This window comes from Paenibacillus sp. J22P143 (assembly GCF_059692035.1).
Genome location: NZ_JCAUAQ010000003.1, coordinates 346,029 through 461,371, shown reverse-complemented (window position 1 = coordinate 461,371; position 115,343 = coordinate 346,029). Strand labels below are relative to the sequence as shown.

Here is a 115,343-nt window from a genome sequence, read left to right as displayed (position 1 = left end):
TCCCGGTGATTACAGTGGGAGGGCACGAATTAGGCGTGGTAGAAGATGTTTATTTAAACCAGAATTGGGGAAAACAAATAGTAGGTTATGAATTGTCCGAAGGGTTTATTTCTGATTTAAAAGAAGGGCGAAAGTGGCTTCCTATGCCAGAAACGGCAACCATAGGGGAAGATGCGATCATCGTGCCTGGACATTGCGCTCAGGAAGTAGAAGAACTCTTCGTATCCAAAGAAGAATAGGGTGAGCATGATGCGTTGTCCAAACTGTAATTCCAAAGATATTGGAAAGATCGGTTCCCATCAATTTTACTGCTGGGGTTGTTTTATCGAACTCAGCGTAAACGGAGATAAAATGTCCGTTTATCAAGTAGAGGAAGATGGTACGTTAAGTTCTCTGGATGATTTGTTTTTTGAGGAAGAAGTTTCTCATATCCACGAGCACGTGAACTAAAGTTAACTTTATGAAAACGTTATTTTCCGAGCGATGCTTCGCTTGGGAAATAACGTTTTTTTGTCTTTAGGTGCCAATTCAGGGTTAAATTGGGCTGGTTGTACACATACTGTATGAGCGCAAGCTTGAATTCAAATGACAGAGGTGGAGGCAGCATGGAAAGCTTTTCGAGTAATAAATGGTTTAAAGGACTGATTTTTGCCTTATTAATCTTAGTCGGTTTATATTTGCTTCTGCTCATCAAGCCTATCTTATTTCACCTGCTCACCTTCCTAAAAGCCATCGTCATGCCTTTTTTCATAGCGGTGATCATATCGTATATCTTAAATCCCGTTGTTACGTTACTGAATAAACGCAAAGTGCCGAGAACGATTGCTGTACTATTGATATATAGTGTGTTTATTACATCCGTGACGGTCACTATCATGAATATGACGCCAATGTTTATTGAGCAAGCGGCTGAATTAAATGAGCATATGCCACAAATGGCGATGCGTGCACAATCCCTAGTCGACGGCTTTAATCAAAATCAACTATTGCCAGACAGTGTTCGAAATGGATTTAATCATTCCATCGGGAAGCTGGAATCGAAGATTTCCATGGCGGTTGCGAATTATATGAATCAAATCGGAACGACGATCAATATGTTGTTTGTTGCCTTCATCGTGCCATTTCTAGCCTTCTACATCTTAAAGGATTTCCAGATTATTGAGAAAACGGTGTTAGCCATTGTGCCCATGAAGCATCGCAAAAAAACCGTTTCCCTGCTTATGGAGATTGATGCGGCGCTAGGCAACTATATTCGCGGACAGCTTCTCGTGTGCTTCATTATTGGGGTGCTTGCATATTTGGGCTACTGGCTGATTGGGATGCCGTATCCGTTGCTGCTTGCTAGCGTCGTCGCGATCTTCAATATCATCCCATATATGGGTCCTTTTTTTGGAGCGGCACCTGCCATAATAATGGCTTCAACCGTCTCTTTGAAAATGGTATTGTTCGTCGCACTTGTTAATTTGACCGTCCAAATCCTGGAGGGGAATGTGATTTCACCCCAAGTGGTTGGTAAAACCCTGCACATGCATCCGTTGTTCATCATCTTTGCTTTACTCGTGGGTGGAGAAGTAGCGGGGGTCGTCGGATTAATCTTGGCTGTACCCTTCTTTGCCGTGATGAAAGTCATCGTTCAGCATGTGTTTATCCATTTTGTTCATAAGCCAACAACCTAGGCAGATATCGTTGTAAACGTGCAGAAGACGCACAAAACCCCTTGAGCCATGACTTGCGGGATCATGGTCAAGGGGTTTTGCACGAGGGTTGAGGAGGTTGAAAGGTTGTGGCCCATACGTAAACCATGAAATGGACTACGGAATTAGTGTGTAATGATCAAGCTGTTAGTTGTAAGTTCGATAATGAAAATCATTATCAATAAACCTAGTATACTTCTAATGAGAATCATTGTCAACGGTGATTTTTATCTTAATTAAACAGGGTGAATACTTTATTTTAAGTTCTTGTCCTTATCGTCCCCTTGGCTGTCATCCTCTTCTTTTTGTTCTTTTTGCTCCTGAAATTCCACATGGGATTGGCCTGTTATGTAGTCAAAGGGATTGTAACGGCTATCAGGTATTTCCTTTTTAATAATTGTTTTCGCCATTATGTAAATGATTAATACGAAAATGGGGAAGATGAGGCCAAGCAAGGTAAGTGTGGATAAGTCCATTTGAAGCACCTCCATAGTCTCTTTATTCTACTGTATAATGCCCTCATATTGACAGCCAACCCCCATAAAGTTATAATTTGCCTTATCTATATTTGAATTAAAGCGTTGATGAAACCTAGTAAGCCATAGCCCATCGTCAGAGATAAGGTTCCGCTTGGCAGTGAATGCTGCGAAGATCGGCTGGAAGAACCTTTCGGTGCTAGGATGGCCCAAAGCTCGTTTCGGAGCGTGGATGAACTCCACCGGTTGGACCCGTTACAAATCCGCACAAGGAGATTGGATTCGCTCTAAGCCATTGGCAAAGGGAACACGAGTGCAATAACCAGGGTGGTACCGCGATGATTCGTCCCTGTTAGCTGCAGGGGCGTTTTTTGTTTGTTTGTAAACTTATCCTAAATATGGAGGCTCACAGAGATGAAAGCAAGTGAAATTCGTTCGAAATGGTTGCAATTTTTCGCAAGTAAAGGGCATAAGGTTGAGCCGAGCTCTTCATTAGTCCCACACAACGATCCATCCTTATTGTGGATTAATGCAGGGATTGCACCGCTCAAGCCATATCTAGATGGACGTGAAATTCCTGAGAATCCACGGATTACGAATGCTCAGAAATGTATCCGTACCAATGATATTGAAAACGTAGGTAAAACGCGTCGTCACCATACATTTTTTGAAATGCTGGGCAACTTCTCGATTGGCGATTATTTTAAGAAAGAAGTTATCCCTTGGGCATGGGAGTTTTTGACGGATCCACAGTGGATCGGGTTTGATCCGAATCGGATCTCGGTGACGGTTCACGAGGATGACGAGGAAGCTTTCGACATTTGGAACAAGCAAATCGGGATTCCAGAAGAGCGTATCTATAAGCTCAAAGAAGATAACTTCTGGGATATTGGTGAGGGCCCATGTGGACCTTGTACAGAAATTTTCTACGATCGCGGCGATAAATACGGTGACTTGTCGGATCCAGAGTGCTGGCCGGGCGGCGAAAATGAGCGCTTTCTTGAAGTGTGGAATTTGGTATTCACACAGTTCAATCATAATTCCGATGGCAGCTACACACCGCTTCCGAACAAGAATATTGATACAGGCGCAGGCTTGGAGCGCTTTGCTTCCATTCTTCAAGATGTTGACTCTAACTTCGATACAGACCTGTTCTTGCCTATCATTGAGAAAACGTGTGAACTGACAGGCGTTGCTTATCATGTGAACGAAGAGCATGATGTGGCGCTTAAAGTAATCGCTGACCATATTCGTACAGTCGCTTTCTCTGTTGGTGATGGCGTACTTCCTTCTAATGAAGGTCGCGGCTATATCATCCGTCGCTTGCTTCGTCGTGCTGTGCGTTACGGGAAAGTGCTTGGCTTGGACAAGCCGTTCCTGTTCAAATTAGTGCCTACGGTTGGCGACATCATGGGTGTATATTATCCAGAGGTTGTCGATAAGCGCGAGTTTATCGAGAAAGTCATTCGTACAGAAGAAGAGCGGTTCCATGAGACTTTGAGTGATGGGTTGATCATTCTTGGCGATATGGTTCTGAAGACGCAACAAGCTGGTACGAATCAAATTAGCGGACCTGATGCATTCAAACTTTATGATACGTATGGTTTCCCCTTCGATTTGACCGAAGATTTCGCGTCAGAGAAAGGACTTACGGTTGATCGTGCGGGCTTTGATGCTGCAATGAAAGAGCAGCGTGATCGTGCGCGTGCGGCTAGCAATAAAGAGGGCGGCATGAAAGTTCAAGGCGGGCCGCTATCCGAATTAACGATTAAAAGCGAATTTGTTGGATATAATGAATTGGTAGTTACTGCTAATATCGAAGCGATTGTTCATGAGAATGAGCTCGTGGAGCTTGTTGGTGTTGGTGAGACCTGCCAGGTCGTTCTAGATCGTACGCCTTTCTATGCAGAGAGCGGTGGTCAAGTTAGCGATCACGGTACGATTCGCAACGCTGATGTAACCCTGCAGGTTGTTGATGTGATGAAAGCGCCGCATGGTCAACATGTACATAAGGTTATTGTTGAATCTGGCGTACTTCGCAAAGGCGACTCGGTAGAGGCGATTGTAGCGTCCGCACCACGTACCGATATCATTAAGAACCATACGGCAACTCACTTGCTGCATAAGGCGCTTAAGGAAGTGCTAGGTACGCATGTTAATCAAGCGGGATCCCTCGTTGAACCCGATCGTCTGCGGTTTGACTTCTCCCATTTCGGCAGTATTACAGCAGAAGAATTGCAGGACGTTGAGCAACGCGTGAACCAACAAATTTGGAATAGCACGAATGTTGATATTTCCCTCAAAGCAATCGCTGATGCGAAAGCAATGGGCGCTATGGCATTATTCGGCGAGAAGTACGGCGATATCGTACGCGTTGTACAAGTTGGCGACTATTCCTTAGAGCTATGCGGTGGCTGTCACGTTCAAAATACAGGCCAAATCGGTTTGTTCAAAATCGTTAGCGAGTCAGGGATTGGCTCTGGTGTGCGCCGGATTGAAGCCGTTTCTGGACGCAGCGCTTATGAATATTTGGATGGACAATTACAATTGTTGAAAGAAGCGGCTGGCATGCTTAAATCGAACATCCAGGATGTTCCAAAGCGTGTGGATGCTACCTTGCTACAATTGAAAGAATTAGCACGCGAGAATGAGTCACTGCGTGGAAAGCTCGGTCGCATTGAAGCAGGTTCTCTTACAGATCAAGTGAAGCAAGCTGCGGGTGTTTCCGTTCTAGCTGCACAGGTCAATGCTGCTGATATGGATTCTCTTCGTAACATCGTTGATGAGATGAAAGGGAAGTTGGGCTCGGCTGTTATCGTTCTTGGCGCTGCTACAGAAGATAAAGTCAATCTGGTTGCTGCCGTGACACCTGATCTTGTTGCTAAAGGCTTCCATGCGGGTAAAATTATTAAAGAAGTCGCACAGGCCGTAGGCGGAAGCGGCGGCGGTCGTCCAGATATGGCACAGGCAGGCGGTAAGGATGCATCCAAACTGCAAGCTGCATTAGCAAGTGTCGAGGGGCTCCTTTCCCAATTCGTATAATTATTTTTCTACTGGACAGGAATTTTTAAAACCATAGAGAATATATCACATGTATAACGCAAGTTATTTTCAAAAGATAAGACAGTATAGGCTTTCACGCCATACTTTTTCTTATCTTTCTGATAAACACTGCGATACGTCCTTAGTGGACGGCGTAGTCGTTTATTATGATTATTTAACAAAGGTCACAAGGAAGTGGGGTGCTCCTGATGAGTTCCATGGACAAAACAATGAAGTTCAATGTGAAGGCGGAAGAGATCGAAACTTCGCCGAAGGATGTGTTGCTGGCGGTGTATGATGCTCTTCAGGAAAAAGGGTATAATCCGATTAACCAGATTGTTGGTTACTTACTTTCGGGAGATCCTGCCTACATTCCGCGACATAATAATGCGAGAAGCCTCATTCGTAAACGGGAACGGGATGAACTGATTGAAGAATTAGTTCGTGCTTATCTGGGTCAACACAAATAGAAGAAAAGAGAACCAGCATGAGATGGATGGGCTTGGATTATGGGGATAAAACCATTGGTGTCGCATTAAGCGATGAGCTTGGATGGACGGCTCAAGGGCTTGAAGTGATTCGCCGTAATAAGCCGGGAGAAGACATTGAACGGCTTATACAGATTGTGAATGAATATGGCGTATCGCAGGTTGTTGTCGGGCTGCCCAAGAATATGAACAATACGATTGGTCCCCGCGGTGAGATTGCGATCGCTTTTTCAGAAGAATTAAAACAAAAGATCAGTGTACCAGTAAACCTATGGGATGAGCGATTAACAACCGTAGCCGCGACACGGACGCTTCTTGAAGCGGATGTAAGCCGGAAGAAACGGAAGCTAGTCATTGATAAGATGGCAGCACAACTCATTCTGCAAGGATACATGGATGCCAATATGAAGAGGTGAATGAACATGTCCAAAGAAGAATTGCGTGAAGAAGAACCAGAAATCATTTACATCCCGGACGATGAAGGCAACGAAGAAGAGTTCGAGGTTATCATGAAATTCGAAGTGGACGGTTCAGATAAGAAATATATGATGGTTGTGCCGACAGATGGCGGAGACGAAGAATCCGATGAAGTCTATGCCTTCCGTTATGAAGAAGATGACGATGGTGAGGATTTGAAGCTCTTCACTATTGATGACGAAGAGGAATGGAACATTGTGGAAGAAACGTTCAACACCTTAATGGCGGAGTTCGATGAGGAAGAAGAAGCATGAGTTTGACAACACCTTCTGATGTATTGCGCAAAACTTACGGGGATGATATCCTGTTGTCTGACGACCAAAGTGAGTCGACGGTGTATCATCTTCTGAAAGAATTCGTCTATGAGAGCCAAATGTATGCTGTTATGCAATCCGATGCATTGAAGAAGGAAGAGGAAGTTGCCCTTTTTCGTGTCATCTCGAATGATGATGGTGAATACGAACTAGTTACCATTGACGATGACGATGAGTGGGAAACGGTTTCGGAGCTATACGACGAGATGGTTTTTCCTGAGCAGGACGACTTGTGATAAAACCTTTATCGAGGCATTTCAGCGATGAGCGACCGCGTTAAGAGGTAGGTTTTATCGCCAATAAGAAAGCTGGTTTTCGGAGGCTGAAAACTTAATCTTTCTTCTGTGGTAAGAAGAAGATAACCGAGCGGAGCACATCCGCTCGGTTTTGTTGTGCATATGGTTAATGATACTAAGGTAACCTACAGCCAAAGGCTTAACGATCGACATTCTTAGGGGGAATCGAAGCGTTGTGGATATGGATTATGAACATGAAGAATCACAGAAGCCTAAACGAAGTGTGCTGAAATGGGTATTGCTTATTATAAGTATCGTTGTGCTGCTTGTTCTAGGAACGGCGTGTGGATTAGGTTTGCTTATCGCTAATGCGCTTCAGCCGGTTGAAGTATCAGAGCAGGAGGTCCGCGTATCCATTCCGCAAGGATCTAGCTCGATTCAGATCGCAGATGAATTGAAAGAAAAGGGACTCATTAAGAATTCTTCCATTTTCACTTATTATTTAAAATACAAAAAGCAAGGCTCTAAATTTCAAGCCGGCGAGTATGCGATGAAGCCAGGCATGACCTTTGTAGAACTGATTGATAAGCTCAACAAGGGAGATGTTGTGAAGGAAGAAATGGTTCGTATCACGATCCCTGAAGGTTATACCATCGACCAAATCGCTGCCAAAATAAGTGAACAGAGCACTTTGAAGAAAGAGACGTTTCTGGGGCTGGTTGATGACCCTGCGGGTTTTAAAAATGAGACAACCGCTTCGATTCCAGATAGTAAAAATGTAAGGCATCGACTAGAGGGTTATATATTCCCTGAAACGTATGAATTTAAGAAAGGTTCTACGGAGAAGGAATTCGTTGAGCGTTCGTTAGTTCAACTAGACAAAAAGCTTGCGACGCTTCCGACGGATTGGAAGGACAAGTTGAAAGCACGTAATCTCAGCATTCACCAAATGTTGACCATTGCTTCGTTGATCGAACGAGAGGTTGTTGTCGATAGTGAGCGTGCACTCGTTTCAGGTGTCATTGTGAACCGTTTGAAAATGAACATGCCTCTGCAGATCGATGCGACGGTACAGTATTTATTTGATAAGTCGAAGGAACGTTTATTGGAAAAGGATCTTCAGATTCAAAGTCCGTATAATACGTATTTGAATACAGGATTGCCTCCAGGCCCGATTGCCAGTCCTAGTCTTGCTTCGATAAAGGCGGCGATCTATCCGGAAGAAACGAAATACGTCTTCTATGTCACCAAAAAGGATGGAACCATGGGTCATTTGTTTGCAGAAACATTTGAAGAACACAAGAAGAATATTGCAAATAGTAAAAAGGCCACGAATTAAGCTGACAGAAGGTAGGTAAGCATGACGTGAATAAACCAGAATTAGTCATCAGCTGCGGTTCGATTGCGGAGTTGAAACAAATGATACTTGCGGGTGCGGATGCAGTTATTATAGGGGAAGATCGCTATGGGCTTAGATTGCCTGGCGAAGTGAAGCTGAATGAGATCGGGGAAGTAGTCGCTTGGGCCCATGAACGTAATGCGAAAGTATACGTAGCAGTTAACAATATTTTAGATAATCAAACACTTGAAGGTTTAAAAGAGTACTTAGCTGCCTTACAGTCTTATGGCGTAGACGCCATCATCTTTGGAGATCCTGCTGTCGTCATGACGGTTCGCCAGTTAACTGAGCCATTGCCGCTGCATTGGAATGCTGAGATGACCTCGACGAATTATGCAACAGCGAATTATTGGGGGAAGCAAGGCGCAGTCCGTGTTGTACTAGCGAGAGAGCTGAACATGGAGCAGGTGATTGATTTTAAAGCGAAGTCAGAAATTACTGTAGAAGTTCAAGTGCATGGGATAACGAATATTTATCATTCCAAGCGTGAGTTGGTCAAAAATTATATGGCGCATCAGGGAAATAAGCCGGAAGAAGATCGTTCGAAAGAACGGGGATTATTTCTTATCGAACACGAACGCCGTGATCAACGCTATCCCGTCTACGAGGATCGCAATGGTACGCACATTATGAGCTCTGAAGACTTCTGTATGCTGGAAAATTTACCAGAGCTGATCGATGGAAATATCGACAGCTTGAAAATCGAAGGGTTGCTCAAATCCTCGCAATACAATGAAACGGTCGTAAAAAGCTATCGCGCCGCAATTGACGCCTATGTTGCTAATCCCGAAGGCTATGAGTTCCAGCAGGAATGGCTGGATGCCATAATAGCGCTGCAGGATCCCGAGCGTGAGTTGAGTTTCGGATTTTTCTATAAAGAACAGGTATATTGATTCAAGAAAGAAGGTGCTCTCCCAGATGACTACAGCCGTAGAAGCACGAGCCAGGGGCAGACGTGTAAGACTTGATAAGCCAGAGCTGTTAGCTCCAGCAGGTAATTTAGAGAAGCTGAAATTTGCGATCCATTATGGCGCAGATGCTGTATATATTGGTGGTCAGAAATATGGTTTGCGCTCCAACGCTGACAATTTCTCCAAAGAAGAAATGCGTGAAGGGGTCGAATTTGCGAAGCAATATGGCGCCAAGGTATTCGTGGCAACGAATATCTATGCTCATAATGAGGATATTGAAGGCTTGGATGAGTACTTGCGAGGGTTGCAAGAGGTTGGTATCTCGGCGATTATTGCTGCAGATCCCATTATCATGGAAACATGCAGACGTGTTGCCCCTGAGCTTGAAGTTCACGTAAGTACGCAGCAATCGGTGATGAATTGGCAAACCGTTCAGTTTTGGAAGGATCAAGGGATTGAGCGTGTCGTATTGGCACGCGAGGTTAGCATGCAGGAAATCGATGAAATCAAGGCACATGTGGATGTCGAAATTGAAGCCTTTATTCATGGCGCTATGTGCAGTTCGTATTCGGGCCGCTGCGTCTTGTCCAATCACTTTACGGATCGCGATTCGAACCGCGGCGGCTGCTCGCAATCGTGTCGTTGGAAATACGATCTATTCACAAAGGATCAGCCGCTTGACGCGCCATTAGCGACGGATTTCCCTATGTTTGCAGAGGATGACGATGCATTTACCATGGGATCAAAGGATTTAAGTATGATTGATCACATTGCGGATATGATTGAATCGGGTGTAGATAGCTTCAAAATTGAAGGCAGAATGAAGAGTATACATTATGTGGCAACGGTCGTGAATGCCTATCGTCAGGCGATTGATGCTTATTTCGAGGATCCAGCACATTTCGTGCTCAATCCTGTGTGGCAGGATGAAATTCACAAAGCAGCGAATCGACCCTTGAATGATGGATTCTTTTATGAGGCGCCTGGCCATGAGGATCATATTTTCGAACCAGAGGATAAGGTCATTGGTTTCGATTTTGTAGGTTTGGTCATGGGGTATAACACAGAAACAGGTGTTGCCCTTATTCAGCAAAGAAATCATTTCAAGCCAGGCCAAGAGATTGAGTTTTTTGGTCCGAATGGTACGCATTTTAAGCAAAAAGTTGACGTAATTCAAGATGAAGCGGGTCAAGAATTAACCGCAGCAAGACATCCGTTACAACTGGTTCAGCTAAAAACAGAGCATCCTGTAAAAAAATGGGATATGATTCGGAAAAAAACAGGAAAATAGTACCATGGAAGCTTTATCCAGTGTAGGTTATATTGGAGAAAGCTTCATTTTTTTTATTCTTTTGGATCGTATTATAGAGGATATTGGAAATGAATGTCGAAATTCATCTGTAACAAAGAATGTAAACCTTTTCATTAAGTCCTTTATGTAAGAAAAGGTTAATTAGAAACTAATGGTGGTGAACGAAATGACAAAAAGACTTCAAGGTATCCGCTCTATTTTAAACAAAGTAGTTCAAGCAACTGGTCAAGTTCGAAGGGGTCGAAATGTTGACACAGCAGGTGGGTCAGCTTCACCAAATGGTACATATGCATTCAAAGGTCCGAATAACTTGAAGCTCGGAAGTCCAGTGAAATCAGTTGGTATGAAGTTATTTCTGATGTTTTTCGTAAGTATCCTGTTTTTCGTTCTTACGGTAGGTATGATTTCGTATTCAGTCTCCAAAAGTGTTATTAAGAACAAAGTATCCGAATCCAGTTTACAAACAGTTACACAAGCTGGACAGAAATTAGATTTCCTTTATCAAACCTTTGATGATGTATCACTACAAATTATGCTTAATAAAGAGCTGCAAGATCTACTCGATAAAGTTCCAAATTTAGAGCCATCCTCCTATGAAGCACTTGATGTTACGCGTCAATTAACTGAGAAATTAAATGTGATTACCTTCTCGAACAAATCGATTAAAACGCTTCACTTGTATCGCCCAGATGGTAAACTTATTGTTATTACAGGTGCTGGCGGCAGTTCATTATCTGAAAAAACGAATGAAACAGAGTGGTTTAAACGTACCGTCGAAAACGGTGGCAAAGTGACATGGCAGGATAGTCAAGCCAAAGGTTACTCGAGCAGCTCCACGAATACGTTTGCGATCAGCCGTCTGATGCGTAATACGTTGACGAACTCGTCAACAGCCATTCTAGTTCTAGAGCTTAGTACAGACATTTTGACCAAAGAATTAAGCGGAATGTCCTTAGGGGATGACAGTAATGTCTTCATTACAACTGCGGGGAATAAGAATATTGCGCTAAAAGATATGAATGAGATTGGTAAAGATGCAAGCATCCAACTGTCCAAAGAGCAGCTTGAAGAAGAGCATGGCTCCTTTATTTCGAAGGATGATCACTTGGTTGCTTTTTATAAATCAAATGTATCTGGTTGGAACCTTGTAGGTGATATACCTGTAGGTTCGCTAGTTAAAGACGCGAAAAAGATTTTCAATTACACGCTCCTTATTGCCTTATTTGCTGCGATCGCAGCTGTTATTATCGGTATTATTGTGGCTCGTATGATCGGTAGCCCGCTGATTAATCTTCGTAACCTGATGCAGCAAGGTGCCAAAGGGAAACTTACTGTTCGCGCCAATTATAAGTCGCAGGATGAGATTGGGCAGCTGGGAGCCAGCTTCGATGTGATGATGCAACAGATTACGACACTTGTACAGCAAACGAGCACATCTGCTCAGGCCGTGTTTGAAACGGCACAAGAGTTGACGTATTCATCGAAAGTAACTTCTACAGCAGCAAGAGAGATCGCTGTAGCGACAGACGAGATTTCGAACGGTGCAGGCGGATTAGCGACAGAGTCTGAGAAGGGCAACGAGCTAACGCACCATATCGGCATTCAAATGAAGCAAGTAATTGAAGCTAACCTTGAGATGGGTACGGCAGCGGCTGATGTTCAAACCTCAAGTGAGCTTGGAACGAAGTATATGTCAGAGCTCATTTCCAAAACGAACCTGACGGAAGAAATGATTCGTTCTATGGTTGAAAAAGTAGATCGTTTGAAAGATAGCACGCGTTCCATTCGTAAAATTCTAGACGTTTTGAATAATATGACGAAGCAAACGAACATTTTGTCCTTGAATGCGACAATTGAAGCAGCACGCGCAGGCGCAGCCGGCAAAGGATTCATGGTCGTAGCCGATGAGATTCGTAAGCTAGCTGACCAATCAAAGCAATCTATTGACGTTGTTGGTCAAATCACTGAAACGATTCAAAGGGAAATCGATGAGACGGTTAAAGTGCTTTCAACGGCAACACCAATTTTCCAAGAGCAAATTTTGGCTGTTAAAGAAGCCGACACGATTTTCAAACAAGTAACGAATCATATGGGTGGCTTTATTGTTCAGTTGAGCACCGTTAGCGATTCCATTTCCACATTAGAACAATCACAAGTGGTTCTGTCTGATGCAATGACGAATGTCAGCGCAGTTGCTGAGGAATCACTGGCAACTTCCGAGGAAGTTGCTTCCCTTAGCTCCGAACAGCTAAGCATTAGTGATGGTTTGGTGAAATTGTCGGACAAGCTAGATTTACTGTCCAAATCACTTACGGATACATTATCCAAATTCGAAGTATAAGGCCAAGCCCCACATCCACTCTCCATTAGGAGGGTGGATTTTTTTGTCCTTTTGCCTAGCTGAATCGGTTTGACGTGATGCCTGAATGCCGATACTGGAAGCAGATGCGGTCATGTTGGATGTCAAAAGGGGTTTGTACAATGAGAGATAATCAATTATCAGCGAATGAAAAAAGACGTATGTTTCTGATGCTCATTCTGATTCTGCTATTATTTATTAGTATTCTAGGTAAGCTATTCTGGATCCAGATCGCTGCCACGGAAAGCTATTCATCTCGAGGGATTAATCTGGTGACAAATTCCGTGATACAGCGACAACGCGCGCTAGTATTAGAAAGCGGGAGAGGCGAGATTGTAGATCGGAATCTCCAGCCTATGACGGGGAAAATCGTGAAAGCGTTAGTCGCCTTCCCGATTAACAGTGAATTTGCAATGAATCAGCAGGAAGTGAATCAACTAGCACGTATTTTGCAGACGAATAAAGAAAGCTGGGTATCATTTACTCGTAATTTGAAAGAACCTCAAGTATGGGGGACGCAAGATGGGGGGAAGGCACTTTCGCTAAGTGATTCACAAGTGAAAGGGATTGATGGACTAAGCTTACCGAACGTAAAGGTTGTAGAGATGGAGGACCGCTATCCAATAGGTATGACGGCACGGCAGCTAATTGGCTTTATCGGGCAAAATCCTGATCGTGTTATGCAAATATACAGCTCGGATTTGGAAAAAGGCAGAGTTGCGCTTACGTCGAAAATAGGGGGATCCGGATTGGAGAAGTCGTTCGACGCATGGCTTCGCGGAGTAGGTGAAACCTCGATTTCATACTTTACAGATGCAGGGAAAAGACCCCTAGCTGGTTTGGATGCTCGGATGATTGCTCCGGATAACTCGTTCTACCCTGTAAAGTTAATCACGACCTTGGATGGCCGCGTGCAACAGCAAATAGAAGCCTTAATGGATAAGCTAGGTATTCGCGAAGGAGCGGCAGTCGTGCAAGAAGCAGCACATGGGGATGTGATTGCCATGGCAAGTCGGCCTAATTATAATCCCTTACAGGTGGACCTGGCTAGTAATAATTGGAGTAATTATGCTCTCAAAGCGACAGCGCCTGGCTCGATTTTCAAAACCATTGTAGCGGCAGCTGCGTTGGATGAAAAGGTCGTTACTCTTACGGAAACCTTTGATTGCGAAGGTGCACTTGGTAAGTATGGCTTTACTTGCTGGAGGAAAGACGGGCACGGACCTTTAACCTTAGAGGAGGGTTATGCGCAATCGTGTAATATTGTATTTGCGAACGTCATGCAGCGTCTGACAGCCGCTCAATTAGAGGAATATGCGAATAAGCTAGGTGTCTTGAATGAAGTTGGCTGGACAGGGAAAACCGACATGAGGGATGTTTTTGAACAATTTGATTCCGAGGAGACAGGGCAATTATTTGCTGCGCATACGTCTAAGAAAGATGAGGGAGTTTTGATGCAAACGGCAATTGGACAAAGGGATGTCAGGATGACCCCATTACAGGCGTCTAATATGATAGTAACCCTGCTGCATGACGGTAAGGGCTTCGAACCTCGAGTTGTTCAGGAAATCCGTTATCAAACCGGTCGTGAGATGGAGTCATTCCCCGTAAAAGCCTTATCTTCGGAGGATGGCAAAATATCAGCTGCCACTAGTCGGACTCTTCTTAGTTGGATGAGGGAGGTTGTTACTGAGGGGACAGGTCAAGGTTTGCAAAGCGCAAAGTGGAAGCTGGCAGGTAAGTCAGGAACAGCACAAATCCAAAATGGGAACCAAGAGAAAGTGAATCAATGGTTTATTGGCTACGGCCCCGTGGCTGCTCCACAATATGCGGTATCTGTTGTCATCAAAAATACGGATCCAACTGAAAGTAATAAAGCTATTCCTTTATTTAAAGGGATCATGGACATTTTGGCGAGCCAAGGGTTGTCAAACAGTAAATAAAAGGTATGATGGAAGTTAAGCCTATTTGGCTGCCTATGCTGCCCACACATACTAAACTCAGGAGACCTAACATTATGGCGACCCAACTGCCTTCATCCTTACGAATTCTAGATCGTTCAAATGACACAGAACCTAAACCGATTTTATATGCATTTGCCTTAGAGGAGCTATTATGCCGTGCAATTGGGCATGGGACGCCTCCCATCCTACATATTTGGCGGCACCCGCGTGCATTCGTCATGGGGCTAAGAGATAGCAGGCTACCAAGCGCAGCGCAAGCAGATGAATGGCTGCGGAATCAAGGCTATGATACAGCCGTGCGCAACTCTGGAGGAGCAGCTGTGCCTTTAGATGCGGGAGTGGTGAATATGTCCTTGCTCATACCAAAGGAAGCAGGAGACATGGAGCATCGCAAGGATTTCGATCTCATGGTGGATGTGATCAGACATGTGATGGCTTCTATCACGGATCGTATTGATCAAGGGGAGATCATCGGCTCCTTTTGCCCAGGAGAATTCGATCTGAGTATTGGCGGCCGCAAATTTTGCGGAATCGCTCAGCGCAGACAACAGCTTGCCATTTCCGTACAAGCTTTCTTGATCGTAGAAGGCCGCGGCGAGGAGAAGGCTGCATTAGCTAGAGGATTTTATGAGAGAGCCGCAGAGTCAGCAACCAAGCAGGACTATCCCATTGTCGTACAGGAAAGTATGTCGAGCTTAGCTGAGTGCTTACACCTGCCAATAACAGCGGAGCAATTTGTGGAGCAGTTGCGACAGGTGTTGGGCAGCGCAGGGTTTCCGTTTAGCCAAGCTGAGGACATCGCAGGGTATCCCACTGAATCGCAGGTGCATGACATGATCACTTTGATGAAGGAACGCTATGCGATCTCATCCTAAAAAATAATGAAGCGCGGCTGGCAACTCAACTTGCCAAAAGCCCCATATATGCTTGCCAGGTTTCTCTATATAGTGAAGCGTGGCATTTTTGTCTTGCAAAAAAGTGTGTGTCAGTCTGTTTTCTCGGACGAAGTCGAAGGTACCGCGCTCTGTAGTCACGTCTGTTTCATCTGTTCCAATCAGCATATATAGCTCTAGCCACGATAAGTCGTCTTCTTGCTTAATTCTTTCGCGCGTGATGTCGAAAAATGCGCCTGACAAGGATATAACTCGGCAAAAAAGGCTAGGATAATCTAAGGCGAGATGCAAGGAAACTGTGCCTCCAAGCGAATCGCCTGCAAGAATACGTTCCGTTCGCTCTGTGCGGACTGGATAACGGCTTTCTACATAAGGGAGCAGTTCATCTGCGAAGAATTGACAGTAGGTATCGTGTCGCTCCCCTTCAGGCGCATATTCGGAGGTTCGATTCGTGATATTCACGTCGACACCTACCACGATGGCAGGCTCCAGATCCTCATCTAGGATTAACCTTGTAAGGGTTGTAGCAATTCGACCGAAATTAAAGAACTGTTCACCATCTTGACAGTAAATGACTGGATAGGAAAGCAGTTCGTTATAGCCAGGGGGGAGATAGATCCGCAGGGGACGATTTTCTCCGAGCAGGCTCGAGGTTATTTCATCTTTTACAATAGTACGCTTGTACAAACGGGAGTCATCTGACATCGTGGATCTCCTTCACAATTGAGGTAGGTGTATTATAGCAGTTGTTGTTTCCCTTTAAACTGTATTATATATTTTGTTAAACTGTACTATTCACTGACAGTAAAAAAGGTGAGATACCCCGTCGTTGCTGGTGTACAATTCACCAAAACAGGATTATAATAATACTATAACAGAAGTCCAGATAGTAGGCACCAAAATCATATAAGAGGTGAAATGGTATGAGTAAGCCACTTGTCAGCCAAGCAAATTATGAAGTGACCACAGAAAAGGTTGAGCCATTGCAGGTTCTTGCTCCAGACGGCACAGTCGTAAATCCCGATAAAATGCCTAAGCTTAGCGATGAACAACTAAAAGAATTAATGAGAAGAATGGTATTCACACGCGTATGGGATGAAAGAGCAGTTAATCTAGGTCGTCAAGGCCGTCTTGGTTTCTATGCACCAGTTTCTGGTCAAGAAGCATCCATGATTGGCAGCGAATTCGCCCTGAATAAAGACGATTTCATTTGCCCAGGTTACCGCGATATGCCGCAATTGGTATGGCACGGTCTTCCGCTATATCAAGCATTCTTGTATTCCCGCGGTCATCAACATGGCGGACAAATTCCGCAAGACGTTCATGTACTTATGCCGCAAATTATTATCGGCGCACAAATTCTTCACGCAACTGGCGTAGCTATGGCTTTCAAAAAGCGCAACCAACCGCGTGTAGCGATTACTTACACAGGTGACGGCGGAAGTTCCGAAGGTGACTTCTATGAAGGTATGAACTTTGCAGGGGCATTTAAGCTGCCTGTCATTTACTTTGTACAAAACAATGGTTACGCGATTACAACACCTTATTCGAAACAAACAGGAGCACTTTCTGTTGCACATAAATCCGTTGCTGCAGGTATCAAAGGCGTGCAAGTAGACGGCATGGACGTTTTAGCTGTTGTTCAAGCGGTTACGGAAGCGGCTGAAAGAGGACGCAGAGGCGAAGGCGCTACGTTGATTGAAGCATTGACATACCGTTTCCGTCCACATTCCTTGGCCGATGATACAACGAAATACCGTACGAAAGACGAAGAGTCCGATTGGGAGCCAAGAGATCCGCTTACACGTATGCGTTTGTTCTTGACGAAGAAAGGTCTTTGGAGCGAAGAAGAAGAAGCTGCCGTGAAGGAAGAAGCGAAAGCTACTGTTGCTGAGCACATCAAGAAAGCAGAAGAAACAGAGAAAATGACAGTCGCTGGTTTGATCGACTCCATGTTCGAAGTGACACCTTCACATTTGGAAGAACAAAAAGAACTGTATAAATAGAGAGTAAACGTACGAAACAAGTTTTAACTTTAGGAGGCACAGAGTAGTCATGGCACAAATGACAATGATTCAAGCGATAAAAGACGCGATGCGCGTAGAATTAGAAAGAGATCCTAATGTTATTTTGTTCGGTGAAGACGTTGGTAATGTTGGTGGCGTGTTCCGTGCGACAGAAGGTTTGCAAAAAGAATTCGGCGAAGAGCGTGTATTCGATACGCCTCTGGCTGAGTCCGCAATCGGCGGACTTGCGGTTGGTTTAGGCGTACAAGGCTTCCGCCCAATCGCTGAGATCCAATTCGTAGGTTTCATTTACGAAGCACTTGACCAAATTTGCGTGCAAGCGGCTCGTATGCGTTACCGTTCTGGCGGTCGTTATAACTCTCCAATCGTATTCCGTACACCATTCGGTGGCGGTGTTAAAGCGGCTGAGCTTCATACCGATGCACTAGAAGGTCTACTTGTTCAAACACCAGGTATTAAAGTAGTTGTTCCTTCCAACCCTTACGATGCAAAAGGACTTCTTATTGCAGCTATTCGCGATAATGACCCTGTTTTCTTCATGGAGCATTTGAACTTATACCGTGCATTCCGCGGCGAAGTACCAGAAGGTGAATACACCGTAGAACTGGGTAAAGCAAATGTGGTTAAAGAAGGTTCCGACGTTACGATCATTACTTACGGCGCCATGGTTCACACATCCATGAAGGCTGCTGAAGAAATTGAAAAAACAGAAGGCGTGAAAGTCGAAGTTATCGACCTTCGTACACTTCTTCCATTGGATATCGATACAATTGTAACTTCCATTAAGAAAACAAATCGCGCGATTATCGTTCAAGAAGCACAAAAAACGTCTGGAGTAGCTGCAGAGGTTATTGCTCAAATTAACGAAAAAGCGATTCTTCATCTGGAAGCTCCAGTTCTGCGTATTGCGCCACCAGATACGGTTTATCCGTTCGCACAAATCGAAGATGCTTGGTTGCCAAGTCCAGCAAGCGTTATTGCTGGAATTAAGAAAGTTCTCGAATTTTAATTCACCTAGTCGAAGGTAACAGGAGGTCGTACACGTGGCATTGTTTGAATACAAGTTCCCAGAGCTTGGTGAAGGCATACATGAAGGCGAGATCGTAAAAATGTTAGTTAAAGCGGGTGACACCGTAACTGACGAAACGATTCTTATGGAAGTACAGAACGATAAAGCAGTCGTTGAAGTTCCTTGTCCTGTAGAAGGCAAGATCGTCAGCGTTGCCGTCAAAGATGGACAAGTGTGCACGATCGGTGAGCTCGTGATGACGATCGAAGTGACAGGCGAGATGCCTGCTGCTTCTATGCATCACGGTTCCAGCCACGCGGCACCAGCCGTGGCGGTAGCAACTCCGCCTGCTGCGGCACCAGCGCCGGCAGCAGTAGCGGTAGCAGCGCCTCCGGCCGCTGCAGCTGTACCAGCAGCCGCGCCAACAGGTGGCGCGGGCCGCGAAGTGCTTGCGACGCCTAGCGTGCGCAAGCTGGCAAGAGAGAAAGGCATCACACTCGCAGAGGTGACGCCTACAGGGAAGCACGGCCGCGTAACACGCGAGGACGTGCTTGGCTTTACAGGAGCAGGCACTGTGAGTGCTCCTGCAACAACAGACGCAGCTCCAGCAGCGTCTGAAACAACAGCAACACCTTCAGCTAGCGCGCAGGTCGTAACAGCTGGCGATCGCGTCGAAGAACGGATTCCGTTCAAAGGCATCCGCAAAATCATCGCGAACGCGATGGTGAAATCGGTGTACACGGCTCCGCACGTGACATTGATGGATGAGATCGACGTGTCGGCACTTGTCGCTCTTCGTGAGCGTACGAAGCCGCTCGCAGAGAAAAAAGGCGTGAAATTGACGTACCTTCCTTTCATCGTGAAAGCATTGGTTGCAGCTTGCCGTCAATTCCCGGTCATGAATGCGATGATCGACGAAGAGAAGCAAGAAATCGTCTACAAAAAGTACTACAATATCGGGATCGCAACAGATACAGAGAACGGCTTGCTCGTTCCAGTTATCCATGATGCTGACCGTAAAAACGTATGGTCGATCGCTTCTTCGATCAAAGATTTGGCTCTTCGCGGACGCGACGGCAAATTGGCGGCGAATGAATTGAAAGGCAGCACGATCTCCATCACGAATATTGGTTCCGTTGGCGGTATGTTCTTCACCCCGGTTATCAACTTCCCAGAAGTTGCGATCCTAGGTGCAGGCCGTATCACGGAGAAGCCTGTTGTGAAAAACGGACAAATCGTTGCCGCACACGTAATGGCACTTTCCTTGAGCTTCGATCACCGTATCGTCGATGGAGCGACAGCACAAAGCTTCTTGAACTACATCAAACAGCTTCTGGCTGATCCAGAGCTTCTCGTCTTGGAGGTGTAACAGCATGGTTGTAGGAGATGCTTCTTTAGATATAGATTTGTTGGTCATCGGTGCAGGCCCTGGCGGTTACGTAGCCGCCATTCGGGCTGCTCAACTAGGTCAAAGCGTTCTTATTGTTGATAAAGACGCATGGGGCGGCGTTTGTTTGAACCGCGGCTGTATCCCTTCCAAAGCTTTGATTTCTGCAGCACACACGTATGAGCATGCTCAGCATGCGGATAGCATCGGTATTTCCGTAGAGAACGTGAAAGTGGACTTTGCGAAGGTACAAGCTTGGAAAAACAGCATTGTTGCCAAACAAACAGGCGGCGTAAGCGGCTTGCTCAAAGGCAACAAGATTCAAACCTTCCAAGGTGAAGCGATGTTTATCAACGAGCACGAAGCACGTGTGTTCAATGATGCAGAAGCACCGCGTTACCGCTTCAAAAACTGTATTATTGCAACGGGTTCCCGTCCGATTGAGTTGAAAGCTTTCCCTTATGGCGGAAGAATCATCTCTTCGACAGAAGCGTTGAACTTGCCTGAAATTCCGAAAAGCATGATCGTGATCGGCGGCGGCTATATCGGGATCGAGCTTGGTCAAACGTACGCGAAATTCGGAACGAAAGTAACTGTGTTGGAAGGCTCTGATCACGTGCTTCCAGGCTTCGAGAAAGAATTGACGAAGCTGGTTGCTAAGAACTTAGAGAAAGTTGGCGTAGAGGTTCATACTGAAGCGTTAGCGCAATCCTGCACGAAAACAGACAACGATGTAACGGTAACATTCACAGTTAAAGGTGAAGAGAAACAAGTCACTGCGGATTACGTTCTTGTAACCGTTGGTCGTCGTCCGAACACAGATGGCGAGCTTGGTCTAGACCTGATTAACTTGAAAATGACAGACCGCGGTCTAATCGAAGTCGATAACCAAGGTAGAACAAGCATTCCTCACATTTTCGCAATCGGTGATGTTGTTCCTGGTCTTTCCTTGGCGCACAAAGCTTCCTATGAGGCAAAAGTGGCGGCTGAAGCGATTGCGGGTCACGCAAGCATCGTTGATTACAAAGCAATGCCAGCAGTTGTTTTCTCCGATCCGGAAATTGCTGGTGTAGGTCTAAGCGAAACGGAAGCGAAAGCGCAAGGAATCAATGTTACCATCGGTAAATTCCCTTACGCGGCTAACGGACGTGCGAACTCTTTGAATGCGGCTCAAGGCTTCGTGAAGCTTGTCGGCGACAAAGAAACAGGCCAATTGCTTGGTGGTCAAATCGTAGGTCCAGAAGCTTCTAACTTGATCGGTGAGCTTGCTCTAGCTGTTGAGATGGGCGCTAATCTGGAAGATATCGCACTAACCATTCACGCACATCCAACATTAACAGAAATGATCATGGATGCCGCTGAAGGTGCGCTTGGACACCCGATTCATCAGCTTGGTAAATAGGTTTAATTTGGTTTCCATTACCTTTAGATAAAAGTCCCGAGAGTTGGCTGTAAAGCCGCTCTACGGGACTCTTTTAATTTAATGGGCGATATAAAGAGATGAGGCTAATTGACGCCCCGAATCGGCTGCTTATATAATTTGGAGAGCAAGTCATGCACGCTAAAATGTTGGGAGCGTTGAAGATGCATACATCGAAACCGATCGTATTCGGACACCGTGGTGCGGCTGGGGAAGCGCCAGAGAATACACTGGCCTCCTTTGCAGTGGCCTTAGAACAAGGCGCACAGGCTATTGAGCTGGATGTACATATCACGAAGGATGGCGAAATCGTCGTATGCCATGACGGAACCTTAGATCGAACGACGAATGGTTCAGGACTCATTTGTGATCATAATTGGAAAGACATTCAGCTACTAGATGCGGGAGCTTGGTTTTCGGAGAAATTCTTAGGGGAACGCATACCGCTCCTTAGTGAGGTGTTCGATTTAGTGCCGCGTGGCACGCTTATCAATGTGGAAGTGAAGCATGCCTATGAGGGACGAATGGAGAAGGAGCTGCTGGCGTTTTTGCGTGAGGCCAAGCGGTATGAGGACGTCGTTGTTTCATCTTTTGACCATAAAGTGATTCAGCGGTTAAAAAGGGCAGAACCTGCGTTGAAGGTAGGCTTGTTGTACGAAGCAAATCTCAGTGACCATGCCGGGTATGCGAAGCAAGTCGGTGTGGATATCTTTTCCTTGCATCCGTATTATCGCCACATTGCAAAAGAAGATGTTGCTTTGGCGAAAGAAGCGGGCTTTGCTGTTTATCCCTATACCGTTAATGAGTTATCCGATTACAAAATCATGATTGAAGCTGGAGTTTCCGGTATTATTACGAATTTCCCAGGCAGGCTGAGGGAGTATTTGGAAACATAACTAAGAATAAATGGACCGAAGCATACACATGCCGAGGTCTTATTTCTTTTTCGTGCATACAATGAACTATTGACAGACTCGATAGAGATACCAATAGGGGGAATTCCCATGTTCAAATGGATGTTCGTTACGCTAGTAAGGCCTCTTCTTTCGTGCTTGCGTTTGTTAGTGCGGGTAGCCTTTAAAGTGAAAGTGACGGGCATGGAGAATCTCGTTCTGACGGGTAAAACAGTGCTCATCCCGAATCACGTATCGTTGTTGGATGCGGTGTTGCTCGCCTTGATTTTGCCTAAGGACGCGGCATTTGTTGTTAATACGAACATTGCGAAGCGTTTTGCGTGGGCACTCCTTTTCAGAGCTCATATCGCGGTAGATCCGACGAATCCTTATGCTGTTCGCACAATGCTGAAAACGATACATGCAGGGATACCTCTCGTTATTTTCCCAGAAGGACGTATCACAACGACAGGTGGCATGATGAAAATATACGGCGGCATCGGGTACATTGCACTCCGAGCTCAGGCTCGTATTGTGCCGATCGCCATCCATGGTTTGGAGCATTCGAAGCTATCATATTTGCGTGGAAAAATAAAACAACGATGGTTCCCGAAGGTAGAGATCGCTTTTGGCGATGCGTTTCAAGTCCCGGCAGGGGATGAGCGGTTTACGAAGAAAGTTCAAAAGGAGCAGGCGACGGAGTTTATCCGCAATAAGCTGCTGCGACATCTCTTGGATAGCCGACTCGAGCCTGAGCATAATTTATTCAACGAGCTGCTGATGGCGGCTCAAAGGCACGGTCCAGCCACGGTCATTTGTGAAGATGTCCTGAGTAATTCTGCTTTGACGTATCGGAAGCTTCAATTGACTAGCTATACGTTGGCTATTCGGTTGGGGAAGCTTCTAGCAGAGCAGAAGCGGGTAGCCGTACTGTTACCCAATGCCGCGGGGCATGTGGTGACATTATTTTCGCTATACCGATTAGGGATTACGCCAGCGATATTGAATTACTCAGCCGGCCGGCAGGCTATGCTGGACGCTTGTGAAACAGCTGAAGTGAAGATGGTGTTGACGTCCAAGGCATTTATCGAGAAAGCGGGTCTTTCGGATTTTATCCAAGGTGCTAGCGGTTCCTTCAATGTTATTTATCTCGAAGATGTCAAGGAAGCGCTAAGCTTGAATGAGAAGCTTGCTGGCCTGTTTCACTTCTTACTACAGAAGAAAGGGCCAGTGGGTCCTGGTCAGAATGAAGTTGTTCTATTCACATCAGGCAGTGAGAGTAAACCGAAGGGTGTCGTTCTGACACATCGTAATATATGCGCGAATATTCAGCAGGCGAGGCTTGTCATCGCTTTTAATAGTTCAGACCGTGTGCTTGGCAGTATGCCCATGTTTCATTCATTCGGATTGACAGCGGGTACAATGCTCCCGATACTGACGGGGGTGAAGTTGGTTTTATATCCCAATCCCTTGCATTATAAAGTCATTCCAGAACTCGTGTATGATCGGAATATTACGATTCTATTCGGTACGTCAACGTTTCTAGGAGCGTATGCCAGAACGGCACATTCCTATGATTTTGCCCATTCGTTGCGGTATGTTGTAGCGGGTGCTGAAAGACTGAAAGATGAGGTTCGACAGGTTTGGCAGGATAAATTCGGCATTCGAATTTTGGAGGGCTACGGTACGACGGAGACGACGCCTGTTATTTCTCTAAACACACCGATGAATGTGAAAAAAGGCTCTGTTGGCAAAATACTGCCAGGGATAGACGCCGTTGTGGAAGAAGTGGAAGGGATTGCGACAGGTGGTCATTTGCTTGTTAGAGGTCCGAATGTCATGAAAGGATATTTGATTCATAGCAAGGGCTTCGTACCTGTTTCCGAGTGGTATAGCACCGGTGATATTGTTACCTTGGATGATCAAGGATACCTGTACATTCAAGCGCGTTTGCAGTCTTTTGCTAAAATCGGCGGGGAAAAAGTGTCCCTTCTGATGGTGGAAGAGCTCGTATCAAGGAGCTTGGTGGCACCTGCCGTCTGCGCTGCGGTACATGTGCCAGATCGACGAAAGGGCGAGCGAATCATCGTGTTTCATACGAGTAAGATGAGTCCGCTTGAAACGCTGCGTGAGTCGATGAGACAGGAGGGGCAACCAGCAATTTATATGCCTTCTGAGCTTCGGTATATCGATAAGCTGCCGCTGCTCGGTAGCGGAAAGATTGACTACGTGACGCTGAAGCAATGGGCATTGAAGAACAATGATGGGCATACCGATGGTGGAACACATGGGCATAAAGATGGAGGAACACCCACAGCTTAAGCTGTGGGTGTTGGTCTGATTACGGAAATGACAGCAGGAATGAGTTCGATTTGCAAAGGGGTGGAGCCTGCGAACTCCCCGTCTGCTTGGACAAGCAAGGGTTTCTCTGTCCGTATGGAAATAGACGTTCCTTTATAAAAAGAAACAGCAGGATGCTGAGTATGCTTACCTTGGTACACCGTGAAAAGAACAGGCAGAAGACGGAAGCGGCCTTTACTTTGAATGATTATAACATCTGCGATACCGTCGGTTGGGCTTGCTGTCGGGCAAATTTGAATTGAACCTCCGTAAAAAGGGATATTTGCAACGGCTGCTAGCCACATGTCAGGCAACTCATGTACGCTGCCGTCTACTTCTAACCATGCTGTTGAAGGTTGATAGGTTGCGAATACACGGAGTATAGAAATGAAATAGGATAGTTTACCTAGTCCTAGGCGGTTTAAGAGCTTTTTGTAGCTGGCTTCGTTTGTCAGTTTGGCAACCCTCCCGTCAAAGCCTGCGCCGATGCTATTCACAGCCACTTGATTGTGAACGGCTTGTAAGAGGTCAATTTGCACTGTACTGGGGGCATTTAAGGCGATTTGAAGAGCTTCAAGCGGATGATTAGGGATGCCATAGGCTTTGGCAAAATCATTGCCCGTTCCTGCTGGGATCACCGCGATGGGGCAGGTGGTTTCCTTGTTTTGAAGCTGCCAAATTCCACCTGCCGCCTCATGAATGGTACCGTCACCGCCAATAACGATAATTTTATGGACATCATGTTCTTGAATCAGGGTCATGGCATGTTGCGTGGCTTCACCAGCTTTTGTCGTCAATTTTGCTAGATAAGAGATTTGTTGTGCTTGGAGGTAGGATTGAATTTCGCTCCATATGTTAGCTCCTCTGCCATTGCCTGAAAGCGGGTTCACGATGATTCCGATTGATTTCATGGATATTTGCCCCTTATCTTTTCTCTGAAGTGGAAATATTTTGAAAGTGAATTGATTGTTGTATAAAGGTTTTTGATGAATTTTCTTTACATAAGGGGCACTGTTTTGTAAAATAAACCATAGGTAAATTAATTTTTCCTGATGTTAGATTTTATGTCATTTAAAAGACTACTTTGTGATTTACACTCGGGGGGAGAATGGTTAACTTTGAAATTCAATTCGAAATTAAGCAGCATGAATAGTACGGGAAAGCTGAACGTCAACCTGTCCATCCTTCGTCATCTTAAACTTCGTTTTAAGCTGTTGTTAATGAATGCGATAGCTATCTTATTCTTATTAATTGTAGGTATAACTGGCTATTATTATATGGACAAGATGTCTAGTAATTCTACTAGAATGTACGAGGAAAGTCTGCTTTCTGTCAAATGGATTAATCAAATAAAATCAAATTTCAATGAAACCGAATCGAATTTGCTTGAAATGATGCTGTCCACGGATGTGAAATATAAGGTCAAACTTAAAGCGAAGTTAGATGAGAACGCGGCTACAAATAAAGAATTAGTTACGAAAATTGCGGGAATTCCTCTTAATGAGGAAGAGGCCGGAGCCTTCAAAAGTTTCGAGGAGCTGAATCTGAAGTATCGTGAAGTCGTTACAAAAACGATCGAGCAAGCGACGCAAAATAATCAAGTTGCCTATCAAATCTATAACAATGAAGTATCCCCTCATGGTGATAAAACGGTAGAAGCGTTGGATATGCTCGTCGGACTCAAAGAATCCGCTGCTGAACAATTCCAGAAATCGAGCAGTTCCGATTCAGCCACTTCTCATTTGGTCATTATTTTAACGATCATCATCGCGATTGTGGTAATGACTTTGGGCGCATTGGCCCTGAACATGATCATTTCTACGCCAATTCGCAGACTTCAAGAAAACATGGAAAAAGCAGCTGACGGTGATCTGTCTGTTAAAGGGGACTACCCTTATGATGATGAGGTTGGTAAGCTAACCCATTCCTTTAATGTGATGACGGAGAGCTTACGCAGTTTGGTTATGCAGATTGCTGATAATGCGTTGACGTTATCTGCAAGTTCGGAAGAGCTGCTAGCGAGTTCGGAGCAAAGTTCTTTAGCAGCGAAGCAGGTGGCTACGTCAAGTCAGCAGCTGTCGGAGGATTTCGATAAGCAATTTGCTGGTGTGACACAAGCGAATGAGGCTGTTGGTCTTATGCTGACGAGTACGAAGCAAATTGATGAGTCTGCGCAAGTGGTTGCTACTCTCGTGAATCAAGCGACGCGAGCAGCTCAGAACGGAAAGCAATCCGTGGTGTCTATCGCGGGCCAAATGTCTGAGATATCCGAAGCGGTTCGTGATGTGAACGTGGTTATCGAAGCTTTGGGGCAAAATGCACACAAAATCGGTGAAATCGTCAATGTCATTAATGAGATTTCGACACAAACGAATCTGCTTTCGTTGAACGCAGCGATTGAAGCGGCACGTGCTGGGGAATCCGGGCGTGGCTTCGCGGTTGTTGCTGGGGAAGTGCGTAAACTGGCCGAGCAGTCGTCCACATCCGCACGTAACATTACGGATCTGGTGTTGACCATTCAAAGACAGATCAATCAAGCGGTAAGCTCCATGCATACAGGAGCAGGGAAAGTGCAAGAGGGATTGACGATTTCGGAGGAAGCGCAAGAATCGTTCGTACATATCGAGACTTCTGTCGAGAAAGTGAATGCGAAAGTGGAAGATGTGAATCGGAGCATTCACCAACTCGTGGATGCGAACTTGCGCATCGAGCAGGTGATGCGCATTGTGAGCTCCGTGTCGGAGACGGGGATTTCCGTTAGCCAAGAGACATCCGCTGCGAGCCAGCAGCAAATGTCGACCACGGAGGAAATCGAGAATTCCGCGAAGTCCTTAGCAGGACTGGCGGAGGAATTGCAAATTTCGTTGCAGAAATTTAAGGTGTAGAGTGGACCCGCGGGCATTGTGCCTGCGGGTTTTTGTGGTTTGGGGGAGGAGGCGTGAAGGGGACAAGCCCGAAGCTTATCGAAAAGTGCGCCGCTTATTGAGCACACGAACCCGTACCCCGTAATCCGTAACCAGGAAGCGCGCAACACCAAAATCCGCCCCCGACCACCTAATTATGATAAGGCCCAGGCGCGCGAAATAATGAAAATCATCACTACAGTCGGGGAAAGGCGAAAACTGATCTCTGTAGTGATGAAAAACACGCTTAGAGAAGGTGGAGAGCGCCGAAACCGCCGAATCCTTTGCTGAAATGATGAAAAACATCACTACAGACGGGGAAAGACGAAAACTGATCTCTGTAGTGATGAAAAACACGCTTAAAGAAGGTGGAGAGCGCCGAAACCGCCGAATCCTTTGCTGAAATGATGAAAATCATAACTACAGACGGAGAAAGGCGAAAACTGATCTCTGTAGTGATGAAAAACACGCTAAGAGAAGGTGGAGAACGCCGAAACCGCCGAATCCTTTGCTGAAATAATGAAAATCATAACTACAGTCGGGGAAAGGCGAAAACTGATCTCTGTAGTGATGAAAAACACGCTAAGAGAAGGTGGAGAACGCCGAAACCGCCGAATCCTTTGCTGAAATAATGAAAATCATAACTACAGACGGGGAAAGGCGAAAACTGATCTCTGTAGTGATGAAAAACACGCTTAGAGAAGGTGGAGAGCGCCGAAACCGCCGAATCCTTTGCTGAAATGATGAAAAACATCACTACAGTCGGGGATAGGCGAAAACTGATCTCTGTAGTGATGAAAAACACACTTACAGAAAGTGGAGAGCGCCGAAACCGCCGAATCCTTTGCTGAAATGATGAAAAACATCACTACAGACGGGGAAAGGCGAAAACTGATCTCTGAAGTGATGAAAAACACGCTTACAGAAGGTGGAGAGCGCCGAAACCCCCGAATCCTTTGCTGTTGGGGATTTATGAAACACATTAGCCCATCAATTGCTGAAGCGCTTCATCGGTTGGACGGAAGCATCTAATCCGCTTAATTCCTTTTCCGACGGGTTCAATGATCCTCTTCTCATGCATGGCTTTTAGTATTTGTCGTGCTTTCTGTTCTTTTACAGATAGTGCCTGACAAACATCGTTTGTTGTTAGGGATGTCTCAAGGTTAAGGGCATATCGCAAAACTTCCTTCTCCATGTAGTTCATCGAAATGTTTGAATCGCCTATTTCCATGCTAAGATAACGGCCCATGAATTGTTGTAATACTTGTTGACACATGCGCGGGCGATCTTTGATATCGTCGTAGGAGAAACGGAGTACTCTCCATCCATCGATGATGAGGTGGTTCTGGCGAAGGAGCTGATCGGAGAATTGGGTGCGGCTAATTTGCGAAGCGTGGGTTGTGAATCCATCAATTTCGATGACAAGTCTAAGTGTATGTTTGATAAAAGCAAAGTCAATGAATCGCGTGCCATCCCGGAAGTCTTTCACTTCATATTCGGGATGAAGGTCATTGAAATGTTTAAATGCAGGCCACCAAACATGCAAAAGAAATAGTTTCTCAGCATGACTGTGGCCCTCCAGCAGCCTGCGAAGAGAGTCACCTTTTCGAGTAGATGCGTGGTAAGTCATAAATCCTTCATGAGCTAATTCAAATGATCTTCTCAACTAAGTGCCTCCTTGAAATAAATAAAGCCGCTTCTCTAAATCAACCTAGGCTGAAATTAGAAAAGCGGCGTATTCTTTACGACCAACTATTTATATATAATAGCACACACACGCCGTATATCACCACAGTATTGACACACATATACAATTATTATATAATACTAAAGTTGATTGAAATGAAACCATATAAACACTTCATATTTAGCCTCATTTACCCCACACGAACGATTAGCGAGAAGAAAGTAACCCCCTCTCCTTGTTTGTTTTTCTCCCAATGCGCAGTCCATCAGCTCATTTATGGTAAACCCGAGGCAACGTAAGTGTTTCGGCAGTAAGTGTTTGTAACGCAATTCGCACTGGCGCGGTCATTGGAGCCGCAAGGATGAAAGAGAGGTAGGGCTTTCATTGTTTTGATTCCAACACATGAATTACGCAATTTCATAGAGATCAATTGATAGTAGATAGATCGTTTTCGTGCTGATGAGGTGCGGGAACGATTTTTTATGTTGTGCTTTTGTAGTCGGACCCTTGTTTTTGCACTTTTGTGATAGAAATCGTCTAATGGCTGGTGAATCCTGCCTAGTTCCTTTACAATAAAATAAAATCAACCGATGGTTTGTTAAAAATGTTAGTGAAAAGAGGCACAACTACCGATGACCGAACATCGCTTTGAGCTCAAAGCAACATGGACTGGCGGGCTAGACGGAACGGGCCACATTCAGGCGGGAAGCCTCACAACGCCAATTTCCGTTCCAAATGAATTTGATGGTCCAGGCATCGGATCGAATCCGGAAGAAATGCTGCTCGGTGCCGCGGCAACCTGTTACATCATCACTTTAGGTGCGCTGCTCCAGCGGACAGGAATCCTTTCCCTTGAGCTCCACTCCAACATCTATGTACAGAACCGACCTACGATGAAAGTGAATGCGATCATTCACCGCCCCCTCATCACTGTGCCCCCTCAAACGACCGAAGCGCAATTGGATAAAATAAATAAAGCGGCCATTCGTGCTGAACAAACTTGTATGATTAGCAAGGCATTGCGAGGCAATGTACATATTAGCGTTGAACCAGATATTCGAATCTTGGATGTGTAGACAAGTCTATCTAGAAGGAGAGCAGCGCAGCGATGAATCTGAACAAAAAAGTATTTATCGGTTTTTTACTTTTCATTATCATCCCTTTATTCGTCCTCGGGTCAGCGGTGTACACAGTCTCCCAACAGCTTATTGAGAAGAAATATGGTGATTTAACAGAAGTAACGCTGCAAGCGATCTCACGAAATATTTATTACATGTTCAAGGAAGCGAACTATTTCTCCGATTTCTGGATGGTGAAAGATAGCATTCAAGGCATCTATCGTACGATAGATACCGTTAAGACGAACGCCGACTCGCTGTCCTCGTATGATTTGAATACGTTCGATACGCTGCTTCGCGGCTCAATCCTCACATACTCGCCTGTACAGTCGGTTGTCATTTATAACAATGCCGGCAAATCCTTCAGCGCAGGCCGCACGAGCGGAAGCACGATTCCATGGTCGACGATTCAGCAAAGTATGGCCTTCCAGCGCATTCAGGAGCTAAATGGCAGCCCTCTGTGGATTGGACCCTCCGAGTTCAAGGAGTTCGGTTCAGGCCGCGGGGAATTTTATCAAGCGCGAATGGTCAAGGATTTTTGGACGATGGATAACCTAGGGTATATGCTGCTGAAATTTAAATTTAATGAGCTGGATCAGATTTTCAAATCCTTCAATACGAATGAGCAAAGCTCCAAGCGGTATCTGCTGATCAACAAGAATGGCCTTATTTTTTACGATAATAAGCAAAGTTTAGATGGAGCCAATATTCTGCAATTAACGCAGGGTAAATTGGATCTCGGACTAAAGAATTACAGCTTTCAGGCCGATTTCCAAAATGAAAAAAGCCTCATTTCCCTGTATCATTTAAATATTAATCAGATGGGTGTTCAGGACTGGAGTGTCGTGTCCATAACCTCATGGAAATATGTCGCTGGGGAAATTGAGACGATTATGAAGCTCGTAGCGGGAATAACATTTATTTGTTTGTTCTTTGCACTGGTGTATAACCTCGTCTTCGTAAGACGGATTATTCAATTGATCTTACGCATGCTGTCCTCGATGAAAAAAGTAGAGCGGGGCGATCTGACTACGCGCATGGAAGTGAGCGGGAAGGACGAAACGACAGCGTTGGCGAGAGGATTTAACAGCTTGGTCTTAAGGGTCGAGGATCTTCTTGAAGAGGTGAAGCGTCAGCAAGACCGCAAAAACAAGGCGGAGCTTATGCTGCTGCAAGCGCAGATTAAGCCTCATTTCCTTTTTAATACACTCGAATCGATCAATGTGCTAGCCATCCAAAACCAAGGGAAGAAAGTCAGCCAAATGGTTGTTCGACTAGGGAATTTGCTGCGGATCGGGATGGAAAATCGGGAAGAAATTACCCTAAAGCAAGAGCTTGAGCATTTGCGCAGCTACTTGGAAATCCAGGAGTTCCGCTTTGAGGATCAGTTTCAATATACGATCGAGGCGCCGGACGAGCTGCTGTATGAGAATATTTTGAAGCTGACGCTTCAGCCTTTGGTCGAGAACAGCTTGCAACATGGCTTCGAACCGATTGATTATATGGGACTCATCACGGTGAAGGTTGTCGATGAAGGTGACCGGATTGGCTTGTACGTTACAGATAATGGCGTCGGGATTAGTAACGAAAAGCTAGCGAAATTCCATTATAAAACAGAGCTGGAGACGCCTTTTCATGAAATTCTGGAATCGAATGAAGAGCGGAGAGGGCTTGGCGTAAGCAATGTTGCGGATCGGGTCCGAATTCAATATGGTGAGCACTACGGGATGTTTATTTGTTCCCAAGAAGGTCAAGGTACGACGATGAAGGTTGTAATTCCGAAAAGGAAGAGGGATATCCAATGAGGTTGAAGGCCATTTTGGCGGATGATGAGCCTAACATTTTACGGAATTTGCAGGCGGTTATTCCATGGGAAGAACTCGAAATTGATATTGTAGGCAAAGCCAAAAACGGGCTTGAAGCCTTGGAACTCTGTGTTCAGCATATTCCGGATATCGTGATGAGTGATATTCGGATGCCGCAAATGGACGGAATTACGTTTATCCATAAGCTTCGGGAAATCAATGAGGACTGCACGGTGCTGATGGTGACGGGGTATCAGGATTTTGAATATGTTCGTTCGCTTCTGAGAGCGGGAGTAAGTGATTATATCCTAAAGCCGATCAATTACGAAGAGCTAGAGAACTCGATCCGTAAGCTGGCCCTCGAAATTCGAGCCAAAAAACAGAATCATCAGGAGGAGCTCCTTAAATGGGGGAGAATCAGAAGCTTGGCCTACGAGAAGATTTTGCAGGATATTATCTTGGACTATACCGATATCACAGCGAATACACAGCTTCCTATTGATCATGGTGATCTGGAGACGCTGAGATATGTATGTGTGATTATTGACGTGGATAATTACTCCCAGAAATCGTTGCTTTGGACAGAGCAAGAACGTAAGCTATGGAACTTCGCTGTGCGGAATGTCCTGCAAGATTCCTTGGCAGACGAGAAATCGCAGCTTACCGTTCTTCAGATGCGCGAAGGGGAATGGTCGCTGCTCATGGAATGGAAGGACGCAGACCCTAACATCGTCGAATCGAAGTTGAGTGATTTAGCAGCTAAGCTTCAGCAAAATGTTCTTCAATCTGTGAAGCTGGGCATCAGCGTGGGCTATTTTCCTGGGCCGATCGGATTGCAACAGCTTGCGGATACGTATAGAAAACTGCAACGATTCATGCAGCTGAATTTAGATAAGCGTCAATCCGTGCTTCTTTACAAAGAGACCAAAGAAACAGCGGACGCGAATAGCTCGCTTTGGTTTTTGGTAGAGGAAATTGTAACAGGACTGAAGCAGCTGAACCGTATCAAAACCGAAGATGCGCTTGCTCGTCTAAAGTTACTGCTGGAAGGTCTATCGGAGAGCTCCTTTGCTAGAGCTTATCAGATGCTGCACTATTTAATCCTGCATGTGCTGCGTGAGCTGCGCGAGATGAATGCACTTGATAGTCAAGAGGAAGAACAGATTTGGCGTGAGCTGGATAAAAGCGAAAGTATCCAGCATTTGCTGCAGGTTATGGTACAGCTTGTATCGATCGGGCTGGAGGGTACGAACAAGAAGAAGAATAGTGAGCTGCTGATGACGGCTGCCAAGGAATATATCCGAACGAATTATTCGACTGATTTTGGCATCGAGGATATTGCAAGCAGCCTAGGGATTAGCTCGAGTTATTTCAGTTTGTTATTTAAGCAGCATTTTGGGGAAACCTTTGTGGAGCATGTAACGAAGCATCGGATGGAGCAGGCGAAATCCCTGTTACTTCACAGTGACAAAAGCATTACCGATATTGGAAAATGCGTTGGCTACATCGAACGGCGTTATTTTACCAAAGTATTTCAGAAGTTTACTGGCGAAATTCCTTCCGAGTATCGGGATAAGCGAAAGGAAGGGAACTAGAGGAATTTGCCCCTAGATTAGGAATTTATCTGTCTTTAGTACGTACAAGGGTTCAATTATACTTAAATGGTAAGCTTAAAGGAGAACCAAGTGGATGAGAAAACGAACGTTTATTTGGCGCACAGGTGCCGTGGCTCTCACTTTCATGCTGTCGGCGTGCAGTATTCTGCCGGGCAACTCGGATCCGCAAAGTGATGCGTCAGGTGGAAAAGGGTCCCAGAATGGACCTATACTGCTAACAATTCGACATACACAGGTGAAGGACACACAGAAGAAACGTCTGGCCATGCTGCAGGAGGTTGTGAAAGCGACCGAAGCGAAGGTGCCTGGCTTGACGATTACACTAGATGGTGTTGAGGATAAGGTGAATCGCTTCGAGAAGCTGCGAGCAGAGATGGCTGCGGGCAACCCGCCAGAAATATTTGATCTGTTCGGAGGCACGGACACGAAGGATTATGTGAAGGCGAATCGACTGCTGGATCTCACACCCATTCTGCAAGAGCTTGGATTAACGGATAAGTTCTATAGCTTTGAGGAGTTCAGTGTGAATGGCAAAATTTACGGGATTCCTATGGCGGGCTATGTGGAAGGCCTGTATTATAACAAAAAGATTTTGGCCGATCAGGGGATTAAGCTGCCCCAAACCTGGGACGAGCTTGTAGCCGCATCGGCGAAGCTGAAAGCTGCCCGAATTACCCCTTTTGCCATGGCAGCCAAAGATTCATGGGTAATTAATATGATGATTAATACAATGTGGGTACGTACAGCAGGTGAAGATTCGATCGAGGGCTTCTTGAATGGAAGCAAGCGTTGGACAGACCCTGCGGTATTGCAAGCTTTTGAACAGTATCAATCGCTCATTCAGAAGGACTATTTCCAAGAGGGCAGCCTAGCGCTTGCTTATGCGGAGCAGCAAAATACATTCAGCAGCGGAGGCGCAGCCTTCATGTTTGATGGCAGCTGGGCGAATACGCCGCTCCTAGATCCTGAGAAATCCGTCATTGCCCATGATGTTGGCTTCATGAACTTCCCATCCATGGGTGGCCCTGGTGATGGGTATATCAATGGGGGCTGGTCAAATGCCTATGGCTTCTCTCAAAAAGTCACGCCAGAGCAATTGATTGCGATCAAAGAATTTATTAAACAAATGTACAATGAGTCCATGCAAAAAAGACAACTCGTTGAGGAAGGTATGCCTCCCGCCATGAAGCTGCAGGATACGAGTCAAGTGAATCCATTGATTACCGAAATTTTGAATGTGTTTGCGAATAGCAAGGGAACCTTTCCTGCTTTCGATTCCCGGATTCAAACGAAGGTCAGAGAGAAACTTGAACGTGGGATGCAGGAGTTACTTGGCGGAAGAACAGATCCGGCCTCACTTATGGCGGATTTGCAGAAACAGCAGGAGGCTTCGAATAAAGAAGAAATACTACCAAATAGTAGTAGGATGACATATGAACAAAATGGGAAGAAATGCATGGGCCTATACGCTTTTTACCTTACCGACGCTGCTCATATTCGTGATTTTTTTCATCTATCCGATGCTGATGTCGCTGCGTTACGGCTTCACGAAATGGAATGGCATTTCCCCTGCAAGGTTTAATGGGTTGGATAATTTCATAACAGCCTTTCAAGATCCTTATTTTTGGATTGCTGTGCGTAATAATATGGTTTTCATTGTCTTCTCCATCGGGATCCAGATCCCCATTATTCTAGCCATTGCGCTGCTGGTGAGTAAAATAAAGCGTTGGATCGGATTTTATAAAACGCTGATTTTCCTGCCAACGATTCTCTCGACTGCGGTCGTAGGTGTGCTCTGGGAATTTATTTATCATCCACAGGCGGGGCTCCTTAACCAAGCCTTAGAAGCTGTCGGTTTAGCCAGCTGGCAGCATGCTTGGCTGGCAGATGGGGCGACGGCGATGCTCGCCATTTTGATCACAAATGCTTGGCAATGGATGGGGTTCTACGTGGTACTTGTGGTTTCCGCGATCTATGCCATTCCCAAACATCTGGTGGAAGCTGCTCAAATCGATGGTGCAGGCAGTGTCAGACAGGCATGGTCCATCATTCTGCCGCTTTTGAGACCCGTTATTTTCGTTATGATGCTCTTATCGATTACGGGCGGCATGAAAGCCATGGACATTGTGGTTGTCATGACGGGTGGAAATCCTTATGGAATTACGGAAGTTATGGCATCCTATATGATAAAAAAAGCTTATCGTATCGGTGAATATGGTTACGCAAACGGCATTGCCGTGCTGATCCTCCTTTTTACAGCTATGCTAACGTCTATATTCGGCTGGTTCACAAGAAAACCGGAGGAGGTGCGATTTTGAGAGGGAGCCTCCTGCGTCGTCTTTTCCCACATGCGGTATTATTGATCTACATTGGATTGATTTTATTCCCTTTAGGCTGGACGTTGAATTCGTCCTTCAAATCAAATAAAGAGATCATTACGGCGCCATGGTCCTTGCCTACAGAGCTCTCGTTATCGAATTACTGGAACGCTTGGACTGGCGCGCATGTGGGGCATTATTTTATGAATAGTGTCATCAACTCGACGGTTTCAGCGATTGTCTCACTAGCTTTAGGAACAGCGACCGCTTATGCGTTAACTCGGATGTCTTTCCCAAGGCTTAGTCTGGTTCTGAAAAGGATACTAATCCTTGCGCTGCTTGTACCAGCAGCGTCATTGCTAGTTCCCCTATATATGCTCCTTAGGAGCTTGCATCTGTATAACACATCGTTAGCTTTGATTCTTCCTTATGTGACATTAGGACTGCCTTGGACCGTATTCATGGTGAGCAGCTTCTTCACGTCCATTCCCAATGAGCTGGAAGAAGCGGGAATCATGGATGGGCTCTCCATTTATGGGTTGTTGTGGCGTGTGATCGTCCCCATTTCCATTCCGTCTCTGTTTACCGTATTTATGCTGAACTTTCTGACAAGCTGGAATGAATTTATTATGGCCAATTTATTTTTGTCCAAAGAGAAGCTTCGGACGCTCCCTGTGAGCATGGTGGCCTTCTATGACCAATTGAATATGAACTATGGTTCCCTATGCGCGGCGATCATGATCAGTATGATTCCTATCGTTGTGATGTATCTTATCCTGCAAAAAGGCATCATGGAAAATATAAAAGCATAATCAATCATTCAAGGAGCGTGTACATATGTCATCAGTAGAAATTACGAACAATAAGCCCCTTACGCTACGTCAAAAGGTGGGTCAACTTTTCGCTTGTGGTTTTGACGCTATGGAGCCTAATCCGCATATTACGCAATTAATCGAAAAATATGGCATTGGCGGCGTCATTTATTTCCGTCGTAATGTGAAGGATGCGTATCAACTGGCTCAGTTGTCCGCTGACTTGCAAGCGATAAGCTTGAAGAGCGGAGGTCAGCCGTTATTTATCACGGTCGATCAGGAAGGCGGAATGGTGTCCCGTATTGAAAAAGGAGCAACCTTACTGCCAGGGAACATGGCATTGGGAGCTACATTTGCACCATCTGGCGTCTATGCTAGTAGCAAGGTGATGGGGAAAGAGCTTCGCCAAATGGGCGTGAACATGAATTTGGCACCTTGCTTAGATATTAATAATAATCCGCTAAACCCGGTTATTGGGGTTCGTTCCTATGGTGAAACGGCGGCGATTGTAAGTGATTTGGGTACGCACGCTGTTAAGGGTTTGCAAGACATGGGCGTTATCGCAACGGTGAAGCATTTCCCTGGACATGGGGATACAACAGCAGATTCCCATCATGATTTGCCAATTGTTCCACATAGCATGGAGCGATTAATGGAGCTAGAGCTAGCGCCGTTCATCAAGGCGATTGAGGGTGGCGTAGATGCCATCATGTCCGCACATGTGGTCTTTGAGGCCTTGGAAGACAGCAGTGTACCTTCGACGTTGTCGTATCGGATACTGACAGAATTACTGCGAGGCCAGCTTGGCTTCAAAGGGCTTATCGTGACGGATTGCTTAGAGATGAAGGCGATCTCAGAGGGTGTTGGGGTAGCGGAAGGTGCTGTTCGCGCATTAGAAGCGGGAGCGGATATTTTGTTGGTTAGCCATGAATTAGAGCGCCAAATAGCCGCTATTGAAGCTGTCATTGCGGCAGTTGAAAGTGGTCGAATTTCAGAATCACGTATCGATGAGTCGGTTCTTCGCGTTATGACTTACAAATTTAAGCGAGAAATTCGCTTTGATACACTTGCACCGATTCCAAGGGGGCCGATTTCAACACCTGAGCATCAGCTGCTGGCCAAGGAACTGAGTCGCAAAAGCATCACCAAGGTCAAAGATGAGGTTGGCAAGTTACTTCAAATAAATGATAAAACGTGTGTGATTTGGACAGAAGTCCAATCGGGAACAGAGATCGACGAGGTAGTTGATCGTGAGGGAACGCTTGGCAGCGTGTTGTCCGAGTTGACGGGAGAGTCTGTTCGTGAGGTTTATTTAGGGCTCCAACCAACCTATGAGGAAATTGCAGAGATGATCAAGGTTTGTGAAAGCTGCGAGCAAGTCGTTATTGTCACTTACAATGCGACTTTCTCCTTTGGTCAAACTGCGTTGGTCAATGCTTTGTGCAAATTGGATGGGTTGCACCTTATCGTAGCCGCAGGACGGAATCCCTATGATTTGCTTGAATTCCCTGAAGTGAAGACCTACTATGCCTGTTATGAGAATCGACCGCTAGCCATGGTTTCTCTGGCTAATGTGTTACTGGGTCGTGAAGCAGCCGTTGGGCGATTACCGGTTACATTATCGGAGAAATATCCGATTGGCTGGAGACAGGATTAGGCGAAAATGAGTATACAGAAATTGTATCTAGCTTCTTCCAGCATCTCTTTGTAAAATCAGATAGGCTTGTGAAACTTTTTGTTACCAATTACGTAGGAACAATGCACACATTTCGCGCATTTCAAGCATTTCACGTAATTCACAAGTGATCTAATTACAAAGGGGTGTTTTCTTTTCTTATGAGTCAATCCAATGCTCAAGCTGAGCCAACGATGAAATCATTTTTTGCCAGTCGATTCGTACAAACGATTATGCTTTCTGGCCTTTTGCTCCAAGTCGGGATATGGATTCGTAACTTTGCGATACTTCTTTATGTGACAGATATGACGAATAACGATCCCTACTCGGTATCCTTAATTTCCGTTGCAGAGTTTGCACCGATTTTCCTCTTCTCCTTCATCGGCGGAGCCTTTGCGGATCGGTGGAGGCCGAAGTTGACGATGGTTTGGTGCGATATTTTGAGCGCAGCCTCCGTATTCGTTATTTTGATAACGTTGTATATGGGATCTTGGAAAGCCATCTTCTTTGCCACCTTGGTGTCATCCATCTTATCTCAATTCTCGCAACCTTCCGGGATGAAGCTGTTCAAAGTGCACGTTCATGAATCCCAAATGCAAATGGGAATGTCGATGTTTCAGTCCATGATGGCGATTTTTATGATCTTGGGACCGATTCTAGGAACCTTCGTTTACTACCATTTTGGCATTGAAACGGCTGTTGCGATTATGGGAGCGTGCTTCTTATTATCCGCTTTGGTCCTTACCTTCCTGCCTGCAGATCGCAAAGAAGAGAAGTCTTCAGAGCCGCGGACAACACATATATTTGCCGAAATGGGTCAAGGCTTTCGTTATGTGTTAAGGAACAAAATGCTAGTTATTCTTGGTGGATGTTTCGCTGTTGCGGGTCTGGCTATTGGTTTAATTAGCCCGCTTGGTATTTTTCTTGTTACAGAGCATCTGGGCTTGGCAAAGGAGAATCTGCAGTGGTTTATGGTAGCCAATGGGCTTGCGATGATTGTAGGCGGGGGCGTAACAATGGCGTTCTCCAAAAAAATATCTCCCCAGGCGATGCTTACCATCGGTATGGCTGTTAGTGCCGTTACCTTTGCCATGATGGGGATGACGCACTGGTTCTGGCTAGCGCTAGCTATGCAGTTCATTTCAGGACTTGTTATGCCGGCTATCCAAATTGGAATTAGTACCTTAATTCTAGGGAATACGGAAGAAGCTTTCGTCGGTCGTGTCAATGGGATTTTAACTCCGCTCTTTATGGGGGCGATGGTGATTATGATGAGTTTGGCTGGGACGATCAAAGCGTCGTTCTCACTTGAATCGATCTACCTAACGTCGGCGTTATTGTTTGTGATCGGTGTAGGTATTATGGTGCCGTCTTTGAAAATGAAGTCAGAGCAAATTCCACAGCCGAGCAGTGAGTTGAAATAGGAATGAAAAAACGCGATATCGCTAGGCCTTGATGGCTAGTGATATCGCGTTTTGTTGTAAAAAGGGATCAAAGGAAGGGTGCTCCGGATTCCTTAAAGGCCAGCTTCATTTCTGGTGTGATGCTGGAATCGCTAATGATGCCGACGGTTTCCTGCACCTCGCCAATAACAAACAAGGAGCTTCGGCTAAATTTGGAATGATCCGCCACGAGATACGTTTCCATGGATTGCTTCATCATACGGCGATTCGTCTCGGCTTCAAGCTCATTGTAGATCATCATGCCGCGCGAGAGGGAAATGCCGTCGCAGCCCATGAATGTTTTGCGAATACTGAGATTCTCGAGTGTGGCATTCGCGAGCGGACCTGAGAGCTCAAAGGTTTGTGTACGAATCACACCACCGGTCAAAATCAGCTGCAGCCCAGGCGTGCCGATAAGCTCGTAAGCAATGTTCACGGCATTCGTAATGACGGTCAAGTTTTTGAATTGGTTTAGCTTTTTGGCGATAAAAGTCGTTGTCGTTCCGCCCGTTAGCCCAATAATATCGCCATCTTCGATGTAACGAAGTGCTTTGTCAGCGATTTCTTTCTTTTCGTCGGTGTAGAGGTCCATTTTATTAAAGAACGGGACTTCGACTTTCAAGCTCTCAAGTACAGCTCCGCCAAAGGTGCGGATGCAGCGTTTCTCTTGCTCGAGAATTTCTAGATCCCGTCGTGCTGTTGCTTCTGAGACATTGAATTGCTTCACAATATCCGTCAAGGCAATGGAGCCTTTATCTTTAATCGCATGCATGATGGCATCGCGGCGAACATCGGTTTTTCCCATGGTACCTCCTAACAGCTTCCCGTCTGGAAAGCTAAGTAACGATTGTAGGTAAACATACTTATTTTGCCAATAAAAGCGCTTCTATATATCTTATCACGGTAAAGGAGGGTAGTCCATTAGATCATGCGTGTATCAGCCGTTTAGGTACTCATTTTTTGCTTGAAGTGTGCATTTCTTGGGATTCTGGAGAAACGTGCGAAAAAACAGGCATCCTTCGTTGAGAAGGTATGCCTGCTTTGCATGATGATACTCATTTTTTGACTGCGAGCCAATTGGCTAATGCTTCGATTTCCTCTGGTTTCAACGTGTCTTTGAAAGGCGGCATTTCGACCTTTCCGTTCATGATTTGCGCGGCGATTTGATCTTTGGATTTACGCGCACCGACTTTCGTCAGGTTCGGACCGTAGTCACCAGCTAGGCCAACGCCATGGCAGACGAGGCAGTTGTCCTTGTACAGCAGCTCTGCTTTTGCGCTGGTGCTAGGAGTGGTGCTCACCGTCGCCTCTGGCTTGACGGTTGGCGATGGGGAAGGCGATGGCGTTGCGCTAGCGGGCGCCAGTGTTGGTGTTGGCTTCGCCGTCGCGGGCGAAGCCGAAGGTGTTGGTGCTAGCGTAGGCGTAGCCGAAGCTTGTGGCTGTGGCGATGCACTGACTGCAGTCGCAGGGGTTGCCGTCGCCGATACCTGTGGAGTCGGCGTAGCTATAGCTGTCGTCGCTACTGGTGACGGCGCGGTAGTGATAGCGGCAGGCGAGCTGGCCGCCGGCTCGGCTTCTTTCCCGCTGCAACCCGTGGCAGCGAGCAGGATCATTCCACAAATGCTTACATGCATCCATTTGTTCAAAGCTTTCCAACTCCTTCATGTTTATTCTACTTTAGGTAACGGATAATAAACGATTTAGGTTTTCTTGCTGCTATATGAATCTCGAAAAGGAACGAGTATACGCTAATTTGCGGGAAAATGGCTGCATACGTGCGGAAGTGGGTACCTAGGCGCCTTGTTTTATGGAAATCATGGGTTTGCAGCGGGAATTGAGGGAAATTAGCTGTAGTTTATACAGTTATTGGTGCGAAAGAGGGCGGAGCTGGGAAGTGGCAGGGTATGGGGAAGAAAGGTAGCTAATGTGTGAAGGATGTAGGAAGGGGATCGAGTGTGGACTTGGAAGTACGCCCAAAAAAGCCCTGTAACACCCTCGTTTCCGAGGATGTTACAGAGCGACGTCACCGAGAGCTACACCGTAGCTCCGGTCAAATCAAGCCAGGCCAGCTCCTGCGCCGACAGCACAAGTTCTGCGCCATCGCGGCAGGAGACCATCTCGGCCTCGGTGCGCGGGCCGATCAGCGCGCACGCGGGGAACGGCTGGCTCAGCACGTAAGCGAGCGCAATCTGGATCGCGCTGACGCCTTTCTCCTGCGCAAGCTGCTGCGCCCGTTGGAGCCGCGTCCAGTTCTCGTCGTTGTAGAACACGCGAACGAGGTCGGCGTTTTCGCGGATTTCCGGCGAGAAGCGGCCGGTGAAGAAACCGCGCGCCTGCGAAGACCACGACAGCAGTGGAAACTGCTGCTCTTCGTACCAGCGCAAGGCTTCGGCATCTGCGGATACGCAGCCAGGCCAGAAAGGCTCGTTAGGCTTAGCGAGACTGAGGTTTGGCGAGCTGAAGCTAAAGCCAACGAGGCCATGCTGCGCGGCATAAGCATTCGCTTCTTGCAAACGCGCATGAGTCCAGTTGGACCCGCCAATAGCGCGGATACGCCCTGCTTCTAAATGCTCATTCAATGCCTCGACAATGACACCTACAGGAGTTACTGGGTCGTCACGATGTAAACCGTACAAATCAATGTAGTCTGTACGCATCCGCTCTAGACTGGTCATCAGGTCATGGCGAATGGCTTCCGCATTCACGCGAGGGCCGTTGTGATCATGATGAGCGCCTTTGGTGAACAGCACCATTTCTTCTCTTTTCCCCGTTTCCTCGAGCCAAATGCCTAAGGCCTGTTCGCTTTGCCCCCCACAATAAATGTGAGCTGAATCAATCGTATTTCCGCCAATCGCCACATAATGATGAAGGATTTCACTTACCTCGTGAGCGTTGTCTAATCGGAAAAAATCAGATCCCATAACCAATTTAGATACAGGCTTATCTAAGCCTTTAATTTGAATATGTTTCATTTCGGTTTCCCAGCCTCTCGATTAGAATGATTAAAGCTGAACGCGTGAACGCTTTGTTGCCGATTGCAAACAGGCATCAATCACTTGCATATTAAAAATGGCATCTTGTGCAGGGAAGCGTTGCGCTTTCTTTCCCCATGCTGCATACGCCAAATCGTCGACTTGCAGGGCGTATTGGTTAAGGAAAGGAACTTTTTCTTCGCGCTGCTCGTTACCGACAAATACCTGGAAATGACCGGATTCTTCGGTCGGCGTAACAAAAGCCGAAGGAATCACAATGCGTCCCTTAGAGCCGAGAATCTCAAGTGTGTTGCGGAACGAAGCCCACATACCGCAATCGAACGTAAGGGCTACATTGCCGCTGAATTCAACGAGTCCAGACATCATCATATCGACGTTATCGTGTTCAGGGGAGAAGAAAGCATGGGTAGTGACAGCCTCAGGCTCACGTTCTAGAAGAAATCTAGCGGCACTCAGCGGATAGCAGCCAACGTCGTAGACGGATCCGCCGCCCCACTCGCGGACGTATCGAACATTTTTGCTATCATCCGGGTTGCTGAACGTAAATGTGCCATGAATACCACGAATATCTCCGATTTCGCCGGATTGCATGATCGCTTTTACACGCTCGTAACGAGGGTGATGACGGTACATGAAAGCTTCCGCAAAAAGCACGCCTGCTTCTTCGCTGGCTGTAACCATTTCCTGAACTTCGGCTGTTGTCAGTGCAGCAGGCTTTTCACATAGCACGTGTTTACCAGCCTGAGCCGCACGGATCGTCCACTCTTTATGCAGATGGTTCGGAAGCGGGATGTAGATCGCATCAATATCGGAATCCTCAATTAATTCTTCATAGCTTCCATAAGCTTTCGGGATATCAAGACGAGCGGCAACCTCTTGTGATTTTTCCAAGCTACGGCTTGCGATTGCGCTTACAATACCTGTTTGTGATTGCTGAATTCCCGGGATACAGGCTCTGATTGCAATATTTGCGCAGCCTAGAATTCCCCAACGTAGTTTAGTCATGAGAGCAATTCTCCTTTGTGAATCGGAATGTGTGACGTGATATTGCTATTATAAAATGAATTATTTAAAATGGATATAACAATATATTGAATAGACTATCGTAATATTGTCATTAGAGATGAGGTCTGATTTTATGCGTCGGCAGGTCATGTTACCCACCTTACAGCAATCCCCTTATTTCATTTTCCCTGAATCCGTAGGCTGGTATCGAGAGGAGTCTACGCATGAAGTTGAGCGACCAGAAGGCTCATGGTCAACGTATAGCTTGCATTTTGTCATCGCAGGAAAGGGTTATGTGGAGATCGAAGGGCAGCTGTACACGTTGCAAAAAGGGGATGCTTTCTTATTTCCACCGTACCAGGAGCAGCGCTATTACAGTTCCAAAGATGATGCATGGGATATCCGTTGGGTGCATTTTTATGGAGATCAAATCAAGGAATTTCTATTGGAGAAAGGATTTCTACGCAATCTGTGGACGTTAAAAAGAAGTGCTGAGCTTGAGAAAGCATTCAATGAATTGCTGTTAGAAGCGGAAGCCTATCAAATTCTTCGACCCACACAGTTGAGTGCGTTGAATTATATGATTTTGTGCGAATTCATGAGCTATGCGACGCCTTTAACGGTCAATCGAGGGACGGAATCGGTGGATCGGATTCTAGCTTTACTGCCAGCCATGCAGAGCAGAGCATGTGAGCCTTTTAATCTCGAGGAGTGGGCGGAGCTAACAGGTGTGAGTACGTATTATTTTTGCAAATTATTCCGAAAAGCTACGTCAATGACGCCTCTGTCGTTCATTACACTTTGCCGTATTCAATTCGCTAAGCAGCGGTTAATTGAGAAAGAAAATTGGCCGATCAAGGACATCGCGTGTGAAGCGGGTTATACCTCTGCGAGCTATTTCAATCAGCGATTTCATGAGCATGAAGGCATGACACCGAGTGAGTTCCGGAGCTTGTATATGAAAGGTTTATTTAGCTAGCATGAGCGAGCTTGGGGCTTGGTACTAGGAAAAGTTAGTACTTTTGGAAGTCACGCAAGCACGGTACTCTTAGTCTGTAGAGACGATAAGGGGGCTGCGCACATGCAAATAAAAGCGAATACAAAACCTTTCAAAACGAATTGGATTTTGCATATGATCATGTTGGTTTGGCTTGGTGTGTGGGGATGGTTAGCGATTGCGCCGCATAGCCGGGGGGATTGGGTGCTAGAAAATCTATTGATTTGGGCAGCGCTGATCGGATTCATTGCTACCTATCGTATTTTTCCTTTTTCAAACATATCCTATGGATTACTGGCGAGCTTTCTGCTGCTGCATGGCATCGGAGCTCATTTTTCTTACAATGGGACTTGGTTCGATCCCTGGTTGCACAGCTTGCTGGGGGCTGAACGCGATCATTTCGATCGGCTCGTTCATCTGAGCTTCGGGTTGCTGTGCGCCTATCCCATTTGTGAAGGAATGCGCGCTTGGACTACGCTTGGGAGAAGATGGATTTATGTGATGACGTGTGTTATCGTTTTGGCTATGGGTGCTTTCTATGAGCTCATCGAAATGTGGGTAGCTATGATCGTAGCCCCAGAGCTCGGTACGTTATTTGTCGGTGCACAGGGGGATCCTTGGGATGCCCAGCATGACATAGAGCTTGCGCTATATGGGGCGATTATCGCGATGTGTGTGACAGCATTTGGAAAGCGATGGAAAGTGCAAAATAAATCATAGGGACGATTGGGAGGCAGAGTTGCAAATGGGGAATGAGGGTTCGAGTTCAAATGTAAATGAGAACAACGGTGTTACTTTTGTTTATATTGGTTCTTACACGAATGAACAGCATCCGGTAGGCATTTCTTTATATAGCTTCAATGGGCAAAATGGTGAGATGACGCTGATTGAAACGTACAGCGATTTACCGAATGCTTCGTTTCTAGAGGTGAACAAGGATCGGACTGTCTTATATGCCGTGAGTGAAACGCAAACGTACGAGGGACGATTCGGAGGCTCGGTTGCGGCTTATGCGATTGAAGCGGGCACAGGCAGATTGAGCAAAATCAACCAACAGCCAACTGATGGCACGGCACCTTGCTACATTAGCTTGGATGCCACGAACCGCAGGGTGTATGTGGCTAATTATTCAAGCGGTGATGTGACCGTGTATCCCGTAGAAGCGGGTGGCGCTTTGGGGGGACATACGCAACTGGTCAAGCATGAGGGCCCGCTTGGACCGCAAGCGGACCGCCAAGAAGCGCCGCACGCGCACTCGATTGTACCGTCTCCGGACAATCGGTTTGCGGTTGCAGCCGATCTCGGACTTGATCGGCTGGTCATTAGCCGGATTGACGCGGAGAGCGGCGACCTGCTGCCGCACGGCGCAGCAGCATTGAAGCCGGGCGCGGGCCCGCGGCATTTGGTGTTTAACGCGGACAGTACGTACGTGTACGCGATCAATGAGCTGGACAGCACAGTCACTGTGCTGTCTTATGAGGCGGACGCGGGCCGCATGGCCGCGGTCCAGAGCTTGTCGACGCTGCCGGAGGACTTCGGCGGCGTTAGCTATTGCGCGGACATCCACCTCTCCGAGGATGGCCGCTATGTTTATGCGTCAAACCGCGGACACGATAGTATCGCGGTTTATGGGGTTGACCGAGACAGCGGCACGCTGTCGGTCGTGGGTTGGCAGTCGACGCGGGGGCGGACGCCGCGGAACTTCGCACTTTCGCCGCAGTCAGAGCACCTGCTCGCGGCGAATCAGGATTCGAACAGCGTCGTTGTCTTCCGCAGGGATGCGGAAACAGGGATGCTGCAAGAAACGGAGCAAACGACAGCGGTATCGCGACCGGTTTGCGTGAAGTTTCTTTAATAGGCGATGACCGTGAAACGGTCAGGCGCTATTACAGGAAAGGAAGGGGCAAGCATTTACTTGAGCTATGCACAGCGCATTCATCGGAAAATCACTCTCGAGGGTTTAGTCCCCGCGGACTGAAGCTTGAGTGGCAGAAGCACGGTATTGAAATGTACCGCTTAGGTTGTCATCAGGGAATAGGTTTCGTTAGTGAGTTAAATGGATATTTCAATACCTCGAACTGAAAAAGCAGTTGTCACAGAGATTCCTCTGTGACAACTGCTTTTTCTATTATCGCTTCGGCTTGAATTACTTTTTTGCGACTGTCTTTCGACAGTTGTAAAACTATTGACTTAATTTGTATGTTTATAGTATTGTCAGTCAATAATTGGTATTTTTTGTCGTTGCTGATAGACGATACCTTCTGAATTCTACCGAGCTGAGAAAGGTAGTCTTATATGGACTGAAATTTGTAACATTTAGAGGGGAGAACAAACATTGAGTAGGAAAACCTTGATTTCCGCAAAAGGTCTAGTGAAAAAATACAATGATTTCGTGGCCGTTAATGGTGTCGATTTGGACGTTTATAAGGGAGAAGTATTCGGTTTATTGGGTCCAAATGGGGCTGGGAAAACAACATTAATTTCTATGCTGTCAACGATTTTACAGCCGGATGAAGGGACCGCTACGATATGCGGGTATGACCTAATCAAGGAGTCTTTCAAAATTCGTGAGGTTGTCAGTCTTGTTCCACAAGATCTCGCACTGTATTTAAGTTTATCCGCGTATGAAAACTTGGACTTTTACTCCAATTTGTATGGCTTGAAGGGTTCCGAAAAAAAGAAGCGTATCGATGAAGTATTGGAGATTACGAGTCTTGGTGAATTGGCGAAAAAGAAAGTATCGACCTACTCGGGAGGTATGAAACGTCGTCTCAACCTAGCGGTAGGACTATTAAATCGTCCGCAGGTGCTGTTTTTGGACGAACCGACTGTTGGGATAGATCCCCAGTCACGCAATCATATTTTTTCGTCTATCCGCTATCTGGTGGGCGAGCTTGATATGAGTGTTATATATACAACTCACTATATGGAAGAAGCGCAAGAGTTATGTGATCGTGTTGCGATTTACGATAAAGGTAGAATTCTAGATTTGGAGCCGACGCGTGAGCTTCTGAGCAAACATGGCGGCAAGCAAATCGAAATGAATATTTCCGACGAAGCGATCGGTCAAGCGCTAAAGGAGCATTTTGTCACAGTTAAAGGAATAGAATCAGCTGTTTATGGCAGTGGTAAACTCAGCTTGCATGCAAGTGATTTACTAGTGGCAGTAGAAGCAGTGATACAAGACATCAAGTCGAAAAATATCCAACTGGAGGGTTTTAGGGTCCAGGAGACTAACTTGGAAACCGTCTTTTTAAAATTGACAGGAAAAACACTGCGTGACGAGTAAATGGGAGGGCTTATTTATGAAAGCATGGCACATCGCTGCTAAAGATTTGAAAATAATTCTTCGAGACATTCCTGGGCTTTTGTATTTATTTGTTACACCAATTGTCATCATCGCTGTCGCAAGTTTCGCACTTTCCGGTTTGTTTTCAAGCGAATCTAAACAATTTGATATTCCAGTCGTCCTAGAAGATTCGGGTAAAGCGGCAAATGACCTCGTCGACAGTTTAAAACAGGTATCTGCGTTGAATTTGCTTACGACTTACAAAGATTCAAATGGTATTGAACAGCCTATGACTCGGCCAAAAGCGGAGGAACTCATTAAAGACTTAAAAAGCGGGATTATTATCCCAGAAGGTTATTCGGAAGCAATGCAAGCTAACACGGAAGCCAAAATTATCATACTGAAAGATCCAGTAGACCTCGTCATACCAGGTGTGATCACAGAAACCGTTTCGAAATATGTCTCGACCCTTATGATTCATCAAGTAGCCGAGACAGTCGGTATAACCACAGTCAATACGATGGCGGGTATTGCGGGAGCTGGGCAGGTCAAGATTGATACGAGTGCTCAAATCGAAAAAGTGAAGGAGCAGACGAATCAACTTGCTTCTAATCCGAAAATCAAAGTCGAAACGCAAGATCTGCAGTCGAATGAGCGTAAAGCGTCACCGTTCGAATCGAATGTTCCGGGCTATGCGGTTATGTTCGTCCTGCTGGGTGCATCATCTGCTGTTTCAGTCATGCTGGAGGAGAGGGAAAATGGCACGTTGCGTAAATTACGGACTTTGCCGATCTCAAGAGGTTCCATTCTCACTGGCAAAATGTTATCCAACTTTTTTATAGCATCCTTACAATGTTTGATCATGTTTGGGGCAGGCGCACTCTTGTTCAACATGTGGCTTGGCGAAAGCATTCTGGGGCTCCTTGCGATGATTTTTAGCACAGCTTTTGCGGCAACAGGCTTGGCGATGTTGCTAGCATCCTTGTGTAAAACGCGTTCACAAGCATCGGGTATTTCATTGTTGGTTGTACTTAGCATGTCTGCTTTGGGCGGGTCGTGGTGGCCGTTATATATCGTACCAGAGTGGATGCAGAAAGCAGCGCATATCACATTGACCGCCTGGGCGATGGATGGTTTTTCCAACTTACTCGTGTACGGCAAAGGATTCAGCGACATTTTGCTGCCAGTGGGTGTGTTGACTGCTATTGGTGCTGTCAGTTTGCTAGTGGGCGTTCGCAAATTCCGATTTTAACTCACCTTTTTAGAGTAATAAATCCACAAAACGAAAGGAGCTTTGCCACTGAAAGACATGGTGGCAGGTTCTTTTTATGTTACACGGGGATATAACTGATTAGAGGAAGTGTCATCTAAATTCACAGCATCGCCTTCATGGAACTGTGTTTGCTCATCTTGCTGAAGGCGTTCAATTCGCTTTTTTTCCACACTTTTCCACGCAAATGAAATGTCAAAACGCTCCCACAGAGTACGCAGGATAGGAGCGCCTGTACACTCACTTTGTTGTAATTTGCGGTATTTTCAATTTTCAGTCAAAAATTAGTTGCAAATGCAACGTATTCGTCATAAACTAAATTAGTGGCAAGTGCAACGATTTGGATTTTGTTTTATTTAAGAAGTATGAAAGCTGGGCTTCTAGACGAAGTAAATTAGTTCGTTTTTCCATTTATTTAGTACAAGGAGGGGTTACGATGATTGAAACGCGAAATTCGATTCCAAGGTGGGTCTCGTTGATTTACAGGTACGGACAAATGTACATCGGTGACCACTTGAAACAATATGACATCGGCAAAGGTCAGCATATTTTCCTTAATGCGCTGTATAAAGAGGATGGTTTGACGCAAGAGGAGCTGTCCGACTATTTGAAAATTGATAAAGGAACGACGGCGAAAGCACTTAAAAAACTAGAAGAGCAAGGCTACATAACGCGCATCGTCAGTGAAAAGGATAAGAGATGCAACGAGGTTTGTTTGACGGATAAAGCTCTCGGAATTAAAGAAGATGTGCGCAAAGTACTCACCGATTGGCGTGAGCGATTGACGTTCGGCATGTCGGATGAGGAGAAGCAGATGGCTCTTATTATTTTAGAAAAAATGGGTCACAATGCGGCTCATTTTGCAGAGGAAGAGGTAGACCTATGAATATGAGGGCTGCGGGGTCTATGTTCATTGATCGTCATTTCCATGCGCTGACCCACAAGAATTATCGCTATATGTGGTTTGGGCAATGTGTATCGCTTATTGGTACATGGATGCAAAATATCGGTCAATCCTGGCTCGTTCTGACACTTACGGGATCGTCTCTTAAACTGGGGATGGTGGCGGCGTGTCAATTCCTTCCTATTCTATTGTTTTCGTTGTTTGCCGGCATTATCGTGGATAAATTTCCAAAGAAGAAAATTCTTATTTTGACACAAACCGTTTCGATGCTTCTCGCCTTTGCCTTGGCTGCATTGGTATTAACAGATACGGTTAGATACGAATATATCCTTGTACTTGCCCTGCTTTTAGGATTAAATAACACATTGGATATGCCGACTAGACAGTCCTTTAATGTGGAAATTGTGGGCAAAGAAGATCTAATGAATGCGATCGCGCTGAACTCGACGACGTTTAATATGGCAAGAATCGTTGGCCCTTCGATTGGCGCTGTGATGATGGCCTGGTTAGGGGCTGGCTGGTGTTTTTTGCTGAATGGCGTCAGCTTTCTCGCTGTACTTTATGGGTTGTTTCATATTGAGGCAGCACCCTATGTGCGTAAGATAAGATCGAAGGAAGGCATTTTCAAAGAAATTAAGGATGGTATTGTCTACATTGCCAAGGATCCGATCCTATCTCCGACCGTGCTTCTTGTAACCGTAATTGGTACGCTTGCATTTAACTTTAATATTCTAATACCGGTATTCACCAAAAATGTGCTGCATATGGGAGAGACGACTTATGGGACGTTGATGTCTTGTTTGGGAGTCGGTTCGCTAGCTGGCGCACTAACCATGTCGTTTCGCAGTAAGAAGGGGCCGAAGCTTAAGGTGAGCATGATTGCGAGCTGTATGGTCGCTATTTGCTTGATTATGAACGGGCTGAGCGGTTCAGTTTGGGTCTGTGGAACACTGCTTGCTTGTACAGGTTTCTTCAATATTATGTTCGCTACGAATAGTAACTCCGCCCTCCAAATGTTTGCCAAGGATGAGTATCGAGCACGTGTTATGAGTGTGTATGCCCTTGTGTTTGCTGGTTCTACACCGATTGGAAGCTTGTTCTCGGGGTTCATAGCGGATCGTTTTGGTGCCAATGGCGCGTTTGTTACCTGTGGGGTCCTAACGGGGCTTCTCTGTTTGTTCATTACGTGGAAATATAAGTCGTCGCTCAAACTGAAAGCTAGTAACGAACAGGGAGTTGCTTAAACCGAGAGAAAAGTCGTCTTAACATTATAAAGATTCCATCATTTAGGTTGTCAATTTAGTAGGTATTCGCTACAATATGAGGATAAGTTCATGTGTGAGGAGGGATCTTGTGCTGGGGATATTGAAGAAATGGATACAGAAATCAATGCAGCAACCAATGCAGGAACCGAAGCACACTTTGGATTACAAAACGATGGAAATCGACGTTGTCATTAAATGTTTTGTTTCGGATAAGGAGAAGCCGTTTCGCGTCATTTTTAAAGTGGAGAAACAAGGCTCATTCTTTTCGAAAGATATTTTTGTGAAAAATGTGGATTCAAAAACAACCAATGAGCTCATTCATAACTTCTCCACGCTTGGCATGAACAATGAAGAGTTGAACAAGTATGAAAGCACAGATTATGCTGAATACAGCTTCGCTACGTTGGAAGAAGCCAAAAAAGTTAAAGATACAACCGTCGATTACATACGCTTTCTGATCCGCGAGCATCAACAAGAGTCACTCGCCAACATTTCATAATGGTTATAGCAAGGAAAAGGAGCTGGCGATCGATTCGCTGGCTCCTTTTTTGTGCTCTCAATTTCGACTGTGCCTAATCTCCAACTTTCTGTTGTTGTACAAGTTCATTCAGACGATGTTGGCGAAGCTTCGTGATTGACGTGAATTTGGATTCGGAGCCTCTGACTTCGAAAAATACTTTGCCATCTTGAATATGTTGGATTTTACGTGTATTCACATAGCAATCTGTGTTTACTTTGAAAAAGCTGTTGTCTGAGGTTATATCCTGGATTTGTTCTGTATTCAGGCGTTTCTTGATATGGTAGTTCTTCCCATGAAAGGAGACAAGGCCATGTTCACCAACACGGAAATACATGATATCCTTTTCTAAAATAAAATCCTCATAGGTGTTCTTTACTTCGAGCGCTACATTCATTTTATTTGCCCCCTTCTTTAAATGATAACGCTTACACTATTTTTGACGGTTTTATCTTACCATAATCTATGGGGAATGAAAAGAGTTAAGATAGTAAAAAAAACCAACATATTTCGTCCTAGTAGGAAGATTATGTTGGTTTTCTGCTGTTTTTGACGAATGAGCAATTATTTCCTCGGAAATAATTTATAGCGGGATATTGCGTGCAACCCAAACGCCAGCAGCACCTGCTTGAGCAAGGCCACGAGTAATTCCGGCCCCCGTCACCGCCACAAAATAGACCTTTAATTTCCGTTTCAAAGCTCTCGCTCAGCTTAGGACGAGCGGAATAAAATTTCGCTTCAACGCCATAGAAAAGGGTATGCTCAGATGCAATACCAGGTGTTACTTTCTCAAGTGCATGGATCATTTCGATTAAGCTTTTCATTGTATTATATGGAAGAACTAGCCCTAGATCTCCTGGAACAGCTTCAGATAAAGTAGGTTCCAAGAAGCCTTCGCGTATCCGCTCGGCAGTGGATCTACGCCCTCGCATGATATCCCCGAACTTCTGAACGATGACGCCACCGCTCGATAAGTCATTCGCGTGCTTACATATTTCTCTCGCATATTCATTCGGTTTATCGAACGGTTCCGTAAATTTATGGGAGACAAGTAAAGCAAAATTCGTGTTGTTAGATCCAAGCGCGGGATCTTTGTAGGAATGTCCATTGGCTGCCATGATGCCGCTGTGATTCTCAACCACAACATGTCCAGAAGGGTTCGAGCAAAAAGTTCGTACACGAGTGCCCACAGATGTGTTATACACGAATTTTCCTTCATATAAATGCTCATTGATTTCACGCATGACGACATCGGAGGTTTCAACTCGAACGCCGACATCGACTTGATTGTTCGACATTTTGAGGCGGCGTTTCTTGAGAACCTGTGTTAACCAGGCCGATCCGTCCCTACCTGGAGCCAGCATGACATAGTTGCTTAGGAGCTCCGTACCATCCTTCAAACGAATCCCTTGAATGACGTTTTTATCTTCTTTTTTAGTTGTAATAATATCATCAACTTCGGTTTTGAATTGCATATCGATGCGTGATTTCAAATATTCATAGACGGATTTGAGGATCATTAGATTTTGTTCCGTGCCCAAATGACGAACCTGCGCACGAAGCAGCTTCAAGCCAGCCGAATAGGAGCGTTGCTCAATATTTTTAACCGCCTCGTAGGATCCGTTATGTTTTCTGTTGCCCCATGCTGGAGATTAATACTGTCTACATAACGAATGAGCTCCATGACTTTACTAGGTGCTAAATAATCCGTCATCCACCCACCGAATTCGGTCGTGATGTTGAATTTACCATCGCTATAGGCACCTGCTCCGCCGAAACCAGAGGTGATCGAACACGCAGGAAGACAACCGGAGAAGTCCTTCTTTACCAGCGGGAGGCGGGCAAAGCTTGATTTTATTTTCAAGAATCGGACAACTGCGCTTGTAAATATCGTGGCCTTTGTCAACGAGTAAAATGTTCGCGTTTGGGTGAAGCAATGTCATCTCATAACAAGCAAAAATACCGGCAGGTCCTGCACCTACAACGATAAAATCATAAGTTTTCATAGCAGTAGTCTCCTCTGGAACAGTCATTTTTGGACGCAAAAAAACCTAGCCACACGGAAGCACGTCTGACACAAAAGGAAGTTGGCGCACGCGCCTACTCTATAACGTTTGAGGACGTTCTGAGCAGTGAAGCCGAAATTATCGTCATCAGCACGCCAAACGATCATCATGCTCCTCAGGCGATTGCTGCACTTCGATCTGGCAAGCATGTACTGCTCCAGAAACCAGTCGCTCGAACATTTGAGGAAGCGGCGCCTATCGCGGAAGAAGCAAGGAAAGCCGGGAAAATTGTCGGCTTGTACATGAATAGTTTGGATCATCCACTTTTTTATGATATCCGGGATATGGTACAAGGCGGGCAATTCGGTCGTATCGCTAAGCTGCGGGCGCAGCTAGCGCACACAGGCGGTTTGAACTGGTCGGGCAAGATTTGGCGGGCGTCCAAGGAGCGGACCGGCGGCGGCAGCTTTATCCAGGTTGCTGTGCACTATGTTCATCTTCTTCAGTGGCTGTCTTGTGCCCGGATTCGGCAAGTAACTAGCATATCCAAGAATCTAATGTGCAACCATCTCGAGGGCGATGATATGACATCTGCCTTAATGGAGCTGGATAACGGGGCCATAGCAGAAATAGGGTCAGGCTGGTGCTACACCGGAGAAGAGGTAAGTATCTTCGGTTCGAAAGCAACCGTGCAATACATGAACAATGACACACTGCTTATACGGGCCGATCAACCGTTTCATGGTCGGGTCATTCACTATGATACGCCGGGAAAATGGCAGGTAGTCACTGGTGTTACCTTCCCCGAGATGGGGGATAAGTCGAATCCGTTCGAGCAGCACCGTACATTCTTGGAGGATATACGGGCAGGCAGGCCGCCTCAAGTTTCACTGGAAGAGGGGCTTCGTGACATGCGAATCGTCGATGCCGTTCATTCTGCAGGTGCGGAGCGGACAATCATACAGTTAAGCGAAACGGCGGTGGAGGACTGATGGAAGGTGTGAATAAACCTGTTGTCGTAGTTACAGGCGGCTCGCAAGGGATCGGGCTTGCCATCGCAACAGCATTCGCCTCCCGCGCATGGCGGGTCGTCATTATTGCCCGAGGGATGTCGGGATTAATACAAGCGAAGGAGACCATTGTCAGCGGCGATCCGGAAGCTGATGTGATGCCATTGCAAGTGGATATTACCGATCGAAACGCGGTGAAGTCCGCATTCGAAGCGATTTTGCGGGAATGGGGGCCAGTAACCGCCTTAATTAACAATGCCGGCACTCCCGTCAAAGGAAGATTCCTTGATACGGATCCAGAGGAATGGGAGAAGGGAGTGCGCCTTCATGTCCACGGCTCCTATTACACTTCGTGGTATGCTGCTAAGCAAATGGCTGAACGGGGGAGTGGTGCAATCGTGAATATCGCATCGGCGGCAGGCCTGAATCCGCCTCCCGGCCTGCCTCTCTATGCTGGAGCGAAAGGGGCGCTCATTGCACTAACGCGTGCACTCGCGGTTGATTTAGCACCTTCTGGAATCACAGTGAACGCGATTTGTCCGGGTCCGGTAAACACAGAGACATATCGTGAGTCAACGCCTCCAGATATCTACCGAGAGCGAACGTGGTCGATTCCAACAGGCAGGTTCATATCACCGAATGAAATTGCCGAGATGGCTCTCTTTCTTACTTCAACTGCTGCAATCAATATGACTGGAGAGACATTGATGATCGATGGGGGAGCTGCAGCTGTCGGCCCGTATGCCGTCAATTTATATAAGCAGAGAAGAAGCGGGAGCTGATCAAGCATGGGAAACGTTCCCTTTAGCGTCGAGTCAAGTGAATTCGCCCCAAATACGATTACGTACGAATATTTTAGTAAGGCATTAGAGAAAACGAAACATTTTACCGTAAGCTTCCCGTTAAACTATGAAGAGAATCGGCATCGTTATTCGCTGTTATTGGTGCTGCATGGGATGGGAAGGAATCATTTAACGGTTGTCAGTCAAGAGAGCCTGAGGCAGGAGTTGTCCAAGTGTGACAGTATCGTCGTATTTCCAGATGGAGAGAACGGTTGCTATATCGATAGTCCCGTTGTAAAGGAGAGTCGATATCAAGCATATCTAGATGAAGTCATCGATTATGCAGAGAAGAACTTTCGCATCCTAGGAGGTTTCGGTTCCAGAGGTATTATGGGCTGGTCGATGGGGGCCTTTGGTGCTGCTAACTATATCATGACACGTCCTCAATTTTTGGGGACTTTCGTTTCGATCATTGGTCTCTTGGATTATCCGAATCCCTGTAAATATAACGAAGAAGAGAATTATCCTGTGCAGAACGAGTTCCCGACGGATGAGCAGGCGCGAAAGAGATATCGAGCGGCAGCTAATATCGAAGCTTTTGCCAATGTAAACATTATGCTCTATGTAGGGAGATCTGCCTTTGACTATGCAATAAATGTAGAGTTCCATCATAGGCTTGTTGAGGCTGGAGTTCCTCACGAATACATGGAGGAATCAGGTGGACATGAGTGGGCAACGGTAGCAAGGGGGATACCGATAGCGCTAGCGTTTTGTGCGAGGCATCTCAGCCGTTAATATATTTGAAAAGGTAAGAGGCAATGGACTTTTTCGGCGGTATAGACATTGGGGGAACGAAGTGTTCCGTGAGTCTAGGGGAGTTGATCGATGGGAAATTGTTTCCACTCGGAAAGCAATCCTTCCCTACACCGAAAGATCCGCCAATGGCGATTCAGGGGATTAAGGATTTACTCCACAAGTTAATGTCGGTTCATGGTGTCAAACAATTGTTGAGTATCGGAATTAGCTGCGGCGGCCCCTTGGATAGCCGAGCTGGTTTAATTATGAGCCCATCGCCATTCGTGTGCTGGAGGAGGAGGCCCTTCGTTTATCTAGAAGAGTGTGTGAAATTGTGCCTGCCGGTCTTGGAGAGCAGGTTGGCGATTATGCGGCCTTGTCGGTTGCTCACTTTGCGTTGGAGGAACACGATCGGAGGAGCAAGAATGACTAATCATTTGAAGAGATTGCTGCAACGCTATCCCGAATTAGTATGCTGTGAATCGTCTTTCCAAGAGGCATATACACGATTGGAAATTGGGTTCAAAGCAGGGGGAAGCTTCTAATATGCGGTAATGGAGGAAGCGCTTCGGATAGCGATCATATCGTTGGGGAATTGATGAAGGGGTTCGCTCATCTGCGTCCCGTTGAGACGAGAACAACTGAAAAACTGGTCGCGGCTTACTCCGATGAGGGTCGTTATTTGGCAGAGCACCTTCAGCAAGCGCTCCCGGCCATATCCTTAGTCAGCCAATCTGCTTTAATGAGAGCTTTCTCCAATGACGTTGCAGCGGATATGGTGTTCGCACAACAAGTATACGGATACGGGCGAAGTGGAGATATACTGCTAGCGATCAGTACATCAGGAAACTCAGCAAATGTCGTTCATGCTGTACAAGTTGCCAAAGTCCAGGGGCTGACAACCATTGCCCTAAGCGGGAAACAGGGCGGAAAGCTCGCTGAGTTGTGCGATGTATCTCTATGTGTGCCAGGGGAGCGTACATCCGACATACAAGAGCTTCATTTACCCATCTATCATACATTATGTTTAATGCTTGAAGAGCATTTTTTTCCGCATACATGAACAATGAAGGCATTCTTTCGCAATGAGAAGGGGTGCCTTTGTTGTATGTGTTCTATCAGAGTAGTCTGAATCACTTCATCAAGTAAGTATTTAGGTACAGGCACTTCTAGGCTCATACCCACATACACTAATACTAATCACTAAGCGGAGGCTTCCAAAACAGCTAAGATCCGCAAACACTGAAGGGGGTAGCTGGAATGCCTGGATTCTTTAGCGCAATCGCTGTATTAATAAAGCAGCTAACTTTGCTTGTATCCTACGTTAAGAACAATGCGTTTCCACAGCCACTAACAGAGGAAGAAGAGGAAAGGCACTTGCGGCAAATGGCTGAAGGGAATGAGCATTCCAGAAACAAGCTAATTGAACACAATTTGAGACTTGTCGCGCATATAGTAAAAAAATTCGACAATACGGGTGAAGATTTGGAAGATTTGATTTCGATAGGGACGATTGGACTGATCAAAGCTATCGAATCGTTCTCGCCGAATAAGGGCACGAAGTTAGCGACTTTTGCAGCGCGCTGTATCGAGAATGAGATCCTGATGCATCTGCGTTCGTTGAAGAAAACACGCAAAGATGTGTCTCTGCATGATCCCATTGGAACGGACAAAGAGGGGAACGAGATTACGTTGATCGATATCCTCGGCAGCGAGGCGGACGATGTGGTGGATGCGGTGCAGCTGAAGATTGAGAAGAGCAAGATTTATCGCAATCTGGAGATATTGGACGACCGTGAGAAGGAAGTTGTAGTCGGTCGATTTGGCTTGGAGCTTGGTGGCGAAGAGCGGACGCAGCGAGAGATTGCGAAGGAGCTGGGTATTTCGCGTTCGTATGTGTCGCGTATCGAGAAACGGGCACTTATGAAGCTATATCATGAATTTTATAAGGCGAAGCGATAAGTCGTTAGGTTGGAGCATCGTATTCTTCATTTATTTGGCTTCAAATAATGGAGGCGAAGACAATGTCAGCCTTAATTCAGATTGAGCATGTTAGTAAGTTTTACTATATGGGTGGAGAGACAATAAGGGCTTTGGATGATGTTTCGCTGGATATCGCGCAGGGTGAATTTGTTACTATTATGGGGCCGTCGGGGTCTGGAAAGTCCACGTTGATGAACATAATCGGTTGCTTGGATGTTTCAGACGAAGGCCTGTATGTCCTTGATGGGAAACAGATTCATTCCCTCAAGGATTCACAGCTGGCTGAGATTCGGAATCGAAAGATCGGGTTCGTTTTCCAGAGCTTCAACCTGCTGCCGAGATTAAGCGCTTATGAGAATGTGGAGCTACCGTTGATATACCGGGGATTATCGCGAAAGCAGCGGGAGCCGCTGGCTTTGCAAGCGTTAGATGCGGTTGATCTACTGGATCGTAGGAAGCACTTTCCTTCCGAGCTGTCCGGTGGACAGCAGCAACGTGTTGCAATTGCGAGGACATTAGCGGGCAATCCGGCGATTATTTTAGCGGATGAGCCTACTGGGGCGCTGGATTCGAAGACTGGCGCGGAGGTTATGGATACTTTCAGACGATTGAATGAGCAGGGACGGACGATTATTGTGATTACGCATGATCGGCAGGTTGCGGAGCAGGCGAAGCGGATTGTAAGGTTTCGGGATGGGCAGTTAGTTCATTAGATTGGGATTGAAAATACAGCTAATTGATACTGGCCTTACGAGAAATCGTAGGGCTATTTGATTTTCAAGTTAAATGAAAGCGGCTAGGTCTGAATTCTTCTGCCTTTCCCGGCTAACTGGCAGTATTCTATAGACTATGATCGATGAAATAACTGTACATGTTTAAAGAAGCGATCCGTCCGCGATAAACTGCCCATGTCCTCTTAGAAAAAAGATAATACGTTTTTAACCATTAATAGTGATTTATTCAATGTTTGTCGACCGCAAAAGTTTATATGATTAAGGTGTAATATTACTACCGCAAAATTTTAGGGAGGACATTTAAATTAGGGAAATCCAAGAAAGCAATGGCCAGCAAGAAATTTACCCAAAACGAATAAATAAAAATGTGATGGGAGGGTAAACCCCAAGGGTGAATGGGGGATCCATTGCGCGATCATATCCAATTATCCACAGTTTTGGTATCCAAACGATCCTAATAATTCTGACTTTAAGTGTTTATGCAGTTCGTGTTCGCCAAAGCGCAGAACGCAGATATTATCAATGTTTACGTGGATGGGAGGATGGGATAAAATGATGAAAACGAGGATGTTAGCAGCGCTTTTAGCACTTTTGTGTATGTCGACGATGTTCAACTACACGCCTGCAGCGGCCGCGATCGTGACGACCAACATTAACCTGGCGTTGGGGAAGCCGGTTTTCGAAAGCGGACATGACGGCAGCTTCATAAAGGAAAATCTTGTTGACGGTAATGCAGGTACACGCTGGGCGTCCAATTCGGGCAATAATGCGACTGTTTATGCATCTTGGATTTACGTCGATCTGGGACAACGGTATCGGTTCAACAAGATAGAGGCTGCTCTCGAGAGGTTTCCCACAGAGTACAAGCTGATGGTGTCCGACGATGCCATGCAATGGACGGAAATTTCATCGAAGGTTCGTGAGGATAGCGCCAATTATACGACGGGAGGAACGGACACCTTTGAGTTAAATACGCCAGTAACAGCGCGCTATGTGAAGTTTCAAGGCGTACGGCCCCGTCTGAACTCGAATGGCACTCTGAACGTATGGGGGTACTCGCTGTATGAGTTACGTGTGTTTCAAGCGCCGCTTGAGGACAGCGACTACGTAGCAATAGCTAAGCAAAACATCACGGTGCCCGAGCGGGTATTAAATAATTTCAGTCTTCCATTGACCTATCAAAACGGCGTTAGCGTCGCATGGACGTCGAACAGCAACGCTATCGCTATTGACGGCGGCAGTGCCACAGTTACAAGAAGCGAGCAGGATCAAGCGGTTACGCTTACCGCGACCTTAACGAAGAACAATGCGTCAGATACGAAGGACTACCCGGTTGTAGTAAGAGGCAAGGCTTCAGGCAAATATGTCTTTTATCCAGAGGTGCACGGTTACGCATACGGCGACGGAGAGATGCAGCTTACGGGGAAAACGATCAATCTGGTGTTTGAAAATGGCGTAAGCGATAATACCGCTGCCAAGGCGCAAATTATTTTCGAGAAACGTGGCTTCACCGTCACGAAAGAGGCGCAGGACGCGTCATTGGTTGATATCGATGTTCTGATCGGCATCGACAATGACATGGGAGCTGATTATGCGTACTTAAACGGAAAGTTCGATCCGGCGGTTTCCGTGAAAAAGAATGATGGATATGTGCTCAAGTCCTCTGAATCGGACAGGGTCATCGCTATCATGGGCAAAGACAACGGCGGCGCGTTTTACGGAGTCACCACGCTCGATCAGCTCTTGGGGCAGTCGGACGGCCTTTTGGGCGATGTTCTGATCGAAGATTATGCGGATATTAAATTTCGCGGCTTCATCGAAGGCTTTTACGGCACGCCATGGTCGCACGCGAACCGCAAGGACTTAATGACGTTTGGCGGAGACTTCAAAATGAATTCCTATCTGTACGGGCCCAAAGACGATCCCTATCATGCTGCGCAGTGGAAAGATCCTTATCCGTCCGCTAAGCTCGCCGAACTGAAAGAGCTGGTCGATAAGGGGCGGGAGACCAACGTTGCATTTGTCTGGGCAGCCCATGTCGGCGGCAAGATCGATCTCGGTTCGGAAGCCGACATTCAAGCACTCAAGAACAAGTTCGACCAGTTGTACGGTATTGGCGTCCGTCAATTCGCTATTTTCTTTGATGATTCCGCGACAAACAACGCTCAGCTCGTGAGCTTCATCACGCGGATCGACAGCGAATACATCAAGCCCAAGGGCGATGTCAAACCGATTATCTTTTGCCCGCAGTATTATCGCAAGGACAGCGGCAGTCAGGCAACAATCAGTTACCTGCAAAATATTAGCAAGTTCCCGAAGGATGTTGAAATCATGTGGACAGGTGATAACGTCGTATCGCCAATCACACAGAGCGTCGTCGACTGGGTAACGCAGTATATCGATAGACCAGTCTATATTTGGTGGAACTATCCGGTAAACGATCTGGGGCGTTCAAGCTATGTCCATATGGGTCCGTCCAAAGGACTTTCCTCCGGCGTTAAGAATATTTCGGGCTTAACCTCTAACCCGATGAATCAGGCGCAAGCGTCCAAGGTATCGCTGTTCAGCGTGGCGGATTATACTTGGAACACCGACGAGTACAATTATGAGCAAACTTGGCAGGATTCGTTTAACTTCATCATTCGGGATAATCCCCAGGCAGCGAGCGCACTTCGCATTTTTTCACAGCATGCATCGGACGGCTTAAACCCATTTGACGCGGGGGAATCTTTCTACCTGCTGCCGCAGTTGAATGCCTTTAAACAGGCATTGGCAGGCGGCGAGAATATTTCGGCATATGGCGCGTCTTTGGTCGGTTCGTTCCAAGAGATTATCGACGCCGTAGACACGCTGAAGTCGTATTCGGGTACAAACGGTATCTCGGGAGAACTCATGCCATGGCTGGACAAAATGAGGAAGATCGCACTGGCGAGCAAGAACGCCGTACAGCAGCTAATGGGTTTGGGCACGATCTCAGTTGATAATCCGGCATCCATCCAAGCGGCCATGCAATTGATTTCCGATCGCAGAGCGGAGCTTAAGACAGCGGTGTCAGCGTCCAAGATCGTTGCACAAAAAGAGATCGCGCCATTTACCGAGGAGATCCTGAACCTGCAGGAAACGCAGCTTATGAAAACGCTCTCTCTGTCGCCTAAAATTATCGGTTTCGGCAGCTCGACCGCGGACTACACGAAGATGCTGGACGGTGATATGATGACAGTTACGTCGACCGGTTCGGGAGCAGTGGTGTCTCGCGGTGCGTACTTCGGCGTGAATCTGGGCAAGGAAACACAGATCGACAACGTATCCATCGCGATGGACACTTCGAAATACTATAAAAAAGGTATACTCGAAGCTTCAATTGACAATAGAACTTGGACGATGGTTGGGGAATTCGATACGAGCACGGTCTCTGTGAAGGGACTTGATCTTTCCGCAAAATTCCTGCGTTACCGCGCGACGGATGAGTTCACCGACGTGAACACTGGATCGCCCAACAGCGGCTTATCGGTTAAGGAGTTTCAGGTAAACGCGGAAAAACCAGCAGCAATCTATACCAACGTATCTGCACTGGAGAATCAGGAGCTGTCGTTTGCAGGCGCTTCTGCAGCGCTGCGGAATGTTGCAGAGATCACGCTGAAACCCGGTGATTATTTTGGATTCAAATTCAACAAGCTGAAAAACGCAAATTCGCTGAAAATCGATGAGGGCCTCAAGTCTCTGTTCGCCGAGTTCTCGGCAGACGGGATAAACTGGAGCGCGATGCCTTGGTCGGATCCGCATATCACTGCGGCGAAATACATCCGTGTGAGGAACGCTTCTCAGGAGGCAAGGTCCTTCACGCTTACCGAGCTTTCGGTAAAATTTGGCGGTTCGCCGACCTTGTCGGCAAGCGCTCAGAATCTCACTATCTATGAGGGAAATGTGGGTAATATTGTAGACGGCAATCCGTCCACGTATCTGTGGCTCAAGCCATCCCCTACTGCAAACCGGTATTTTATATTCGATCTGGGTAGCGAGATACCGATATATGACATGCTCATCAACTCTGTTACGGACGTGTTTTCCTCCGGAACAATTGAATTCAGTTCCGATGGAACAAACTGGCACGATCCGATCACGTTCAGTAATGCGGGCAACATCAATATCGTCGACTGTAGAGGTAAATTAGGTCGCTATGTGAAGCTCACAGACGGTGTGCAGAATAAGTGGCTCAAGGTCATCGAGGTCGAGATTAATAAAAACGTAAAGGAAAACACCTTTGTTGTCTCAGGTAATCTAGGCGGCCTGGAGAAGGTACTCGATAATGATATTTTCAGCTATGTTGATGTCGGCAACTTGCAGGGAGAGCTGTTGTACAACAATATCAACACGCCGGGCGCGACCAATCTGATCCTAATGAAAAACGAGGGAACGGCAGTAAAACTGATGGTCAAAAGAGACTCGCAGAGCGCCACGGAGGGATGGATCGACGTCGGTAATTTTTCAGGCGCGTATCAGAACATTGATCTGAGCGCGTATACGCCAGCCAGCGAATTCAAACTGAAATGGGACGCAGCTTCGGGCCTGCGTCTAAACGAGCTCTATGTCGCAGATGGACCGCAGACCGTCTATCCGGTAGCAGGCATAGTTATTGATAAACCTGAGGTTTCGCTTCAAGTAGGGCAAACGACAGCACTCAACGCAACTGTTCAGCCGGTGAATGCAACGAATAAGATTATCACATGGAACAGCAGTGACGACACAGTGGCAACAGTCGCGATCGTTGACGATCATGCGGTTGTGACTGGAATCAAGGAAGGAAGCGCAGTAATAAGAGCAACGACGGCTGACGGCGGGCACTTTGCTGAAGCGCAAGTAACGGTAACAAAGCCGATTGTTGGGCCATCAGCTGCATTGACTGGTGTAAGTGCGGTTCAAAGCGGATCAGACTTTATAGTCAAGTATGGGTTAAATAACGTGCAAAACATTTATGCACAGGATGTAACCTTCACTTATGACCCGGACGTACTGGAATTCAAATCTGTTGAATCGTTAGTGGAAGGACTCGTCATTGTTAACAAATCGGAAAAACCAGGTCAGCTCAGACTGATTCTAGCAAGCACAGGCGCTAATGCTCCTAATGCTACCGGCGATTTGTTGGCTCTTCACTGGAAAGCCAAATCGCTTGCACAGTCGCAATCAGCTGCCATTTCGCTGGCCAGCATCAAGATTGCTAACGGCAGCGGCGTAGAAACTCAGTTGACCGGCGATTCGCACAGCATTGTCATCGGAGTTGCGGATAAATCCGTTTTACGCTCACTGATCTTGTCTGCTCAAGCGATGCATAATGCAGCTTTTGAGGGCCATCTGCCTGGACAGTACGTACCTGGTGCGAAAGCTGCGCTGCAGTTGGCAATTACAGGTGCTACTACTGTATTGAACGATTCGGCTGCAACTCAAACGAATGTAGAGCAAGCGCTGGCAGCGCTGCAAGCAGCTGTACAATCCTTCGAGGATTCGCTCATCATTGCCGCACAAGGCGACCTCAACCTAGATGGCAAAGTATCCATCGGCGACTTGGCCATTGTCGCTGCAGCGTATGGTAAAACGTCTGCAGATGAAGGTTGGAATCCGATAGCGGATATTGTGAAAAATAACGTCATTGATATCGAAGACCTTGCAACGGTAGCAAATAAAATTCTTGAGTAATAAGGAAATCAAAAAAGGCTTCCTGCAACTAAGACCGCGATGACATGAAAAAGGTATAGCTCTCGGGGAACTGAAATAAAGACTGCGTTGCTTCCATGATTTTTGAAGCAACGCAGTCTTATTTGCCATTATTTATGGGGGGATTAAGCCAATCAGGCCAGTTCGCAATTGATCATTTTCGAGAGTCAGTACATTATTGACTATTTAGTGGACAAAATTCAATTGTTAGTTCTTAGACCAACTCTTATGATAATATAAAAGCTTTTCAAAAGGATAAGGAATTCATCACAATGAGAAAATTTAGATAACAATGGATGGAGCATGATCCTGTCCACTGTATGTATTGCGTCGACTTGTTGCGGAAGTAGTAGCGCGACCAATGCAAGAATCGTTCCATTCTCGAATGGAAGACTTTCGGAATAAATCAATTGACTGAGGAGGTGGATCTAGAATGAAAACTGGCCTCACTTAACTACATCGTTAAGTCCAGATTTTTCAGCTATATTACAAATCAAATGATGTGAAAGAAAATGGCTTATCGAACTGACTACGCCGAGCGATCCTGACGATTTACGGCAGAAGTTGCTCGACTCTGAATTTCCTATGGGAGGTTATACATGAAAATAATTAGAAGCAGCAAAATCAAGTTTGCGATACTCGTCATTTTTTTATTGATAACAAATTTGTTTCAGGGAGTCTTAGTATCGGCGGAAGGGAATGAGCCTGCAAATCCGAATCTGGCGCTGGTTAAACCCGTAACCTACTCAGGCGTTGAAGGAGGACGGATCGGAGAAGTATGGAAATATCCACAATTTGTAGGGGGAAAAGCGGTCGATGGTGATCCGAACACACGCTGGTCCGCGGATAAACTGGACAATCAGTGGCTGATCGTTGACTTGGGAGAAGTAAATACATTAAGCAAAATAAAACTTAATTTCCATGCAACTTCGCCTGAATATGAGGTGTTTATTTCCGCCGACGGCAATCTTTATGAAAGCGTGTACAAGGTGACAGGCGCCGCTAACGGGGCTAAAGAGATAAAGGAAATTACCTTCAGCCCCAAAATGGCCAGATATGTAAAATATCAGCAATATAAGCAATGGAAACATACCAATGGTTCGTATTATGGTTCAAGCATTTATGAATTGGAAGTATACCGATATACTTCCTATACAGCCCAATTAGCGCTGGAAGACGCCGAAAAGCAACAGTTAATACTGTCGGAAGATGGCAAGAAGCTTATTCTACCGTCAGTGAATGAAAATTATAAAATCAGTCTGTACGGTTCTGATACACAAGAAGTGATTGCACTGGATGGCACTGTCAATAATCCATTAGTCGATATGGACGTTAATTTGTTGTACAAGGTGGAAAATATCGCCGATCCCGGTGATGTTGCCACTTCACAGCAGGATATTCATTTTGTAGTTCCAGGCCAATATGCACAAGAAAGCGGGGACAACCCAGTTCCTAAAGTTTTGCCCGGCTTACGGGAATGGAAAGGTCATACTGGAAACTTTGTTTTGACAGACAACTCGAAGATTGTGGTAGCGGATGATTCGATACTAGAAACCGCCAACACGATTCAATATTATTTCAAGGACATGCTGAATAAGGATATTCAAATAGGTACGGGCCCTGCTCAGCCCGGCGATATTGTGCTGACCCTGGATGGTGCCCAATCCATTCTTGGCGAAGAAGGTTACAACCTTGATATCAACGATATGATCGTTATTGCTGCTTCAAAAGCCAAGGGCATACTGTATGGAGGAATATCCATCACGCAGATTCTATATCAAGACAAGGATCATGTCCATGTTCCCAAAGGTCTGTCGCGCGATTACCCGAAATATAAGGTGAGGTCGGGCATGATGGATGTGGGAAGAATGTATATCCCGCTTGAATATCTTAAAGAAATGACCATTTATATGGCTTGGTTCAAAATGAATGAAATACAAATCCATGTGAATGATTATTGGGGAAGCTCCGGATATTCCGCATTTCGTCTGGAAAGCACAAAATACCCGCAAATTGTTGCAAAAGACGGATACTATACGAAGGAAGCCTACAAACAATATCAAAAGAATATGAAGCGATATGGCATTGATGTCGTTACAGAAATCGACACTCCTTATCACTCGGAGGCTTTTAGAGGCGTGCCAGGCGTAACGATGCTTTCTGCGGGTGCCCTTGATATTCGGGATGCAAATACCGTCAACTTTGTATTGGACTTGTTGGATGAGTATTTGGATGGCGAAGATCCTGTTATTCAATCCCGTAAATTCCATATAGGCACAGACGAATATAATAAATCATACTCTGAGTTGATGCGTGCTTATACAGATAAATTGATTAAGTACGTCAACGGCAAAGGCTATGAAACGAGACTTTGGGGTTCGCTGGGTACGAAAGGCTTCAATGGCACGACTCCGGTAACGAACGAAGCTACGATGAACATTTGGGCGCCTTACTGGTCCGACGTAAAGGAAATGTACGCAGCGGGTTACGATATCATTAATACGGTGGGCGGATGGTTATATACTGTGCCCGGTTCCAATGCCGGATATCCCGATCGATTGAATTTGACTAATCTATATAATGAATTTGATGTCAATAATTTTTGGCCGGCAAGAGGTGCAGGAGACGGAACTGCCATTATGCCGATTGCTCATCCGCAAACCAAAGGCGCCGAATTTGCCATTTGGAATGATATGACATCTTTTGGCGGAGGATTCTCGGAATTTGATATTTTTGACAGAATGAGAAGCGCCGTCGCCATAACAGCCGAAAAAACTTGGTACGGTGAAAAAACAGACGGCCAAACCGCAGAACAATTTTTGGAACGCGCCGAGGCCTTGTACAATGTTGCCGGGGGCGCTAATCCAGGAAGATTTGTAGAGTCGGAAGGCGACATTATCGCAAAATATACCTTTGATCAACTAACGGAGGGCTATGCTGAGGATACCTCGCCTAATATGTACAGCGCTGAAGTCATCAACGGAGTTCTAGGAAACGGAACAAACGGACAAGGAATTGTTTTAAATGGAGATGGATATATCTCGTTACCGTTTAACAGCGTCGGTTTCCCTTATACCGTTTCATTTGATATTCATTTGTCGAGCATTCCGGAAAATACGGAAATATTTGCTGGAAGAGAAGGTACTTTATACGCAAACTACAACGGTACTGGCAAGTTGGGCTTTAAACGCGGTGAACTGGGGATTGCATATGATTTCTTGTTCGATTACAGGCTGCCTGCCAATGAGTGGGTTAATATTACCTTGAAGGAAGAATTAACTTATAAAACGGGCGCAAATGACAGGAATAGCAGTAAGACAAAGCTTTATGTGAATGGTAGATATGTCGGAGAAGCTGCCAGCATCAAAACGCCTTTGAACAATATACGTTACTCTTCCAGTTTCGTACTCCCGACAGAAAAAATTATGAATCATGCACAAGGCAGTCTCGATAATTTGGTGATTTACAACAGAACACTGGAAGATGTTGAAATCGCAGAGTTACAGAACATCGAATCCGCCCAAAATGTGGCTTTCAATAAACCGGTGACGACCTCAAGTGTTTATCCTGGTAAACCCTGGATTGGAGACAAAGCAGTAGATGGAATGGATGAAAATCCGGATAGCCGTTGGAGCTCCAAACGAGCGACAGGGACAGGTTCAAACAATGACAGCGGTACAAACGGTACGGTAGAACAATGGATTACCATAGATCTGGGGAGAAATTACTCGCTTTCCGAGGTGTACATTTCTTGGGAAGCCGCATATGCCAAAACCTTTATATTGCAAGGTTCACTTGATGGGGTGGAGTATTACGATATGAAAATAATAACGGGATTTACTGGCGGAAAGATTAGCATCGGAGGTATTGAGAACCAAACGACCCGTTATATTCGAGTGAAATGCCTTGAACCTTTTAATGCCAATTACGGGTACTCCATTTATGAAATAAATGCTTACGGCATGCCTGACGAGCAAAAAGCTGCCGCTCCGGTACCAGATACCATGGGTGGTGAAGTGCCGGCTGGCACTCAGGTTACATTGAGCACGATGACAGACGGCGCAACGATCTTCTACACGATGGACGGCAGCGTTCCATCCAGCAACAGCACAAAATATATGGGTCCGATCGAAGTCACAGCGGAAATGACAATTAAAGCAATCGCCGTTAAACTCGGGATGACCGACAGCGAAGTAATGACGGAACATTATAGACTGGCAATGCCGGCACCGACGAACCTGACCGCCATAGCAGGAGTTAGGTCTGTTGCTTTAAAATGGGACGTTGCAACGGGAACAGAACCGGTAACCTACGTTGTATACCAGTTTGAAGGCACGGCAGCACCTGCTGAACCATTGGATTGGATGATCGTCCAATCCAATGTTACAACGAACAACTACACTGTCACCAACTTGACCAACGGAACGAGCTATGCGTTCGCAGTAAAAGCCGTTAACGCAGGAGGAGCTAGCGGTTTCTCCAATGTTGTGGCTGCGACGCCGTACACGGAAGCGCCGATGAAAACAGCGCTTTCGTCGGCAATCGATGCGGCGCAGTCGAAACACGATGCGGCAGTAGAGGGCAGCACGCCAGGTGAATACGCAGCAGGATTGAAAGCGACGCTGCAAACAGCGATCGACGCAGCGAAGGCTACGCGTGACGACGCGGCAGCAACGCAGGTGCAAGTGAATGCGGCGGTAACTGCGCTGAACGCGGCGGTAGCGGCGTTCGAGGCAGGCAAAGTCGCACTTCCTGCGACAACGCTTGGCGGAACAAGCGCCGCCACAGCAGGCAGTACGTTTACAATCCGTTTGGGACTGAAATCTGTCACACAAAACATTTACGGCCAGGACATCAAGCTGAGCTATGATACGGGCGCTATGGAATTTGTTTCAGCGAAGTCGATGCTAGAAGGCTTGAGCATTGTCGAGTCCAGAGATCAATCGGGAACACTACGCCTGATTATGGCGAGCCTGGGTACCGATCATGCCGTAACTGGGACGCTGGAAGTAGCCGAAATGCTCTTCAATGCGAAGGTCGTAACGGAGCCGGTTACCGGAATCGTTGCTGTAACGGATGCAACGCTTGGTGATGACCAAGGAAGTGAAACGAAAGCGATTGGATCGTCAATCAGCATTCAGGTTACGCCAAAGCAAGTAGGCATCCCTGGAGATGTAAACGGCGATGGCAAAGTTAGCATCGGTGATCTAGGCTTCGCTGCGGCGAACTATAGTAAAGACTCTACGAGTCCGGATTGGCATATCATCACAGCGGCGGATGTAGACGGCAATGGTAATATCGACATTGTCGATCTCGCAGCCATCGCTAGAATAATCATTCAATAGCTCATCGGGCAATTACTAAGTACATTTTTCCTTATGTATCAAGGCTTTGGACAGATTGGACAGATTTTTTCTAGAAAAGCTAAAGCAAAGATTTCGAAAACTTCTCCGTGTTCAAGCCAGCTGATCTGCATAAAGGCAACGTGAACGCGATGCTCGATCAAGTGATTGCTTGGAGCGGCGCATTAAAAACTTTGAGATAAGTATGGAAATAGATGTAACCCCACAGGATTGATTGCTGTGGGGTTAAGTGATCTGTCCGAGATAAATTGACCGCGTCCCTCTTTTCATTGAAACATACATAAAGACAATACTTTTTTAACCATTTACAGTGATTTATTCAATGTTTGTCTGCAACAAAAATTATTATGATTGAGGTGAAAGATGTTCAGGAAAAATTATAGGGAGGACATGTAAATGAGAAAATCCCCAAAAGCCATGGCCAGCAAGAATGTATTCAAGAAGAATAATTGATAAGGGAGGGAAAGCGAAAAACAAAAAAAATAGAAACAAAACCTTGTCGATAGTAGCCAAAACAATTTTACAGTAGGTTGTAAATCACAACTAGAATAAGCCCCCTCGATTTAGTATGAAACGAATTGAGGGGGCATATTTTAGTTGTCCGCTTAGAAATCGTTGCGCCTTTCCAGCTGATACTATTAAAGGAGTGACCGAAAAAATGAACAAATATTTTATGAAAGCACTTAACATTTATCTAATGCTGTCGTTGGTTTTAACTTTTTTTATTCAAATGACGTCATTCTCGTCAGCTGCCGCCGCAGATTTGAATCTTGCCTTGAATAAAACCACTACCGCGTCTTCCTACGAAACGGCTAATTTTGCCCCTAATAAGGCGGTTGACGGCAACGCAACGACAAGATGGTCCAGCAATTACACGAATCCTGAGTGGATCACCGTTGACCTTGGTCAGACTTATAGCGTAAACAAAGTGATCCTAAACTGGGAAGCGGCATATGGCAGGGGCTATAAGATTCAGGTATCCAGCGATAACATCAATTGGTTGGATGTTTACACCACCACCACTGGAGACGGCGGGACAGACGAGATCAACTTCCCGAATGTCAATGCCAAATACATTAAGATGCAGGGTACGCAACGTGCAACGAATTATGGCTATTCCTTATTCGAATTCCGAGTTTACGATATAAAGCCGGAGCCTGTAACCGGCGTACAGCTTGATAAGTCCTCATTATCACTGAAAGCAGGAGATACGGAGATTCTTTCAGCCACCCTGCTTCCAGCGGGCGCCACGAATAGGAATGTTACTTGGAGAAGCAGTGATGAGACAGTGGCTAAAGTAGAGCTTATTGGCGGTAAGACAGTGGTGACCGCTAAAAGTCCCGGCAGTGCTAAAATAGCGGTGACTACGGTGGAAGGAGCCTTTGAGGCAGAATGTATTGTTACCGTAGAGGCGGTAACTGCTCCAAGGCAGAGGGTCCTTACTTATAATATTCATCATGGCGTTGGAACGGATGGTATTTTGAATTTGAATCGTATCGCGAATGTAATTAAAACTATGAATCCAGATATCGTTGCACTTCAAGAAGTTGATGTAAACGTTCCAAGAAGTGGAAACATAAACCAGGCGGCAGAACTTGGCAGGCTGACAGGTATGAATGTCATCTTCGGAAAAGCAATTGATTTATCTGGAGGAGAATACGGAGTGGCGCTCCTTTCCCGATTCCCGATTACCTCTTCGGAGAAGATTCTCTTGCCAAATAGCGGTGGTGCTGAGCAGCGGGTTGCTTTAACAGCCATGATCACGCCGCAGAACGAACTCCCTGAGTTTACTTTTACGGTCACACACCTTGAATGGTCGTCAGCAAGCTTAAATTTGGCTCAGTCCAATAAAATTATAGAGCATTACGCCACCACTAATCCGTATATTTTAGCCGGTGACTTTAATGCAACACCGGACACAGAAGCGGTAATGAATTTGACGAACACTTGGACCGATGCAACGGCTGGAATTACTGATGCGACAAATTCGGGTGGAAAAATCGATTATGTGATGTATGGCAAGAACAATCAATGGCGGGTAGCCAGTGCACAAGACATCCACGATGATGTCGCTTCCGATCATAGACCGGTTCTGGCTGTTCTAGAATGGATGGGTTCGCAACAAGGTGTTAAATTAAGCGGTCCGGCAACCGTACAGGCTAGTCAACCTCTAAGTTTGACTTACAGCCTGGCAAATGTCACAGCGAACGTGTACGCTCAGGATTTGACTGTTAATTTTGATTCGACGCACTTGCAATTTGTGTCTGCGATGTCACTCGTAAACGGATTTTCAGTGGTGGGAGAAACCGTTTCCCCTGGAAGCGTAAGGTTTCTGATGGCAGCGACGGATAACGTAGTTACAGGCACTACGGACACTCTACGACTGAACTTCCTGGCGAAACAGCTTGATCAACCGGTAAACAGCTCCGCTGTTTCCTTGAACAATGTTTATGTCGCTGATGGAAGCGGCACTGAAACGCTATTAAACAGCTTATCCGAGTACAAAGTTCAAATTACGGTACCGTTGGCAGATAAATCAGCGCTGAATGCCATTATTACGGATGCTCGGTCAATGCACGATGCAGCAGTGGAAGGTAACGAGAATGGACTGTATGTACAGGGCTCGAAAGCGAAGTTGCAGTTGGCGATCGATGAAGCTAATGCGGTAGCAAGCAATCCAAATGCTATTCAGCAGCAGGTAGATAGTGCAAAAGCCGCATTACAAGTGGCAATTAACGTATTTAGTGCCAGTATAATAGTGGCAGACGTTAACGGTAGCGGAAGCGTCACGATTGGCGACTTAGCGCTAGTTTCCGCAGCTTATGGCAACCAAACTGGTAACGAGGATGTCAACAAAGATGGTACGGTAGACATTGTAGACTTGGCTATCGTAGCCAGTGCAATTTTACTGAATTAAAGTTGCAAAAGAAGGAGAGGCTGTCCACAAGTAACAATTAAAGAGTTGGCGGGACACATCCGACATCAAAAAAACGAATATGTAAATGAACAAAGGAGTTAAGCGGTTTGACTGTGCTTAACTCCTTTGTTTTTGGCCACGTGTCTTCTTCAGCATTATAGGTTCAGTTGGTTAATCTGCATCGCAGAATTCAGTATTTGATCGTACCGAGAAGCGTTGTCCGAATTTCACGATTTTTTATACGATGATACTCACCACACGTTTCTAATTCAGTTGTGAAATACGCAGCCCGGTGACAGGTGAAGATGACTCACTCCAGAAAATGGGGAATTGGCGAAGGAAAGTCGTGTACGGGAAATCGCATGCACGGTTTGATTAGGAGTCTGGGGGAGTAATCCCCCCGTCTTACGTTACTTTTACACGCCAAGAAAGAGATAAAATTCAACTTTTTTGAGGAAGAAAACAAACCTAATATCACCCATTTCCCCTATATAATTGATTCATATAAAGAAAGGATTAGGGGGAGACCAGTTGTAGAATTCCTTAGTTCAAATGGAAGGGATTGAGAAACGCTTTCCAGGCGTACATGCTCTGAATTAATGCCGTTTCGAGCTGCTCGCGGGCGTGCGCTTTGTGCGTCAAAGATGAAAACATGTGTAATAGCGAGAAAAACGAAGAAAACATTAATTTTTTGAGGGAGGTACAATCATGAACAATGCAAGTAGAATCTACGGAAGGTTCCACCTATCCGCGCGTATCCTGGCGCTGCTGCTAGGGGTTTCCATGCTGCTGAACATGGATCTTACAGCACTGGCGCGGGAGGATGCGCAGAATACGTATTCATCCGAGCCCACATTGGTGTGGCAGGCTGAGCAAGCGGCTGCCAGAAACGGTATGCGCCTGTGGTACAGACAGCCGGTCAAGGACTGGCAAACCGAAGGCCTTGTAATCGGCAACGGATTCTTTGGCTCCGTGCTCTTTGGCGGCGTGGCCAAGGATCGGATCCACCTCAATGAAAAGACCCTCTGGACCGGCGGCCCGGCACCGTCGAGAAACTACAATGGCGGCAATCGGAGCACGCCAATGTCGAAGGATACTGTCAAAAACAATCAAGCTGCACTGGAAAGCCAAACATTCAACAATGGCGGAGGCAATGTCAGCGATATGTTCGGCAACCTTAGCGGCACAGGCAGCTATCAGGACTTTGCTGACCTCTGGGTGGACTTCGCGCCCGCCGGTCATACGGATGCCGCGGCCACTGACTATGTCCGCGACCTAGACCTCAACACGGGTATCGCTTCGGTTTCCTACCAGTACGGCGGCGATACCTTCCGTCGTGAGTATTTTGCCAGCTACCCCGACAAGGTGCAAGTCTACCGTTTCAGTTCCAACAACAACGGCAAGCAGAGTTTTGATGTCAGTACGTCCAGCCAGCAGTCTGGTGCGACGATCACCGCTTTGAATAACACCATCACTCTGCGTGGCACGCTTTCGGACAACGGTTTGAAATATGAGGGCCAGATCCGTGTGATGACCACGGGCGGTACCATAAATGCGACCTCATCTGGAACCATTCAGGTGCGCAACGCCGATGCTGTGACCCTCGTAATGGCTTCCGGTACCGACTACAAGAATGACTATCCCACCTATCGTGGTGAGGATCCTCATACGGAGATCACAGCCAACCTGGACAAGGCAATGGACATGGGCTATCAGGCGCTGCGCAACCACCACATCGAGGATTACTACTCGCTATTCTCCCGTGTCAGCCTGGATGTAGGCGCGGCCCCGGCCAATGTGCCCACCGACGAGCTGATTGGCGAGTACCGCAAGGGCAACTTCAACCAAATCTTGGATGTGATGGTGTTCCAGTTCGGACGCTATCTGACTATCGCGGGCTCCCGCCAGGGCGCATTGCCCACCAATCTCCAGGGTATGTGGGGCGTAGGCAGCATGGCCTGGGGCGGTGACTTCCACTTTAACGTCAACGTCCAGATGAACTACTGGCCGGTGTACAACACCAACCTGGCTGAGAGTGGCGTCCCCTTTGTGGAGTACGTGGACTCCCTGCGCGAGCCGGGCCGTGTCACCGCCGCCAATTCTCATGGCGTAATCAGTGGGCCCGGTGAGGAAAACGGCTGGATTGTCCACACCCAGAATAACCCCTTCGGCCTGACCGCCCCCGGCGGCAGTCAGGAGTACGGTTGGAACATGGGCGGCGCGCCTTGGGCGCTGCAGAATGTGTATGACTACTATCGCTTCACCGGCAATGTGGAGTACCTGCGTTCGACCATCTATCCGGCCATGCGCGAGCAGGCCAGGTTCTGGGACTCCTATCTGATTTGGAGCACAAAGCAAAACCGTTGGGTGGTCTCTCCTTCGATTTCCCCCGAGCAGGGCCCGACCTCTATCGGCGCCACCTATGACCAGTCGCTGGTTTGGCAGCTCTACAAGGAGACCATCGAGGCCTCCAAGATCCTCGGCGTGGATGAGGATCTACGCATTGAATGGCAGGAGAAGATGGATGGTCTCAAACCCATACAGATCGGCAATCAGGGCCAGATCAAGGAGTGGTATGACGAGACAAACATCGGCTACATTGGGAGTAGCAAAGCCTACAACTTCAATGCCGGCGGCGCGGACGTGCATCGTCACCTTTCCAATCTGATCGGCATGTATCCTGGCAATCTGATCAATAAGGAAAACCAGACCTACATGGACGCCGCCAAGGTTTCTCTGGAGCAGCGCGGTTTCGAGATCACGACCGGTTGGTCTAAGGGTCACCGTCTGAACCTCTGGGCCAGAACCATGGAAGGCAACAAGTCCTACCGCATGGTGCAGTCGTTTTTAACACAAAACGCCCGCGGCATTATGAACAACTTGCTGGATTCCCACGGTACCCATGGTGGTTCATTAGCCAGTGCAGGATATATATTCCAGATCGAGGGCAACTACGCTTACACCGCCGGCGTTGCGGAAATGCTGCTGCAGAGCCAACTGGGTTACATCCAGCCGCTGCCCGCATTACCTGACGCATGGCCCAGCGGTAGTGTCAGGGGCTTGGTTGCCAGAGGTAACTTCGTCTTTGACATGGACTGGACTGGCTCAAAACTATCGGCCATGACCATTACTTCCCGCGCCGGCGGCGTCTGTGAGGTAGAATATCCCGGTATCGGCAGCGCCACCGTTTCTGGCGCCACCGTCCAAAGGATTTCTAATGACAGGATTTCCTTCCAGACCATCAAGGGTAGTGTGTACACCGTCTCGAACCTGCCCGGCCAAGTCACGGCTCAAGTGGCGCGGCCTCAGAATGTGCAGGCCGTCCGCACTGGTGATGCGGCCATCGAACTGACCTGGGACAATACTCCAGGCGCAACGCAGTATGTGGTCTACCGCCAGAAACTTCAGACCGTAGCCTCCGGTCAGTCTGCCGGCACTTTATACGGCACGGGCTATGAGCAGCTCAACCCCGTGAGCACCAACAGATATACAGATACTACCGTGACTGTAGGTTCCAATAACTACTACTACATGGTGGCGGCGGTCACCCCGTCCGGCACCTCATCGCCTACCGCACCGGTGGAGGCCAAAAAGCTGTCTGCGGTGATCACCCCCAGCCGCCAACCGATAGGTGTGGGAGATAAGCTGACCCTGGAATCCTCAGACAAGGATTCCAAATATGTGATCCGTTACACGCTGGACGGCAGCGTGCCGACCGCCGCCTCCGCGAAGTATATCGGTGCTTTGACCTTGGAGACAGCCGGCTCCATCCGCCTGAATGCGCAGCTGTTCCTGAACGATCTGCCGGTTGGCAGCATGGGGACCTTCAACCAGTATGGATCCACGAATCTGGCGCTGAATAAAACGGCTTCCAGTTCCATCCTTGATTGGGGAGCTACTTACGCACCCGGCAAGGCTGTGGACGGAAACATGGGTACCCGGTGGGCATCGAAAGGAAACATTAACACATCCGATCTGATTGTTGACCTTGGGCAAACCGAACCGCTTGACACCGTTATTCTGTACGAGGAAACGAGTGCCGGCATTGGCCACCGTATGCGCGCGTTCGAGATACAAGTTTCCGACACCGGTATAGCTGGCAGCTGGACGACCGTGTATTCGACACAGGAGGCAAAGGACACTCACGAATCTATCTTGCCCGTTGGCGCGACAGGTCGATATGTCAAATATAAAACCATTAGCGCAACTAATGAGGTCACATTGAAAGAGTTTGAGATCTATGGCGGGGTGTCGGCGACGTTCGCGGTCGTTCCACTAGAAGTCGCATTGGATAAAGCAAGTCTTGCGATTGGCTACGCGGAAGGTGACAGCGAAGTAGGTGTAACCCAAAACGTTAATTTGATAACGAGCGGTGCGAACGGGACAATTATTACTTGGAGCAGTGACGCTACATCTGTTATCGACGCGAATGGTAAGGTGACCCGTCCGTTATCTTCCGAATCTGATGCGACTGTAAGGCTTACAGCAACGATCACCAAAGGTACGGTTTCGGACACAAGGACGTTCGTACTTATCGTATTAAAGGAAACAGTTCCAGTAATGTCAAAAGTTATAGGAATAACAGCGCCAGCATCCGTCACTGGAGTTGCAAACGGAACGGCGAAGACGGCAGCAGATCTCGGCTTGCCAGCAACCGTCGAACTGGTAACTGATAAGGAAAGCCTGACTGCCAATGTGACATGGGCTTTGTATGCTTCATCCTATGATCCGTCATCACAAGCAGGGCAGACGTTCACCGTGAACGGAACAGTAACTTTGCCTGACGGAGTTGCAAATCCGAATAACGTGGCACTGACAACAAGTATCAGTGTGACAGTATCACCAGCTCCTGTATCGCCTCAGGCTACCCTTACCAATGGGCAGCAGGTAATAGCTGGGGAATCATTGGATCTGACGATGGGACTCCGCAACGTTACACAAAGTGAATTCCAACTTATAAATGCTCAAGAGCTGACGCTTACCTATGATGCTGTGAATATGCAGCTGGGTACGGTGACCTCTCTCGTTTACGGATTACAAGTCGTCGGCCAAAAAGAAACAGTGCTCGGACATGTTCAGTTTATTCTTGCAAGCACAAACTCTGATGGTTTTGTTCCTCAAGGAGATTTACTGAAATTTAACTTTACCGCTAAAGCTGTAGCCGAAGTTACAAATACAGCCTTTGGTGTAAGCAGTTTTACAATTGCTAACGGTCAAGGAAGCGAATTGCTAATTAACGGAGCCGCTTCCAGCACACAAATTATTTTACCTGCAGTACCGGTGGATAAGACATTACTGAATGCCTTAATTACAAGTGCTCAAGCTAAGCATGATGCTGCAGTAGAAGGAAATATGGATGGGAAGTATTTGCCAGGATCCAAGGCAATCCTTCAGTCGGCCATCAGTGCAGCGAGTGTGACAGCTAATGACCCGAATGCTACTCAGGTTCAGGTGGATAGTGCCAAAGCTGCGCTTGCAGTGGCAGTTCAAGTATTTGAAAACAAAAAAATATCAGCAGATGTCAATGGAAATGGCATTGTTTCTATTGGGGACTTGGCTATTGTTTCTTCAAGCTATGGCAAACAACCTGGTCAGTCCGGCTGGAATGCCGATGCGGATGTCAATAAAGACGGTAAGGTAGATATTACAGACTTGGCAATCGTAGCCAAAGCTATAATTCATTAAACTGATTATTGAAAATGAGGGGAACTAACCGTTCTCCTCATTTTCAATATTGTTCTGAAGGCTTTGCTTCTGGTTTATTTATACACCCAGCTTTTCTTTGCATTTCAATTTGCCTTCATTATCTCTCGGCAGTGTGCGAGTCAAGTAATCCAATCCGCAATAACCAAATAACTGACGAATCGAAACTAGACGAGATTTAGTGTAAACGGTTACATGAATGAGAAGGAGGAGATATGCTTAAATTTTTTGAGGGGTAAAGTAGGAATGGATGTAGATTTGAAATGAGCACCAATCGATCGACCTAATATCATTAACTATGGAGGTCATTAAATGAATAGTAAGTCACGGAAAAAACTTCTGAAACAAAGCATGTGCCTTGTGCTAGCGGCATTCATACCTATGTCTTATATCCCTTTTATTGTTAATACTGCAAATGCAGCAATTGGAGATTTATATAAGAAAGGCGCGTTAAAGTACAGTAATGATCTGGATAATACAAACGGCTTAGCTCAGATCAACTTCGGCACTCCGCTTAATGGCGGTTTTTCAACAGCAACCGTAGACGGAAGAACGGCGCTCAAAGTTTATGGCAATGAAGCACCCGATAATGCCGCAAATATTTTTGTAGTAGATACGAATTCTACCGTGGCTCCTAAAAATTCTATCGCAGAATTTGATATGAAAATAGTGCCGTCTCCTAATGGAGCACAGAAATCCGGATATGTTTTCGGAGTCAATTATACGGCAAACGATGTTGAACCCTCTACATATACCTGGTTGGCCAATCAGGATGCTGGCACGATGAGAATCAGATCCAAGCCTCCTGGGTTTACTGCAGCTGACAATACGGTTTCTCCTAATGGAAAGATTAAAACAAGCACGTGGCAGAAGTGGCGTATCGCGTATTACAATGAAAATTATCGCGTATATGTAGATGATCAGCTGATAACTGACGCCAACTTTCCAGGCACAAGAACTACGCACGCGGGTCTAGTAGGCTTTATGCTCTGGTCACAATCTGAAAACTACATCGATAATCTTAAAGTATATGATTTAGTAGTAGATAATCCACCTGCTCCAGATGATAATGCACCTGCAGATAGCTATGTAATAGATAATGATAAAATTAAGGTTACTGTAGACAAGACCTTCCCTCAAGCGCTTAATTATGAGTTGAAATCAACCGGAGGATCTCTCTATGGAGGATATCCAAATACAGATCATGTTACCTATATCACGGATAGTGTAAACCCAGTTGGAAAATCATATCCTGCAAATGTTACATCATTTACCCCGGGTGCTCAGAAAGTTAACTATACATTGAGTGTGCCCGATTTTCATGGTGGAGTTAATATTGCGTATGAGTTTTCACTCGAAGGGAATGAACTTGTAAAGAAAATAACAAGTATTACCGGACCCGGAGAACCATTCCTAATGTCCCTCAAGCTTGATGTTCCTACAATTAGGGCAAGGGGCGATCAGGCAAATGCGAAAATAGCATACGAATATGAAGATGATCCAGATATGTACAATAACTACCAAGGCGAAGTAAACGGAGATAATATAGCTGCAGTTAGCAGTCTAACAAATCGTACGGATTGGAGTTCATGGGCATTTACATATACGGATAAAATTGTAGGCTCCGTATACAATAATTTATTTGATACACCCTTACAGGTAAAGGTACAAACATTTAATAACGTAAAGCACGCCGGCCTGTATGAGAGAGAATACTATTATCGTTTTGCTTATAAACCTAATACTTCAGCTGGAACAACGCTAGGTGCTGAAACTAGTGTATTATCAGGACGCTTGTTTGAAAGTAAAACTTACATTGGCGGTGATACAAATACCAATAGCGTCGTTGATTGGCAGGATGGAGCCCTTTGGGTTAGAGATCAATTGCCAAAACCATTGCAAGGCATGTCGGATATTTATGCGGCAGGTGGATCATGGCAGCAAGTTCATGGCACGTTCCCGAATAACCCAACCAGCTCTGAAGTAAGATCAAGGTATTCTATTTTTGCACCTCAATTGAGACAAATCTACTATCAAACAGAAGGTTCACCTACGGAATTCGCCGTGGCTGGATGGCAGCAGCACGGGCATGACTGGAGATGGGGAGATTGGGCGCAACCGGTAAGTCCAGGTGCAGGCGGTATGCAGGCCATGTTGAAAGCACAGGATGATATGCGTAATTATGGCGGAGATGTATCCTACCACTTAAATCAAGAACTCACCCTTGACCAAGCGGATTCCTACGATCCAAAAGTTATTTCTCGTAATGGCAGCGGGGGTTTAAATGGGTATAGCGCTGTTTTTGGTCAACATACGTTCTATAATAAATCCTACTTTTTGGATTGGGTGGCCGGAAACACGCCAGCACGGATGAATAACTTCTTTACTACGCAAGGCATGCCGGCCCCTAAAATGCTTTATAATGACCAGATGTGGGATAATCCGAGCCCCTATAACGGTGTTTACGGCGTACACGAATCATGGGCAGTGGCAAATATTATTAAAACCTACGCCGATTACGGAATCAATATCGCCACGGAGGGATATCAGCCTGCACATCTGAGAAACGGTCAATTCAGCAATAAATATAGAGACAACGCCAATTCTAGAATTGATGATTTCGTTGCGGCAGGTCGTTCTTCCTATCATATTGGTTCAACTTCCCAAGCGCAATTATTTAGCGGACTAATTGCAAGCCGTTCCGGGAATTTAGGTCAGACTTTTAATATGTTTGCAAATGTTGTTGTCGATGATTTCTATATGTACACATACTTGAACGCATTTTTGCAAAAGCAGTCTGCAATGGAGTATATCGACAATGCTCAAATGACTGCCGTAAGATGGGGCAATGACATCTATGCAAAGCTTGATAAGACGCAAAGCAATAAATTTATGGTAACGCAAGGTAATGTAGTATTTGCGGACGGTACCGACAGATTTATTCCTGATCTGAAGGAGCCTGCACAGAAGATTCATGTTTATAGTCTAGGTGGAAGTAATAGAGATTGGGTGCTTCCAACATCTTGGGCAGGAGTTACTAAAGTAGACAGATATGAGCTTACGGAATCAGGCAAGTCGTATATCGACAGAATTGATGTAACAAATGGAAAAGTTCATTTGAATACACCTGCAAAGGTAGCCTATGTCCTAGTCCCAGCAGCAACACAGGAGATTGAAGCAGGCCCTGTCAACACTGCAAAAGGAAGCACTGCGGCAGCTTCAAGCGAATTGGCTACAGATTTGGCAGCCAATGCTGTTGATGGCAATGAAGCCACCGTTTGGACTGCAGATGGCGGAAGCGACTCTTGGCTGGAAGTAACATTTAATCATGAAACCGATGTAAACCGTGTAGAAATATTGGAGCAAGGCAAAAAAATCACAGAATATAAGCTGCAATATTTGCAAGGAGACGCTTGGGTAGATATTAAAGCTGGAACAACAATAGGTTCCAAAAAACAAATATTGTTCCCCAACATCAGAAGTAATAAGATTAGGCTTTATATTACTAATTCGTTAAATAATCCTCAAATCAAGGAGTTTAGTGTATTTTCAGATGCCAACCTTTCTATGACAGCAACAGCATCTGCAGATTCCGGAACTACGGAGACTGTGGTTATCCCGGATGATAGAGGCGTAAATGTCAATTATACAGTGCAAGTGAATGGCGCTAGTGCGAATGATGGAGCAATGGAAACGTACTGGAAACCAACGAAAATTGCGGGCGCTTGGCTACAAATGGATTATTCAAGACCGTCTAGGGTGAACAGAGCGGTTATTCATGAAACTGGTAACGCTGTAACCCAATATAAAATCCAGTATTATACAGGAACTCAATGGACTGATATCGCTAGCGGAACATCAATCGGACAATCCCTAGAGGTTAACTTCCCAACTGTGGAAACTCAGAAGATGAGATTGGTTATTGCGTCTGCAACTGCACTCCCGCAAATTAGTGAGTTTAAGTTGTTCGGTGTAGATCAAGCAGTAAGGGTGACCGATGCGAATACGAACTTGGCTCTGAACAAAACGGCGACTCAGAGCTCAACATATTCGATAACTGGAAATCCAGTCGCAAGCCGAGCAGTCGACGGTAATACGAATGGTGTTTTCACTGCGAATTCTGTTTCAGACACGAATAATGAACTTAGGGCTTGGTGGATGGTAGACTTGGGTAGTTCCTACAATATAGGCAATATTAACATTTACAACAGAACGGATTGCTGCAGCAATCGATTGAATGACTATAATGTGCTGCTACTGGACCAGAATCAAGATGTAGTTTGGTCGAACCACCAGACAACACAGCCGAATCCAAGTACAACCGTCAATGCGGGCGGCGCCAGCGGCAGGTATGTCAAAATTCAGCTAACCGGCCAAAATGAACTGGCTCTTGCTGAAGTGGAAGTATTTGCACCCATGAAAACCGATAATAAGTCTATTTTACAGAGCTTTTATGATGACTCCTCGACAATTGTAAAAGGCAATTACTCAAATGAAACGTGGAGTGCTTTTCAGACGGCGCTTACATTGGCTTCACAAGTGCTTGAGAATGCTAATGCAACAGAGGCTCAGATCAGCGAAGCAAATAGCAATCTGTTTTATGCAAGAGAAGGACTAATAGAGCAACTGGATACCGCTTCACCAGTTACCTCTGCAACAGTAACAGGAACAGCTGGAGCAAATGATTGGTATAAGTCGGATGTAACAGCTTCACTCCAAGCATCGGATGACGTTTCCGGCGTTGCTTCGACCGAATATAAGCTGACTGTCGTGCAAAGCGGTAACGGAACGCAATCAACAAGTGGCTTCATTCCATACGCTTTACCAATTGCGCTTAGCAACGGAATTTATGAAATACAATTTCACTCGACGGATCAATCGGGGAAAGTAGAAGAAGTTAAATCCATTATCGTTAAGTCCGATAATGCGGCACCTACGTTCACGATAATGGCGAACGGAAATCCGTTGGCGGACGGCGCTGAATTCGAGGATAGCCAAACAGTTACGCTTGATTTACAAAGCGGAGACAATTTATCTGACGTTGCTTCTCAGACCGTAACGGTGGATGGAAATCCTTATGTACTAGGAGCCTCACTTAATTGGATGGGGCAGCTCGGGGCACATGTCATTCAAGTTACTGTAACGGATCAAGCGGGTAACTCTACACAAGGCACTGCAAACGTAACCGTAACAAAGACGGAAATTCCAGTATCGCCTCAGGCTACCCTTACCAGTGGGCAACAGGTAATGGCTGGAAATACATTGGATCTGACGATGGGATTGAGCGGCGTTACACAAAGTGAATTCCAACTTATAAATGCTCAAGAGCTGACGCTTACCTATGATGCTGTGAATATGCAGCTGGGTACGGTGACCTCACTTGTTAACGGATTGCAAGTCATCGACCAAAAAGAGACAGTTCCCGGACATGTTCAGTTTATTCTTGCAAGCACAAACCCTGATGGATTTGTTCCTCAAGGAGATTTACTGAAATTTAACTTTACCGCCAAAGCCGTAACCGAAGTTACAAATACAGCCTTTGGTGTAAGCAGTTTTACAATTGCTAACGGTCAAGGAAGCGAATTGCTAATTAACGGAGCCGCTTCCAGCACACAAATTATTTTACCTGCAGTACCGGTGGATAAGACATCACTGAATGCCTTAATTACAAGTGCTCAAGCTAAGCATGATGCTGCAGTAGAAGGAAATATGGATGGTCAGTATTTGCCAGGATCAAAGGCAATCCTTCAGTCTGACATCGATAACGCGACTGTAACAGCTAATGATCCGAATGCAACTCAGGTTCAGGTGGATAATGCCAAAGCTGCGCTTGCAGCGGCAGTTCAGGCATTTGAAAACAACAAAATAACAGCAGATGTCAGTGGAGATGGAAACATTTCCATTGGGGACTTGGCTATTGTTTCGGCAAGCTATGGCAAGCAACTTGGTCAAAACGGTTGGAATGCCAAAGCGGATGTCAATAAAGACGGTAAGGTAGATATTACAGACTTGGCAATCGTAGCCATAGCTATAATTCATTAAGCTTATCGTTGGAAATGAGGGGAGAACACAGTTTCTCCCCTTTTAGCAAGATCGAGTTTGTGAGTGGTGACAGCCAAATAGTAACTACAACAGAGAGCCCCCTTACTAACTGAAGTGCACCCCCTAAAATAGTTTAGAAAAACCCTCCGGGTTAATCTAAACTATTTTAGGGGGTGTTTGACATGGCGACAAAAGGACAGAAGTCGTCGCCGAGAAGAAATGCTGCCCGCAATGTGGCCTTCAGCAAAAGAGCTTCAATGAGAGAAAGCCTGAGAAATCAGGCTTATTTTATTATGCATTTTTGTCGTAACAAACGCACAAAAACTATATTTCGTTAACGGCAATTGGAAGACTAGTGTAGAAAAGTGCAGTTTTTGTTCATTTTTGTGTATGTTAAATAAAGATCAAGAGTGTTATTAATATAATAAGGAAAAACTTGGAATAACCAAAATGGGAAATGATATCTCACATGAACAGTATAATGGCTTCAAACGTCAAGCGCGTATTCGGACGTAGAACGAGTGCTGTCACCGTGCTGAAAGGTGTTGATTTAGCCGTTCCGACTGGAAGCTTAGTTGCTTTAAAGAGCCGTTTTCCGGAGCGTGTTCATGCCCCAATCCAGTATGGAAAAGGCCTGACAGCGTGGACTGCCTACCTGCATGACTTATCCAATTTTCATATAAATGAAATCGAGAGTGAATCGAATGTATAAAGTATTCCTTGTTGATGATGAAGATGAGGTTAGAGAAGGCATTAAGATGAAAACAAATTGGACAGAAGCAGGGTTTGAGCTTATTGGTGACTTTGCGAACGGAAGAGAAGCACTGGAGTCTCTGGACACCTTACAGCCCGATGTCATAATTACGGATATTTGTATGCCTTTCATGGACGGTCTCGAACTGGCTGGATATGTTGCTCACCTCTATTGCAATATGAAGACGGTTATTATTACAGGAAATGAAAATTTTGAATATGCGCAGCAAGCCATTAAATTAAAGGTAAAAGATTACTTGTTAAAACCGATCAATGCTATGGAGTTTACACAATTTTTGGATAAACTGAAGCAAGAGCTGGACGAAGAGTATCGGAAAAAGCAGGATATCACACAATTGATACAGCAGATTAATCTAAGTCTGCCTTTATTTAAAGAGCGTTTTCTGGAAAGAATGGTTACTTCGTGCCTATCGAATGAAGAAATTACAAAAAAGTTTGCCTATTTTCAATTGGCATTGACCGGAGAAGCCTATACGGCGCTTGTATGCGCATTCGATGATCCATTAAACGAATCATATATCTGTAGTGATGCGGAATTACTTCAATTTGCGGTATTTAATATATTTCAAGAGATCTTTGAAAAAGAGCATGGAGGCATCGTTTTTCAAACAAGAGACGATAAGATAGCCGTCATTTATTCCGGTTCGCTTCAAGAAATCAGCACAAGAGCCCAGACGATTGCTTCTCATGCGAAACAAAGCGTAGAAAAGTATTTTAAGCTATCGGTCACTATTGGTATTGGGAGAGCTTGCAGCGATCTATCAGACGTTTCAAGATCGTTTCGGGAAGCGCTTGCGGCATTGGATTACCGTTTCCTTCTGGGCAACGGGAAAATCATTTACATTAATGATCTGGAGTTTGGAAAGGTGATTGACCGTCAAAGCTATGATGAGAATGAAAAACGGCTGCTATCTGCTATCAAAGTGGGAAACAGCAGCTTAGTCTCTCAAATTGTTCATGACTGGATCGAGGGGCTGAGAGTCACATTCATTTCGATGGAGAAGTGCTATGTATCCGTTTATAGACTCTTGTATTCCCTTATGAATTTGGTTGCAGAGATCGGGTTTGAGGAAGACCAAGTATTTCGCGAAGATCCATATTCGCAATTGAATATGTTAAAATCTTTAGATCATATCAAGAGTTGGCTGGAGAGTACATGCCTACAAATCATTGCTTCTCTTGCTGATAAAAGAACTGACGTCACACATTCGCAAATCTTATTAGCGGAAAATTACATCAAGAACCATTATCATGAAACGGATTTTTCGCTAAATCAAGTATGCAATCATATTTACATGAGCATCAGCTACTTTTGTTTGCAATTTAAGCAGCATACTGGAGAAACCTTTGTTAAGTATTTAACGCGAATTCGAATCGAGAAAGCCAAGGAGCTTTTGTCGATTACCCAACTGAAAAGTTATGATATCGCTTATCGTGTGGGCTATGGAGATTCGCAATACTTCAGTGTTATCTTTAAGAAAAACACAGGAATGACGCCCAAAGAATATCGAGAGCTGCACAAGGAGACTTCTTCGAGAACTGGAGAAGGCGCTTCCGGTATCAAAGCATACATGTAAAGATTGCGTTAGCGTTTTCCTGTTTGATTTTATGTACGACAGTGATCTTAAGCTATAATTCTTATCGTCTTTCCTCCGATGCTGTAACGGCGAACTCCTTGGAATATACGACAATGCTAGTCGATCAGGTGAACAATAATGTTCAAAATTATATTACCAATATGGAGAGTATATCTCGATGGGCGAGCAGTAATAAGGATTTAGTACAATATACTTCGCTTTTATCCACAGTTTTGGAATTCAAACGATCCTAAGCTCTGTTCCTGCCTACATCGAAAATTTATAAAAGTTTTATGTGGAAGATTTTTCTAAAACAATTTCATAATAAAGAAGGAAAAATTTACAATTTGTATAATCTATAAAGTAACGATAATTTTATGCAAAGAATTGAGAATGGCAATGAGTCATTTGTTCTACTGTTTCATACATCCAAGTTGAGACACAATTTCTGGGATATTTAGAAATCGGTTTTTATGTAAAGACTGGGGTGCATATTCTTGTATAAAATTGTGATCGTGGATGATGAGATCGAAGTAAGAGAAGGCATCAAGGAGAGCATCGAGTGGGAAAGGCATGGGTTCGAATGTATAGGGGACTATCAAAATGGCCGTGAAGCGTTGGAAGCGATTACGGAACTCAAACCGGACCTTGTATTGTCTGATATTTGCATGCCCTTTATCGACGGCATTGAATTGACTCGACAAATTCATTTGAACGATCCCTATATTAAAGTCATTATACTTACTGGCTTTGATGAGTTTGAATACGCTCAAAAAGCATTGCGTTTGAAAGTGCATGATTTTATCGTAAAACCGATTACGGCAAATGAAATTCGCATGCTACTGGACAAAGTGAAATTAGAAATGGACATGGAAGCAGAGAATCGCGAAAATCTCACCCATCTTAAGTTGCAGCTTCATCAAAGCCTCCCTTTACTAAGAGAACGGTTGTTAGAGCAGGTAATGGTCGGCACATTAAAAGAAAGCACCATTCAAGATAGGTTTCAATACTTCAACCTGCCTTCGATTTCCCCCCCTTATCTTGTTATAGCAATTGACATCGACGATCCAGATGAAATGAAGCAAGAAAGATGGCAGAACGATCCGGAGCTGTTCCGATCCGCTGCTCTCAATATTGTTCAAGAAGTCGTGGAAAGTAAAGCGGCCATCGTATTCCGAACGAGGGAAAATCGAATAATCGTGCTATTTTCTGGAGCTACTGAGGATGATCCTGTTGAAGCAGCACTAAGCTTAGCTGAAGTCATACGCTTTTGTATAGAAAAATATTTGAAATTGACAGTTACAGTCGGCGTGGGTTCGCTGAGTGATTCTTTAAGCACGATTTCATTCTCTTATAAAGGAGCGGTATCCGCGCTTGAATACAGGTTTTTGCTTGGCACAAACAGGGTCATAAGCATTCAGGATATGGAGGGCTCCAATAAATCTGTTCAGCAGTTTGATATAGAATGGAGCAAGCGGTTTGCAACGCTTATTAAAACAGGGTCATTCGGGGAAGTACAAACACTGACCGAGCAATTGATCAATAGCTTCAAAGCTTCATTCATGCGGATTGGCGCCTGTTACTTGCAAATTCACTCGATTATTCTTGCGATCGTAAGTACGATTCACGAATTCGCAGGTAATGATAGTGTTCATTTACAAGGAAATGATATGTTACAAAAAGATTTGAATCGTTTCAAAACGTTGGATGAAATTGAAGTATGGCTCAAAAAGATTTGCAAGGAAGCGATTGAATATATTTCGGAGCAAAGAAGCGATCAAACGAAAGTGCAGGTCATGAAGGTAATAGATTACATCGAGAAGCATTATTCTAATGAAGACCTTACGGTAGATCAACTATGCCGCCATGTGCATCTAAGCAAAAGCTACTTCAGTATAGTATTTAAGCAGTTGAAGGAACAGACAATTATGGAGTATGTCACCCGCGTCCGAATCGATAATGCAAAGGATTTGCTGCAACAAACCTCGTTAAAGTCTTATGAAGTGGCGTCAAAAGTCGGCTATAGCGATCCGCACTACTTTAGTGTGTTATTTAAGAAACATACAGGGACGACACCCACCGAATATCGAGAAAAGCTGTTTAGGGAGAAATGAGAATGAGAAATGAATGGGATGCTGGAGCATTTCGTTTCAAATTTAAAAGTATTCAGTCTAGTATATCTATTGTCTTCTCCTGTTTAATATTATTTTTGATATCGATCACTAGCTACATTTCGTATCGTCTTTCGGCTGATGCGGTAGAAATGAATTCTAAACACTACATCTCCGAAATAGTTCAGCAGGTGAACATTAATATTCAATCTTACATTACCAATATGGACGATATATCGATGCTGGCTTCGACGAATAAAGACGTGAAATATTATATTTCAGAAACGAGTTTTATCAGCGATGAAGAGCGCAGACCCTATGAGAAAAGAATATCCGATTTATTCCAATTCATCCTGATTACTCGCAAAGATATCGCTTCGATTATGGTTTTTGGATATAACAACCGGTTTGTAACTGACCGCAGAATTACAAGTTTGAACTCGAATACCTCCATGCTAGATCAGCCTTGGTATAAAAACGCGAAGGAAGCAGGAGGTAAATCCGTTATTTCCGCTCCTCACGTCCAAAACATTATTCAGAACGAGTATCGCTGGGTTGTCTCTCTGAGCCGTGAACTGAAGAGTGCAGACGGTATGACAGGGGAAGGCATATTTTTGGTTGACTTGAATCTGAGTGCTATTAATGAAATTTGCAATCAAATAAACCTTGGAAAAAGAGGATATGTGTTCATTGTCGATAAGGATGGCAGCATCGTATATCACCCGCAGCAAAAGCTGATCAATAGTAATTTGAAAACAGAAATGATCGATAAGGTCAATCAATCCGGCAGCGGCAGCTTTATGACGGGGGAAGGAAACAAACAACGAATTTACACGATCCAAGAGACTCATTTCGGTTGGAAAATCGTCGGAGTGGCCTTCGCCAATGAACTAATCGCCAACCAACATCAGATTAATATTTCGTATTTTTTATGGACAATTTTAGCTTTAGCAATCGCCTTGTACCTCTCATTTATTATTTCCCGCCATCTGTCTCGTCCAATTAAACTGCTGCAGAGCAGTATGAAGCTCGTGGAAAAGGGGGATTTTACGATCCGCTCGGAATTTCGGAGTGTGAACGAACTCGGGCAATTGGCACAATCGTTCAATATTATGGTTGGTCGAATCAAAGATTTAATGAACCAAATTATTCAAAACGAGGAAAACAAACGGAGGAGCGAAATGAAGCTGTTGGAAGCGCAAATTAATCCTCATTTTTTGTATAACACATTGGATTCCATCATTTGGATGGCGGAGCGCAAAAAACATGATGAGGTTGTTATGATGACATCTTCTCTTGCCAAGCTGTTTCGCGCCATCATTAATAAAAATAACGAAACCGTTCCCGTTAGAGTTGAGCTGGAGCATATTACCAACTATCTGCTGATTCAATCCACTCGCTATAAGGATAAGCTTGACTTTGAAATCGACGTTGAGCCAGGAATTATGGAAGTTCATATTCCCAAAATCATTTTACAGCCTATCGTTGAAAATGCGATCTATCATGGGATCAAAAATAGTCTGTTTCCCGGCTTAATCAAAATTACAGGGAGACAAGACGGAGATACGATTATTTTTGTCGTTAAGGATAATGGAGTCGGGATGGAGCCGGAGAAGCTGGCTCAAATTTTGAAAGTAAAAGAGGGCCAGTTAAAGGGAATCGGCGTCAGTAATGTGAATGATCGAATCAAACTATTGGGCAATGAATTCGGTCTTGTCTTTAAGAGCGAAAAATGGGAAGGTACGGAGGTAATGATCATACTCCCTAAAAGCGTCCAGAGAGGAGCTAACGATGCCTCTTAAAAAGCCGGTTTTTTTGGCAGTGCTGCTCGTAATTATAATTGGTTTTGTCGTGGTTTACAGTATAGATTTGTTGCATATCACGAACCCGAAAAAATTCAATATCGCTGTCGTATTGAAAACGAACAATTTTCGCTCGGATTATTGGCAAATGGTTAGCTCAGGCGTAAAAGCAGCAGCCAAAGATTTCGATGTCCAAATCGATATTTTGGGCCCCTCCTCAGAGACGGACGCGGCAGGACAAAATCGCATATTAGAAGATGTGCTAATGAGGAAGCCTGACGCTATCATTCTTGCAGCAATAGATAACGAAAGCCTTGCTGCTGCGGAAAAAATAAAAAAATCAGGCGCGATGCTTATTCTGATCGATTCATCGATCAATACCATTACTGGAACGAGCTTAATTGGAACGGATAATGCCGAAGCGGGAAGAAAAGCCGGCATCATCATGGCAGATGGAAAAGCTGGCTCATCATTTCGAGTCCTGACCCTCAGCGGCAGCAAGGAATCGATGGCTGAAAAAGAGCGTCAAAATGGATTTAAGGAAGCCGTCGGTAAACTTCCTGGTGTTGATTATGTAGGTAATTTCAAGTTTGACGGAACAGAGGATGAGGCGTATGAGCTGGTAAAAAATTTACTGAGCTTGGATCTAACCATCCAAGGCATTGCAGGTTTAAATGAAACGGCCACTTTAGGGGCTGCTAGAGCTGTGAAAGAAAAAAAAGGAGAAGAAAAAATTAAGATCGTCGGATTTAATAACTCCATTTTTCAAATTAAGCTTTTGGAAGAAGGAATCGTAAAGGCTGCAATTGTACAGAAACCGTTTAACATCGGATATTTATCTGTGGAAACGGCGATGAAGGCACTATCCGGTATGAAAGTGGATCCTAAGATAAACATTGAAGCCAATGTGATCACTAAGGAAAACATGTATACCCAAGAAAATCAGGAGCTGCTTTTTCCATTGGTGGAAAAGTAGCGATACGACGGAAGGGGATCCCAGAATGAATGTTGTGTTGAAAAGTAAAATGAAGTATAAAAAAGCTCCTTCGATCTCATTCCTGCTACTTATGCTTACGATAATTCTTTGCACCGGATGTGCGATAGAGGGAGCTCGCCAGCCAGGTTCATCAGACGCAACGCCTCAAGCATTGATTAGCTTTGTAACAGCAGAATACAGCTCAGCTACAAGGCCTTATTTCGAAAATTTGGTAAAGGATTTTGAAAAGAAATATCCGAATATTAAGGTCGATTTGCAGGTTATTAATTGGGATATTCTGGATGGTGCTTACAATACGATGATTAGCCGCAATCAGCCCCCGGATTTGCTTTTGGCGAACAATTATGCGCATTTTGCTAAGGAAGGATGGCTCAACAGCATGGAGGATATTATGTCGAGTGAATTGAAAAACAAAATGTACCCTTATCTGTTGGAGAACAATAAAATGGAGGGCGTTCGATATTCGGTACCTTATGTTACGTCGATTCGGCAGTTGTACTACAATAAAGAGATTTTCGATGAAGTTGGGCTGACAGAACCGCCAAAAACTTGGAGAGGTCTGGAGGAAGTTGCGCAAAAAATCAAAGAGATCAAACAAATGGACGGTTTCGGCGTCGATTTAACGGATAATGAGATTTGGGCCTATCTCACCTATTTTTTTTACGGGTCCGGCGGTGGCTGGATGAAAGATGGCGAGTGGGCGATCAATTCTCCTGAAAATGTGGAAGGGCTTACATTCTTGAAAAATCTATATGAAAAAGGACTGACGGATCCAGAGCCGGCAGTGACGACACGTGACGAAAAACAACGCATACTAGGAAACGGCCAGTTGGCAATGCTTATTTCGGGTAATTATTTTGAGACTGTAGTACCGCATGAGTATCCGGGGCTAAAATGGGCGAAAGGGCCGATCCCAGTAAAAGAGGGCCAGTCCCCGCTTGTAGTAGGTGTGCAGGACACTTTGATGTCTTTTAAAACCGATCATACGAACAATCAGGCTTTATCTGAATTTCTCGATTTTCTATATGAGGATGCTCGTTATGAAGAGTTTGTCCTTCGGGAAGGTTTACTGCCTACCATTCGGACCGTGGGCCAAAAATTAGCGGCTAATGATCCTCTTATAAAACAAGATTTGGACGCCATAAAAAGTGCTAAATTTTATCCCATCAATTATCCGGCATGGTCCGCTGTGCTTAATGCTACCAGAAATATGGGGCAGGCTGTTTTACTCGGACAAATGACACCTAAAGCGGCGCTTGATTGGCTGCAGCAAATAGCTTTGGATAAGAGTCGCTAAAACGTACCAAAAGACAATATTTTTTTGACTATTTACAGGGATTTATTCAATGTATATCCGCCTCAAAAATTAATATGATTAGGCGGAGCACCAAGCTAAATGGAAGCGCACCATTGCCGATACAGCTTATAACGTCTATGCAAGTACAGATGGAACCAGTTTTACGAAGGTGGCCACTGGCACATGGAATGCGGATAAGCTGGAAAAAACAGTGTCGTTCGCAACCGTCAAGCGCAGTATGTGAAATTGAAGCAACAGGAGGTATTCATAGTTTTGCGGCTGCTGCTGAACCGAATGTGTACCGGGACGGTTCCGTGCTGGTACCGCTGGCAATTCCGAAATCGCAGACATAAACAACGACAACATGATCGACATCAGCGACCTTGCAGCCATTGCTATCAAAATCTTTCAGTAGGGAGCAATATTTGGCCGGCGTGCAGCCGCGGCAATGGAGCTCTGCCGCAGAGATCATGTACAAGTGGTACCCGTTAATGTACCGCTCTCTGGCGCTATCCCAGTCTGAGTTTCAATCAGGCTGGGAGTACTCACGATGATGGTTGTATTCAGCTATACTGCGGGCGCAACAATCGCAAGTGGATCTAATTAAACATGTAGAAGAGGTGAAAGCAGGTTGGAAAATAAAAATTTAATCGTGAAAAAAGTAGCTTCTACAGCCTTGGCTTTACTTTTATCAGTGAATATTTTGAGTGCACTTCCTGGCCCTGCCAACGCCGCATCTACTCAACCCTCAATATTACCAATGCCTGTGAGTTATACAGTGGGAACTGGTCAATTTCTTTTAACTCAAACCACTTCTATTTATGTAGCTGGTAATACTGCTGAGGAAACAGAAAAGCTATCTAAAATTGGACAAACGCTCGCCAATAAGCTGAATGCTTCAACCGGATTCCTAATCAGCGTCATAAAATCAAGCAATCCAACTGCAGGAAGTATTTACCTTACTACAATAGGTGGAAATGCAGCCCTGGGTAATGAGGGGTATGATTTAATCACAACTTCCACTCAAGTTACACTTACTGCTAATAAACCGGAAGGTGTGTTTAGAGGAAATCAAACTTTAATACAGCTTTTACCAGCAGATATTGAGAAGAAAACCGTTGTTTCTGGTGTACAATGGGTAATCCCTAATTCCAATATTAGTGACAAGCCAGCATACGAATATCGGGGACTCATGCTTGATGTGGCACGACACTTCTTTACAGTGGATCAAGTTAAACGTCAGATCGATCTCGCATCGCAGTATAAGATCAACAAGCTTCATATGCATTTGTCTGATGATCAGGGTTGGCGTATTGAAATTAAATCCAGACCCGATCTAGTGGAGTTTGGAAGCAAGGGACAGGTAGGCGGTGGTCCAGGCGGATATTACACACAGGAGCAGTTTAAAGACATCGTCAGCTATGCGGCTGAACGATATGTTGAAGTCATTCCAGAAATCGATATGCCTGGGCATACGAATGCGGCTTTAGCTTCATATGGTGAATTAAATCCAGATGGACAACGAAAAGCTATGCGTACTGATATTGCAGTAGGCTATAGTTCACTTATGGCCCGATCTGAAGTTACGTATGCGTTTGTTGATGATGTAATTAGAGAGCTTGCTGCAATATCACCTTCACCCTATATTCATATTGGCGGTGATGAAGCTCACTCAACTGTTGCTGCAGATTACGATTATTTTATCGGCCGAGTTACAACTATTGTTAATAATTATGGTAAGAAAGTAATTGGATGGGATCCGTCTGATACCTCAAGCGGAGCAACTAGCGATTCTATTCTGCAGAACTGGCATTGCACCGCTTCAACTGGAACTTCAGCGAAAGCAAAAGGGATGAAGGTCATCGTATCTCCGGCAAATGCTTATCTCGACATGAAATACTACGCAGATACGCCACTTGGCTTATCCTGGAGAGGATTAATCAATACCAATAAAGCTTATACTTGGAACCCAACCGATTGTATATCAGGAGCAAATATTTATGGCATTGATAGTACATTATGGTCAGAAACCGTTGTGACTTCAGATAATATAGATTATATGCTCTATCCGCGATTAATAGCGAATGCTGAAGTCGGCTGGACTGCTCAGAGCAGTAGAAACTGGGTTGATTTCAAAGGAAGGCTTACAGATCAAGCTGCAAGAATGCAAAATAAAGGAATAAAATATTTCGCGGACCCTGTTGTATGGGAGGCACCAGTTGTCCCAATAAATTCAGAATGGAGGATGGAGGAAGGAACTGGAACCACCTTGGTGGATACATCTGGTGCTAGAAATGGAACTTTAGTTGGCGGCGCAACGTGGACAACGGGTAAATTTGGAAATGCGGTAAGTTTAGATGGAAGCACAGGTTACATTAATTTAGGCGGCACAGATCTAACAGGAGACTGGACAGCAAGCGCTTGGGTTTTCGGGAAGCCGAATACGACGGGTAATGAGGTGCTTCTGGCCGGCTCAACTTCATCAATTAAGATCAACCAGTATAATAAAACAGGTAAAGTTGGGATTTCCATTTACGGTGTGAAAGACGCTACGTACAATTATAGTATTCCTTCCAACCAATGGACTCACCTGACTTTTGTAGGTACAATTGCCGGAACTGATCTTTATGCGAACGGTGTGCTAATAGGAACAATCACTGGTAAAATGAATGGCCCCATGGCATTTGTTGGCGTTGAGTCTCAGCCTGGAACCGGACTAAAAACTTCCTTTTTTAAAGGCAGCTTGGATGAATTGAGAATATTCAACAGGGCGTTGAGCGCAAGCGAGATTGCTTCAATGCTTACCGATAAAACGGCGCTGAATGCCAAAATTGCGGCAGCACAAGCATTGAACAGCAATACCTACACAACGGCATCTTGGTCTTCTCTGCAAACGGCTTTGACATCAGCAGTAACCGTTAGCAATGACGCGAATGCAACGCAATCTCAGATCGATGCAGCAACAGTCGCTTTACAGACAGCTATCTCTGCACTGGAAGTAAAAGTGGTATCCGGTGTTCAGTTAACTGGTCCGGCGTCCGTATTAACTGGGCAGCCTTTCAGCTTGACTTATAGCTTGGTGAATGTCACTTCGAGTGTTTACGCTCAGGATTTGACGATTAGTTTTGATCCGGGACAATTGCGATTTGTATCTGCAGATTCAGTCGTTAACGGATTTTCAATTGTGGGTGAATCAAATACGAATGGGATTGTAAGACTGCTTACAGCAGCAACAAGATCGAATGGCGCTGTTACGGGAACAATGGACATTTTGAAGCTGAACTTTCAGGCACAGCCGATAAACCAAACAGTGAGCAGTACTGTTAACGTGAATCAATCTGTCGTCGCTGACGTATATGGCAATGAGACGCCATTAAGTAGCCTTTCTGTCTACAACGTTCAGATTGGTGTTCCAGTTGTGGACAAAACAGCGCTGAATGCAAAAATTGCGGCAGCACAAGCATTAGACAGCAATAGCTATACAGCAGCATCCTGGTCTACGCTGCAAACTGCATTGACTGCGGCAGTCAATGTGAGCAATGACGCGAATGCAACGCAAGCTCAGGTGGACACAGCGACTGGTGATGTGCAGGCAGCCTTAGTTGGACTGGTAATGAAAGCGGATAAGACGACACTCACTTCAAAAGTTACAGAAGCACAGACGACAGTTGATGAAGCCATGGTTAACTCTACCCGATGGGGATATTATCCACAGAGTGCAGTCGATGCGTTAAAAGCAGCGCTCAGAAGCGCGCGTACAGTTGTCGATGACGGGAATTCGACGCAGGCACAAGTCAATCAGGCCGTTATTGATTTGAACACAGCGCTGGTTACATTTGCGGGAGCCGTAAATACGACTGCAAGCATCGGCGACTTGGCCATATTGGCTAGTCATTATGGAGCAGCCAGCAGCAGTTCGGGTTGGTCTTCCCTCCATATGTATGATTTGAATCATGACGACAAGTTGGATATTACCGACCTAGCAGCCATGGCAAGAAAAATTCTTGGAGAGTAAGTCTTAAATAAAAACTGGACAGCGGCATATAGCCGCTGATCCAGTTTTTATTTTAAAAAATATCAACTGCTCTCAACTTACGCCACACTTCGCTTTATTAATCACCTGAAGAGCTTAATCGAACGGGTCAAACAAAAAAGACGCTCCATAACGCATTCTTGGAAAAAATTAAAGAGGAGTATGGAGATGAAGAAGGAAGGAATTATGAACAAAAGGTTAATGAATAAGACAGTCGCATTGCAGACTGCCGATAAAACGGCGCTGAATGCAAAGATCATGGCAGCATAGGCATTGAACAGCAATAGCTACACAATGGTATCCTGGTCTTCGCTACAAACGGCCTTGACTGCAGCCGTCATAACAAGTTGGATATTCTCGAATTGGCAGACTTGGCCAGAAAAATTCTTGGACAATAAACCGCCTCATTGATCGAATTACAACTTTGCATCACTAACACGATGAGGCTGCTGAATATGTGATTTCGGCAGCCTCATTGTGCTAAGTATTTTTAGCGGTTAACCACCCGACCAAACCCACTCTTTAGTGATCGTGTTTGTAAAAAACGAAAATAAGAACCTTTGTCGAAAGAATTGTTGTATTCAAATTATTACCTTACTATTAGTAAAATTCGATAATGAAAGGGTTGGAAAAAATGAGCAAAACTGCCGAGTGTTTGACCCCAAAACGTCTCAAGAGAGCCTCCAAAATGTTGACGATGGCGCTTTTGTTTTCACTATCATTCCCTTTACTTTCCACTTTCGATGCTCAAGTGTCTGCTGCAGTGCCATCTAGTTCAATTCCTGAAATTTCTCCGACTCCCCAGTCAGTTTCTTTAGTGGGAAATGGCTTTACGATCCCTACGGAAATAGGGTTGGTAAAAGGAGACTCAACTGATCCATCTGCACTGAGTGTTGTTGAAGAAATCTTACATAACGCGGGGGTACAGAATATTAAGTTGGCAAGCGACAGCGGGCCTCTTCCCGATACGGAGGTAACCGTGTGGGTTGGCGGACCGTCCGAGAATCTTGCGACTGCTTCCGAACTGCAAAATTTGGGTGCGGCTGGACCGGAAGATTTAATAAACGATGGATACGTGCTGGCTTCTGGAATCGACCAAACAGGCCATAAAAGTATCGTACTAGCCGGCAAAAATAAAACGGGCACTTACTATGCCGCTCAAACGCTTCGTCAAATTTTAACACGCCAAGATGCCACCTATTCGATCCCAGGACTTGCGATTAGAGATTGGCCGAAAATGAGCTGGCGCGGGTCCATTGAAGGCTTCTACGGAACTCCTTGGTCACATGAAGACCGGCTCAGCCAGTTGGATTTTTATGGACAGGAGAAAATGAACATGTACATCTACGCACCGAAGGATGATCCGTATCACCGGGAACAATGGCGCGTACCTTACCCAACGGATAAACTGGCGCAGATTACCGAGCTGGTAAACAAAGCGACGCAGAATCATGTTCAATTCGTCTTTGCCATTTCGCCTGGGACCTCTGTGTGCTATTCGGATAACAATGACTTCAAAGCTCTAACTGATAAAGCACAAATGATGTATGATGTCGGCGTACGCTCTTTTGCGATTTTCTTGGATGATATTAGCAAAACGCTGAGCTGCAATGCAGATAAGGCCATATTTAATACCGATTCAAGCCCGTCAGCGGCTGGGCAAGCATTCCTGCTAAACAAGTTCAAGAGGGAATTCATTGACACACATCCGGGGGCTAATCGATTAATTACGGTTCCTACGGACTATGCCAATATTAACACGACGACATATATCAACCGTTTTTCGGCGCTTGTTGATCCAAGTATTATCGTACAGTGGACGGGTGCAGCAGTCGTACCTGCGGGAATCTCCGTATCGGATGCAGATAAAGCGAAAGCAATTTATAAGCATGATCTGTTAATCTGGGATAATTTCCCGGTTAATGATTTCGCGCGCGATAGACTTTTCTTAGGTCCGCTTTATAACCGTGATGCCGGATTAGCTGACCATGGAATCATTGGTCTTACCTCCAATCCCATGAATGAAGCGGAAGCGTCAAAAATTGCTCTATTTTCAATCGCAGATTACCTTTGGAACCCTCAGGCTTACAATCCTGATAATGCTTGGCAGCTTAGTATTAAGAGATTAGGTGGATCAGCCTCAGACGCTTTAAAAACATTCGCAGAAAATCACTATTCATCCCCATTAAATGCGAAGGAATCGTTGTCAATAACACCGTTAATTAATAACTTATGGACCATATTCACCAGCGGTGGAAATGTTACGGATGCAGTGAACCAATTAACAGCCGGATTTACAAAGCTGCAGCAGGCCCCTGCTATTTTACGCAGCACGTTGAACAACGCAGGCTTTATCGCGGAGACCAACCATTATCTGAATAAAGATGAGCTGTATGGCAAGGCAGGCATAGAAGCCGCTCAAATGCTGCTTTCTCAAAAGCGCAACAGTAAACAGCAAGCGGCATCGCACAGAACCCAATTGATGAGTCTCAAGACGCAAATTGGATCTATTACCCAGGCCAAAGCAAATCAAGTATTTGAAGACTTCTTCACGCGAGCGATTCGAGAGAACGACACTTGGTTAGGCAATGTTCCGGCAACTCCTTTTCCAATAACGACGATGGGGACGTACCAAACCAATACACCGGCCAAGATGCTTGACAACAATCTGAACACCTATTACTGGAGCGACAGACCTCCTACTATTGATGACGTGATCGGCGTTGATTTGAACGAAGTCCGCAATGTTACAACCGTGCAAGTTTCAATGACCAAGACAGGCAGCTTGAACGATTTTATGCATCACGGCATACTTGAAGCTTCATCCGATGGAGCTAATTGGACGGCGCTAGCCACTTTGGAAGAACAAAGTAGTATCACCATTCCAGTTAATAATTTGAAAGCAAGATTTGTCCGCATCCGAGCGACGGACACGCAAACGTCCTGGGTCGTTGTCAAGGAATTCACAGTGACATCGACGCCGGTACCGAAGGATCCAGCTGTTGTTTTAGCAGGTGATGAGACTGTCCAAGCCGGCAATGCGTTCACGCTTCAACTTGGATTTGAAAATCTCACGAAGATTGTGTATGGAGAGAACATTGCTATGGAGTACGATCCGAATCTGATCGAGTTCGTGTCGGCTGAGCCCATGCAGGCAGGGATTGACTTGCTTTCGACTGAAAAGAATACCCCTGGCAAACTCCAATTTGTTATGGGTAGCACAAATGGAGTTACGGGCAGCACACAGCTGTTGAACCTATCGTTCAAAGCAGTGACAGCAACGCAAGAGGGATTGATCACGGTAACCGATTTGACCTTAGTTGATTCGATTGGCGCAGAAACGAAGACTGCTTCTTCCACGTGGAGCATTCAAATCACGCAACCACCTGTAAATAAAACGGCACTGAATGCACAGATTGCGGCAGCCCAAGCATTGAACAGCAATAGCTACACGGTGGCATCCTGGTCTTCGTTGCAAACGGCGTTGACTGCAGCAGTCAACGTGAGCAATGACGCGAATGCGACGCAAGCGCAGGCTGATGCAGCGGCATCCGCTTTACAGACAGCTATCTCTGCGCTGCAAGTAAAAGAGGTACCAGTAACCGGTGTTCAGTTAACCGGTCCGGCATCTGCACTAATCGGGCAGCCTGTCAGCTTGACATACAGCTTGGTGAATGGTACTACGAGTATTTACGCCCAGGATCTGACGATTAGCTTTGATCCGGGACAATTGCGATTTAAATCTGCGGATTCAATCGTTAACGGATTTTCAGTTGTGGGTGAATCAGACGCTAATGGGATTGTAAGACTGCTAGCAGCAGCAACGGGATCGTATGGCGCCGTTAGGGGTTCCATGGACGTTTTGAAACTGAACTTTGAGGTTAAGCAGTTGAACCAAACTGTAAGCAGTGCCGTTTACGTGAATCAATCTGTCGTGGCTGACGAATATGGCGTTGAATCGTCATTAAATGGCCTTTCTGTCTACAACATTCAGCTTACTCTTCCGGTTATGATTGTGGACAAAACAGCGCTGAATGCGGAGATTGCAATTGCAGAGGCGCTAAATAGCAGCAGCTATACAGCGGCATCCTGGTCTTCGCTGCAAACTGTCTTGACTGCGGCCGTCAATGTGAACAATGACGCGAATGCCACGCAAGCTCAGGTGGATACGGCGACTGGCAATGTGCAGGCAGCCATAGCGGGACTTGTAATAAAAGCGGATAAGACGGCACTAAACTTAAAAATTTCAGACGCACAGTCACAGGTCGATGCGGCTATGATTAGCACGACTAAATGGGGCTATTATCCACAGAGTGCTGTCGACGCGTTAAAAGCGGTAATCAGCAGTGCACTTACCGTGGCCGGTGATGCCAACACCATCCAAGTACAAGCGGACCAGGCTGTAATAAACTTGGACACAGCGCTTTCCACATTTGCGTTAGCCGTAAATACGACTGCAAGTATAGGCGACTTGGCTATTTTGGCAAGTAATTATGGGGCAACCTCCGACCGTTCCCAGTGGGCTACGCTTCGAATGTATGACTTCAATCATGACAATAGTTTAGATATCATTGACCTTGCAGAATTGGCCAGAAAGATTCTTGAGCAGCCGTAGTTCTAAGTCAATTGGCGAGCAAAGTATCTGGGGATGGATTGTAGGCTAGCACCTTCGAACTGAACATTATGCAAATGGCTGATGCAGATGGTAAGGTCCCAATTTACTAGACATTGAAAAAGGCCCTAGGCAACAAGCTAGCGACGGTACTCAAAAGTCAGTACTTTATTACCCATTTACAAGACGAAATTCAATGGAGAAATCTCTTGCTGAACTCTATGATAAAAGCGTAGGAAGCAAGTATTGCTCCGCATAACATTTAGGAGGTCATAGCAATGAGAACATCAAAAAGAACAGTAGCTTTGGGTATGATTTTGTCGAGCATTATGCTGGCGGCAACGGGATGCGGAAGTAACAGCACTACAACGAAACCAGAAGAGAGCGCGAAGGCGGTTGAAAGCGCTAAACCGGCAGATAACGCCCAACCTGCCGTCAAGAAGCTTACCGGCAACTTTGAAATTCAGTATTTTGTCGGTGGATATGGTGACGCGTGGTGGAAGCAAGCGATTGCTGAATTCCAGAAGCAGAATCCTGATTTGAAGATCAAGGAATCTGCAGGAGCGAAGATCAACGATCAAATGAAACCTCGTTGGATTCAAGGTGACCCGCCTGACTTTGTTTATATTGACGGTGCCGGTTCCAATACAAGACAGATGGTGACGGATGAGCAATTAATGGATATTACAGACTGGTTGAAGGATGCTAAGAACGTAGATGGGAAGAAGATACTCGATCTTCTGATTGCACAACCGGAGGAGTACAAACCAGGGAAATCTTTTGCGGTGCCATTAGTCTTCGGTTCTTGGGGAACGTTCTATGATAAAGCATTATTCAAAAGCAAAGGGTGGGAAGTGCCTGCCGACTTTCCAAGCTTCATGGCTGTAGCAGAAAAAATTAAAGCTGATGGTAAAATGAGCGATTACATTCATACGGGAGTTTATCCCTACTACATCAACGGGGGTTTGTTAGACCCAACGATTATTGCCATGAACAACTATGACACCTCCATCTTTAAGAAAATCAATTCCCTTGAAAAAGGCGTTTGGAAGAGCGAACCAGTTATGAAATCACTTGCTAAAATTGTGGAAATGAGAGACAAGGGTCTTATTGATAAAGGGTCACCGGCGCTGAATCACACGGACTCCCAAACCCAATGGCTGCAACACAAAGCAGCATTCATTCCGAATGGCATTTGGGTTGAAGGTGAGATGGCGAAAGATGTTCCAGCAGGATTTGAATTTGGATTCTTACCTTCCATCGGTCAAGACAAAGGCGGCAAGTTCGTTGCGAATCCATACACGGCTACTATAGCCATCGCTAAGAAAGCAAAGAACCCAGATGCGGCTAAAGCGTTCATGCAATTTATTTTCACAGAAAAACAAAGTAAGTTATGGGCTGAGCTTTCGAAAGCCCCTTCGAATATCAAAGCGGATCTTGAAGGAACGAATGCGCCTGCTCTAACGAAAGAAGCAGCTAAATTCTATAATTCACCGAACACTGTGGTTGCGCCTGAAATCGTTATTCCTGAGGAACTGGTAACAGCGAGAAGCAACGCGACACTTGCGCTTACTAAAGGCGAGATTACGCCGGAGCAGTGGGCAGATCGCATGGAAGAAGCGACGGATAAAGTTCGTTCAAAAGAAAAAAAATAAGCATTGCTAAAAGATCTGAATGGTAATAAGGGAAATAGAAAGACTCCCTTATTATCATTCAGAAATTTAGATTGGAGGAAGTATGGAAGCGAGTAAGATTACCGTAACAGACAGGAATGTTCAGAAAATACGAAGGACCAGCACTGCGAAAATGAAGCGGAATATCTTCATTCTTTCCTTTATCCTTCCAACCTTACTTCTTTATCTGGTGTTTACCGTCTACCCTTTGTTCAAAGGAATTTACCTGAGTTTATTCGATTGGTCGGGCGGTTCCGAAACCTATAACTATATTGGACTTGGAAACTTCAAGGAAATGATACATGACATTGTTATCTTGAAGACAATTCGCAACGACTATATTCTACTCGTCGGTAAAGTTATTGGTTTCATGATCATGTCCATGTTCTTTGCAGTTGCGCTAACTCGTTTTAACATCAAAGGCTCAGGTTTTTATCGAATCATTTTCTTTATACCTAACGTGCTATCGGTCGTTGTAGTTGGTGTCCTATGGCGCTACGTGTATAACCCGAACCTTGGATTCTTGAATTCCTTCATTTCGTTATTTACAGATAAACCGTATAGCTTCGCTTGGTTAGGCGATAAATGGTCGATATTTGCACTCTTACCGCCATCCATTTGGGCAGGTATAGGATTTACGATCATTTTACTGATTGCTGGCATCCTAAGCATTCCGTCGTCGTTATTTGAATCAGCTGAGATTGACGGCGCGTCGCAATGGCATCAATTTTGGTTGATTACACTTCCCTTGTCGTGGGAGCAAATTAAGACATGTGTTCTCTGGATTGTCATGACGACACTCAATGGTTCCTTCATCATCGTTACGATTATGACCTTTGAAGGCGGCGTAGATAATGCGACACAAGTTATGGGGTCGTATTTGTATTTAAACGCATTCAAGTTCGGCCATTTCAGTTACGCGTCAGCAATTGGCGTCCTCATTTTGGTGCTCTCCTTAATTACCACAGCAGGTCTACAGAGAATAATGAAGAGGGAAACCATCGAATTAACGTAGAGGAGTTTTTTATTATGAGTCGACGTGTAGTCAATCCAGTATTTCGGTTGTTTTTCATCGTCAGCCTTATCGTTTGGTCCGGATGTGTCCTATATCCCTTGCTATGGACGATTCTGAGCTCACTGAAAGATAATCAACAGTTTTTCTTAGGCAAACCGTGGGATCTGCCAAAGCTTCCGCTGCTATGGTCCAATTTTTCATATGTTTGGGAAAAATATAATTTTGGTCACAATTTTGTGAATTCACTCGTTGTTACGCTTGTAAGCACGATTTTTGGCGTCCTCCTATCCGCTACGACAGCCTATGTGATTGCCCGGTTTACATTCAGAGGCAACGGATTGCTCTATTATTCCTATTTATCCTATATGATGATTCCGACATTCCTTGGCATCATTCCTTTATTCTTTTTGCTGAATGATCTTCATCTAACCAACAATTTGTTGGGCCTTACGTTAGTTTACATGGTAACAGCAGTACCTTTTGCCGTTTTCGTCTTAGTCAGCTTTTTTAAATCATTGCCCAGCGAATTAGAAGAATCAGCTGCCATAGACGGCGCTTCCCATTACGGCATCTTTTTCCGGATCATGCTTCCGCTAGCTAAGCCAGGATTGATGTCGGTTGCTATTATTACTGTGCTGAATATTTGGAATGAGTATGTTTTTGCGCTTGTGCTAATAAATGATCCAAGCAAATATACGTTACCTGTTGCCATTGCGGTAATGCAGGGTGAAATGCAGTACAGAACAGAATGGGGACCCCTCTTCGCTGCCCTCATCATTTCTATGGGTCCTACGATTGTGTTCTATGCCATTTTCCAAAAACAAATTACAGGAGGGATGACAGCCGGGGCGTTGAAGGGTTAGAAAGTCCTCAACAAGGCTGGCTAAATGCGGTTGTGAATGGGTGAGGTGAGTGCAGAAAATTTCAGGAATAGAAACACTAGAGAGCCCCTAAAACTTGTCTTTTAGGGGACTCCTATAATCGTGAATGATACAAAATGTAACTATTTTCTACAAAAAGTGACAGAGTAACCATATTCAATAAGGGGGAAGGGGAGCACCGCACTCTTCCCGTACACGAGAGGATACATGTAGATGAATCGTAGAATTATTCTTGTTACATTAGTCTGCAATCTTTGTTGCTCTTTAGCATTACTGTCTCCCGCTTATGCGGAAAATGCAGACCAATTTGTCCTGAAGAGTTCGACAGCTGAGACTACAGGCGAGTTTACTATTATTTTACATGGAGAGAATATTCAGGATCTCTACGCCTTTGAAGCGAAATTATCATTTGATGCAAGCAAGCTTGAAGTCGTTAAAGCTGACACGAAGATCGAAGGCTTCTCCGTATCTCCCCAAGTGAAAAATAATGAACTGACATTCGCACACACAAAAGTTGGAAAAGTGGATGGCGAGAAAGGAAATCTCGAAATTGGAACCATCACTTTTAAGGCCAAGAAGGTCGGGACGACCAACATGAAATGGACCTCTATGAAAATGGTGGATCACAATTTAAAAAATCAATCCATTACAATGAACGAATCTATCGACTTAACCAAAATTTTCAGCGATATTGAAAGCCACTGGGCCAAATCGGATATTATGCTGATGGTTAATAAACATATCGTGGAAGGCATGGATGACGATCATTTTACTCCAGATACCCAGGTAACTCGGGCACAGTTTGCAACATTAATCACTAAAGCCCTAGACCTGAAGGAAGGCGCTGGACATAATCCTTTTGTTGATGTTTCAGCAGGCTCCTGGTATGAGGAAACGGTGAAGAAAGCATATGCGGCAGGACTAATTAACGGAGTGTCGGACGATGCGTTTGCCCCAGAGCAAAACATTACTCGTGAAGAAATGACAGCGATGCTTATGAGAGCGAAGTCGAAGGCAACGGGGACCAAAGTCGAAGACATGATAGCTAGTCCATCGAAACATTTTATTGATGAGAGCGTGGTCAGCGATTGGGCGAGAAAGACTGTTGATCTTGCCGTCGGTTCCGGCCTCATGAATGGCAGGACTGAGCAGATCTTCGCTCCGCAGGAACATGCAACCAGAGCAGAAGCTGTGGTTGTGCTTAAGCGGTTATTATCTGGCATTGATATTTTATTATAGGAGGTTTTTAAATGAAAAAAAAGCTGATTTCAGGCGTTCTTACGCTACTACTTTCTACATCAATGTTGATAACGCCCTTTTCAATGACAGCAAGTGCTGCTGTACCGAACTTAGCACTTCATAAAACAGCCAGTTCTTCTGCCAATGAAACAAGCAGCCTGTCACCAAATCTAGCATTTGATGGAGACACAACAAGTCGATCATCAAGATGGTCTAGTGGAGGTTTTTCTACTCCGCAATGGATTTCAGTTGATTTAGGGCAAGTTCAAACATTTGATCGCGTTAGGATATACTGGGAAAATTCCTATGCTGTTGATTATCAAATTCAAGTTTCAAGTGATAGTAGTCAATGGAAAACGGTAAAAACGGTAACAGGTGCTACTTCAGGTGGTATTCAAGTTTACCAATTCCCAGCAGAAAATGCGCGATATGTTAGAATGTATGCAACAAAGAATAACCCTACGATTTGGGGTTCTATTTCTTTGTATGAAATGGAAGTTTACAATGGTGAAACGCCATTATCGTTGCAGGAAATAGCAAACCAACAACAAATATCCATCACTTTAACAAAGGGGCAAACGACTCTTCCTGTACAAACAGCGCCTCAAGGTTATGAATATGTATTAGCAGGCTCTGAGAATCAACAAATAATAACTAGTAATGGACAAATTCAGGAGCCTTTAGTAGATACGAATGTAACCTTATCTTATCAGCTCAAAGACTCAGCTACTGGGCAGGTAGCAAAAATACCTGATGCTATTGTAACTGTACCAGGAACATTTCAAAATCAACCAGGTACAAATGTAGTACCAACGGTAATTCCATCATTACGAGAATGGCATGGAGACATTGGGCAAGTTCAAATCACTAGTAATTCAAGGATAGTCATTGATCCAGCCCATGCAGCAGATTTGAACAGTCTTGGAGATTTACTTAAGACAGATGTAAAAACAATTACAGGGAAGGAACTAAATGTAGTAGCAGGCACCCCAAATCAAGGGGATATATTCCTAACTTATAGCGGCGGAGTTTCAAGATTAGGTGATGAAGGATATGTGTTTGATGTCAATAATTACATTACAATCCAAGCAACAACGAAGACTGGAGCATTTTATGGAACAAGAACCCTGCTTCAAATACTCATGCAAGACTCTGAAAAATCAAATGTACCAAAGGGAACAGCTATGGACTATCCAAAGTATAAATTTAGAGGCTTATCCCTTGATGTAGGAAGAAAGTTTTACCCCATGAGCTTTTTAAAAGAATATATGAAATATATGTCATTTTATAAGATGAATACATTCCAAATACATCTAAATGACAACGGTTTCGGAAGCTTTGATAAATTAGATAGCAATGGTGTCGCAGTAGTCCCAAAAGAAACGATTAAGTTAGCTCAAGATGATGTGTATTCAGCTTTTAGACTTGAATCCAATATACCAGGATTAACGTCAACGGACGGATCCTACACAAAGAGTGAATTTAGAGATTTCCAAAATGAAGCTGCAAGCTTTGGAGTTAATATTATTCCAGAGATTGATTCTCCTGCACATTCATTAGCATTTGTTAAGGCTAGACCTGATTTAGCATATGGAACGGATAAAACTCATCTCGATATTAGAAATCCGGATACGTATACATTTATAGATAGTGTTTTTAAGGAATACCTTGATGGACCCAATCCAGTGTTCACTGCCCAAAATGTTCACATTGGAACGGATGAGTATTCAGGTACGAATATCAACGAAATATTTAGAGCTTATACCGATCATTACATTAAATTCATACAAAGCTATAATAAAACGCCGCATGCTTGGGCAGGATTGTCAGCCTATAACGGTACGACGCCAGTTACTAAAGAGGGTACCGTCATGCAGGTTTGGAACACAGGCTTTTCGGACCCTGTAAAAGCATTAAAGGATGGCTATCAAATTATTAATATTAACGATGGAGACACGTATATTGTTCCGGCTGCAGGATATTATTACGACTACCTGAATAATCAAAACTTATATAACAATTGGGAACCGTATAAGTTTGGCAGTACTAACGCTGGTAATGGAAATCCAAATATAATAGGTGGCATGTTTGCAGTTTGGAATGACAAAGTAAACAATGGAATTTCCATCTTTGATACCTTTGATCGATTGAAAACTTCTACGCAGGTTATTGCGGAGAAAACTTGGTATGGTAAGAATGTAAATCAAACTTATGCGCAGTTTACAAACCTTCTGGGCAAAGTAAATGAAGGTCCGGACTCAAATTTATTAAGAAATATCAAGTCAACTGGAGATGTAGTATTAAACTATAACTCTAAAGTTGAAGGAAATACGTTAATAGATAGCTCACCGAATATCTACAATGGACAGCTAACATCTGGAGTGAAAAATCATAATAATAAAATTGAATTTACTGACAATAATCAATTCGTAAATACAAATGTAAAATCAATTGGTTTTCCATGGACCGTAAGCTTTGATATTAATCCAAAGGTTGGAAATGCAGATGATGCAACTATTTTTTCAGGAGAAGACGGGGTATTCAAGCTAAGACAAAAGGATACTGGGAAATTAGGTTTTTCAAGAGAAAACTATAATTTTAAATTTGATTATGTCGTACCAACGGACACATGGACTGATCTTACAATCGTAGGTACCAACCAAGATACTAAACTTTATGTTAATGGTGTACTTAAGCAGACTTTACAGAGGGTTGGTACGAATACGAGTTTTGACAATAACTCTGAAGCCGATCCAAACAAAAATGGTCCAGGTTTTAAAAGAATTTCTATGTCTACTTTTGTAATGCCTCTGGAAAAAATCGGAGGGTTTGTAGGGGATTTAGGTAAAGTTAAGGTATTTAATAGAGCACTATCAAGCTCAGAGATAGCAAATGAAGCAGGAGTACCTACTCAAAATGACTTAGCACTTGGTAAAGCAGCAACAGCCTCATCAGTAGAAGTACCAAGCCTTAATGCAGCAAATGCAGTTGATGGAAACTCTTCAACTAGATGGGCATCACTATATACGAACAACGAGTGGCTTAAAGTAGATTTAGGTGCAAATAAAACCTTTGATTCTGTATTAATTAAATGGGAAACGGCCCGAGCTTCAAGTTACAAAATTCAAGTTTCAAATGATGATATTACGTGGACAGATGTCATTCAAAAGTCAAATTCTCCAGTAGGAGAAGAAAGGTTAACATTTGCGCCTGTAACAGGAAGATATGTAAAAATGCAAGGAATTACAAGGGCGAATAGTTATGGATATTCCATTTTTGATTTTAAAGTATTTGAATATAAAGATTTAACACCACCAACATTAACTTTAGGGGAAGTAAACAGAACTTCAGCCACAGAGGCAACAGTTAAGTTTACCTCCAATCAAGGTGGACAGTATTACTACGATGTTGTAGATGCTGGAGAAGCAGCGCCAGCTATAAATACTTTCGGATCAGGAACTGTTTTCAATGCTGGTGAAACAACAATTACAAATCCTACAGGCTTAACAGCAGGAGCAAAGGATATCTATATCGTAGTAAGAAATGAAGCAAGGGTTTTAAGTAATCCAATTAAGATTACTATAGAGGACAATGTACCTGTAAATCCGGTCACAGGGATTGCCATCGACAAACCTGCAGTTACGCTTCTGATCGGTCAAACAACGGAGTTGAACGCAATCATTCAACCTGCGAATGCAACGAATACAAACGTCAGCTGGACCAGCAGCGACGCAACTGTTGCTTCGGTAGCTATAGTTGACGGTCATGCCGTTGTATCGGGACTGAAAGAAGGAAGTGCAATTATACGGGTGACAACGGAGGATGGAGCGCTTTTCGCAGAGACGCAAGTAACGGTTTCCAAGCCGATTGTTGTAGTCCCTACAGCTTCATTATCCGGTGTAAGCTCTATCCCGGCTGGTTCCGATTTTACGGTGAAGTACGCATTACATGACGTGCAAAATACGTATGCGCAGGATATCACCTTCACGTTTGATCCGAATTTGGTAGAGTTTAAATCCGTTGAATCGTTGGTGAACGGACTCTATGTTAACACAACAGAAAAACCAGGACAGCTCAGAATCATTATGGCCAGCATAACGGCTGATGCAGCGAATGCGACTGGGGATTTGCTTTCGCTGCATTGGAAAGCCAAATCCATTGCTCAATCGCACTCCGCCACCGTCTTGTTAACTAACGTAAAACTTGCCAATGGCAGCGGTATAGAAACGCAATTAGCAGGTGATTCACATAGTGTTCTCATTGGCGTAGCCGATAAGTCGGCATTGTTTGATCTCATCCATACAGCGCAAACGAGTCATGACGCGGCTAACGAAGGTACATTGCCAGGACAATACGCACCTGGCGCGAAAGTAACGCTTCAAGCGGCGATTACAGCTGCGAATACTGTACTTAACGACACAACTGCAACACAATCGGATGTCGAGCAAGCGATTACTGCGCTGAATACTGCCATTCAAACCTTTGGAGCTACGCGGATCAATGCTGAGACAGGCGATATCAACCTAGATGGCAGAATATCCATCGGTGACTTGGCGATTGTTTCTGCAGCTTATGGCAAAACGCCTACTGACGAAGGTTGGAATCCGAATGCGGATATCGTGAAAAACAACCTCATTGATATCGAAGACCTTGCAACGGTAGCTAGTAAAATTCTTGAGTAAATAAGCTGATGATAAAGGTGTCCAGAAACTGCGCCCGCGATGATATGAATATGGTGCAGTGCTGGAGGATCTGACAAAAGACCGCGATGCACCTTATGGTCAAAACCCATTGGGTTGACATTGGGAAAATCCCTAGATAACAAGCTGGCGCCGGTACTCGACCGGAGTCAGCTTGTTTAGCTTTCTCGAAGTGCGGATGATCGAAAAAGACAGTTGCCATTGGCGCAACCTCAGGAAGGACGCAAATAAGCGCCCGATATCAACGTCACGAACGGATAATTTGCATGATTGGCCACTATGAATTTTTATGAAATTTCACTCGGTGCCGTAGGGGGGCGAGTCCGAACTCCTGACGAAACATTCGGACGAAGTAGTTGGAATCCTGGAGGATGGTATCGCGCGGGTTACTTACAAGCAGAATGGGATAGATGAAAAATAATCATGTAGACAACCAAAAAGATCATGAAAATAAGTCATTGGTGTAGCTATAATTTTCTTGAGACGGAAGTGACTTTGTCATTCACTGATTTGTAAACGCTCGCAAAAAAATGTCGTTTTATACGAGAGGATGAGTGAGGATGAAACGAAAAATAATCATGGCTACCGTAGTCTGCAATCTTTGTTTGGGGTTGATTGGGACAGCTCCCGCTTTCGCTGAAAATGCTTCCCAATTTGTAATGAAGACATCAGATCTCGAATCGACGGGTGAATTTACCGTTACTTTAAAAGGAGAAAAAATGGTGGATTTGTATGCCTATGAGGCCAAATTCAGCTTTGATTCAAGCAAACTGGAGGTTGTAAGTGCAGATACGAATATAGATGGCTTCTCCATCTCACCAATGGTCAAAGGGAATGAGCTTACCATAGCGCATACCAAAGTGGGTAAGGTAGATGGAGAAAAGGGGAATTTAGATATCAGCACAATCACCTTCCGAGCTAAGAAAGTGGGCGTAACGAATATTAAATGGACCAAATTGAAAATTGTAGATCACAATTTAAAAAGTCAAACCTTTACTCGGAATGATGCCGTAGATGTCAGTAAAATTTTCAGCGATCTTGTTGGGCATTGGGCTAAGACAGATGTTATGCAGATGGTTATGAAAGGCGTCGTAGAGGGAATGGATGACGATCATTTTGCACCGGATATAAGTGTGACTAGAGCGCAATTTGTGACCCTGCTTGCTAAAGCATTACAGCTGAAAGATGACGGAGCAGATCAGATGCCATTCAACGATGTAGCAGCTGGCAGTTGGTATGAAGGGACAGTAAAGAAGGCTTTCTCGGCTGGACTCATTAATGGGGTATCTGCGACGGCATTTGCTCCTGAGACCAACATTACACGTGAAGAAATGACGGCGATGCTGATAAGAGCTAAGGCACTTGCAAGCGGAACGAAAATGGAGGATATGAAGCTGGACGAATCGATCCATTTTGGTGATGATGACGCTGTGAGTGACTGGGCAGCAGCCTTTGTCAAGCTTGCAGTCGGAGCAAAACTCATGGAGGGGAGAACGACTACAGACTTTGCGCCACTGGCACCTGCAAGCCGGGCCGAAGCGGTTGTTGTTCTGAAGCGACTCTTGGCTGGGGGAGAGTGAGGGAGTTGCTCTGCCAGATTGCTGGGGAAATGGGAGATATTGTCGTTCAGCCAATTAAAGGACATCGCCCTAAATAGACCGAATGTATGTCTACGAAGTCATATTTCGTATTTGAAATTACGGGGTGAAGGTGTTGAAGTTATTTGCTAAAACATGGTCGTTTTCAGTGACTCTCCATATCTTGTTAGTCGTCATGGTTGTCTTTCCGATCGTGACCATCTCTACCATGATTCTTCAAGTTTACAAACGCGATTTACTGCAGCAAACAACGGAGCGAACCTTGCAAACACTTCATGCAGTCACCTATTCCGCCCAGCAGGAGATCAGTAAAATCGAATACGCTGCAGCTGCAGTCGGTGTGGATCGAGATGTTTTATCCATAGCAACATCCCTGCATCAAGCCGATGAGAGCAACCGATTCAAGTATATCAACGAGCTGACACTTGCTCTCAGCCGATACACCTACTCGATGTCCAACCAGCTTCTGGCGATCCACTTTTTTTATAAAGATGGCGGCATGTATTCGTTTAAGCAGAACTTGACTAAGGACGAGCAGGATCTGCGTTCGGAAGCGTGGTATCAGAGTTTACTTCAGCAAAAAGATAATGTGCAGTTTCTTAGTCTTCAGCAAACGCTCTTATATGGGGTGAGGGAGCCGTTAGCTGTGGCAGCCGCAATTGCACCCAGTGACTACCATACGCTAAGTAATGTCGAAATGATATATTTTTCACTGAATGAGGAAGCGTTTGATAAAATCTTAAGACAGCAGCCCAACGACGATTCTACCTATGTCATCGTCAGTAAGGAAGGTCAGGTTGTCACAGCCAGCTACAATTGGGATCAATCGAGCTTAACACCGGCAAAACTAGAGCAAATCAGAGGTGCGCGTGAAGGACATTTTGTCGATCAGGTGAGCGGTCGTCAGATGCTAGTCACCTATGCGAGCGTTGGAGATACAGGATGGAAGGCTGTTCAAGAGATACCGTACAGCAAAGTTACGGCTAATTATGTGCGTATTTTTAGATTTGTCCTATTCGCAACTATCGCTGTCATCGTTGTATTTTTGCTGATTTCCTTTTATTTAGTTCATAGTTTAACGAGGCCTATTCATGTACTAGTCCGTAAAATGTCCATTGTGATGGAAGGGGAACTGAACGCCAAGATTGGGACCTCTAGAATTGCGGAAATGGCAGCGCTAGGCAAAACGTTCAATCATATGCTTGATCAAATTAAGCTGCTTCTACGGCAGCGAGAGGAACAGGAACAAACGAAGCGAAAAGCAGAGTTCGCTGCCTTGCAATCGCAAATTAATCCGCACTTTCTTATTAATACGTTGAATGCCATCAAGCTAATGGCGCTGATCAGTAAGGCGGACAACATCCGTAACATGACCAATGCGCTGATGCGACTCGTCTCCTCCGCATTTAACCGAGGCGGTGTACTTATCCGTTTTTCCGATGAAATCGCCAACTTAAAGCATTATCTCTACATCATGGAGATTCGTTACGGCAATAAATTTGAAGTTGAATGGCACATCGATCCGCAGGCAGAATCGAAGTATTTACTCAAGCTGCTGCTTCAACCGATTTTGGAAAATAGCATCGTGCACGGTATGGCTGGCAAAGAAACACGTGGAAAAATCGTCATCCAAGCACGCATTCACGAAGGCAGCCTACACATTGTGATCTCCGATAATGGCGAGGGGATGACAGATGAGCAGCTCGAGGAGTTCCGTACAAGACGCAGTCCGC

At 45.3% G+C, this 115,343-nt stretch carries 75 protein-coding genes and 2 pseudogenes (2 of these 77 cut by a window edge); 66 read left to right on the top strand and 11 right to left on the bottom strand.

Annotation, left to right across the window (positions count from 1 at the left end; translation table 11 throughout):
* The 3 genes from AC58PQ_RS08885 to AC58PQ_RS08875 form a co-directional block, all read left to right on the top strand.
* Positions 1–239 carry the final stretch of a PRC-barrel domain-containing protein gene (locus tag AC58PQ_RS08885; protein WP_497241596.1) on the top strand. It extends 283 nt beyond the left edge of the window, so 239 of the gene's 522 nt are visible here — the last part of the coding sequence; its start codon lies beyond the left edge, outside the window; its stop codon occupies positions 237–239.
* 7 nt (positions 240–246) lie between these two features.
* Positions 247–450, top strand: coding sequence for a YrzR-like zinc ribbon domain (locus AC58PQ_RS08880; protein ID WP_028555750.1), 204 nt, complete (start codon positions 247–249; stop codon positions 448–450).
* A 155-nt stretch (positions 451–605) separates the two neighbouring features.
* Positions 606–1,676, top strand: a complete 1,071-nt coding sequence (locus tag AC58PQ_RS08875; protein WP_497241595.1) for an AI-2E family transporter — start codon at positions 606–608, stop codon at positions 1,674–1,676.
* Between the two features lie 272 nt (positions 1,677–1,948).
* On the opposite strand, the gene AC58PQ_RS08870 is transcribed toward AC58PQ_RS08875, so the two are convergent.
* Positions 1,949–2,170, bottom strand: a complete 222-nt coding sequence (locus tag AC58PQ_RS08870; RefSeq protein WP_497241594.1) for a DUF3951 domain-containing protein — start codon at positions 2,168–2,170, stop codon at positions 1,949–1,951.
* 414 nt (positions 2,171–2,584) lie between these two features.
* On the opposite strand from AC58PQ_RS08870, the gene alaS reads away from it, so the two are divergent.
* The 11 genes from alaS to AC58PQ_RS08815 all read left to right on the top strand — a co-directional run bounded on the left by alaS (position 2,585) and on the right by AC58PQ_RS08815 (position 15,547).
* On the top strand, positions 2,585–5,212 hold the full coding sequence (gene alaS, locus AC58PQ_RS08865; protein ID WP_497241593.1) for an alanine--tRNA ligase: 2,628 nt from the start codon (positions 2,585–2,587) through the stop codon (positions 5,210–5,212).
* A 209-nt stretch (positions 5,213–5,421) separates the two neighbouring features.
* The gene (locus AC58PQ_RS08860) at positions 5,422–5,682 is read left to right on the top strand and encodes an IreB family regulatory phosphoprotein (RefSeq protein WP_028555746.1); all 261 of its coding nucleotides are present in this window, start codon (positions 5,422–5,424) and stop codon (positions 5,680–5,682) included.
* 17 nt (positions 5,683–5,699) lie between these two features.
* Positions 5,700–6,116 (top strand): Holliday junction resolvase RuvX, encoded by a 417-nt coding sequence (gene ruvX, locus AC58PQ_RS08855; protein ID WP_477589318.1) that lies wholly within the window; start codon positions 5,700–5,702, stop codon positions 6,114–6,116.
* Between the two features lie 6 nt (positions 6,117–6,122).
* On the top strand, positions 6,123–6,431 hold the full coding sequence (locus AC58PQ_RS08850; protein WP_056610485.1) for a DUF1292 domain-containing protein: 309 nt from the start codon (positions 6,123–6,125) through the stop codon (positions 6,429–6,431).
* The gene (locus AC58PQ_RS08845) at positions 6,428–6,727 is read left to right on the top strand and encodes a DUF1292 domain-containing protein (RefSeq protein WP_497241592.1); all 300 of its coding nucleotides are present in this window, start codon (positions 6,428–6,430) and stop codon (positions 6,725–6,727) included. Before AC58PQ_RS08850 ends, AC58PQ_RS08845 begins: the two co-directional genes overlap by 4 nt.
* 241 nt (positions 6,728–6,968) lie before the next feature.
* The gene (gene mltG / locus AC58PQ_RS08840) at positions 6,969–8,066 is read left to right on the top strand and encodes an endolytic transglycosylase MltG (RefSeq protein WP_497241647.1); all 1,098 of its coding nucleotides are present in this window, start codon (positions 6,969–6,971) and stop codon (positions 8,064–8,066) included.
* 26 nt (positions 8,067–8,092) lie between these two features.
* Positions 8,093–9,019, top strand: a complete 927-nt coding sequence (locus tag AC58PQ_RS08835; RefSeq protein ID WP_497241591.1) for a peptidase U32 family protein — start codon at positions 8,093–8,095, stop codon at positions 9,017–9,019.
* Positions 9,020–9,044: 25 nt separating this feature from the next.
* Positions 9,045–10,328, top strand: a complete 1,284-nt coding sequence (locus AC58PQ_RS08830) for a peptidase U32 family protein (RefSeq protein ID WP_497241590.1) — start codon at positions 9,045–9,047, stop codon at positions 10,326–10,328.
* A 187-nt stretch (positions 10,329–10,515) separates the two neighbouring features.
* Complete coding sequence (locus tag AC58PQ_RS08825) at positions 10,516–12,690, top strand: methyl-accepting chemotaxis protein (protein ID WP_497241589.1); 2,175 nt, start codon at positions 10,516–10,518, stop codon at positions 12,688–12,690.
* 140 nt (positions 12,691–12,830) lie between these two features.
* A complete protein-coding gene (locus AC58PQ_RS08820; protein ID WP_497241588.1) occupies positions 12,831–14,651 on the top strand; it encodes a peptidoglycan D,D-transpeptidase FtsI family protein in 1,821 nt (606 codons plus the stop codon).
* Between the two features lie 74 nt (positions 14,652–14,725).
* Positions 14,726–15,547 carry a lipoate--protein ligase family protein gene (locus AC58PQ_RS08815; protein WP_497241587.1) on the top strand — a complete coding sequence of 274 codons (822 nt, stop codon included), beginning with the start codon at positions 14,726–14,728 and terminating at the stop codon, positions 15,545–15,547.
* On the opposite strand, the gene AC58PQ_RS08810 is transcribed toward AC58PQ_RS08815, so the two are convergent.
* Positions 15,539–16,270 carry an alpha/beta hydrolase gene (locus tag AC58PQ_RS08810; protein WP_497241586.1) on the bottom strand — a complete coding sequence of 244 codons (732 nt, stop codon included), beginning with the start codon at positions 16,268–16,270 and terminating at the stop codon, positions 15,539–15,541. The genes AC58PQ_RS08815 and AC58PQ_RS08810 overlap by 9 nt on opposite strands.
* Before the next feature lie 218 nt (positions 16,271–16,488).
* Between AC58PQ_RS08810 and pdhA the strand changes: the two genes are divergently transcribed.
* From pdhA to AC58PQ_RS08780, 6 genes are all read left to right on the top strand, one after another.
* Positions 16,489–17,571, top strand: coding sequence for a pyruvate dehydrogenase (acetyl-transferring) E1 component subunit alpha (pdhA, locus tag AC58PQ_RS08805; RefSeq protein ID WP_497241585.1), 1,083 nt, complete (start codon positions 16,489–16,491; stop codon positions 17,569–17,571).
* A 49-nt stretch (positions 17,572–17,620) separates the two neighbouring features.
* The gene (locus AC58PQ_RS08800; protein WP_477589338.1) at positions 17,621–18,601 is read left to right on the top strand and encodes an alpha-ketoacid dehydrogenase subunit beta; all 981 of its coding nucleotides are present in this window, start codon (positions 17,621–17,623) and stop codon (positions 18,599–18,601) included.
* Between the two features lie 34 nt (positions 18,602–18,635).
* The gene (locus AC58PQ_RS08795; protein WP_497241584.1) at positions 18,636–19,970 is read left to right on the top strand and encodes a dihydrolipoamide acetyltransferase family protein; all 1,335 of its coding nucleotides are present in this window, start codon (positions 18,636–18,638) and stop codon (positions 19,968–19,970) included.
* A 4-nt stretch (positions 19,971–19,974) separates the two neighbouring features.
* Positions 19,975–21,390, top strand: a complete 1,416-nt coding sequence (gene lpdA / locus AC58PQ_RS08790) for a dihydrolipoyl dehydrogenase (RefSeq protein WP_056610503.1) — start codon at positions 19,975–19,977, stop codon at positions 21,388–21,390.
* 182 nt (positions 21,391–21,572) lie between these two features.
* A complete protein-coding gene (locus AC58PQ_RS08785; RefSeq protein WP_497241583.1) occupies positions 21,573–22,304 on the top strand; it encodes a glycerophosphodiester phosphodiesterase in 732 nt (243 codons plus the stop codon).
* A gap of 108 nt (positions 22,305–22,412) precedes the next feature.
* Complete coding sequence (locus AC58PQ_RS08780) at positions 22,413–24,623, top strand: AMP-binding protein (protein ID WP_497241582.1); 2,211 nt, start codon at positions 22,413–22,415, stop codon at positions 24,621–24,623.
* Here the strand turns inward: AC58PQ_RS08780 and AC58PQ_RS08775 are convergent.
* Positions 24,620–25,552, bottom strand: a complete 933-nt coding sequence (locus AC58PQ_RS08775) for a diacylglycerol/lipid kinase family protein (protein WP_497241581.1) — start codon at positions 25,550–25,552, stop codon at positions 24,620–24,622. The genes AC58PQ_RS08780 and AC58PQ_RS08775 overlap by 4 nt on opposite strands.
* A gap of 207 nt (positions 25,553–25,759) precedes the next feature.
* Here AC58PQ_RS08775 and AC58PQ_RS08770 point away from each other — a divergent pair, with 207 nt between their 5' ends.
* Complete coding sequence (locus AC58PQ_RS08770; RefSeq protein ID WP_497241580.1) at positions 25,760–27,526, top strand: methyl-accepting chemotaxis protein; 1,767 nt, start codon at positions 25,760–25,762, stop codon at positions 27,524–27,526.
* Between the two features lie 1,000 nt (positions 27,527–28,526).
* Here AC58PQ_RS08770 and AC58PQ_RS08765 read toward each other — a convergent pair.
* Positions 28,527–29,210, bottom strand: coding sequence for an endonuclease domain-containing protein (locus AC58PQ_RS08765; RefSeq protein WP_497241579.1), 684 nt, complete (start codon positions 29,208–29,210; stop codon positions 28,527–28,529).
* Positions 29,211–29,863: 653 nt separating this feature from the next.
* Here AC58PQ_RS08765 and AC58PQ_RS08760 point away from each other — a divergent pair.
* The 8 genes from AC58PQ_RS08760 (at position 29,864) to AC58PQ_RS08725 (ending at position 39,999) form a co-directional block, all read left to right on the top strand.
* Positions 29,864–30,307 (top strand): OsmC family protein, encoded by a 444-nt coding sequence (locus AC58PQ_RS08760; RefSeq protein WP_497241578.1) that lies wholly within the window; start codon positions 29,864–29,866, stop codon positions 30,305–30,307.
* A gap of 32 nt (positions 30,308–30,339) precedes the next feature.
* Entirely contained in the window at positions 30,340–32,154 is a 1,815-nt protein-coding gene (locus tag AC58PQ_RS08755) for a cache domain-containing sensor histidine kinase (RefSeq protein ID WP_497241577.1), read from the top strand.
* Positions 32,151–33,749: a response regulator gene (locus AC58PQ_RS08750; protein WP_497241576.1), complete on the top strand. Its 1,599-nt coding sequence runs from the start codon at positions 32,151–32,153 to the stop codon at positions 33,747–33,749. Before AC58PQ_RS08755 ends, AC58PQ_RS08750 begins: the two co-directional genes overlap by 4 nt.
* A gap of 94 nt (positions 33,750–33,843) precedes the next feature.
* Entirely contained in the window at positions 33,844–35,352 is a 1,509-nt protein-coding gene (locus AC58PQ_RS08745) for an extracellular solute-binding protein (protein ID WP_497241575.1), read from the top strand.
* Complete coding sequence (locus AC58PQ_RS08740) at positions 35,258–36,088, top strand: carbohydrate ABC transporter permease (RefSeq protein ID WP_497241646.1); 831 nt, start codon at positions 35,258–35,260, stop codon at positions 36,086–36,088. The genes AC58PQ_RS08745 and AC58PQ_RS08740 overlap by 95 nt, the downstream gene beginning before the upstream one ends.
* Complete coding sequence (locus AC58PQ_RS08735) at positions 36,085–36,900, top strand: carbohydrate ABC transporter permease (protein WP_497241574.1); 816 nt, start codon at positions 36,085–36,087, stop codon at positions 36,898–36,900. The genes AC58PQ_RS08740 and AC58PQ_RS08735 overlap by 4 nt, the downstream gene beginning before the upstream one ends.
* 25 nt (positions 36,901–36,925) lie before the next feature.
* On the top strand, positions 36,926–38,557 hold the full coding sequence (gene nagZ / locus AC58PQ_RS08730; RefSeq protein WP_497241573.1) for a beta-N-acetylhexosaminidase: 1,632 nt from the start codon (positions 36,926–36,928) through the stop codon (positions 38,555–38,557).
* Positions 38,558–38,736: 179 nt separating this feature from the next.
* Complete coding sequence (locus tag AC58PQ_RS08725; RefSeq protein ID WP_497241572.1) at positions 38,737–39,999, top strand: MFS transporter; 1,263 nt, start codon at positions 38,737–38,739, stop codon at positions 39,997–39,999.
* Between the two features lie 67 nt (positions 40,000–40,066).
* Here the strand turns inward: AC58PQ_RS08725 and AC58PQ_RS08720 are convergent, their stop codons facing one another.
* From AC58PQ_RS08720 to AC58PQ_RS08705, 4 genes are all read right to left on the bottom strand, one after another.
* A complete protein-coding gene (locus AC58PQ_RS08720) occupies positions 40,067–40,822 on the bottom strand; it encodes a DeoR/GlpR family DNA-binding transcription regulator (RefSeq protein WP_497241571.1) in 756 nt (251 codons plus the stop codon).
* A gap of 250 nt (positions 40,823–41,072) precedes the next feature.
* Complete coding sequence (locus AC58PQ_RS08715; RefSeq protein WP_497241570.1) at positions 41,073–41,663, bottom strand: c-type cytochrome; 591 nt, start codon at positions 41,661–41,663, stop codon at positions 41,073–41,075.
* Positions 41,664–42,050: 387 nt separating this feature from the next.
* Positions 42,051–42,989, bottom strand: coding sequence for an aldo/keto reductase (locus AC58PQ_RS08710; protein WP_497241569.1), 939 nt, complete (start codon positions 42,987–42,989; stop codon positions 42,051–42,053).
* Between the two features lie 30 nt (positions 42,990–43,019).
* A complete protein-coding gene (locus tag AC58PQ_RS08705) occupies positions 43,020–44,015 on the bottom strand; it encodes a Gfo/Idh/MocA family protein (RefSeq protein WP_497241568.1) in 996 nt (331 codons plus the stop codon).
* Between the two features lie 133 nt (positions 44,016–44,148).
* Between AC58PQ_RS08705 and AC58PQ_RS08700 the strand changes: the two genes are divergently transcribed.
* From AC58PQ_RS08700 to AC58PQ_RS08665, 8 genes are all read left to right on the top strand, one after another.
* Complete coding sequence (locus AC58PQ_RS08700) at positions 44,149–44,994, top strand: helix-turn-helix transcriptional regulator (protein ID WP_497241567.1); 846 nt, start codon at positions 44,149–44,151, stop codon at positions 44,992–44,994.
* A 102-nt stretch (positions 44,995–45,096) separates the two neighbouring features.
* Complete coding sequence (locus AC58PQ_RS08695; protein WP_497241566.1) at positions 45,097–45,732, top strand: DUF2238 domain-containing protein; 636 nt, start codon at positions 45,097–45,099, stop codon at positions 45,730–45,732.
* A 25-nt stretch (positions 45,733–45,757) separates the two neighbouring features.
* Complete coding sequence (locus AC58PQ_RS08690) at positions 45,758–46,867, top strand: lactonase family protein (protein WP_497241565.1); 1,110 nt, start codon at positions 45,758–45,760, stop codon at positions 46,865–46,867.
* Positions 46,868–47,347: 480 nt separating this feature from the next.
* On the top strand, positions 47,348–48,301 hold the full coding sequence (locus AC58PQ_RS08685) for an ATP-binding cassette domain-containing protein (RefSeq protein WP_497241564.1): 954 nt from the start codon (positions 47,348–47,350) through the stop codon (positions 48,299–48,301).
* 16 nt (positions 48,302–48,317) lie between these two features.
* Complete coding sequence (locus AC58PQ_RS08680) at positions 48,318–49,553, top strand: ABC transporter permease (protein WP_497241563.1); 1,236 nt, start codon at positions 48,318–48,320, stop codon at positions 49,551–49,553.
* Between the two features lie 454 nt (positions 49,554–50,007).
* Positions 50,008–50,457 (top strand): MarR family winged helix-turn-helix transcriptional regulator, encoded by a 450-nt coding sequence (locus AC58PQ_RS08675; RefSeq protein ID WP_497241562.1) that lies wholly within the window; start codon positions 50,008–50,010, stop codon positions 50,455–50,457.
* Positions 50,454–51,719: an MFS transporter gene (locus AC58PQ_RS08670; protein ID WP_497241561.1), complete on the top strand. Its 1,266-nt coding sequence runs from the start codon at positions 50,454–50,456 to the stop codon at positions 51,717–51,719. The genes AC58PQ_RS08675 and AC58PQ_RS08670 overlap by 4 nt, the downstream gene beginning before the upstream one ends.
* Before the next feature lie 109 nt (positions 51,720–51,828).
* Positions 51,829–52,239, top strand: a complete 411-nt coding sequence (locus tag AC58PQ_RS08665) for a hypothetical protein (RefSeq protein ID WP_497241560.1) — start codon at positions 51,829–51,831, stop codon at positions 52,237–52,239.
* Between the two features lie 73 nt (positions 52,240–52,312).
* Here AC58PQ_RS08665 and AC58PQ_RS08660 read toward each other — a convergent pair whose 3' ends face one another.
* Together AC58PQ_RS08660 and AC58PQ_RS08655 are read right to left on the bottom strand one after the other, a co-directional pair.
* A complete protein-coding gene (locus AC58PQ_RS08660; protein ID WP_497241559.1) occupies positions 52,313–52,654 on the bottom strand; it encodes a LytTR family transcriptional regulator DNA-binding domain-containing protein in 342 nt (113 codons plus the stop codon).
* A 186-nt stretch (positions 52,655–52,840) separates the two neighbouring features.
* Positions 52,841–54,263, bottom strand: a pseudogene (locus tag AC58PQ_RS08655) (NAD(P)/FAD-dependent oxidoreductase).
* A 29-nt stretch (positions 54,264–54,292) separates the two neighbouring features.
* Between AC58PQ_RS08655 and AC58PQ_RS08650 the strand changes: the two are divergent.
* The 20 genes and pseudogenes from AC58PQ_RS08650 (at position 54,293) to AC58PQ_RS08555 (ending at position 93,859) form a co-directional block, all read left to right on the top strand.
* Positions 54,293–55,255, top strand: a complete 963-nt coding sequence (locus AC58PQ_RS08650; protein WP_497241558.1) for a Gfo/Idh/MocA family protein — start codon at positions 54,293–54,295, stop codon at positions 55,253–55,255.
* Positions 55,255–56,055, top strand: a complete 801-nt coding sequence (locus AC58PQ_RS08645; RefSeq protein ID WP_497241557.1) for an SDR family NAD(P)-dependent oxidoreductase — start codon at positions 55,255–55,257, stop codon at positions 56,053–56,055. The genes AC58PQ_RS08650 and AC58PQ_RS08645 overlap by 1 nt, the downstream gene beginning before the upstream one ends.
* Positions 56,056–56,061: 6 nt before the next feature.
* On the top strand, positions 56,062–56,850 hold the full coding sequence (locus tag AC58PQ_RS08640) for an alpha/beta hydrolase (RefSeq protein ID WP_497241556.1): 789 nt from the start codon (positions 56,062–56,064) through the stop codon (positions 56,848–56,850).
* A gap of 68 nt (positions 56,851–56,918) precedes the next feature.
* The gene (locus AC58PQ_RS08635) at positions 56,919–57,395 is read left to right on the top strand and encodes a hypothetical protein (protein ID WP_497241555.1); all 477 of its coding nucleotides are present in this window, start codon (positions 56,919–56,921) and stop codon (positions 57,393–57,395) included.
* 53 nt (positions 57,396–57,448) lie between these two features.
* Positions 57,449–57,913 (top strand): D-sedoheptulose-7-phosphate isomerase, encoded by a 465-nt coding sequence (locus tag AC58PQ_RS08630; RefSeq protein WP_497241554.1) that lies wholly within the window; start codon positions 57,449–57,451, stop codon positions 57,911–57,913.
* A 197-nt stretch (positions 57,914–58,110) separates the two neighbouring features.
* Complete coding sequence (gene sigK, locus AC58PQ_RS08625; RefSeq protein WP_477589383.1) at positions 58,111–58,812, top strand: RNA polymerase sporulation sigma factor SigK; 702 nt, start codon at positions 58,111–58,113, stop codon at positions 58,810–58,812.
* A gap of 62 nt (positions 58,813–58,874) precedes the next feature.
* Positions 58,875–59,546 (top strand): ABC transporter ATP-binding protein, encoded by a 672-nt coding sequence (locus AC58PQ_RS08620; RefSeq protein ID WP_497241553.1) that lies wholly within the window; start codon positions 58,875–58,877, stop codon positions 59,544–59,546.
* A 573-nt stretch (positions 59,547–60,119) separates the two neighbouring features.
* Complete coding sequence (locus AC58PQ_RS08615) at positions 60,120–65,258, top strand: beta-N-acetylglucosaminidase domain-containing protein (RefSeq protein WP_497241552.1); 5,139 nt, start codon at positions 60,120–60,122, stop codon at positions 65,256–65,258.
* Between the two features lie 617 nt (positions 65,259–65,875).
* Positions 65,876–70,621: a discoidin domain-containing protein gene (locus AC58PQ_RS08610; protein WP_497241551.1), complete on the top strand. Its 4,746-nt coding sequence runs from the start codon at positions 65,876–65,878 to the stop codon at positions 70,619–70,621.
* An 89-nt stretch (positions 70,622–70,710) separates the two neighbouring features.
* Positions 70,711–70,821 (top strand): annotated as a pseudogene (locus AC58PQ_RS08605) (NADPH-dependent FMN reductase); the annotation flags it as partial.
* A 476-nt stretch (positions 70,822–71,297) separates the two neighbouring features.
* Positions 71,298–73,556 carry a discoidin domain-containing protein gene (locus AC58PQ_RS08600; RefSeq protein WP_497241550.1) on the top strand — a complete coding sequence of 753 codons (2,259 nt, stop codon included), beginning with the start codon at positions 71,298–71,300 and terminating at the stop codon, positions 73,554–73,556.
* Positions 73,557–74,264: 708 nt separating this feature from the next.
* Positions 74,265–79,241 carry a glycosyl hydrolase family 95 catalytic domain-containing protein gene (locus tag AC58PQ_RS08595; RefSeq protein WP_497241549.1) on the top strand — a complete coding sequence of 1,659 codons (4,977 nt, stop codon included), beginning with the start codon at positions 74,265–74,267 and terminating at the stop codon, positions 79,239–79,241.
* 330 nt (positions 79,242–79,571) lie between these two features.
* The gene (locus AC58PQ_RS08590) at positions 79,572–85,301 is read left to right on the top strand and encodes a galactose-binding domain-containing protein (protein WP_497241548.1); all 5,730 of its coding nucleotides are present in this window, start codon (positions 79,572–79,574) and stop codon (positions 85,299–85,301) included.
* Between the two features lie 182 nt (positions 85,302–85,483).
* The gene (locus tag AC58PQ_RS08585) at positions 85,484–85,639 is read left to right on the top strand and encodes a hypothetical protein (RefSeq protein ID WP_497241547.1); all 156 of its coding nucleotides are present in this window, start codon (positions 85,484–85,486) and stop codon (positions 85,637–85,639) included.
* A 131-nt stretch (positions 85,640–85,770) separates the two neighbouring features.
* A complete protein-coding gene (locus tag AC58PQ_RS08580) occupies positions 85,771–86,013 on the top strand; it encodes a hypothetical protein (protein ID WP_497241546.1) in 243 nt (80 codons plus the stop codon).
* Positions 86,006–87,652 (top strand): response regulator transcription factor, encoded by a 1,647-nt coding sequence (locus tag AC58PQ_RS08575; protein WP_497241545.1) that lies wholly within the window; start codon positions 86,006–86,008, stop codon positions 87,650–87,652. Before AC58PQ_RS08580 ends, AC58PQ_RS08575 begins: the two co-directional genes overlap by 8 nt.
* A gap of 497 nt (positions 87,653–88,149) precedes the next feature.
* Positions 88,150–89,766, top strand: a complete 1,617-nt coding sequence (locus tag AC58PQ_RS08570; RefSeq protein WP_497241544.1) for a response regulator — start codon at positions 88,150–88,152, stop codon at positions 89,764–89,766.
* A gap of 2 nt (positions 89,767–89,768) precedes the next feature.
* Positions 89,769–91,565, top strand: a complete 1,797-nt coding sequence (locus AC58PQ_RS08565; RefSeq protein WP_497241543.1) for a cache domain-containing sensor histidine kinase — start codon at positions 89,769–89,771, stop codon at positions 91,563–91,565.
* Positions 91,555–92,541, top strand: a complete 987-nt coding sequence (locus tag AC58PQ_RS08560) for a substrate-binding domain-containing protein (protein WP_497241542.1) — start codon at positions 91,555–91,557, stop codon at positions 92,539–92,541. The genes AC58PQ_RS08565 and AC58PQ_RS08560 overlap by 11 nt, the downstream gene beginning before the upstream one ends.
* Positions 92,542–92,566: 25 nt before the next feature.
* Positions 92,567–93,859: an ABC transporter substrate-binding protein gene (locus AC58PQ_RS08555; RefSeq protein ID WP_497241541.1), complete on the top strand. Its 1,293-nt coding sequence runs from the start codon at positions 92,567–92,569 to the stop codon at positions 93,857–93,859.
* Between the two features lie 135 nt (positions 93,860–93,994).
* Here AC58PQ_RS08555 and AC58PQ_RS08550 read toward each other — a convergent pair whose 3' ends face one another.
* Entirely contained in the window at positions 93,995–94,252 is a 258-nt protein-coding gene (locus tag AC58PQ_RS08550) for a hypothetical protein (protein ID WP_497241540.1), read from the bottom strand.
* A 238-nt stretch (positions 94,253–94,490) separates the two neighbouring features.
* On the opposite strand from AC58PQ_RS08550, the gene AC58PQ_RS08545 reads away from it, so the two are divergent.
* The 9 genes from AC58PQ_RS08545 to AC58PQ_RS08505 all read left to right on the top strand — a co-directional run.
* Complete coding sequence (locus AC58PQ_RS08545) at positions 94,491–97,874, top strand: family 20 glycosylhydrolase (protein WP_497241539.1); 3,384 nt, start codon at positions 94,491–94,493, stop codon at positions 97,872–97,874.
* A gap of 652 nt (positions 97,875–98,526) precedes the next feature.
* Positions 98,527–102,507, top strand: a complete 3,981-nt coding sequence (locus AC58PQ_RS08540; protein WP_497241538.1) for a beta-N-acetylglucosaminidase domain-containing protein — start codon at positions 98,527–98,529, stop codon at positions 102,505–102,507.
* 275 nt (positions 102,508–102,782) lie between these two features.
* Positions 102,783–104,159, top strand: a complete 1,377-nt coding sequence (locus AC58PQ_RS08535) for an extracellular solute-binding protein (protein ID WP_497241537.1) — start codon at positions 102,783–102,785, stop codon at positions 104,157–104,159.
* Between the two features lie 151 nt (positions 104,160–104,310).
* Entirely contained in the window at positions 104,311–105,192 is an 882-nt protein-coding gene (locus AC58PQ_RS08530; RefSeq protein ID WP_497241645.1) for a carbohydrate ABC transporter permease, read from the top strand.
* A gap of 14 nt (positions 105,193–105,206) precedes the next feature.
* On the top strand, positions 105,207–106,055 hold the full coding sequence (locus AC58PQ_RS08525) for a carbohydrate ABC transporter permease (RefSeq protein ID WP_497241536.1): 849 nt from the start codon (positions 105,207–105,209) through the stop codon (positions 106,053–106,055).
* Positions 106,056–106,286: 231 nt separating this feature from the next.
* Positions 106,287–107,312, top strand: coding sequence for an S-layer homology domain-containing protein (locus tag AC58PQ_RS08520; protein ID WP_497241535.1), 1,026 nt, complete (start codon positions 106,287–106,289; stop codon positions 107,310–107,312).
* An 11-nt stretch (positions 107,313–107,323) separates the two neighbouring features.
* The gene (locus AC58PQ_RS08515) at positions 107,324–111,994 is read left to right on the top strand and encodes a galactose-binding domain-containing protein (RefSeq protein WP_497241534.1); all 4,671 of its coding nucleotides are present in this window, start codon (positions 107,324–107,326) and stop codon (positions 111,992–111,994) included.
* A 578-nt stretch (positions 111,995–112,572) separates the two neighbouring features.
* Positions 112,573–113,592, top strand: coding sequence for an S-layer homology domain-containing protein (locus tag AC58PQ_RS08510; protein WP_497241533.1), 1,020 nt, complete (start codon positions 112,573–112,575; stop codon positions 113,590–113,592).
* Positions 113,593–113,722: 130 nt separating this feature from the next.
* Positions 113,723–115,343, top strand: the 5' portion of a protein-coding gene (locus AC58PQ_RS08505; RefSeq protein WP_497241532.1) for a sensor histidine kinase. Its footprint extends 176 nt past the window's final position; the window shows 1,621 of its 1,797 coding nt (coding positions 1–1,621); its start codon is at positions 113,723–113,725; the stop codon falls past the right edge of the window.

What these genes read in the sequence shown, in the direction of transcription:
- AC58PQ_RS08880 (WP_028555750.1), top strand. Translation starts at nt 247, where the DNA reads ATGATGCGTTGTCCAAACTGTAATTCCAAAGATATTGGAAAGATCGGT.
- AC58PQ_RS08875 (WP_497241595.1), top strand. Translation starts at nt 606, where the DNA reads ATGGAAAGCTTTTCGAGTAATAAATGGTTTAAAGGACTGATTTTTGCC.
- AC58PQ_RS08870 (WP_497241594.1), bottom strand. Translation starts at nt 2,170, where the DNA reads ATGGACTTATCCACACTTACCTTGCTTGGCCTCATCTTCCCCATTTTC.
- alaS (WP_497241593.1), top strand. Translation starts at nt 2,585, where the DNA reads ATGAAAGCAAGTGAAATTCGTTCGAAATGGTTGCAATTTTTCGCAAGT.
- AC58PQ_RS08860 (WP_028555746.1), top strand. Translation starts at nt 5,422, where the DNA reads ATGAGTTCCATGGACAAAACAATGAAGTTCAATGTGAAGGCGGAAGAG.
- ruvX (WP_477589318.1), top strand. Translation starts at nt 5,700, where the DNA reads ATGAGATGGATGGGCTTGGATTATGGGGATAAAACCATTGGTGTCGCA.
- AC58PQ_RS08850 (WP_056610485.1), top strand. Translation starts at nt 6,123, where the DNA reads ATGTCCAAAGAAGAATTGCGTGAAGAAGAACCAGAAATCATTTACATC.
- AC58PQ_RS08845 (WP_497241592.1), top strand. Translation starts at nt 6,428, where the DNA reads ATGAGTTTGACAACACCTTCTGATGTATTGCGCAAAACTTACGGGGAT.
- mltG (WP_497241647.1), top strand. Translation starts at nt 6,969, where the DNA reads ATGGATTATGAACATGAAGAATCACAGAAGCCTAAACGAAGTGTGCTG.
- AC58PQ_RS08830 (WP_497241590.1), top strand. Translation starts at nt 9,045, where the DNA reads ATGACTACAGCCGTAGAAGCACGAGCCAGGGGCAGACGTGTAAGACTT.
- AC58PQ_RS08825 (WP_497241589.1), top strand. Translation starts at nt 10,516, where the DNA reads ATGACAAAAAGACTTCAAGGTATCCGCTCTATTTTAAACAAAGTAGTT.
- AC58PQ_RS08820 (WP_497241588.1), top strand. Translation starts at nt 12,831, where the DNA reads ATGAGAGATAATCAATTATCAGCGAATGAAAAAAGACGTATGTTTCTG.
- AC58PQ_RS08815 (WP_497241587.1), top strand. Translation starts at nt 14,726, where the DNA reads ATGGCGACCCAACTGCCTTCATCCTTACGAATTCTAGATCGTTCAAAT.
- AC58PQ_RS08810 (WP_497241586.1), bottom strand. Translation starts at nt 16,270, where the DNA reads ATGTCAGATGACTCCCGTTTGTACAAGCGTACTATTGTAAAAGATGAA.
- pdhA (WP_497241585.1), top strand. Translation starts at nt 16,489, where the DNA reads ATGAGTAAGCCACTTGTCAGCCAAGCAAATTATGAAGTGACCACAGAA.
- AC58PQ_RS08800 (WP_477589338.1), top strand. Translation starts at nt 17,621, where the DNA reads ATGGCACAAATGACAATGATTCAAGCGATAAAAGACGCGATGCGCGTA.
- lpdA (WP_056610503.1), top strand. Translation starts at nt 19,975, where the DNA reads ATGGTTGTAGGAGATGCTTCTTTAGATATAGATTTGTTGGTCATCGGT.
- AC58PQ_RS08785 (WP_497241583.1), top strand. Translation starts at nt 21,573, where the DNA reads ATGCATACATCGAAACCGATCGTATTCGGACACCGTGGTGCGGCTGGG.
- AC58PQ_RS08780 (WP_497241582.1), top strand. Translation starts at nt 22,413, where the DNA reads ATGTTCAAATGGATGTTCGTTACGCTAGTAAGGCCTCTTCTTTCGTGC.
- AC58PQ_RS08775 (WP_497241581.1), bottom strand. Translation starts at nt 25,552, where the DNA reads ATGAAATCAATCGGAATCATCGTGAACCCGCTTTCAGGCAATGGCAGA.
- AC58PQ_RS08760 (WP_497241578.1), top strand. Translation starts at nt 29,864, where the DNA reads ATGACCGAACATCGCTTTGAGCTCAAAGCAACATGGACTGGCGGGCTA.
- AC58PQ_RS08755 (WP_497241577.1), top strand. Translation starts at nt 30,340, where the DNA reads ATGAATCTGAACAAAAAAGTATTTATCGGTTTTTTACTTTTCATTATC.
- AC58PQ_RS08750 (WP_497241576.1), top strand. Translation starts at nt 32,151, where the DNA reads ATGAGGTTGAAGGCCATTTTGGCGGATGATGAGCCTAACATTTTACGG.
- AC58PQ_RS08745 (WP_497241575.1), top strand. Translation starts at nt 33,844, where the DNA reads ATGAGAAAACGAACGTTTATTTGGCGCACAGGTGCCGTGGCTCTCACT.
- nagZ (WP_497241573.1), top strand. Translation starts at nt 36,926, where the DNA reads ATGTCATCAGTAGAAATTACGAACAATAAGCCCCTTACGCTACGTCAA.
- AC58PQ_RS08725 (WP_497241572.1), top strand. Translation starts at nt 38,737, where the DNA reads ATGAGTCAATCCAATGCTCAAGCTGAGCCAACGATGAAATCATTTTTT.
- AC58PQ_RS08720 (WP_497241571.1), bottom strand. Translation starts at nt 40,822, where the DNA reads ATGGGAAAAACCGATGTTCGCCGCGATGCCATCATGCATGCGATTAAA.
- AC58PQ_RS08710 (WP_497241569.1), bottom strand. Translation starts at nt 42,989, where the DNA reads ATGAAACATATTCAAATTAAAGGCTTAGATAAGCCTGTATCTAAATTG.
- AC58PQ_RS08705 (WP_497241568.1), bottom strand. Translation starts at nt 44,015, where the DNA reads ATGACTAAACTACGTTGGGGAATTCTAGGCTGCGCAAATATTGCAATC.
- AC58PQ_RS08700 (WP_497241567.1), top strand. Translation starts at nt 44,149, where the DNA reads ATGCGTCGGCAGGTCATGTTACCCACCTTACAGCAATCCCCTTATTTC.
- AC58PQ_RS08695 (WP_497241566.1), top strand. Translation starts at nt 45,097, where the DNA reads ATGCAAATAAAAGCGAATACAAAACCTTTCAAAACGAATTGGATTTTG.
- AC58PQ_RS08690 (WP_497241565.1), top strand. Translation starts at nt 45,758, where the DNA reads ATGGGGAATGAGGGTTCGAGTTCAAATGTAAATGAGAACAACGGTGTT.
- AC58PQ_RS08680 (WP_497241563.1), top strand. Translation starts at nt 48,318, where the DNA reads ATGAAAGCATGGCACATCGCTGCTAAAGATTTGAAAATAATTCTTCGA.
- AC58PQ_RS08675 (WP_497241562.1), top strand. Translation starts at nt 50,008, where the DNA reads ATGATTGAAACGCGAAATTCGATTCCAAGGTGGGTCTCGTTGATTTAC.
- AC58PQ_RS08670 (WP_497241561.1), top strand. Translation starts at nt 50,454, where the DNA reads ATGAATATGAGGGCTGCGGGGTCTATGTTCATTGATCGTCATTTCCAT.
- AC58PQ_RS08660 (WP_497241559.1), bottom strand. Translation starts at nt 52,654, where the DNA reads ATGAATGTAGCGCTCGAAGTAAAGAACACCTATGAGGATTTTATTTTA.
- AC58PQ_RS08645 (WP_497241557.1), top strand. Translation starts at nt 55,255, where the DNA reads ATGGAAGGTGTGAATAAACCTGTTGTCGTAGTTACAGGCGGCTCGCAA.
- AC58PQ_RS08640 (WP_497241556.1), top strand. Translation starts at nt 56,062, where the DNA reads ATGGGAAACGTTCCCTTTAGCGTCGAGTCAAGTGAATTCGCCCCAAAT.
- AC58PQ_RS08630 (WP_497241554.1), top strand. Translation starts at nt 57,449, where the DNA reads ATGAAGGGGTTCGCTCATCTGCGTCCCGTTGAGACGAGAACAACTGAA.
- sigK (WP_477589383.1), top strand. Translation starts at nt 58,111, where the DNA reads ATGCCTGGATTCTTTAGCGCAATCGCTGTATTAATAAAGCAGCTAACT.
- AC58PQ_RS08620 (WP_497241553.1), top strand. Translation starts at nt 58,875, where the DNA reads ATGTCAGCCTTAATTCAGATTGAGCATGTTAGTAAGTTTTACTATATG.
- AC58PQ_RS08615 (WP_497241552.1), top strand. Translation starts at nt 60,120, where the DNA reads ATGATGAAAACGAGGATGTTAGCAGCGCTTTTAGCACTTTTGTGTATG.
- AC58PQ_RS08610 (WP_497241551.1), top strand. Translation starts at nt 65,876, where the DNA reads ATGAAAATAATTAGAAGCAGCAAAATCAAGTTTGCGATACTCGTCATT.
- AC58PQ_RS08600 (WP_497241550.1), top strand. Translation starts at nt 71,298, where the DNA reads ATGAACAAATATTTTATGAAAGCACTTAACATTTATCTAATGCTGTCG.
- AC58PQ_RS08595 (WP_497241549.1), top strand. Translation starts at nt 74,265, where the DNA reads ATGAACAATGCAAGTAGAATCTACGGAAGGTTCCACCTATCCGCGCGT.
- AC58PQ_RS08590 (WP_497241548.1), top strand. Translation starts at nt 79,572, where the DNA reads ATGAATAGTAAGTCACGGAAAAAACTTCTGAAACAAAGCATGTGCCTT.
- AC58PQ_RS08585 (WP_497241547.1), top strand. Translation starts at nt 85,484, where the DNA reads ATGGCGACAAAAGGACAGAAGTCGTCGCCGAGAAGAAATGCTGCCCGC.
- AC58PQ_RS08580 (WP_497241546.1), top strand. Translation starts at nt 85,771, where the DNA reads ATGAACAGTATAATGGCTTCAAACGTCAAGCGCGTATTCGGACGTAGA.
- AC58PQ_RS08575 (WP_497241545.1), top strand. Translation starts at nt 86,006, where the DNA reads ATGTATAAAGTATTCCTTGTTGATGATGAAGATGAGGTTAGAGAAGGC.
- AC58PQ_RS08565 (WP_497241543.1), top strand. Translation starts at nt 89,769, where the DNA reads ATGAGAAATGAATGGGATGCTGGAGCATTTCGTTTCAAATTTAAAAGT.
- AC58PQ_RS08560 (WP_497241542.1), top strand. Translation starts at nt 91,555, where the DNA reads ATGCCTCTTAAAAAGCCGGTTTTTTTGGCAGTGCTGCTCGTAATTATA.
- AC58PQ_RS08555 (WP_497241541.1), top strand. Translation starts at nt 92,567, where the DNA reads ATGAATGTTGTGTTGAAAAGTAAAATGAAGTATAAAAAAGCTCCTTCG.
- AC58PQ_RS08550 (WP_497241540.1), bottom strand. Translation starts at nt 94,252, where the DNA reads ATGGCTGCAAGGTCGCTGATGTCGATCATGTTGTCGTTGTTTATGTCT.
- AC58PQ_RS08540 (WP_497241538.1), top strand. Translation starts at nt 98,527, where the DNA reads ATGAGCAAAACTGCCGAGTGTTTGACCCCAAAACGTCTCAAGAGAGCC.
- AC58PQ_RS08535 (WP_497241537.1), top strand. Translation starts at nt 102,783, where the DNA reads ATGAGAACATCAAAAAGAACAGTAGCTTTGGGTATGATTTTGTCGAGC.
- AC58PQ_RS08530 (WP_497241645.1), top strand. Translation starts at nt 104,311, where the DNA reads ATGAAGCGGAATATCTTCATTCTTTCCTTTATCCTTCCAACCTTACTT.
- AC58PQ_RS08525 (WP_497241536.1), top strand. Translation starts at nt 105,207, where the DNA reads ATGAGTCGACGTGTAGTCAATCCAGTATTTCGGTTGTTTTTCATCGTC.
- AC58PQ_RS08520 (WP_497241535.1), top strand. Translation starts at nt 106,287, where the DNA reads ATGAATCGTAGAATTATTCTTGTTACATTAGTCTGCAATCTTTGTTGC.
- AC58PQ_RS08515 (WP_497241534.1), top strand. Translation starts at nt 107,324, where the DNA reads ATGAAAAAAAAGCTGATTTCAGGCGTTCTTACGCTACTACTTTCTACA.
- AC58PQ_RS08510 (WP_497241533.1), top strand. Translation starts at nt 112,573, where the DNA reads ATGAAACGAAAAATAATCATGGCTACCGTAGTCTGCAATCTTTGTTTG.